The organism is Prevotella sp. OH937_COT-195, from assembly GCF_003932845.1.
Classification (GTDB): Bacteria; Bacteroidota; Bacteroidia; order Bacteroidales; family Bacteroidaceae; genus Prevotella.
In genome coordinates this window covers 1-115,343 of sequence record NZ_RQZH01000004.1, presented here as the reverse complement: position 1 = coordinate 115,343, position 115,343 = coordinate 1, and the positions used below count along the sequence as shown (strand labels likewise).

At 44.6% G+C, this 115,343-nt stretch carries 99 protein-coding genes, 1 tRNA gene and 1 pseudogene (1 of these 101 running past the window's edge); 51 read left to right on the top strand and 50 right to left on the bottom strand.

The features are described 5' to 3' along the window. On the top strand, nt 1–1,048 hold the 3' portion of the coding sequence (locus tag EII32_RS03310; RefSeq protein ID WP_125234034.1) for a glycine--tRNA ligase. It extends 494 nt beyond the left edge of the window; only the last 1,048 of its 1,542 coding nucleotides appear in the window; the start codon falls outside the window, past its left edge; it ends in the stop codon at nt 1,046–1,048. A 43-nt stretch (nt 1,049–1,091) separates the two neighbouring features. Beyond that, nucleotides 1,092–1,673: an FKBP-type peptidyl-prolyl cis-trans isomerase gene (locus tag EII32_RS03305; protein WP_125234033.1), complete on the top strand. Its 582-nt coding sequence runs from the start codon at nt 1,092–1,094 to the stop codon at nt 1,671–1,673. Here the strand turns inward: EII32_RS03305 and EII32_RS03300 are convergent. The 5 genes from EII32_RS03300 to EII32_RS03285 all read right to left on the bottom strand — a co-directional run bounded on the left by EII32_RS03300 (nt 1,648) and on the right by EII32_RS03285 (nt 5,348). Further along, nucleotides 1,648–2,502: a TatD family hydrolase gene (locus tag EII32_RS03300; RefSeq protein WP_125234032.1), complete on the bottom strand. Its 855-nt coding sequence runs from the start codon at nt 2,500–2,502 to the stop codon at nt 1,648–1,650. The two genes, EII32_RS03305 and EII32_RS03300, sit on opposite strands and share 26 nt — an antisense overlap. 111 nt (nt 2,503–2,613) lie before the next feature. Further along, on the bottom strand, nt 2,614–2,781 hold the full coding sequence (locus tag EII32_RS12060; RefSeq protein ID WP_158611117.1) for a hypothetical protein: 168 nt from the start codon (nt 2,779–2,781) through the stop codon (nt 2,614–2,616). A 35-nt stretch (nt 2,782–2,816) separates the two neighbouring features. Next, nucleotides 2,817–3,515, bottom strand: a complete 699-nt coding sequence (locus EII32_RS03295; RefSeq protein ID WP_125234031.1) for a hypothetical protein — start codon at nt 3,513–3,515, stop codon at nt 2,817–2,819. Nucleotides 3,516–3,594: 79 nt separating this feature from the next. Beyond that, nucleotides 3,595–4,569 carry a polyprenyl synthetase family protein gene (locus EII32_RS03290; RefSeq protein ID WP_125234030.1) on the bottom strand — a complete coding sequence of 325 codons (975 nt, stop codon included), beginning with the start codon at nt 4,567–4,569 and terminating at the stop codon, nt 3,595–3,597. A 59-nt stretch (nt 4,570–4,628) separates the two neighbouring features. Next, entirely contained in the window at nt 4,629–5,348 is a 720-nt protein-coding gene (locus tag EII32_RS03285) for an energy transducer TonB (RefSeq protein WP_125234029.1), read from the bottom strand. Nucleotides 5,349–5,617: 269 nt separating this feature from the next. Here EII32_RS03285 and porQ point away from each other — a divergent pair, with 269 nt between their 5' ends. Continuing rightward, nucleotides 5,618–6,568, top strand: coding sequence for a type IX secretion system protein PorQ (gene porQ / locus EII32_RS03280; RefSeq protein ID WP_125234028.1), 951 nt, complete (start codon nt 5,618–5,620; stop codon nt 6,566–6,568). Here the strand turns inward: porQ and EII32_RS12055 are convergent. Then, nucleotides 6,558–6,722, bottom strand: coding sequence for a hypothetical protein (locus tag EII32_RS12055; protein WP_158611116.1), 165 nt, complete (start codon nt 6,720–6,722; stop codon nt 6,558–6,560). The two genes, porQ and EII32_RS12055, sit on opposite strands and share 11 nt — an antisense overlap. 134 nt (nt 6,723–6,856) lie before the next feature. Here EII32_RS12055 and cmk point away from each other — a divergent pair, with 134 nt between their 5' ends. Then, complete coding sequence (gene cmk / locus EII32_RS03275) at nt 6,857–7,549, top strand: (d)CMP kinase (RefSeq protein ID WP_125234027.1); 693 nt, start codon at nt 6,857–6,859, stop codon at nt 7,547–7,549. A 318-nt stretch (nt 7,550–7,867) separates the two neighbouring features. On the opposite strand, the gene EII32_RS03270 is transcribed toward cmk, so the two are convergent. Further along, nucleotides 7,868–9,241, bottom strand: a complete 1,374-nt coding sequence (locus tag EII32_RS03270; protein WP_125234026.1) for an MATE family efflux transporter — start codon at nt 9,239–9,241, stop codon at nt 7,868–7,870. Nucleotides 9,242–10,095: 854 nt separating this feature from the next. After that, nucleotides 10,096–10,287 (bottom strand): hypothetical protein, encoded by a 192-nt coding sequence (locus EII32_RS03265; protein WP_125234025.1) that lies wholly within the window; start codon nt 10,285–10,287, stop codon nt 10,096–10,098. 233 nt (nt 10,288–10,520) lie between these two features. Here EII32_RS03265 and EII32_RS03260 point away from each other — a divergent pair. From EII32_RS03260 to EII32_RS03215, 11 genes and pseudogenes are all read left to right on the top strand, one after another. Continuing rightward, nucleotides 10,521–10,608: transfer RNA gene (locus EII32_RS03260), tRNA-Ser, on the top strand. A 335-nt stretch (nt 10,609–10,943) separates the two neighbouring features. Further along, nucleotides 10,944–11,183 carry a hypothetical protein gene (locus EII32_RS03255; RefSeq protein ID WP_125234024.1) on the top strand — a complete coding sequence of 80 codons (240 nt, stop codon included), beginning with the start codon at nt 10,944–10,946 and terminating at the stop codon, nt 11,181–11,183. A gap of 213 nt (nt 11,184–11,396) precedes the next feature. Beyond that, nucleotides 11,397–11,618 carry a helix-turn-helix transcriptional regulator gene (locus EII32_RS03250; protein WP_125234023.1) on the top strand — a complete coding sequence of 74 codons (222 nt, stop codon included), beginning with the start codon at nt 11,397–11,399 and terminating at the stop codon, nt 11,616–11,618. An 11-nt stretch (nt 11,619–11,629) separates the two neighbouring features. Next, nucleotides 11,630–11,785, top strand: coding sequence for a hypothetical protein (locus tag EII32_RS12050; RefSeq protein WP_158611115.1), 156 nt, complete (start codon nt 11,630–11,632; stop codon nt 11,783–11,785). Further along, on the top strand, nt 11,786–12,853 hold the full coding sequence (locus EII32_RS03245) for a DNA cytosine methyltransferase (RefSeq protein ID WP_125234022.1): 1,068 nt from the start codon (nt 11,786–11,788) through the stop codon (nt 12,851–12,853). Then, nucleotides 12,853–14,109 carry a DNA cytosine methyltransferase gene (locus EII32_RS03240; protein WP_125234021.1) on the top strand — a complete coding sequence of 419 codons (1,257 nt, stop codon included), beginning with the start codon at nt 12,853–12,855 and terminating at the stop codon, nt 14,107–14,109. Before EII32_RS03245 ends, EII32_RS03240 begins: the two co-directional genes overlap by 1 nt. Next, the gene (locus tag EII32_RS03235; RefSeq protein ID WP_125234020.1) at nt 14,102–15,178 is read left to right on the top strand and encodes an HNH endonuclease; all 1,077 of its coding nucleotides are present in this window, start codon (nt 14,102–14,104) and stop codon (nt 15,176–15,178) included. Before EII32_RS03240 ends, EII32_RS03235 begins: the two co-directional genes overlap by 8 nt. Nucleotides 15,179–15,199: 21 nt before the next feature. Further along, nucleotides 15,200–17,032, top strand: a complete 1,833-nt coding sequence (locus EII32_RS03230; protein WP_125234019.1) for a DUF262 domain-containing protein — start codon at nt 15,200–15,202, stop codon at nt 17,030–17,032. A gap of 12 nt (nt 17,033–17,044) precedes the next feature. Next, nucleotides 17,045–17,779, top strand: a complete 735-nt coding sequence (locus EII32_RS03225; RefSeq protein WP_125234018.1) for an NERD domain-containing protein — start codon at nt 17,045–17,047, stop codon at nt 17,777–17,779. A gap of 42 nt (nt 17,780–17,821) precedes the next feature. Beyond that, nucleotides 17,822–18,808 (top strand): hypothetical protein, encoded by a 987-nt coding sequence (locus EII32_RS03220; protein ID WP_125234017.1) that lies wholly within the window; start codon nt 17,822–17,824, stop codon nt 18,806–18,808. A gap of 1,183 nt (nt 18,809–19,991) precedes the next feature. Next, a pseudogene (locus EII32_RS03215) lies at nt 19,992–20,108 on the top strand (DUF3853 family protein); the annotation flags it as partial. 119 nt (nt 20,109–20,227) lie between these two features. Here EII32_RS03215 and proS read toward each other — a convergent pair. Continuing rightward, nucleotides 20,228–21,709, bottom strand: coding sequence for a proline--tRNA ligase (proS, locus tag EII32_RS03210; protein ID WP_125234016.1), 1,482 nt, complete (start codon nt 21,707–21,709; stop codon nt 20,228–20,230). Nucleotides 21,710–21,872: 163 nt separating this feature from the next. On the opposite strand from proS, the gene EII32_RS03205 reads away from it, so the two are divergent. From EII32_RS03205 to EII32_RS03160, 10 genes are all read left to right on the top strand, one after another. After that, the gene (locus EII32_RS03205) at nt 21,873–22,568 is read left to right on the top strand and encodes an OmpA family protein (RefSeq protein WP_125234015.1); all 696 of its coding nucleotides are present in this window, start codon (nt 21,873–21,875) and stop codon (nt 22,566–22,568) included. A gap of 368 nt (nt 22,569–22,936) precedes the next feature. Next, nucleotides 22,937–23,668, top strand: a complete 732-nt coding sequence (mtgA, locus tag EII32_RS03200) for a monofunctional biosynthetic peptidoglycan transglycosylase (RefSeq protein ID WP_125234014.1) — start codon at nt 22,937–22,939, stop codon at nt 23,666–23,668. 4 nt (nt 23,669–23,672) lie between these two features. After that, a complete protein-coding gene (locus EII32_RS03195) occupies nt 23,673–26,081 on the top strand; it encodes an ATP-dependent helicase (RefSeq protein WP_125234013.1) in 2,409 nt (802 codons plus the stop codon). A 150-nt stretch (nt 26,082–26,231) separates the two neighbouring features. Next, on the top strand, nt 26,232–26,504 hold the full coding sequence (gene groES / locus EII32_RS03190) for a co-chaperone GroES (protein WP_125234012.1): 273 nt from the start codon (nt 26,232–26,234) through the stop codon (nt 26,502–26,504). 36 nt (nt 26,505–26,540) lie between these two features. Further along, nucleotides 26,541–28,172, top strand: a complete 1,632-nt coding sequence (gene groL, locus EII32_RS03185; protein WP_125234011.1) for a chaperonin GroEL — start codon at nt 26,541–26,543, stop codon at nt 28,170–28,172. An 892-nt stretch (nt 28,173–29,064) separates the two neighbouring features. Further along, the gene (locus EII32_RS03180) at nt 29,065–29,703 is read left to right on the top strand and encodes a GLPGLI family protein (protein WP_255416444.1); all 639 of its coding nucleotides are present in this window, start codon (nt 29,065–29,067) and stop codon (nt 29,701–29,703) included. Next, complete coding sequence (locus EII32_RS03175) at nt 29,697–30,446, top strand: carboxypeptidase-like regulatory domain-containing protein (RefSeq protein ID WP_125234009.1); 750 nt, start codon at nt 29,697–29,699, stop codon at nt 30,444–30,446. Before EII32_RS03180 ends, EII32_RS03175 begins: the two co-directional genes overlap by 7 nt. Nucleotides 30,447–30,479: 33 nt before the next feature. After that, entirely contained in the window at nt 30,480–32,348 is a 1,869-nt protein-coding gene (locus EII32_RS03170; protein WP_125234008.1) for a hypothetical protein, read from the top strand. Nucleotides 32,349–32,516: 168 nt separating this feature from the next. After that, nucleotides 32,517–32,705 (top strand): hypothetical protein, encoded by a 189-nt coding sequence (locus tag EII32_RS03165; RefSeq protein ID WP_125234007.1) that lies wholly within the window; start codon nt 32,517–32,519, stop codon nt 32,703–32,705. 23 nt (nt 32,706–32,728) lie between these two features. Then, nucleotides 32,729–34,282, top strand: a complete 1,554-nt coding sequence (locus EII32_RS03160; protein ID WP_125234006.1) for a phosphotransferase — start codon at nt 32,729–32,731, stop codon at nt 34,280–34,282. A gap of 143 nt (nt 34,283–34,425) precedes the next feature. On the opposite strand, the gene EII32_RS03155 is transcribed toward EII32_RS03160, so the two are convergent. Further along, nucleotides 34,426–34,611 (bottom strand): hypothetical protein, encoded by a 186-nt coding sequence (locus EII32_RS03155; protein ID WP_125234005.1) that lies wholly within the window; start codon nt 34,609–34,611, stop codon nt 34,426–34,428. A 233-nt stretch (nt 34,612–34,844) separates the two neighbouring features. On the opposite strand from EII32_RS03155, the gene miaA (EII32_RS03150) reads away from it, so the two are divergent. From miaA (EII32_RS03150) to EII32_RS03120, 7 genes are all read left to right on the top strand, one after another. Further along, on the top strand, nt 34,845–35,786 hold the full coding sequence (gene miaA / locus EII32_RS03150; protein ID WP_199741386.1) for a tRNA (adenosine(37)-N6)-dimethylallyltransferase MiaA: 942 nt from the start codon (nt 34,845–34,847) through the stop codon (nt 35,784–35,786). A gap of 8 nt (nt 35,787–35,794) precedes the next feature. After that, nucleotides 35,795–36,727 (top strand): diacylglycerol/lipid kinase family protein, encoded by a 933-nt coding sequence (locus tag EII32_RS03145; RefSeq protein ID WP_125234003.1) that lies wholly within the window; start codon nt 35,795–35,797, stop codon nt 36,725–36,727. Nucleotides 36,728–36,875: 148 nt separating this feature from the next. After that, nucleotides 36,876–38,822 carry a glycogen debranching enzyme N-terminal domain-containing protein gene (locus EII32_RS03140; protein WP_199741385.1) on the top strand — a complete coding sequence of 649 codons (1,947 nt, stop codon included), beginning with the start codon at nt 36,876–36,878 and terminating at the stop codon, nt 38,820–38,822. 8 nt (nt 38,823–38,830) lie between these two features. Continuing rightward, nucleotides 38,831–40,099, top strand: coding sequence for a glycosyltransferase family 4 protein (locus EII32_RS03135; RefSeq protein WP_125234002.1), 1,269 nt, complete (start codon nt 38,831–38,833; stop codon nt 40,097–40,099). Between the two features lie 111 nt (nt 40,100–40,210). Then, complete coding sequence (locus tag EII32_RS03130) at nt 40,211–41,587, top strand: glycoside hydrolase family 57 protein (RefSeq protein ID WP_125234001.1); 1,377 nt, start codon at nt 40,211–40,213, stop codon at nt 41,585–41,587. Between the two features lie 96 nt (nt 41,588–41,683). Beyond that, nucleotides 41,684–42,340 (top strand): DUF6359 domain-containing protein, encoded by a 657-nt coding sequence (locus tag EII32_RS03125; RefSeq protein ID WP_125234000.1) that lies wholly within the window; start codon nt 41,684–41,686, stop codon nt 42,338–42,340. Between the two features lie 200 nt (nt 42,341–42,540). Next, nucleotides 42,541–42,729: a hypothetical protein gene (locus EII32_RS03120; protein ID WP_125233999.1), complete on the top strand. Its 189-nt coding sequence runs from the start codon at nt 42,541–42,543 to the stop codon at nt 42,727–42,729. A 75-nt stretch (nt 42,730–42,804) separates the two neighbouring features. Here the strand turns inward: EII32_RS03120 and EII32_RS03115 are convergent, their stop codons facing one another. From EII32_RS03115 to EII32_RS03020, 20 genes are all read right to left on the bottom strand, one after another. Next, a complete protein-coding gene (locus EII32_RS03115; protein ID WP_233582296.1) occupies nt 42,805–44,862 on the bottom strand; it encodes a protein-disulfide reductase DsbD family protein in 2,058 nt (685 codons plus the stop codon). Between the two features lie 46 nt (nt 44,863–44,908). After that, on the bottom strand, nt 44,909–46,024 hold the full coding sequence (locus EII32_RS03110) for an efflux RND transporter periplasmic adaptor subunit (protein ID WP_125233998.1): 1,116 nt from the start codon (nt 46,022–46,024) through the stop codon (nt 44,909–44,911). Nucleotides 46,025–46,140: 116 nt separating this feature from the next. Further along, a complete protein-coding gene (locus EII32_RS03105) occupies nt 46,141–47,388 on the bottom strand; it encodes an ABC transporter permease (RefSeq protein WP_125234042.1) in 1,248 nt (415 codons plus the stop codon). Nucleotides 47,389–47,521: 133 nt separating this feature from the next. Then, on the bottom strand, nt 47,522–48,781 hold the full coding sequence (locus tag EII32_RS03100) for an ABC transporter permease (protein WP_125233997.1): 1,260 nt from the start codon (nt 48,779–48,781) through the stop codon (nt 47,522–47,524). A gap of 63 nt (nt 48,782–48,844) precedes the next feature. Then, nucleotides 48,845–49,525: an ABC transporter ATP-binding protein gene (locus EII32_RS03095; protein WP_125234041.1), complete on the bottom strand. Its 681-nt coding sequence runs from the start codon at nt 49,523–49,525 to the stop codon at nt 48,845–48,847. Between the two features lie 360 nt (nt 49,526–49,885). After that, nucleotides 49,886–50,053: a hypothetical protein gene (locus EII32_RS12045; protein ID WP_158611114.1), complete on the bottom strand. Its 168-nt coding sequence runs from the start codon at nt 50,051–50,053 to the stop codon at nt 49,886–49,888. Nucleotides 50,054–50,059: 6 nt separating this feature from the next. Next, entirely contained in the window at nt 50,060–52,615 is a 2,556-nt protein-coding gene (locus EII32_RS03085) for an alpha-amylase family glycosyl hydrolase (protein ID WP_125233995.1), read from the bottom strand. A gap of 184 nt (nt 52,616–52,799) precedes the next feature. Continuing rightward, complete coding sequence (locus EII32_RS03080) at nt 52,800–55,268, bottom strand: transglycosylase domain-containing protein (RefSeq protein WP_125233994.1); 2,469 nt, start codon at nt 55,266–55,268, stop codon at nt 52,800–52,802. Between the two features lie 55 nt (nt 55,269–55,323). Then, nucleotides 55,324–56,259, bottom strand: a complete 936-nt coding sequence (miaA, locus tag EII32_RS03075; RefSeq protein ID WP_125233993.1) for a tRNA (adenosine(37)-N6)-dimethylallyltransferase MiaA — start codon at nt 56,257–56,259, stop codon at nt 55,324–55,326. A 60-nt stretch (nt 56,260–56,319) separates the two neighbouring features. Further along, nucleotides 56,320–57,093, bottom strand: a complete 774-nt coding sequence (gene lpxA / locus EII32_RS03070) for an acyl-ACP--UDP-N-acetylglucosamine O-acyltransferase (RefSeq protein WP_125233992.1) — start codon at nt 57,091–57,093, stop codon at nt 56,320–56,322. 112 nt (nt 57,094–57,205) lie between these two features. Continuing rightward, nucleotides 57,206–58,591, bottom strand: a complete 1,386-nt coding sequence (locus EII32_RS03065; protein ID WP_125233991.1) for a bifunctional UDP-3-O-[3-hydroxymyristoyl] N-acetylglucosamine deacetylase/3-hydroxyacyl-ACP dehydratase — start codon at nt 58,589–58,591, stop codon at nt 57,206–57,208. Nucleotides 58,592–58,620: 29 nt separating this feature from the next. Further along, the gene (gene lpxD / locus EII32_RS03060; protein ID WP_125233990.1) at nt 58,621–59,673 is read right to left on the bottom strand and encodes a UDP-3-O-(3-hydroxymyristoyl)glucosamine N-acyltransferase; all 1,053 of its coding nucleotides are present in this window, start codon (nt 59,671–59,673) and stop codon (nt 58,621–58,623) included. Between the two features lie 49 nt (nt 59,674–59,722). After that, the gene (locus tag EII32_RS03055) at nt 59,723–60,943 is read right to left on the bottom strand and encodes an HD domain-containing protein (protein WP_125233989.1); all 1,221 of its coding nucleotides are present in this window, start codon (nt 60,941–60,943) and stop codon (nt 59,723–59,725) included. Nucleotides 60,944–61,294: 351 nt separating this feature from the next. Then, the gene (pyrF, locus tag EII32_RS03050) at nt 61,295–62,116 is read right to left on the bottom strand and encodes an orotidine-5'-phosphate decarboxylase (protein ID WP_125233988.1); all 822 of its coding nucleotides are present in this window, start codon (nt 62,114–62,116) and stop codon (nt 61,295–61,297) included. A 36-nt stretch (nt 62,117–62,152) separates the two neighbouring features. Next, a complete protein-coding gene (prfA, locus tag EII32_RS03045) occupies nt 62,153–63,265 on the bottom strand; it encodes a peptide chain release factor 1 (protein WP_125233987.1) in 1,113 nt (370 codons plus the stop codon). Nucleotides 63,266–63,322: 57 nt separating this feature from the next. Then, nucleotides 63,323–64,525 carry an AIR synthase-related protein gene (locus EII32_RS03040; RefSeq protein ID WP_125233986.1) on the bottom strand — a complete coding sequence of 401 codons (1,203 nt, stop codon included), beginning with the start codon at nt 64,523–64,525 and terminating at the stop codon, nt 63,323–63,325. Nucleotides 64,526–64,557: 32 nt separating this feature from the next. After that, a complete protein-coding gene (locus tag EII32_RS03035; RefSeq protein WP_125233985.1) occupies nt 64,558–65,310 on the bottom strand; it encodes a shikimate dehydrogenase family protein in 753 nt (250 codons plus the stop codon). Nucleotides 65,311–65,364: 54 nt separating this feature from the next. Next, entirely contained in the window at nt 65,365–66,099 is a 735-nt protein-coding gene (gene ubiE, locus EII32_RS03030; RefSeq protein WP_125233984.1) for a bifunctional demethylmenaquinone methyltransferase/2-methoxy-6-polyprenyl-1,4-benzoquinol methylase UbiE, read from the bottom strand. A gap of 4 nt (nt 66,100–66,103) precedes the next feature. Beyond that, nucleotides 66,104–67,087, bottom strand: coding sequence for a phosphoribosylaminoimidazolesuccinocarboxamide synthase (locus tag EII32_RS03025; RefSeq protein WP_125233983.1), 984 nt, complete (start codon nt 67,085–67,087; stop codon nt 66,104–66,106). A 29-nt stretch (nt 67,088–67,116) separates the two neighbouring features. Continuing rightward, nucleotides 67,117–68,103, bottom strand: a complete 987-nt coding sequence (locus EII32_RS03020; RefSeq protein ID WP_125233982.1) for a PhoH family protein — start codon at nt 68,101–68,103, stop codon at nt 67,117–67,119. Nucleotides 68,104–68,297: 194 nt separating this feature from the next. Between EII32_RS03020 and EII32_RS03015 the strand changes: the two genes are divergently transcribed. Continuing rightward, complete coding sequence (locus EII32_RS03015) at nt 68,298–69,086, top strand: DUF5715 family protein (protein WP_199741384.1); 789 nt, start codon at nt 68,298–68,300, stop codon at nt 69,084–69,086. 11 nt (nt 69,087–69,097) lie between these two features. On the opposite strand, the gene EII32_RS03010 is transcribed toward EII32_RS03015, so the two are convergent. Then, nucleotides 69,098–69,907 carry a hypothetical protein gene (locus EII32_RS03010; RefSeq protein WP_199741383.1) on the bottom strand — a complete coding sequence of 270 codons (810 nt, stop codon included), beginning with the start codon at nt 69,905–69,907 and terminating at the stop codon, nt 69,098–69,100. Nucleotides 69,908–70,305: 398 nt separating this feature from the next. Then, nucleotides 70,306–71,331, bottom strand: coding sequence for an endolytic transglycosylase MltG (gene mltG, locus EII32_RS03005; protein WP_125233979.1), 1,026 nt, complete (start codon nt 71,329–71,331; stop codon nt 70,306–70,308). Nucleotides 71,332–71,483: 152 nt separating this feature from the next. Between mltG and EII32_RS03000 the strand changes: the two genes are divergently transcribed. Both EII32_RS03000 and EII32_RS02995 read left to right on the top strand, forming a co-directional pair. Next, nucleotides 71,484–72,869 carry an exopolysaccharide biosynthesis polyprenyl glycosylphosphotransferase gene (locus EII32_RS03000; protein ID WP_125233978.1) on the top strand — a complete coding sequence of 462 codons (1,386 nt, stop codon included), beginning with the start codon at nt 71,484–71,486 and terminating at the stop codon, nt 72,867–72,869. A gap of 28 nt (nt 72,870–72,897) precedes the next feature. Then, complete coding sequence (locus EII32_RS02995) at nt 72,898–73,329, top strand: BT0820 family HAD-type phosphatase (protein WP_125233977.1); 432 nt, start codon at nt 72,898–72,900, stop codon at nt 73,327–73,329. A 57-nt stretch (nt 73,330–73,386) separates the two neighbouring features. Here EII32_RS02995 and EII32_RS02990 read toward each other — a convergent pair whose 3' ends face one another. After that, the gene (locus EII32_RS02990; RefSeq protein ID WP_125233976.1) at nt 73,387–75,426 is read right to left on the bottom strand and encodes a DNA topoisomerase 3; all 2,040 of its coding nucleotides are present in this window, start codon (nt 75,424–75,426) and stop codon (nt 73,387–73,389) included. 239 nt (nt 75,427–75,665) lie between these two features. On the opposite strand from EII32_RS02990, the gene EII32_RS02985 reads away from it, so the two are divergent. The 7 genes from EII32_RS02985 (at nt 75,666) to EII32_RS02955 (ending at nt 81,676) form a co-directional block, all read left to right on the top strand. Then, nucleotides 75,666–75,845: a hypothetical protein gene (locus tag EII32_RS02985; RefSeq protein ID WP_125233975.1), complete on the top strand. Its 180-nt coding sequence runs from the start codon at nt 75,666–75,668 to the stop codon at nt 75,843–75,845. Nucleotides 75,846–76,126: 281 nt separating this feature from the next. Continuing rightward, nucleotides 76,127–76,627: a hypothetical protein gene (locus tag EII32_RS02980; RefSeq protein ID WP_125233974.1), complete on the top strand. Its 501-nt coding sequence runs from the start codon at nt 76,127–76,129 to the stop codon at nt 76,625–76,627. A gap of 20 nt (nt 76,628–76,647) precedes the next feature. Beyond that, entirely contained in the window at nt 76,648–77,187 is a 540-nt protein-coding gene (locus EII32_RS02975; protein WP_125233973.1) for a ClbS/DfsB family four-helix bundle protein, read from the top strand. A gap of 499 nt (nt 77,188–77,686) precedes the next feature. Next, complete coding sequence (locus tag EII32_RS02970; RefSeq protein WP_125233972.1) at nt 77,687–78,424, top strand: (Fe-S)-binding protein; 738 nt, start codon at nt 77,687–77,689, stop codon at nt 78,422–78,424. After that, nucleotides 78,421–79,791, top strand: coding sequence for a lactate utilization protein B (locus tag EII32_RS02965; protein ID WP_125233971.1), 1,371 nt, complete (start codon nt 78,421–78,423; stop codon nt 79,789–79,791). Before EII32_RS02970 ends, EII32_RS02965 begins: the two co-directional genes overlap by 4 nt. Before the next feature lie 49 nt (nt 79,792–79,840). Further along, nucleotides 79,841–80,422, top strand: a complete 582-nt coding sequence (locus EII32_RS02960) for a lactate utilization protein C (RefSeq protein WP_125233970.1) — start codon at nt 79,841–79,843, stop codon at nt 80,420–80,422. Nucleotides 80,423–80,434: 12 nt separating this feature from the next. Continuing rightward, nucleotides 80,435–81,676 carry a porin family protein gene (locus EII32_RS02955; protein ID WP_125233969.1) on the top strand — a complete coding sequence of 414 codons (1,242 nt, stop codon included), beginning with the start codon at nt 80,435–80,437 and terminating at the stop codon, nt 81,674–81,676. Nucleotides 81,677–81,692: 16 nt separating this feature from the next. On the opposite strand, the gene EII32_RS02950 is transcribed toward EII32_RS02955, so the two are convergent. From EII32_RS02950 to EII32_RS02915, 8 genes are all read right to left on the bottom strand, one after another. Next, nucleotides 81,693–83,474 (bottom strand): hypothetical protein, encoded by a 1,782-nt coding sequence (locus tag EII32_RS02950; RefSeq protein WP_125233968.1) that lies wholly within the window; start codon nt 83,472–83,474, stop codon nt 81,693–81,695. A 204-nt stretch (nt 83,475–83,678) separates the two neighbouring features. Next, complete coding sequence (locus EII32_RS02945; protein WP_125233967.1) at nt 83,679–84,779, bottom strand: DegT/DnrJ/EryC1/StrS family aminotransferase; 1,101 nt, start codon at nt 84,777–84,779, stop codon at nt 83,679–83,681. A gap of 8 nt (nt 84,780–84,787) precedes the next feature. Beyond that, complete coding sequence (locus tag EII32_RS02940; RefSeq protein ID WP_125233966.1) at nt 84,788–86,569, bottom strand: phosphoethanolamine transferase; 1,782 nt, start codon at nt 86,567–86,569, stop codon at nt 84,788–84,790. A gap of 30 nt (nt 86,570–86,599) precedes the next feature. Beyond that, entirely contained in the window at nt 86,600–87,538 is a 939-nt protein-coding gene (locus tag EII32_RS02935; RefSeq protein ID WP_125233965.1) for a GNAT family N-acetyltransferase, read from the bottom strand. Beyond that, on the bottom strand, nt 87,526–87,936 hold the full coding sequence (locus EII32_RS02930; RefSeq protein WP_125233964.1) for a sugar 3,4-ketoisomerase: 411 nt from the start codon (nt 87,934–87,936) through the stop codon (nt 87,526–87,528). Before EII32_RS02930 ends, EII32_RS02935 begins: the two co-directional genes overlap by 13 nt. A gap of 3 nt (nt 87,937–87,939) precedes the next feature. Beyond that, nucleotides 87,940–89,073, bottom strand: coding sequence for a dTDP-glucose 4,6-dehydratase (locus tag EII32_RS02925; RefSeq protein ID WP_199741382.1), 1,134 nt, complete (start codon nt 89,071–89,073; stop codon nt 87,940–87,942). A 32-nt stretch (nt 89,074–89,105) separates the two neighbouring features. Continuing rightward, the gene (locus EII32_RS02920) at nt 89,106–89,735 is read right to left on the bottom strand and encodes an AAA family ATPase (RefSeq protein ID WP_125233962.1); all 630 of its coding nucleotides are present in this window, start codon (nt 89,733–89,735) and stop codon (nt 89,106–89,108) included. Nucleotides 89,736–89,757: 22 nt separating this feature from the next. Beyond that, nucleotides 89,758–91,119 (bottom strand): MATE family efflux transporter, encoded by a 1,362-nt coding sequence (locus EII32_RS02915; RefSeq protein ID WP_125233961.1) that lies wholly within the window; start codon nt 91,117–91,119, stop codon nt 89,758–89,760. A 313-nt stretch (nt 91,120–91,432) separates the two neighbouring features. Here EII32_RS02915 and EII32_RS02910 point away from each other — a divergent pair, with 313 nt between their 5' ends. Then, nucleotides 91,433–92,506 (top strand): leucine-rich repeat domain-containing protein, encoded by a 1,074-nt coding sequence (locus EII32_RS02910; protein ID WP_125233960.1) that lies wholly within the window; start codon nt 91,433–91,435, stop codon nt 92,504–92,506. 858 nt (nt 92,507–93,364) lie between these two features. Here EII32_RS02910 and EII32_RS02905 read toward each other — a convergent pair. After that, entirely contained in the window at nt 93,365–94,522 is a 1,158-nt protein-coding gene (locus tag EII32_RS02905) for a type II toxin-antitoxin system HipA family toxin (protein ID WP_125233959.1), read from the bottom strand. Continuing rightward, a complete protein-coding gene (locus EII32_RS02900; RefSeq protein ID WP_125233958.1) occupies nt 94,509–94,823 on the bottom strand; it encodes a helix-turn-helix domain-containing protein in 315 nt (104 codons plus the stop codon). The genes EII32_RS02905 and EII32_RS02900 overlap by 14 nt, the downstream gene beginning before the upstream one ends. A gap of 680 nt (nt 94,824–95,503) precedes the next feature. On the opposite strand from EII32_RS02900, the gene EII32_RS02890 reads away from it, so the two are divergent. From EII32_RS02890 to EII32_RS02870, 5 genes are all read left to right on the top strand, one after another. Further along, nucleotides 95,504–95,692 carry a hypothetical protein gene (locus EII32_RS02890; protein ID WP_233582295.1) on the top strand — a complete coding sequence of 63 codons (189 nt, stop codon included), beginning with the start codon at nt 95,504–95,506 and terminating at the stop codon, nt 95,690–95,692. A gap of 121 nt (nt 95,693–95,813) precedes the next feature. Next, the gene (xseA, locus tag EII32_RS02885; protein ID WP_199741381.1) at nt 95,814–97,127 is read left to right on the top strand and encodes an exodeoxyribonuclease VII large subunit; all 1,314 of its coding nucleotides are present in this window, start codon (nt 95,814–95,816) and stop codon (nt 97,125–97,127) included. A 48-nt stretch (nt 97,128–97,175) separates the two neighbouring features. Further along, complete coding sequence (xseB, locus tag EII32_RS02880; RefSeq protein ID WP_125233955.1) at nt 97,176–97,358, top strand: exodeoxyribonuclease VII small subunit; 183 nt, start codon at nt 97,176–97,178, stop codon at nt 97,356–97,358. Nucleotides 97,359–97,464: 106 nt separating this feature from the next. After that, the gene (locus tag EII32_RS02875) at nt 97,465–98,508 is read left to right on the top strand and encodes a branched-chain amino acid aminotransferase (protein WP_255416443.1); all 1,044 of its coding nucleotides are present in this window, start codon (nt 97,465–97,467) and stop codon (nt 98,506–98,508) included. A gap of 116 nt (nt 98,509–98,624) precedes the next feature. Continuing rightward, nucleotides 98,625–100,055 carry an aminopeptidase C gene (locus EII32_RS02870; protein WP_125233953.1) on the top strand — a complete coding sequence of 477 codons (1,431 nt, stop codon included), beginning with the start codon at nt 98,625–98,627 and terminating at the stop codon, nt 100,053–100,055. A gap of 660 nt (nt 100,056–100,715) precedes the next feature. On the opposite strand, the gene EII32_RS02865 is transcribed toward EII32_RS02870, so the two are convergent. Next, nucleotides 100,716–101,615, bottom strand: a complete 900-nt coding sequence (locus EII32_RS02865) for a diaminopimelate dehydrogenase (protein ID WP_125233952.1) — start codon at nt 101,613–101,615, stop codon at nt 100,716–100,718. Between the two features lie 147 nt (nt 101,616–101,762). On the opposite strand from EII32_RS02865, the gene ruvA reads away from it, so the two are divergent. The 3 genes from ruvA (at nt 101,763) to EII32_RS02850 (ending at nt 111,692) form a co-directional block, all read left to right on the top strand. Next, nucleotides 101,763–102,368 (top strand): Holliday junction branch migration protein RuvA, encoded by a 606-nt coding sequence (gene ruvA / locus EII32_RS02860; RefSeq protein ID WP_125233951.1) that lies wholly within the window; start codon nt 101,763–101,765, stop codon nt 102,366–102,368. A gap of 211 nt (nt 102,369–102,579) precedes the next feature. Next, nucleotides 102,580–110,127 carry a cell surface protein SprA gene (sprA, locus tag EII32_RS02855; protein WP_125233950.1) on the top strand — a complete coding sequence of 2,516 codons (7,548 nt, stop codon included), beginning with the start codon at nt 102,580–102,582 and terminating at the stop codon, nt 110,125–110,127. A 32-nt stretch (nt 110,128–110,159) separates the two neighbouring features. Continuing rightward, the gene (locus EII32_RS02850; RefSeq protein ID WP_125233949.1) at nt 110,160–111,692 is read left to right on the top strand and encodes an alkaline phosphatase family protein; all 1,533 of its coding nucleotides are present in this window, start codon (nt 110,160–110,162) and stop codon (nt 111,690–111,692) included. Between the two features lie 297 nt (nt 111,693–111,989). Here the strand turns inward: EII32_RS02850 and EII32_RS02845 are convergent, their stop codons facing one another. From EII32_RS02845 to EII32_RS02815, 6 genes are all read right to left on the bottom strand, one after another. Next, nucleotides 111,990–112,607, bottom strand: coding sequence for a sce7726 family protein (locus tag EII32_RS02845; RefSeq protein WP_148096814.1), 618 nt, complete (start codon nt 112,605–112,607; stop codon nt 111,990–111,992). Nucleotides 112,608–112,738: 131 nt separating this feature from the next. Beyond that, the gene (locus EII32_RS12820) at nt 112,739–113,197 is read right to left on the bottom strand and encodes a beta family protein (RefSeq protein ID WP_410524564.1); all 459 of its coding nucleotides are present in this window, start codon (nt 113,195–113,197) and stop codon (nt 112,739–112,741) included. 48 nt (nt 113,198–113,245) lie between these two features. Next, nucleotides 113,246–113,491, bottom strand: a complete 246-nt coding sequence (locus EII32_RS12815) for a hypothetical protein (protein ID WP_125233947.1) — start codon at nt 113,489–113,491, stop codon at nt 113,246–113,248. Between the two features lie 51 nt (nt 113,492–113,542). After that, on the bottom strand, nt 113,543–114,064 hold the full coding sequence (locus EII32_RS02825) for an ImmA/IrrE family metallo-endopeptidase (protein ID WP_158611113.1): 522 nt from the start codon (nt 114,062–114,064) through the stop codon (nt 113,543–113,545). Between the two features lie 36 nt (nt 114,065–114,100). After that, on the bottom strand, nt 114,101–114,769 hold the full coding sequence (locus EII32_RS02820; protein WP_125233945.1) for a hypothetical protein: 669 nt from the start codon (nt 114,767–114,769) through the stop codon (nt 114,101–114,103). Between the two features lie 301 nt (nt 114,770–115,070). Continuing rightward, nucleotides 115,071–115,343: IS30 family transposase (locus EII32_RS02815; RefSeq protein ID WP_125233944.1), on the bottom strand; the 273-nt coding region annotated here is incomplete at its 5' end.

Genomic DNA, 115,343 nt, shown 5'->3' with positions numbered 1-115,343 from the left:
TCTTGATGCTCTCAAACAAATAATAATCGACGAGGGAATCGTGTGTCCTATATCGGGAACAAAGAATTGGACCGATGTGAGACAGTTCAATCTTATGTTCTCCACCGAAATGGGAGCATCTGCAGACAGTTCGATGAAGGTATATCTGCGTCCGGAAACGGCACAAGGTATTTTCGTAAACTACCTCAACGTGCAGAAAACAGGGCGAATGAAGATACCGTTCGGCATAGCGCAGATAGGAAAAGCATTCCGAAACGAAATCGTTGCAAGACAGTTCATCTTCCGGATGCGTGAGTTCGAACAGATGGAAATGCAGTTTTTCGTGAAACCCGGTACCGAACTTGAGTGGTTCCCGAAATGGAAGGATATCCGCATGAAATGGCATCAGGCACTTGGATTCGGAACTGAGAATTATCGTTTCCACGACCACGATAAATTGGCACATTACGCAAATGCCGCAACAGACATCGAATTCAGAATGCCGTTTGGCTTCAAAGAGGTTGAGGGAATACACTCGCGGACAAATTTCGACCTGTCGCAACACGAGAAATTCTCAGGTAAGCAGATAAAATATTTCGACCCGGCGACAAACGAGAGTTACACACCATGTGTCATAGAGACATCAATCGGGGTTGACCGTATGTTCCTGTCAATAATGTGCCACGCATACAACGAGGAACAATTGGAGAACGGGGAGACACGTGTGGTGTTGCGTCTGCCTGCCGCACTGGCTCCGGTAAAACTTGCCGTGTTGCCGCTCGTGAAAAAAGACGGACTTCCTGAAAAGGCTCGTGAGATTATCGATTCGCTGAAATTCCATTTCAACTGCACGTACGACGAGAAAGATACCATCGGCAAGCGTTACCGCCGACAAGACGCGATAGGCACACCATTCTGCGTAACCGTTGACTACGACACGCTGAAAGACAACTGTGTCACAATGCGCAACCGCGATACAATGGAGCAGGAACGCGTCGGCATCGACCGGTTGAACACACTGATAGAAGATAAGGTTAGCATCGCATCGCTGCTTAAGAAATTGCAGTAAACCTACATCTGCCGCAAATGTGAAATATAAATAACATGATGATATGAAAAAAGAAAATACCATCGCCTTACTTTTGGCCTTGTTTTCGATGTGTCTCTTCTCGTGCAGCGAGGATGAAGTCGACAATGATGAATTCGCCAACTGGAAAGAACGTAACGAGGCTTATTTCAAGAATGTTTATGAAAAGGCAAAGAAATCGGACGGGAAAAAGTGGAAGATATTCAGATCGTGGTCGCTGCAGGAGGCTGCCGCAAGAGATGTCGATGACCATGTGGTGGTTGAGGTGCTTACGGAAGGAGCCGGAACAGACACTCCGCTGTTTACCGACTATGTGAAAATGCACTACCGCGGAAACCTTATTCCGACAACATCTTACCATGAGGGGTTGCAGTTCGATTCGTCATGGTTGGGAGAATACAACCTCGAAACAATGATACCCGTGGAGGCAAAGGTGGGCAGTCTTGTAAATGGTTATGCCACGGCACTGATGCAGATGCACACAGGCGACCGGTGGCGTATATATATACCTGCCGCACTTGCCTATGCCGGCCAAAAGAACAATGGTGTGATACTGCCGTTCAGTACACTCGTGTTCGATGTCACGCTCGTTTCTGTGAAGAATTGATACCGACTCCGAATACACGCCGCACATTCTCGTTGGTTTGTAGTGCCACCTCTTCTTCGCTCATGCCGAGACTTTCTGCCAGTTTCCTAAGCACATGAACTACATAGGCACTCTCGTTGCGCTTGCCGCGCATTGGTACGGGTGCCATGTACGGACTGTCTGTTTCGAGTACTATGCGAGACAGCGGCACGTTGCGCAACACCTCGGGCAGGTTGCTCTTTTTGAATGTAAGTACGCCGCCGATGCCGAGGACGAAGCCATCGAATTGCAACAACTCTTCTGCCTCGCGACTGTTTCCCGTGAAGCAATGGAACACTCCTCCGGATAGTTCGTGAGCATGTCGTTTCAATATATGCACCATCTCGTTTTGTGCCTTGCGGCAGTGTATCATAAGCGGCAAACGTGTTTCCACCGACCATCTTACTTGCTCCTCGAAGGTCTCGGCTTGTTCTTCGGCAAACTCACGACTCCAATAATAGTCGAGTCCTACTTCGCCTATGGCGATGAAGCGTGGTAACGACGGGGTGGGGGAGAATAGTTTTTCGCGCATGCGGGCAAGCACTTCCTTGTAGTCGGCACGCACCTCCTCGGGGTGCAGTCCTATCATCGGGTGGCAATAATCCTGATATTCGCGGCTCATCGCCAATACCCTGTCCACCGAATTCAAATCTATGGCCGGCAGAAACACATTGCACACTCCGGCTTCACGCGCCCTTTCAATCATCTCTTTTCTGTCCTCGGCATATTCCTCGCCGTCGAGATGTGCATGTGTGTCTATACATCTTATAATTGTCGGTTGACAATCTGTGGTCTTATCTTCGTTGTTCATAATTTGAAATTTTCAACAGCAACAAGAGTTTGATATTCTGTGCAATGTTTGTTTCTGAAAAGAAGAAAGTCGTTTTTCGGCAATGCGGCATTCTTTTCTTTTATTTTAATGCTACGGTTTAACCCAAAGGTCATTAGAACCCTCAACCGATTTTGTTCGATTGTTGAGCGGATGTGCAGCCGTTTTATCGAAGGCGTAGCGGGCTGCGTCGAGATGTAATGGCTGCGCAGATGTCAGCAAGCGGGCTAAAGCAGTAGGGAAGCGTAACGGCAATGGCAAATCTAAGCAAATGCGGTCTAATGACAGATTTGGGTTTAATAAAGATGCTCTTCGTGACGGCGGTAGTAATACACCACACCATATTTCCTGCATTCGGCAAACCGCACTTCGGCTGGTTCGTTCTCGAAATGTTTCTCTATCTGATTCCACAACTCAAGCAGTATGTCGTCCACTTCGGGGCGCAGTTTCCGTATATTCTCGAGTGCCTTTGCCGAGTGTCCCTGCAATGCCTTCTGCGAATTGTATCGCTCACGGAATATGTCAAGATGTGTCGATACCATGCCTATGGTGGGGTTGTATATCGGTCTCCCACCATTCTTTACGCGTATTTTCTCCCCGTTAACTATTTTGTCTCCCCACGATATTACTGCCTCTGCCGCTTTCAGTGGCGGAAGTGCCGTCCGGCATTCGTCCATACCGTAGAGCGAGAGCGACGAACGTTTTATCTCTCCACGCTCTACGCTCATCAGCAGCACTTGTATAAAATGGCTCACATACATTGTGGCATTATGCATGAGGTTGTCCATCTTTGGCGAGTTTCTCGTCTGTGCCGCCATTCTTACCTTATATTGCTGGCACGCCGTGAGCAGTTTGTCGTATGCAGGCTGTGCACGGTTTAGTGTTTTCCAGTCGATGAAACGGTTCTGCACCGTATATATGTTGTCATTCTCAAGCAATGTTTTTAGAGCCTTGAGTCGTGCAGAGTCCGTTTTGGGAAGTCGTCGGTATGGCATTTCTTATTTAAAAATTAAGAATTGAAAATTGAGAATTGACGGGAGAGCATGTGCCCGGCAGTTACCGTGATGTTCTTTTTTACTTATCCCTTTTCATCATTTTGTTGGTGTATGCGGCGAGTTCGCGTTTGCACTCTTCCGGCAGTCGGACACGTTCCAAGTAGCGTTTGCTCTGTTCGAAATAAAATTCTATTTTCTCTTTCGCCATGCGGTCTATGCCTATCTCGTTGTAAATCCGTGTTACTGCGGCAATTTTTTCTTGGGGGTTGAAGTCTTTTGCTGCGACCCATTTTTCAAGTTCTGCACGCTGTTCTTTTGTGGAATGGTTGAAAGCGTTTATCAGCATGAATGTTTTTTTGTTGCTCGTTATGTCTCCTCCGATGGCTTTCCCGAATACCGCGGGGTCGCCATAGACATCGAGAAAATCGTCTTGCAGTTGAAAGGCAAGTCCTATCTGTTCTCCGAACTTATACAGATTTTCCGCATCTTCCGTCGGTGCGTCGGCAAGTATAGCCCCCATTTTTACCGCACATGCAAGCAATACGCTGGTTTTCAGGCGTATCATCTCGATGTATTCCGCCTCCTTAACATCGCTTCGGTTTTCAAATTCCATGTCGTACTGCTGTCCTTCGCCTATTTCGAGTGCCGTCTCGGTGAACAATGAGAGAACGTCGCCGAGTTTTTCTGCGGGGCAGTGTGCCATTCGTTCGTATGCCAACACCAACATCGTATCGCCCGACAAGATTGCCGTATTGGCATCCCATTTCTTGTGTACCGTCTCGTGTCCGCGCCTGATTTCGGCATTGTCCATTAGGTCGTCGTGCAACAGAGTATAGTTGTGGTATGTCTCCAAAGCACATGCCGACGAGAGTATGCTCCCGGGGTTGTCCTTATACATGTTGTAGGCGAGCAGCATAAGTACCGGTCGCACTCTCTTGCCGCCAATCGACAGTACATATTCTATTGGTTCGTACAATCCCTTCGGCTTGCGTTCGTACGGCAGGTGCGACAGGTAATCGTTTACTAATTTGAGAATTTCCGCAGATGAATACATATTTTAAAATTAAAGGTTAAGGGTTTTATGTTAAATTATGGTGTTATGATATTCCGTTGTCATATCTTGAATACCACCGGAATTATGAACATGGTGCGGCATTTTCTGCCGTGGTCTTCTCCCGGAATCCAATTCGGCATCATGCGCATCACACGCAGAGCCTCGTTGTCGAGTACCGTACCAGCCGACTTTGCCACTTTGAAATCGCTCAGAGTGCCGTCTCGGTTTATGATGAACTGCACAATAACCTCTCCCTGATGCTTTTGCTGAAGAGCCTGCGAGGGGTAGCGTAGGTTTTTCGTCAGCCATTTCATTAGTTCTGCGGGACCACCCGGAAATTCGGGCAGACGCTCCACTACTTGAAAGTTAAGGGGATTGTCCTTGTCGGCATCGAGCGTGGGAGCGGTGGGATCGTCCGGCGGTATCATCTCGTTTTTCGGTTCTTCCGTATCCGAGTTGGTTATGTCGTTCAGAGTTTTGTCCTGCTCCTGCCGTATGTCATGTGGTATATCTTCCTCCACTACTTTGAGTAGTTCGGTCAGTGCCGGCGCAGGCAGTGCCGGTGCGGCAATTTCGTATTCCTGCCGCTCTTCGGGAGGCATCATCTCATAATCTTGCGCCGTTTCGTCAAATTCGGTGTCGCCGATAGTGTCTCCGTCAGGATTGGAAGAGTACTCCAACGCCGCCAAGAGCAGCGACAGAGCGACAATAAGACCGAGAATAAACCCCATGGGCTTACGGTGTTCAAGGTCGGCTCGTGCCGATTTCTTCACTTCCATCTGTCTGTACCGGTTAGGTTACTGCGAGCAACTTCCAACTGTCAATCATCAATCGTTACTCCCTATTTGTATGTTCTCAAACACTAAAGTGCGATTTTCTGCGTTATTATACCGTTGTATGATGCCGGAAATGGCATTTTGTTAAATACAGAATGTTAAGAATGAGACTGTCGCGAATGTACTGCGAGTCTGTTCGCACTATTTTTCTGCAAAAATAACACACTTATTCGAGAAAAGATATAACTTTGTATTAAAAATACGGAAAGTAGATGAAAAAAGTCGTTTTTACCCTTCTGACAGCCTTCTTTGCCACCATTGCCGCAGCACAGGAGAGCCGAAACACATATAATTTTCTGCGACTTCCGGTAAGCGCACATGCCGGTGCACTCGGAGGCGACAACATAACAATAATAGAAGACGACCCCTCGCTGGTTTTTAACAATCCGGCATTGCTTGGCTCGGTGAGCGACAAAACCGTAAACTTGAACTTTATGACATACATGAAAGGAGCGTTCACGGCAAGCGCGTCTTTCAACAGAATAATAGGAGAACGTGCCACGGTGGGAGTGATTGGGCAGTTCGTGAATTACGGAACAATGAAAGAGGTTGACGCCAACAACGTCCAAACGGGAGAGTTTTCTGCAAAGGACATTGCAATCGGCGGGGTGTTGAGTTACGAACTTGCAAAGAATTTTGTGGGCGGCATTACAGCAAAAGCCGTTACATCGTACATCGCAGGTTACAATTCGTTTGCTATGGGAGTAGATCTCGGACTTAATTACTACGATCCGGAACGCGAATGGTCGATGTCGGCAGCGGTAAAAAATCTCGGAGGACAACTCAAGGCATACGATGACAAATATGAAAAGATGCCCGTTGACGTGCAAGTCGGTATGTCGAAACAACTCGTAGGTTCGCCTTTGAGACTATCTGCAACATTGGTTGACCTCAACCATTGGAATTATAAATTCATCAACCATCTCGTGGCAGGGGTGGATATTGTTTTTTCGCCACAGTTCTACATCGCCGCAGGATACAATTTCCGTCGTGCCGACGAGATGTCAATAATGGCATCGGGCGAGGAAAAGGGAAGCAGTCACGGCGCGGGATTGTCGCTCGGCGCGGGCATTATGCTCGAACGTTTCAAACTGAACCTCGCATACGCCAAGTATCATGTGTCGTCAAGTTCGTTGATGGTCAATGTATCTTTCATTCTTTAAACCCAAATCTGTCATTAGAATCCTCAACCGATTTTGTTAGATTGTTGAGCAGATGTGTAGTCGTTTCATCGAAGGCGTAGCGGGCTACATCGAGATGAAATGGCTGCGCAGATGTCAGCAAGCGGGCTAAAGCAGTTGGGAAGCGTAACGGCAATGGAAAATCTAAGCAAATGCGGTCTAATGACCGATTTGGGTTAAACCGGAATGCAAAATTAATATTTTAAAAAGAATTATTTTTGCATTCCAAGTCTTTTTCATTACCTTTGTCGAAAATAAAAACTGTATTAAATGAAGAAGATTACCATAGCAATAGACGGGCATTCATCGTGCGGTAAATCGACGATGGCAAAAGACCTTGCCGGTGCAATAGGATATATATATGTAGATACGGGGGCGATGTACCGTGCCGTAACCTTGTTCGCTTTGCGCAATAAACTATTTTCAGAGTCGGGTGTTATAGATGCCGAAGCATTGCGGAAAAAAATGCCCGAAGTGAATATCTCGTTCAAGTTCAATGCCGAAAAAGGTCGCCCGGACACTTATCTGAACGGTATGAGAGTGGAGGATGAGATACGCACGATGCAGGTTTCAGAGCGTGTCAGTGCGGTATCTGCGCTGCCGTTTGTGAGAGAAGCGCTCGTTGCCCGGCAGCAACGGATGGGGCGCGAGAAAGGTATCGTAATGGATGGGCGCGACATCGGCACGGTAGTATTTCCCGATGCGGAACTAAAGATTTTTGTTACGGCCTCTCCGGAAGTGCGTGCGAAGCGGCGGTATGACGAACTGAAAGCTAAGGGAATGGATGCAGATTTCGATGAAATTCTCGACAACGTACAGAAACGCGACTATGCCGACAGTAATCGAGAGGTGTCGCCATTGCATTGTGCCGACGATGCACTTGTCCTCGACAACAGCACGATGACAATAGAAGAGCAGAACAGGTGGCTTATGGAAAAGTACAGGGAGAAAATCGGGCTGTGACTTACCGGCAGCAACAATATACTCATTGTAGCAAGCGTTGATACACTTGTCCTAACCTCAAATCTTCATGCCGGCAGTTACCCAATGCTGTTATATAGATGGAAAGAGGAATACTAAGTGACTCCTCATGGTTGGTTCGGTTGAGTATATTTCTTACCGGAATAGTTGTTGATAAAAGCATTTTAAACAATTCTGCATCGAATTTATGCCTGGAAGTATGCCGTCAATGGCATTCTAAACATATAACATAATTTATTGCTGCTTGTTATATGGAAAATGAAACGTAGTGTGAAATAGTGCCCGGCAGACAAAATACGATCAAGTCTCTTTCAACCATTTCCCGCTGTATATCCTAATGAGGAATATTGTGCCTCGGAATGTTAGTTCGACGGCCATGGCAAACCATACACCGGGCAGACCGTAGCGTGGTGCGAGCATTGCGGCAAGAGTGAGGCGCACAATCCACATTGAGAAGAGGTTCATTATTGCCGGACGAAGAGTATCGCCGGCACCCACGCAAATGCTGTAGCCCACAATAGAGGCAGCGAAGAACGGTTCGGCAAATGCTTCTATGCGGAGAACGGTTATGCCGAGCGAGCGTATCTCGTTTACGGGGGACAGGAAACCAATCATCTCCGGTGCAAAGACATACATCAATACGCCCATGAATGCCATAACGGACATGCCGAGCCATATCGTCATGCGGGCAAACGACTTGGTAAGGGCATGCTGACCGGCACCTATGCTCTGACCTATTAGTGTGGTGGCTGCCTCGCCTATGCCGTAGCCGGGCATGTAGCAAAGACTTTCGGCCGTTACGGCAAACGAGTTTGCGGCAATTGCGAATATTCCGAGCGGAGCAACGATGATGGTGCTCACTATCTGTGCACCGCCCATTAGCAGAGATTGTGCCGCCATGGGCAACGAAATTTTCATGGCGTTAAGTACATATCCGCCGTTCCACACAAAGCGTTCACGGTCTTTTCGCAATGCCAATATCTTGTTTCTGAACACGGCAAAATAGACTTGTCCCAATCCTCCGATGATGACAGACAGTGCCGTACCCATTGCGGCACCAAGTACCCCGAGATGAAAAATGAAGATAAACACATAGTTGAAACCAACATCAAGGACACACATCAGTATACTCATGATGCTCGGAATACGCATGTCGCCGGAACTTTTCAGCATCGCACCCGACAAGGTTGACAACTGGAAGAAAGGCATGATGAGCATGAATACAAAGAAATATATCGTGGCATCGCCGGCTATCTCGCTGCCGCCACCGAGCCAATAAGGCAGACGACCACAGATGGTTACACCGAACAATGCCATGAGCAGACTGAACAACAAGGTGCATAAAATGCCGTGGCGAAACACGGCGCGTGCCTTTACGAAATCATTTGCACCGATGAAATGAGCCACCTGAACGGCAAATCCCATGGCGGCAGCATTGGTTATACTGCCGAAAAGCCATGTAGACGACTCTATAAGACCTATGCTCGCAGACTCTTTTGCACCGAGATGTCCGACCATGGCTGCATCGATGTAGAACATAAGCACCGTTGTTATCTGGGCGAGAATGCCGGGTACGCTGAGCCATACGATCAGACTCATCTTCTGACCGCCCGTCATCTGACGTTTGTCGCGTATCATTTCAAGCAGCGCATCGCTCTTCTTTATGGAAAACATCTTTGTATGCTTTAAGTCGCGAAGTTACTACTTTTCGCCTAAACGACAAAAAAGCGGCTCCGTTTTTTGCCAATATCATTACAATGTCGTTTCAACGGGAACCATATTTTGGGTATGCACAATGGTATGAACAAAAAATAACGGGCGATTTCTTATTGCAGAAGTCGCTCGTCTCACACTGATAATTAAGATTTTAATTTCTTTTCTGTTTAGTGCGACCGAGCCTCGCGGCTTCGGTCGTTCATCATAAACAGTCTTTTCATCATTCCGCAAGGGAGACCCTCGCGGGCGTAGTGTTATCCTTTACACAACCTTTTTCCGTAATTATAAACAAACGACCTATTGGTTTCACAACCTTTTTTTACCTTGTCATTTACCTAAATCTTAATTTAATATTAACTAACCTAAATCTTTTACCTTATAAAAAACCTTATGTATTAAAACATGTTTTTAATTCTGATGCAAAGGTAATGATGTTTTCATTAGTTGCAATGAAAAAGCAAAATGACTATGATTTTATGCCGTTTTTATTGATTTATATCAATTACGTGTGCGTGCACAATGTGTTTTTGTATCTGTTTTCATACTCAAATTCAATACTCAAACCGCATAATATGTTATTTGGGAGCATTATGTGGCATTCCAAGGCCTCTGCAAAAACAATTACTTCGACGGAGGTCTTTGAAAAACAATTCCGCATACTATTATCTGTATATATATTATTGACATACGTTTTGTTACGAGTTGACAACTAACATGTTTGTCATTAAATAGAAACAACTCGGCAATTTGGTCGAAATTGCCGAGTAAAACCGCCGAAATTGGTCGGTAAATTAGGCGATATTGCAGTGCGATCAAGTACAAATGATACGTCGGTTCGGGTTAAACCCAAATCGGTCATTAGAACCCTCAACCGATTTTGTTCGATTGTTTAGCAGATGTGCAGCCGTTTCATCGAAGGCGTAGCGGGCTGCATCGGGATGAAACGGCTGCGCAGATGTCAGCAAGCGGGCTAAAGCAGTCGGGAAGCGTAACGGCAATGGCAAATCTAAGCAAATGTGGTCTAATGACAGATTTGGGTTTAAAAATAACGTAAATAGTTCAATACTTTTGCCGGTTATTTTGGCAGAGATTTCGTTCCATAGTACTGATATGCCTGTTAATGCTGTGCAGCTAAAAATGTGGATGAATAAATAAAAAAACATTTATTGTGGAAAAAATATCCCCAAACATTCTCCTTTTTGAAAGATTAGCAGTAATTTTGCACCACGAAAAAGAAGGAGAGGTGCTCGAGTGGCTGAAGAGGCACGTCTGGAAAGCGTGTAAACGGCGAAACCGTTTCGGGGGTTCGAATCCCTCTCTCTCCGCAAACAAGGGTGTAAATCAACGGGTTATGTGATTTACACCCTTGATTACACCCAAAAAGTTTCTCGGTATTTCTTGTATGGTTTATTGCGGCACGATGTCAGGGATTCTATTCTTACGTATCATTCAGAGCTACTAGAATAAGACTGTCATCAACTACTACACTATTGCCCTTGGTCGTAACAAAGCCTCCCACCAACGAGTAGGATTTTCGTGGTGATTCACGAGTTTGAATGCCACGGTTAGCAGGTAGAAGTGGGTCATTTAGGCAACCCAATGCGTCTCAACGAGCAGCACCAACTCATCAGTCAAGGGCTTCGCTGGAAAGCAACGCCTTATGTCCCTTTTCAGCCGTAGCAACAATCCTAGCCTTATTCTTGCCATCCAGTCGGCAGGAGTGAGCCGAGGTCGCAACGGCTTCCGTAAGGACAAGTCAGGCGAGAAGCTCACCGAATCCGAGGAAGACCTCCTCGAACACCGCACCGTCGGCTCCGACGCTTTCGATACCCTCTATATCGGTTGCGAGAAATTCCCTGTCCGAGATATTATGAGAGTGCCAGTGAGTGGCATTTTCTAACAGCCTAACTATCAACCCTCTCAAAACGAAGTTTTGTTTCGCTCCAGACGTCGCTTCGTTTCTCCTCAAACGTTACGATGTTATTGTTCTCATTTCGTCAAGAAAGTTATGCTTCTTGCCGTTTTTCGCATCTAAGGTAAAAAAACAATAGGATGATTGTATTGCATATAACATTTTATGATTATCTTTGTACGGCATTAGAAATTAAATATTATGGCAAAGACTGACTGTCCTAACAGAATCCGTGTCGTGTTAGCCGAGAAGGAAGTAACAGGCCATTGGCTTGCTACCCAAATGGGTGTAACAGACATAACTGTGTCACGTTGGAAGACCAATAAAATACAACCGTCTATGGCACAGTATGTTGAGATAGCTCGACTTCTACAAGTCAATGTAAGAGACTTGGTGGATGCGGATTTAGATTATCGGAAATAAAAATAATTCTTATGAATACAGACAATAAAGAGTTGCTTTTGCAGCATGTTGCAAAACTTGACGAGGTGATTAAAGTCTTGAAAGAAGATATTGCGTGTGATTTTGAAGATGAGATTAATTTTCTCACCATTTCTCGCAACAACATAAGAGAAGCAGCAGAGAAGTAAATGAAACAAACACATAATGTAATTGACTTGTTCTGTGGTTGTGGTGGCTTATCTGAGGGCTTCCAAATGGCAGGATATAATATTGTTCTTGGTGTTGATAATAATGACCCAGCTCTGAAAACATTCCTTTACAATCACAAAGGCAGTGAGGCTCTAAATGCAGACCTTTCTGCTCCTGAAACTTTTGAAACCATTGAAAAGATTGTAAAGGAAAAGAAAGTTGATGTAATCATAGGTGGTCCTCCATGTCAAGGCTTTAGCCTGACAGGAAAGCGAGAGTTTAACGACGACAGAAACAAACTCTATCTTGCCATGATAGAGATGGTTAAGAGATACCAACCAAAAGCTTTCCTCATAGAAAATGTACCAGGAATGGCAACATTATATAATGGTGAAGTTAAAGACGAAGTTTTGCGACGTTTCAAGGAAATGGGATATAACATTGATTGCAAGGTGCTTTGCTCTGCTGATTATGGTGTACCCCAAATTCGTAAACGTCTTATCTTTGTAGGACTTCGAGACGGTGAGGAGTATTTTGTATTTCCAGAGCCTTCGCATACACCAGAGAACTATGTAACTTGTGAGCAGGCTATTGGCGATTTGCCATGTCTCGTTGATGAGTTAGGAGCGGATGTGATGGAATACTCTCAAGCTCCAATGACTGAATATCAAAAGTTAATGAGAGGCGACTGCAACACCTTGCACAACCATAAGGCAATCGACCATAAGCAATTTGTCAAAGACGCCATTGCACAAGTGCCTGATGGTGGTAACTGGAAAGATCTTCCCAAGGGTGTAGGTGAAAGTCGAAAGTTCCACATGGCATGGACTCGCTACGCAAGTAACAAGCCATCAAGAACTATTGACACAGGACATCGAAACAATTTCCATTATAAATGGAATCGTTGTCCTACTGTTAGAGAAAGCGCACGTTTGCAATCATTTCCTGATGATTTCGTGTTCCTTGGTAACAAAGGGCAGCAAGACCGTCAGGTTGGAAATGCAGTACCTTGTTTAATGGCGAAAGCTATTGCGGTACAACTGCTAAAGTATCTTGACAAAGAATAATGGCTAAAAAATATAACACAATAGATTTGTTCTGTGGTTGTGGTGGTCTTCTTGATGGTTTCATGCAAGAAGGCAGCTACAACACACTTGCTTGTGTTGAGTGGGAAAAATATCCAAGTGAAACCCTTACTAATAGACTTGCTACAAAGTGGAAGCATAAGAATGCACAAAAAGAAGTCATTCGCTTTGACATCCAAAGAACCGAAGAATTGATAAACGGTTTCAAAGATAAAGAATACGGAGAAAGTGTTGGTTTGGAAAAACTTGTAAATGGCAAAAAGGTGGACGTCGTAATTGGAGGCCCACCTTGCCAAGCATATTCTCTTGCAGGAAGAATACGAGATGAACATGGTATGAGAAATGACTACCGTAACTATCTGTTTGAAAGTTATATTAAGATACTCAGCCACTTTAAGCCCGACTTCTTCGTATTTGAGAATGTTATAGGAATGTTAAGTGCAGCACCTGACGGGACACCTATTGTTGATAAAATACGCAAAGCCTTCAATGAAGCAGGATATGCCGTTATTGAAGACTTCAAAGATGCCTTATACGATGTTGCGGATTTTGGTGTTCCGCAGCATCGCCGTCGTGTTATTATACTTGGAGTTCGTATGGATGCTTTCCCTGTAAAAGAAGAAGCAAAGCATACATATAAGTCGATAATCAAATCTTTTTATGAGAAGATTATGCCAAGTATGAAGTGTGAACAGAAAACAGTGAGAGATACGATTGCTGACCTACCCAAGATATATCCTTCTAAGGTTATTATTCGCAATGGAGGTAGAAAGTATTCTCACACTCCAATTTCTTGCGATGATGTGATAACAAATCATAGTCCACGATTCCATAGTGAACGAGACCAAGGTGTATTCAAATTGTTGGGAGAGGACATTCAATCAGGAAGAAACCAATATGTAACGATTGATGCCCTGAAAGAATTGTACACAAAGGTTACTGGGAAGAAAAGCAACATACACAAATACTATGTGCTTAGATGGGATGAACCAAGCAACACGATTCCAGCTCACTTATATAAAGATGGTATGCGACACATTCATCCTGACCCTGAGCAAGCACGTTCTATAACTGTTCGTGAAGCAGCAAGGTTGCAAACTTTTGCAGATGATTTTGTATTCCTTGGCCCGACAATGGCTCAATACAAAATGATAGGCAACGCTGTTCCCTCTTTATTTGCAAAAAAAATAGCCTTAGCTCTCGATAAAATCTTAAATAATATTTCCGATAATGGCTGATTATTTTATAAAAAGACTGGGTAATCAAGAAATGGGCTCTCCTACCATAGAAAATGGAAAAATTAAATTCCATCGTGGTAGGTATATGCTCATATCTAAAGATTGCTGCCATTTCTTTCCTCATTTGTCTACTACCGTTCTGAATGACAGTACGGCTTTGCCTATTTTAACTGGTACTGAAGACGAAATTGCGTACGCTCAATACGTCTACCATAATTCAAAACAAATAGACACCGTATATAAGAAAGATAGAGGTCGTGATGAAATACGTATATACCTAAATGCAAAAGTAGGTAATGGTGACGCAAAATTTATGCCTAATGACATTGTCGTTTTTAGACAATGCCAAGACCAAGATACGCAATTTTTTGTATTACACCATTATACATTAGGCTCACAGTATTTCCAATTTTGGAATGATAAACTTGAAGGTAAAAACTTTACTCTTTGGAGTAGTTTAGATGCCCCCGATTTTGCAGAGAATTATACTTTACCGGGACGCTCTGCAAACATTATAGGTGATGAGCGAATTGAGCAAGCAGTAGAAACCCAACAACAGCAAGTTCTGGAACACATTGACAGTTTGGAGCAGTCAATGGGTGCAGGGTTATTCAATAGTCGTACATTCCACGATTTTGTCATGATGGCGTATCAAGAGAAATGCGCAGTTACTCGAAGAGTTATTTCGTGTAACGGTTTTAGTAATCTTGAAGCAGCTCATATTATGCCACAAGCGCACAATGGCTCATTTCTTCCATGCAATGGTATTGCTATGAGTAGAGATATGCATTGTGTATTTGATAAAGGTTTCTTTATGATAGAAGATGATTATACAATCATTGTTCATCCCGATGTTTTGCGCACTGATTCTTATCTTAATGAATATAATGGTCAGAAAATTTTTGTTCCACAAATTGAATATTTCAGACCACATCCAAGATTTCTACAACACCATCGCAACAATGTTTTTGGCTCGTTCAGGCAAATAAGAAGCAACTGGATTCCACAAATCCAAGAATCTCAAAGCACTGGAATGGTGGAAGAGTCTACCACGGAATATAATGTTTAGCAGTAGTTAACGTTTTTAGTTATGATTCAGAGCGTAAACAAATATCATATCTACGAGGTACTTTCTGCGGATGGAAATTTCTACTACACCATCCCCAAGTATCAGCGTGAATACACATGGAGTTATCGTGAGTGGGAAGCGCTCTACGATGACATCAGTGAAAACAATGATGAATATTTCATCGGCTCTATTATCTGCATCCCACTGGGTGATGCAATCAATCCATATTTGGAGGTGATTGACGGACAGCAACGACTGACCACCATCAGTTTGTTCCTAACAGCCATATATACGCGTCTGAAAGAACACAAGGCTGAAATGAGCGAGGATGACGAAGACGTTTTGCCATCGTTGAGAAAATCATTGAAGAGCAAGAACTCTCCCAATGAGATGAAACTTGTACCTCAGGTGCAGAACTATAACTTAGACGATTTCAATCATCTGATGAATGGCATTGCGTTACGCAAAGCATCTGCTTCCAAGCATCCTTATTATGCACAGCGCAAGATTGCACGTTGCTATAATTACTTCTTGAAACGCATCGACAAAGAGATTGAGTCATTGAATGATGAAAGTGTTGTAGATTTCCTGTTGGGAAAATACAACAAGGTGAAACAAGCCATGTTGGTGAAGATTGAGGTTTCTTCACACTCTGATGCTTATGTGCTGTTTGAATCGCTAAACAATCGAGGAACTCCACTCACAGCTATTGACTTGATGAAAAACCTTATCATGGCAAAAGCAGAGGGGAATAACCTTACGATTGATGATTGCTTTAATCGCTGGCAGACGTTGCTCGGCAACCTTTCTGAAGATTATAGCATACAGGAACGCTTCTTCCGCCAGTACTATAATGCCTTCAAACACCGTTTGAACGAGCCTTTCCAAAGTGACGCTGACCGCAAGAAAGACCCATTGGGTGTTGTAGCTACTCGCTCCAACTTGCTCAATATCTTCGAGAGCCTAATCAACAAAGACCTTCCCTCGTTCCTTGACGACATTTTGCAATGTGGTCAAATCTACTCATGGCTTATCTTACAAGATACCATTGAGAATCCATACCGCAAAGCGTTGGAAGACCTTGATCACATTCAAGGTGCACCATCCTATCTGTTGCTCATGTACTTAATGCGCAACCAGGAGGAACTTGCGGTTTCAGAGGAACAAATCAATTTGATTATCCGCTTGCTTGCCAAGTACTTTGTTCGCCGTAATATTACTGACTATCCTAACACTCGCGACCTTACACGCATCTTTATGGATATAATCAGTAAATTGGAAGAGGCACAAGCGACTGGTGACAAAGTGGTATCGATGATTATTGACATTTTAAGCACACCAACCAACTGCGCATCTGACGAGCAGTTCCGTCGCAGTTTGGAGGGCGATGTTTACAAGGATAATGTTGGCGCAACACGCTACATTCTCTGTAAACTTGCAGAGGCTGCCATGACGCAAGAGACTTGGACCGACCTTTGGCGTCGCACCGATAAGAAAGTGTTTGTATGGACTATTGAGCATATCTTCCCAGAGGGGCAGAATATCCCTGAAAGTTGGGTCAATATGATTGCAGATGGCGATAAGGAACTGGCAAAACAGTATCTCGAAGAGTACACTCATAAAATCGGTAACCTTACCATTACAGGCTATAATAGTACACTGGGAAACAAGTCATTCGAGGAAAAACGTGACCGTAAAAGCAAAGATGGTCAGCGTTTCATCGGTTACAAGAATGGTCTTGACATCAACCGTGAAATAGCTACAATGGATAAATGGACTGTCGATGATATCAAGACCCGCACCGCAACCTTGGTAGACGAGTTGATGAAAGTTTATAAATTTCCTGGAGAATAACAATAACGATTCATGTTCCTACCTGCGCTCATAGTAATTCTGGCTTTCTCTGCTATGCGTTACCTTCGCTTCAACAAAGGTAAGATTGCGGAGAAAATGGTGTATCATAAATTGATGCAGCTACCAGAGGAATATCACGTCATAGACGATGTGCTCTTTATGAGTAATGGTAGGTCAACACAAATCGACCATATCGTTGTATCACCTTATGCCGTTTTTGTTATTGAAACCAAAGGCTACAAAGGTTGGATTCTTGGAGGAGAAAAATCAGAGTACTGGACGCAAATTATCTACAAGCGTAAATCTACCTTTTATAATCCTATTCATCAGAATGATGGGCATATTCGTTTCTTGAAGTTCTTGCTGAAAGATTTAGGCTATATTCCATTTGTGCCTATCGTTGTTTTCAATAATGAGGCAGACCTCAAAGTTAATGTCAACAACCACATTGTGGTTAACCGATATTATTTGAAAGATGCCTTCTTACAATATAAAGAAACTGTGATTAGTCAGGAACTCAAAACGAAAATCATCAGCCGTATTGAAGCGAGCAGTCGGACACAAGAGAAAGGAGCTATGCGTGAACACAAGTACAACGCAAAAAGCAAGCGATATGACACCCGAAATAAGATTCAACATGGTATATGCCCAAGATGCGGAGGTATGCTTGTTGAACGACGTGGAAAATATGGTCGTTTCTATGGATGCTCAAACCATCCCAAATGTACATTCACTTTAAACAAGTAAGAATTATTTCCATAACAAAATTTCTTTTTTACATCTGAAACAATGGCGAAAAATCAGAAACCAAAGAAATTACTATTGAAGATTCCTGTTTATCTTTCTGAGATGAAAGAGCATGATACAGGAACACTTTTTGACTTGAAAGAGCAAGATATTATTGATAAACTCAAAAGAGATATCAATACATATAACGAGCAGAACTCTAATCTTTGTCAGTTTGGAAAGAAAGGAAAGAGTGAATCTGTTTCTGTTGCAAAAATACAAGCAGAGGACATAAAGTTTGGAGAAGACTATGCTCTTTTGTTGCGTGTTTCTACGGAAAGAACTAATTTGTGTGGCGGTTTTCTTCGCCATGACAACGATAAAGAGAATCCTACACATGTTGACTATGCAGATAAACTTACAATTTCTACAAACATAGTTTTACTCTATCCCAGAATAGTTTTTCCTAAAGATAGGACAACAAAAGGGCATTGGTTCTTGTATGTCTTCATATACGAAGACCCATCAAAGTTAAATCTTGATATGAGTCAACTGGCACGTAATATGCTCAAAACTGTTTTTGATGCCCCAATTCGCAATATAAAGGAAGATAAATTCAAAGAAGAGATTAGAACTGCTCAAAAAATTGTTCGTATAGAAATACTCCTTTCAAATTTTGAAGACGGAACTGATGTTACTCTGCCGCCTAAACTCGCATCTTACACATATAGTGCGAAGAATAGAAAAGAAACCACTATAAGTTTAGAGAATGTGGCTTCATCTGACGCTGAAGATTTGATTACAGATAATTCTTTTGATGGATATGCACAAAGAATTTTTCGTATCTTTGCCACTGATAAACGAAAATTGACAGCAAAAATAACAGAACGAGTAAAAGATGCGAAGGTATCTCTAGAGCAAGCCTTTGAGAATAGCTTTAATTTCGAGTTGGAGGTAGAAGAAAATGATATTGTAAATCATAAATTATTCGAAACCAAGACCATCAAAGCCAATATAGAATGTCTATTGAAGGACTTATTCAGCAACTAACATTTTCGAACAATTCGTTAAATGTTATCCTTACTTGGGGTATAGCGATGTTGGGTATTTCTTTATCGTTGCTTACTCTAAGTGTGGCTTTTGTTGTGTCTGGTAAAACATCTAAAGACGACCTCATAGAGCAGATTAAAAGCAAAGGTATTTCTATTAGCAGTGGCTCTAAATACAAAAAAAGCAGCAATATAACCATGTTAATGCAGTCGATTGCTAAATATAGCTTACATTGGTTCTATGTAAATTTGTTCTTTTGCATAGTCCTTATAGCACAGATACTTTGCGAAATCAATTGTTTCAAGATATGGGTATCGCTATTAAGCGATGTATATATGCTTGTTTCTCTGATTTACATCTTTATTATTAGCTGTCATTTGGTTAAATGGTATAAGCGAAACATAACTTAATCATTTAAGAATTTCCCCTTCGGGGCGGGCTTTCGTGAATCGAGCTTATAATCTCGACCATTCGGCATCAATCCCTAACTCATACTAGCAAGCAAGCTTTGGATCCGCCATTGTGCGGCACCAAGGCTTGCTTTCTTTTTATTGGTAGTCGCTTTACTCTGGCGGACACCTTGCCGCCTAGTGGTTGGTTACCGCCCATTTTTGATATACTCGAGGGAGGAGGGAGTGAGCCCTTTGGGAGCTTGTAGCGGTAGGTGCAATCAATCTCGCACGGTGGAAAAGCGATTGCGGGTATTCGTGCTTGGTCTGGGGCATCGACCATGCAGCTTTGGCCGTGGTGATGATACGGAACCAAAGTTTGTTCTTACGAGGGAGAGTGTTTGTTGGAAGTAAATGAGAGGCTGAATTTTGCGAACAGAGACTTATTTTCCCTTCACAAAGTTAGGTTGCTACCCTTGGTGAAAAATTAGACACGATTTCCTCTCAATATTTTTATAGTTCTACACCTGTTTAGAATCTAATGTACGTGTAAGAGAAAATCACTAAAACAATCATAATGATTACTTATAAACGGTATTTTGCTCGATATTGTTCACTTTATGAGTATGGTTTAAGTGTTTTTGATTGTCTCTGATTTCCCTATTTTCTCTTATATTTCCCGCCATATCCCTTTCACTTGGTAGAACATTAAAAGCCCTCTACTTTTGCATTGTCAGAGCTGACTGAATGCCCTATGCGCAAGGGCGAGTTATTCATTTCAAAACAATCGAATTATGACGATAAACGAATTATTGGGCAAACCTGTTTGGCAGATGACCGGTGAAGAGTTGCTTTTCCTTGCACAGCACGGCAATGTGTCGTATCTTCAAATCAACATAGAGAAATCATCAGTTATGCAATCTTCGTCCTCTCAACACTCTATATTACGACAAAAACAGATGCAAACATATAAAACTGGTGTTCAGAAACAATCCTGTCATTATATGTTTGCATCTGTTTTTGTTCGAAATCAGTAACTGCGTGCTATTATTACGCGGTGTTTTGCCGGTTTGCCGCTTACCATATCGACACCTTCTGTCTGTTCAAATCCTAACGGTACGCATCGTATTGTTGCTTGTGTTTCTTCTTTTATCTTTGCTTCCGTCTCTGTCGTACCGTCCCAATGGCACAGGAAGAAACCGCCGTCCTTTATGCGTTCTTTGAATTCCTCGTAGTTGTCGCATTCGTATATTCGTGCGTCCCGGGCGGTTTTTGCCTTGTTGAAAATGTTCTGTTGTATGTCTTCAAGCAGTGTCTCGACATATTCGGATATTCCTTCGATGCTGCGTGTTTCTTTTTCCAAAGTGTCTCGGCGCATAACCTCGATTGTTCCGTTTTCCAAGTCACGTGCACCCAGTACTAATCTTACAGGAACTCCTTTAAGTTCGTAGTCTGCGAATTTGAATCCGGGGCGTTTGTTGTCAGAGTTGTCATATTTTACACTTATGCCCTTTGCTTTCAATTCTTTCACTATGACTTCAACTTTCTCGTTTACTGCGGCAAGTTGTTCCGGTTTGTTGGCAATGGGAATTATTACCACTTGCAGCGGAGCAAGTCTTGGTGGCAGTACGAGTCCGTTGTCGTCGGAGTGAGTCATTATCAATGCACCCACCAAACGTGTGGATACGCCCCATGATGTAGCCCATACATATTCCGGTTTGTTATCTTTGTTAAGATATGTTACATCGAATGCTTTGGCAAAGTTTTGCCCGAGGAAATGACTTGTTCCGCTTTGCAAAGCCTTGCCGTCCTGCATCATGGCTTCAATGGTGTAAGTGTCGAGTGCGCCGGCAAATCTTTCTGTTTCGCTCTTCACGCCTTGCACCACAGGCACGGCCATCCACTGTTCGGCAAATTTCGCATATACCGAGAGCATAAGTTTTGCCTCTTTATCCGCCTCTTCCTTTGTTGCGTGTGCGGTGTGTCCTTCCTGCCAAAGGAATTCGCTTGTACGGAGGAAGGGGCGTGTTCGCATTTCCCATCGCATCACGTTGCACCACTGGTTGCACATCAGTGGCAGGTCGCGCCATGAGTGAATCCAGTTTTTATAAGTGTTCCATATTATGGTTTCCGATGTAGGTCTTACTATCAGTTCTTCCTCAAGTTTTGCTGCGGGGTCTACCTCTACTCCGCTCTTGTCTTCTTTCGCACGCAGACGGTAATGTGTCACTACGGCACATTCCTTTGCGAAACCTTCAACGTGTTCCGCTTCTCTCGAAAGAAACGACTTTGGTATGAGGAGCGGGAAGTAGGCATTCTGTGCCCCTGTCTCCTTGAACATCAAGTCAAGTTGCTGCTGCATTTTCTCCCATATAGCATATCCGTACGGTTTTATGACCATACAACCGCGTACCGCCGACTGCTCGGCAAGTTCTGCCTTAACCACCAAATCATTGTACCACTGACTATAATTTTCGGCACGTTTGGTAAGTTCTTTTAGTTCTTTTGCCATGTCAAAAAAATCATTATTTGAAATTTGAGTGCAAAAATAATAAAAAAAGTTGGTTTAAATTGTGTTATTCAAGAAAAAGAATTAAATTTGCAGAGGTTTATCTTTGCTGAGATATATAATTTGATTATTAAATATTAATATTAACATTTAAAACTATACGAAAATGAAAAAGTTTAAGTTTTTGACACTTGCAATGTGTCTTTCTGTATTGGTAAGTTGCAACAACACCGGCAAGGGTGCCTTGATTGGTACAGGTGGCGGTGCATTGCTTGGTGCTGTTGTAGGTAAAATTGCAGGAAACACAGCTGTTGGTGCAACCGTAGGTGCTGCCGTAGGTGCAGGTGCAGGTGCGTTAATCGGTAAGAAGATGGACAAAGCTGCCGAGCGTGCTCAGGCAATTGAGAACGCCAAGGTGGAAGAGATTACCGATGCCAATGGTTTGAAAGCCGTGAAAGTGTCTTTCGACAGTGGTATCCTTTTCAGTACGGGCAGGGCAGATTTGCAGCCTTCTGCAAGATACGCTCTTACCGATTTTGCAAATATGTTGAGAGAGTTCTCCGACACCGATGTGGCTATTCAGGGCTACACCGACAATCAGGGATGGCGCGGCTATTCTGCTGCACAGAGTTACGAGAAGAACAGGCAGTTGTCATTGCAGCGCGCACAGAGCGTTTGCAATTTCTTGACAAGCCATGGCGTGAAGTACAATCAGATAAAGATGTGCGAAGGCTACGGAGAGGAAAACCCGGTAGCGAGCAACAGCACCGCATCAGGAAAGGCACAGAATCGTCGTGTTGAGATTTATATGTATGCAAGCGATGCGATGATCAATGCCGCCAACAACGGAACGCTCCGTTAATCACTAATTTGTAAGTAAACATAGCAAAGAGGGCGACCATACAAAATCGCCCTCTTTTTTAAGTTGTGTTCAACAAATTAAGCGGGTGTTCAAAAACATGAATATACAAATAAGGTAAAAACAGATAAAGCCATACATATATTAATATTAATCTCGAATACTTGTTTGCCACCTCGAAATTTAAATATATATTGTGAATAAAAGTTTTGTCATATTTGAGGAGTCTTTTCGGTTATAAATGTTGATTTGCTCGGTCATGTATCAAGCAACACTCTTTCGTTTATTACCGTTTCGTACTCGAAGACAGTCTCTCGATTCGGCAGAGTTTATTTACAGAATCCCACTTTAATGTTTCACAGTCATAAACAATGTGGAAGAAGATAAAGAAATTTTTGCGCATGGCGGTTGTGGCATTTTTCGTATCCACAATCCTCTCGGTAGTGATATATCGGTTTGTTCCCGTCTATGTCACGCCGCTCATGGTCATACGCTGTGCCGAGCAGATGTTTGATGGTCGTTCGCCTCGTGTGGAACACAAATGGATAAGTCTCGAAGACATGTCGCCGAGCATGCCGGTGGCTGTTATGGGGAGCGAAGACGCAAGATTTCTCATACATCACGGTTTCGATTTCAAGCAGATTGAGCATGCTGCGAAGCAGAATGCCGCAGGTGGAAAGAAAGTCGGCGCGAGTACCATATCGCAGCAAACGGCAAAGAACGTGTTTTTATTTCCCGACAGGACATGGTTGAGGAAAGGGTTGGAAGCATATTTCACGGTGCTGATTGAATTAATGTGGAGCAAGCAGCGGATAATGGAAGTATATCTAAATTCCATTGAAACGGGCGACGGCATATACGGTGTGGAGGCTGTGGCACGCCTGCATTTCGGCAAATCTGCCAAGAACCTCACGCGTTCAGAGTGCGCACTGATAGCAGCCACATTGCCTAACCCGCGTAAATATTCATCGCTCGAACCGAGTAAATATGTCCGCGGACGGCGTGCCAAGATAGAGGCAAACATGAAGTTTATACCAAAGTTCCCCGCCGAGAACGAAGATATTGACAAGAGCACGGTAAAAGGCGGAATATATAAGAAATAGCAACATGGATACAGAGAGCATTCTTTCGCAACTCAACGACAGCCAGCGCGAGGCTGTTATGTCAACCGAAGGTCCATCGCTGGTAATCGCCGGTGCCGGTTCGGGTAAAACCCGCGTACTTACATATAAGATAGCCTATCTTCTACAGTTAGGCATAAAGCCGTGGAACATATTGGCGCTCACATTTACCAACAAGGCGGCGCGCGAGATGAAGCAGCGCATCGGCTCACTCGTTGGTAGCGAAGTGGCAGGCAAACTTGTAATGGGGACGTTCCACTCAATCTTTTCGAGAATACTGCGAGTTGAGGCTGAACGTATAGGATATACGTCGAATTTTACCATTTATGACGAGGCAGACTCGCGGTCGCTGCTTAAGAATATCATAAGAGAGATGGGGTTTGACGACAAAATATACAAACCGGCTTCCGTACACGGACGTATCAGCATGGCGAAAAATCGTCTCATAAATGCAAGTGATTATGCAAACGACTATAATGCAATAGAGAACGACCGCCGCCAACGCGTACCCAATATATATAAGGTGTATCTGGCGTACGCCGACAGATGTCGGCAGGCAAATGCCATGGACTTTGACGATCTCTTGTTGATGACACACACACTTCTCCGAGACAACGAAGACATAAGGCGCAAGTATGCCGAACGGTTCATGTATGTACTCGTAGACGAGTATCAAGACACTAACACCGTGCAGCAGAAGATTGTATTTCAACTCACGAGCGAGCGTAAAAACGTATGCGTGGTTGGCGACGACGCACAGAGTATATATAGTTTCCGCGGTGCCAACATAGACAATATCTTGAATTTCCGTGAGATGTACAACGGAGCAAAGTTGTTCAAACTTGAGCGCAACTATCGCAGTACACAGCACATCGTGGAGGCGGCAAACAGTCTTATCCGCCACAACGAACGGCAAATACCGAAAGAAATTTACAGCAAGAACGGCAACGGCAACAAGTTGATTCTCAAACCTACATACAGCGACAGGGAAGAGGCTGTCGTGGTTTGCAACGAGATTAAGGCGATTCGCAGACGGGAGAACTGCACATGGGACGATTTCGCAATCTTGTACCGCACGAATGCGCAGAGCCGTGCTTTCGAAGAGGCTCTGCTCCACAACAACATTCCATATCGTGTGTATGGAGGATTGAGTTTCTATCAGCGCAAGGAGATAAAGGATGTTATTGCATATCTGCGCCTTGTGGTAAATCCCGATGACGACGAGGCATTGCGCAGAATTATTAATTATCCGGCACGCGGTATCGGTGCAACAACCGTTTCGAAGATATATTCGTGTGCCTACGAGTCTTCCGTGAGCATGTGGAAGGTTATTTCGCGTCCATTGTATTCAAGGCTCAATGTCAACAAAGGTACACTTGCCAAACTCAATGCTTTCCGCGAGTTGATAATGCAGTTCATAGAGAAGAAAGACAATGTCAATGCCTACGAACTCGGAAGAGATATAATAGTTTCTTCGGGCATACAGAAGGATCTTTACGGCGAGACCACGCCGGAATATGTATCGCGGCAGGAAAACCTTGATGAACTACTTGGCGGACTGCAAGATTTCGTGGAAAGCAAGCGTGAGGAGGGTGATGAGCACTGCATGTTGGTGGACTATTTGCAAGAAGTTTCTCTGCTCAGCGACTTGGACAGCGATGACGATGCAGAGACATCACGCGTTACCATGATGACCGTTCATTCGGCCAAAGGACTTGAGTTTCCGACGGTGTTCGTGGTCGGACTCGAGGAGAACATATTTCCCAGTCCGATGTCTGCCGAAACAAAGCGCGGACTCGAAGAAGAACGCCGCCTGCTCTACGTTGCCATCACGCGTGCCGAGCGCAACTGTATTCTCACGTTTGCCCGCAACAGGTTCCGATACGGCAAGATGGAGTTTGACACTCCGAGTCGTTTTCTTGCCGAAATAAACCCCTCGTTGATGCGTATTGATAGCGAGTCGGGAGATTCTTTTTTCTTACCGTCTTCACGTCCGTCGTCCGGAAGGTATGGCGGTGGCAGATACCAAAACTCCAATCCCGTGGCGTCACAGTTTCGTGCCGACCCGAAGGAACGCGAAGCGATACATCGCGAGGAGCGTGGAAGCGACCCTCTCTCTCCGGCTTTCAGACGTACGCTTGCCACAGCGAGCGGTAATCTCCGGCGTGTCAATGCCGTATCATCTCCGAGACAAGTCGTGCCAACCGCAAACTGCCGTTCTTCGTCCATATCACACCTGCAAGTCGGTGCAACGATAGAGCACGACCGATTCGGCATCGGAAACGTTATCAATGTAGAAGGTACGGGAGAGAACGTAAAAGCAACGGTCGCTTTCCGCAATGTCGGCACAAAACAGTTGCTGCTGAAATTTGCAAAGTTCAAAGTCGTAGAATAAATTCGCAACACCGCATCACGCCACACATATATTATAATGAGATACTGACAAAATTTCAGTGTGTTGATGACAAGACGTGCCAAATGTCAGTTTGGCACGCTTTTCGCATTGACATGGGCAGAGATTACTAAACATTAAATATTAAAAATTATGAATATCAAACCATTGGCAGACAGAGTTCTGATTCTTCCGGCAACGGCCGAGGAAAAAATTGGCGGTATCATCATTCCCGATACTGCAAAGGAGAAACCGTTACACGGTACGGTAATGGCAGCAGGCGACGGTACAAAAGACGAGAAGATGATTCTCAAAGAGGGCAACGAAGTTCTCTACGCAAAATATAGCGGTACAGAATTGGAATATGAGGGAAAGAAATATCTCATCATGCGACAGAGCGATGTTCTCGCAGTAATAAACAAATAAAAATCTTACATTTAAAATTTAACTTACAACATAACTATGGCTAAGGATATAAAATTCAATATGGATGCACGCGATTTGCTCAAAAATGGTGTTGACCAGTTGGCAAACGCAGTGAAGGTGACACTCGGACCGAAGGGACGCAACGTAATCATCGAAAAAAAATTCGGTGCACCTCAAATTACAAAGGACGGTGTTACGGTGGCAAAGGAAATAGAATTGGAGGATCGTTTCGAGAATACCGGTGCACAACTCGTAAAGAGTGTGGCATCTAAAACAGGTGACGATGCGGGCGACGGAACCACCACCGCCACGATACTTGCACAGAGCATAATCAACGTGGGACTCAAGAACGTAACGGCAGGAGCAAACCCCATGGATTTGAAACGAGGCATAGACAAGGCTGTGTCTGCTGTTGTAAAACACATAAAAGAACATGCCGAGGTGGTTGGCGACAACTACGACAAGATTGAGCAGGTGGCAACGGTAAGTGCTAACAACGACCCTGAAATAGGAAAACTGCTCGCCGATGCAATGCGCAAGGTAAGCAAAGACGGCGTGATAACCATAGAAGAAAGCAAGAGCCGTGACACTCATATCGGTGTCGTTGAAGGAATGCAGTTCGACCGTGGATACCTTTCGGGTTATTTTATGACCGATGCCGACAAGATGGAGTGCGTAATGGATCACCCGCGCATCCTCATATACGACAAGAAAATATCAAACCTGAAAGACCTTATGCCGATTCTTCAGCCGGCAGCGGAGAATGGCATGCCGCTTCTTATCATAGCCGAAGATGTTGACTCGGAAGCACTTACCACACTCGTTGTGAACCGTCTGCGTGCAGGATTGAAAGTGTGTGCCGTAAAAGCACCCGGATTCGGCGATCGTCGCAAGGCAATGCTCGAGGACATAGCAGTGTTGACCGGCGGACTCGTGATAAGCGAAGAGAAGGGCTTGAAACTCGAACAAGCAACGCTCGACATGCTCGGAACTTGCGATAAGGTTGTAGTTTCCAAAGATAACACAACCATCGTTAACGGCGCGGGAGATAAAACTGCCATTGCCGACCGTGTGGCACAGATAAAGAACGAGATAGAGAAAACCACAAGTTCTTACGACAAGGAGAAACTTCAGGAGCGTCTCGCCAAACTCGCAGGCGGAGTTGCCGTGCTGTATGTAGGTGCCAACAGCGAGGTTGAGATGAAAGAAAAGAAAGACCGCGTTGACGATGCACTCTGCGCAACACGTGCCGCCATTGAGGAAGGTGTCGTTGCCGGTGGAGGTACCACGTATATACGTGCCATCAATGCAGTGAAAGCACTGAAAGGCGATAACGCAGACGAGGAGACAGGTATAAAGATTGTGGAACGTGCCATCGAGGAACCGTTGCGCCAGATAGTGATAAACGCAGGCGGAGAGGGTGCCGTTGTAGTACAGAAAGTTTATGAAGGCGAAGGCGACTTTGGTTACAATGCCCGTACGGACGTGTATGAAGACCTGCGCGAGGCAGGCGTAATAGACCCGGCAAAGGTCGCACGCGTGGCACTCGAGAACGCTGCAAGCATCGCCGGTATGTTCCTCACAACAGAATGTCTGATTGTTGACAAACCGGAAGACAAGCCTGCAATGCCGATGGGCGGTGCCCCGGGAATGGGTGGAATGATGTAATATTAAAACGTCATTTTGTAAACTAAACATATCAAAAAAGAGGTTAATCGTTTCCGATTGACCTCTTTTGCTGTTTTTTTAGTCGTTTTTTGCCCAAATTATATAAAAAAGATTTTGGCAGTTAGGCTAAATATAATAATTTTGCAACAGAAATAAAAAAATGTATCGGATACAATCCGATTAAAGATATTTTTTTGATTTGTTTTAGTAGATTAGTTTTTAAGTAGTTTGTTTTTGAAAATCGGGCGTCGTGAGGCACCCGATTTTTTTGTTGTCAATTTATATTAGTATGCCGAAAACTTGCCGATGTTGTATTAAATAAATTCTCTGAATATAGTATAAAATAATTAAGGAAAAGCGTGAAAGTTAAGATAAAAATATAAAAAACTATTGGTGATATCAAGAAAAAAGTTTATTTTTGCACTAAATATAAATTATTTATACGGTTCTCAAATCTTAAATCTAACCAACAGAGTGGTAACGATTAGTTCAAATCAGGTGTTATATATACCTTAATATATCTATTTATAAAAAATAAAGAATATGATTGTGAAAAAGATTTTAGTTTTTATTATTTGATTGATGACAATATTGTCAGTGTCAAGTATTCTGTGTGTAGAATGTTACAATGTTGGAAAACAATATTGTATGCTATCTGAAATTATAAACTCTGATGCTAATGTAACACATCGTGAGGTTAATATTATTTATTTTATCAAACTAATAATAATTTGTCATGTCACTATATGACTAAATGGAAAAATTGTTAGTGAGAGTTACGAGTTTGTTGTAGTGAAGAAACGGAAATGATTTTAAATAGTTATCTATGAAGTTAATAATTATATTTTTACTTTCCGCCTTATCCCTTTCGGCAGGTGCATAACCGAAAGGGATAAAGTGTACCTATGTCTCAACATTTATAATGCATGAGGGATTTCTGGAGATTGAAAATGAGATGGCAAGGAATATCATGTTGGAAAGGATAAAAGAAGACAAAAAAATATATTCACTTTCCGTTTATGACGGACGCTATCTGTTCAGGAAAGAGCCTGAAAGTATAGATAAAATGCCGATGGCTATAGATGTGAAGAATATTTTCATGGATTTCAGAGATAGTACTTGTATCAGACAGTCGGAGTATAACGAACAATTGTATCTGTCGAAAGGAAAAATAGAAAGAAACGATTGGGATATTGTTTCACAAGCGGATACTATCCTCGGTAAACCTTGTTCCAAGGCTGTGTTAAGGGATAATCCCGACATCATTGCATGGTTTACGACCGATGTTCCTTTCCCATACGTACCATTCGGTTATAATGGATTGCCGGGACTTGTTGTCCGTATGGAGTTCCCCGCATATATCATTGACTTGAAAGATATTTCCGAATTTGAAGAATCGAACTTGGAGATACCTACGAAAGGAAAGAAGATAAAGGAAGCCGATTTCAATAAAATGACGGGATTTGACATTAAAAAGAAATTGGAAAATATCAACTCCATGAAAGTTGACGATAATAAGAAAGAGTGGTAAATAGATATATGCAGGTGTCGAAACGAGCATGTATTTGTGTGTTGTCTTGTTTTTCCCCTTTTCTTGTCATATACTCGCAAGTGTATGTCGGAGGACAGGTGAGAGGAGAAGACGGCGTACCGGTGTTGGGAGCGTCTGTTTTATTGTACAACGACAGCCTTCTGACACCGCCAATGGTGACTTGCGGCACAACGCAGAAAGACGGAAAATTCAGAATAGATACAAAAAGAGACAAGCAGCCATATTGGTTGGTTGTGAGAAGCATCGGATATAAGGACTACATACGGGAAATAATATCCGGACGTGAAGATTTGGACATAGTATTGCGTCAGGACAATACAATGTTGAGCGAGGTGGTGGTAAAGGGCTTCTATTCAGGCGTGAAGGTTTCCGGCGATACCATTAAGTTTGACACAAAACATTTCAGTAACGGATTTGAAAACAGCGTTGCCGATTTGATCGCAGGGTTGCCGGGCGTGAATGTAAGAGAGAACGGAAGTGTGTTGTATGGTGGTGATGTGGTGAACAAACTGCTCGTTGACGGTAAGGACTTGTTTACTAAAGATGCCGGTGGATATGTGTTGAAAAACATGGCTGCAGAAATTGTCGACGGTGCAGAAATCATAAAAAACTATAAGGAAGGCAACATCGATGACAGGTTCAGTCAGAAAGACCAACTTGCACTGAACATAAAGACAAAGGGACTCGCCAAAATCTCCGGACGTGCAAACCTGAACTATTGATATGAAAAGCGTTACAGCCTTAAATCGTTCACCATGGGAGCGGTAGAAAAGTTTTCCTTTACCTCGGTACTTGCAGGCAACAACATCGGCGTGCCGCTGTTTACCATCAGAGAATACATCCAACGTATGATTGATGTCGAAGACCTTGTTTCGGACGGAAGTGTAAGTATGAAGCTGTCGGATATGGAAAGCAGCCTTTTTTATAAACCGGACAATGTTCATAAGGATTTGAGCAATATCATGTTGTTTGACGGTAAATACAAGTTCTCAAAAAAGTTAGTTGTGAGTGGAAATTTCATGCTCAATCATGTCGATCAAGCCGGGCGGTCGCACAGGGAAGACGTTTTCCTTTCAGACAATTCCGTGGTAAACACCTTTTCAGACAATGAACAGAAGGGTAATTTATTCTTGGGGAAACTCAAGGCAGATTGGAAACCGCTGAGCAACGTTCATACGCAGGTGAACATGAGGATTGATGCCACCGGCATGAAAGACGGTAGAGACGCAAGGACTGACGGGGGAGGAGCGAACGATTATGTCATGCGGAACAACAAGCATTCTTTTTCCGCAGAGACAGATGTATCAAACAAGATTGGTGTCGGAGACGGCATGTTCTCCACCTTTGCCAATGTAAGATATGATCGTTGGAAACGTGTAAAACAACTGCATACCAATAACAAGATACTTCCCATTCAATATTCCATGACAGCGGATAACAAGTATATTTATAACGACAGCATGAATACGGAAAGATTGCATGCGACATTAGGCTTGGGATATTCATTCGTATTGAGGGATAACTTTAAATTTGAGACATCGGCGACTTATCTGTATGATACCCAAAAGTTAAGTTTGGCGTGTGGAAATTGTATGGCAGGAAACGACGAACGGTTAGACATGAACGAATTGGCATTGAAGTTCTACCTGAAAAACAATTCGCATAAGATAAGATACCGGATAGGAGCAATGTTGGTCTCTGAAAACAACCGTTACACTTCGAGATTCTCGAACCATTCATGGGCAGTATATCCGTTGGCAGAGATAGGTTATAAATTCGGCACATCTCACAACCTTTCGATTACCTTAATGCGTGGCAACGAACTTATCGATATGGAGAAATTATCCGGTAAGAACATAGTTAATGCCTACAATGAGATTTCGATGGGTTCCGACATTATTTCGCCATATAATAAAAGTAACCAACTCGCCCTGTCGTATCAATACTTTAACATACAGAAACAATTTTATGTCATTCTCGGGGCAAATCTTTCTTCGGTAAGAAATGCCGTGATGCAGAATATTGTCCAAAACAACATTGTCAGCATTACGAGATATGGAGATGGCGGAAACCAAGATAATGCTCATTTTATAGTCACTGTCGATAAGAGATTTAAGCGTTTGCCGATTAATTTCAAAGGAACATTATCTTTTAACTACCTGACGAATGTTTCCGGCATTAACAATGTTAGGAATGAAATAAAAGCATGTTCCGTGTTTTCAGATCTAAACCTTGCAACAAAATTCAAATCAATATTAAATGGTGAAATATCCATGAAATATTCCCATAACAGTAGTCTTGTCAGTATTACAAACACGAGGAACGATATGGACAGAATAGAGATAAATTCCAAACTTTTGTTTCACATCAATGATTTTAGGAGTCAACTGCTTTTAGGATATAACCGTGTGAAAGGCAATGGTTACTGTGACAACTTGTACGATCTTGGCTGCAACATAGACTACAAGATAAACAAACTGATGCTGGCACTGACGGTAAAGAACATATTGAATCTCCGTGAAATGAAATGGTGGCAAACAATAACGACACCATACTATACCTCTACCGAGAGTTACGACAGAATGCCGGGTTATATAATGCTGGGAGTGGTATATAATTATTAGTCATAAACAAGGGTATGCAACTATACCACACATAAAGAAAAAGTAGGAAAAAACATACATTACATATAATATTAATTCTGAATAGTTGCGCACTTGCCTGCTTAATACCTGCTTGTTATATTTCTTTATATGGATAATTTTGTTTACTTTTGCAGAAAAATATAACTTATGGATATAAAGAATTACAGGATAAGTCCGTGGCAGTGGTTGGCATTCTTGATAGTTGCCGTCAGTCTGCGGTTGCTCACCGGGTCGTTCTTCATGGCACTCGGCATATTCATGCTTCTGTTGCTTGTAGATTTCTTCATAGTGCAGTGGGAGAATAAGCGCAGAGACGATGACGACGAACCGATGTGAATGTTTCCACAAAACTATTTTTAATGGAAAGTCTTATTGAACTATACCGGAAATACAGGGGAGAGATGCCTGTTGCCACGGAGAAGATGGCGGGTGCGGGAAGCAACCGCCGGTATTACAGAATGACCGCCACGGACGGCTCTTCAATTATAGGTGTCGTAGGCACGAGTCGCGACGAGAACCGTGCATTCATATATCTCGCGCGACATTTCGGGAGCAGGCAGTTACCGGTTCCGCGCGTATTTGCCGTTGCCGAAGACGAGATGTGTTACTTGCAGGAAGACCTCGGCTCGGTATCGCTTTTCGATGTGTTGAAAGGAGGACGTGAGGCGGGAGGACGCTATAACCGGAGAGAGAAGGAACTGCTCGTGGAAACGATTCGCCAACTGCCAAACATACAGATACGCGGGGCAAGAGGATTGGACTGGGACAAGTGTCACCCGCAGCCGGAGTTCGATACCGACTCGGTGTTGTTCGATCTGAACTACTTCAAATACTGTTTTCTGAAACCTTCCGGAACAGACTTTCACGAAATGAAACTCGAAGCCAATTTCCGACTTTTTGCAAAAGATTTGACTTCGGAAAAGTATGACTGTTTTCTTTACAGGGATTTCCAAGCACGCAATGTTATGCTGAAGTCTGCCGAGAAAGGGGAATCCGAAAGCAAGTTGTATTTTATTGATTTCCAAGGAGGAAGGCGCGGGCCGTTTTATTACGACCTCGCTTCGTTCCTGTGGCAGGCATCGGCGAGATACCCACACAAACTGCGCCGCGAACTCGTATATGAGTACTACAACTCGCTGCGCAACTATATCGAAGTGCCGTCAGTGAGACATTTCGTGCAGCGGCTGTCGTTGTTCGTACTGTTCCGCACCATGCAGGTGCTCGGTGCATACGGATTTCGCGGATATTTCGAACGCAAACAGCATTTCATGGACAGCATTCCGCCGGCAATGCAGAATCTGCGCGAACTCTTGGAACTCGATTTTTTTCCTTATCCGTACATGACAGACATGTTGCGCAGGCTCGCCGCACAACCACAGTTTGCCGTAAAAGAAGAGACTGCGGCGGTGCGTGCCGACGGATACAAAACCACCGACAGCGATGTTTATAAGGCACACCCGAAGGACGGGCCTGCCACTTTCTCAAAGTACGACGGCACGGGACCGCTCGTGGTGCGCATTTACAGTTTCTCATATCGAAACGGAATACCCGAAGACGAGAGCGGCAACGGCGGAGGATATGTCTTTGATTGCCGCTCGACACACAATCCCGGGCGGTACGAACCGTACAAGAAACTTACCGGACTCGACGAGCCTGTGATACGTTTTCTTGAAGACGACGGTGAGATACTTACATTCCTCGAACACGTGTACCAACTTGCCGATGCCCATGTGGCACGCTACATTCAGCGCGGTTTTACCTCGTTGATGTTCTCTTTCGGTTGCACCGGCGGCAGGCATCGCTCGGTATATTCTGCGCAACACCTTGCAGAACACATAAACAACAGGTTCGGAGTGGAGGTAAGACTGTGTCACCGAGAACAGGAAATAACACAGATTTTTCCTGCCAAGTGACAAATTGTTATACGCCGGACAACCACGCGAAATGCAGACAACGACAAACGGTGTTGCAAATTCGGCGAAACTGATGACCAATTTCGCCGAATTTGGTAAGTAATTTGGGCGAATTTGCTTTGCGAAAGGAGATGAATTGAAAATCATTTTACGGCTTTTGAAATAGTGAACCCAAATCTGTCATTAGAACCCTCAACCGATTTTGTCCGATTGTTGGGCAGATGTACAGCCGTTTCATCGAAGGCGTAGCGGGCTGCGTCGAGATGTAATGGCTGCGCAGATGTCAGCAAGCTGGCTAAAGCAGTAGGGAAGCGTAACGGCAATGGCAAATCTAAGCAAATGCGGTCTGATGACAGATTTGGGGTAAAGAGCACCCGAATGCAAAAAGATGCCGGTGCTTGTATGTCTGTTTTATATCGTTGTCGATAATTTGCGGATTGCTTTTTGTGTAGGCAGATGGAAAAATAACCTCGCTTGACATTGCTATTCCGAATGAAGAATAATATAATAGAAACGAAGAAAATTTTTCTTCGTTTCAAATAAATTATATATCTTTGCAAACATGATAACGATACTTGGCCCCACTGCAAGCGGCAAGACGGCACTTGCGGCACGTCTTGCGGCATGTATAGGCGGAGAGATAATATCCGCCGACAGCAGGCAGGTGTATCGCCGCATGGACATCGGTACGGGAAAAGATCTTTCAGACTATGTGGTTGAAGGAAAACAGATACCGTATCATCTTATCGACATCGCAGAGCCCGGAACCAAATATAACCTCTTTCAGTACCAGCAAGACTTCCACGAGGTTTACGACAAAATAAGGGGCAGGGGGGCAGAGCCGATACTGTGCGGAGGCACGGGACTTTACATCGAAGCGGTGCTTAAAGGGTATGCCCTGTCGCCCGTGCCGCAGAACGCAGCATTGAGAGAGAGTCTCGAAGGTAAGACGCTCGAGGAACTTACGGTTATACTGATCCGGCTGAAAGAACGCAACAACTCGGCAATGCACAACACAACCGATGTGGATACGGCACAACGCGCAATCCGTGCGATAGAGATAGAGACATACAATGCCGACAGACCTGTCGGAGAAAGGAAAATGCCTCGGACGGACTCGCTCGTGACAGGGGTGGCGATAGACCGCGATGCACGCAGGGAGAAGATAACGAGGAGACTGCGGCAGAGACTTGACGAGGGACTGGCGGAGGAGGTGAGAGAATTGATTAAGAGCGGTGTGCCGCCGGAAGACCTCATATATTACGGATTGGAATATAAATACGTAACGGAGTATGTCATCGGAAAGATTGACCGCGATGAGATGTTCCGCCTGCTGGAAACGGCAATCCACCAATTTGCAAAACGGCAGATGACATGGTTCCGCGGAATGGAACGCAGGGGGACGGAGATAAAATGGATAGACGCAAGTTTGCCCATGGAGAAAAAAATAGACCGCATCCTGAAATTAAGAGAAGAGAGGAAACTATACGTTTTTAATAAATAAACCAAGAGATGGAGAAACAGTCGAAATGGGGCATATTGTATTGCCCGAAACATGCCACGCACAACCGTCATAAATTCCGGGAGAAAGTGGAACACTGTCTCTTGGAGAAAGGCGTGGAGTATGACTTAGTTCAGAGCGAGAACACAAAGAGCGTGGAACGCCTGATAACGATGTTCATAAACAACGGATACAAAACCATTGTGGTGGTTGGTGGCGACTCTGCCCTCAACGATGCTGCCAACTGCCTGATGAATGCCGAGAAACATGTGCGCGACGAAATAGCGTTGGGCTTGATACCCAACGGGGTTATGAACGATTTCGCCTCGTTCTGGGAAATGGAGGTTGGCGAAATAGAGCATAACATAGATTGGATAATCGCTCGCCGGGTGAGGAAGATTGACTTAGGTTGCATAAGGTATGCCGACAAGCAGGGCAACCGCCGTCACCGTTACTTCCTTAACAGTGTCAACGTCGGGCTGTTGTCCGACATAATGAACCTCCGTAGGAGGACCCGTCGCTTCTTCGGGTCGCGCATTCTCTCGTTTATCTTCTCCTTCGTGCTGCTGTTGTTCAGGAGGAAAGACTATAAGATGCACGTAAAGATAAACACAGACGTGGTGAAACGGAAGATTATGATGGTGTGTGTGGGCAATGCACTCGGATACGGGCAGACGCCGAATGCCGTGCCGTACAACGGATTGCTGGACGTTTCGGTGGTGTATCATCCTGAGATGATGCAACTGTTCGAAGGCTTCTATCTTTACCTTTCGGGAAAGATTCTGAACCACAAGAGCGTACACCCGTACCGCACACGCAGAGTAGATTTCGTGGAGGTGTCGAATGCACCTGTCAATATCGACGGTCGCATGCTCGACAACATACACGGAGATTTCCGCGTAGAGGTGGAACAAGAGGTGCTGAACTTTATCATGCCCTGCTGATTTGTACCTGCAACAACCGTTGACATGGCAAGTAAATGGAAAGGGTATCTGCAACGAAAAGAAATTCCGTGCCCGTATTTAAAACATGGGTATGCCACACGGAATACAAGATTGTCAAACTTATAAAAACCTATATTACAGAGTAATTATGAGCTATCTTAGATTTGAAAAGGCTATGATGACCAACCTTGAGGAGGTTTTGCCGCGAGAGTTGTTGCGCACCAATCGTTCGGGGGCATATTCATGTTCCACGATAGTGGATTGCAACACAAGGAAATATCACGGACTGCTCGTCGTGCCTGTGCCTGAACTTGACGATGATAACCATGTATTGCTGTCTTCGCTCGATGCCACGGTAATTCAGCATGGCGCGGAATTCAATCTCGGACTGCACAAATATCAGGGCAATCATTATAGTCCGACGGGACATAAATATATCCGTGAATTTGATTGTGACAAAGTTCCTACAACACTTTACCGTGTCGGTGGGGTTATGTTGAAGAAGGAAGTGGTTTTCCAACATTATGAAGACCGCATACTGATACGATACACTCTTGTCGATGCCCATTCGGCAACGAAACTGCGTATCCGCCCGTTCCTCGCTTTCCGCAGCGTAAAGGAGTTCACCCACGAGAACTCCGTGGCAAGCCGTGAGTACCATAACGTGGATAACGGGATATGCACCTGCATGTACGCCGGATATCCGGAATTATACATGCAGTTCTCAAAAAAGAACGATTTCGTATTCATGCCTTATTGGTATCGGGGCGTTGAGTATCCCAAGGAACAAGAAAGAGGATATGCGTCGAACGAAGACTTGTATGTTCCGGGATATTTTGAGATGGACATAAAGAAAGGAGAGAGCGTGCTGTTTGCCGCATCTACGAGTGAGGTTAAGACGCGCTCGTTGAAGACTTTGTTTGAAAAGGAAGTGGAGGAACGTTCGCCACGAGACAATTTTTTCCACTGCTTGGTAAATGCGGCACATCAGTTTCATTTCCGCAAAGGGAAAGACGACCGCTACATACTTGCCGGGTATCCGTGGTTCAAGTGCCGGGCGCGAGACACTTTCATAGCACTGCCCGGATTGACGCTCGCCATCGAAGAACAGAATTATTTCGAACTCGTTATGAAGACGGCAGAACGAGGACTGCGAGAGTTTATGGAGGGCAGACCGTCAACTGTGAAGATTTACGAGATAGAACAACCCGACGTGCCGCTTTGGGCAATTTGGGCAATACAGCAATATGCCAAGGATGTCGGCGAGGAGAAATGTATAAGTAACTATGGCACATTGGTGCGAGACATAATAGAGTTTGTCATGGCGGGCAAACACCCGAATCTGACACTCGAAGAGAACGGACTTTTGCGCACGGAAGGCAGGGAGAAAGCCGTTACATGGATGAACTCTGCCGACAACGGCAAGCCAATCGTTCCGCGTACGGGCTTCATCGTGGAGTTCAACTTGTTGTGGTATAACGCCTTGAAGTTCGCAGCAAAACTTGCAGGCATAAGCAATGACACGGAATATGTTGCCCGCTTGGAAGAACATGCGGAAAAAACGCGCCGGTCTTTCTTAGACACTTTCCTGAACGATTGCGGCTATCTGTTCGATTATGTAGATGGCAACATGATGGATTGGAGCGTTCGCCCCAACATGATTTTTGCCGCGGCATTCGACTATTCGCCACTCGACCGTGCTCAGAAAAAGTCGGTAATAGACATCTGTACACGCGAACTGCTCACACCCAAGGGGCTACGCTCGCTCTCACCGAAGAGCGGAGGGTATAACCCTATGTATGTAGGACCGCACTCGCAACGTGACTATGCCTATCATCAAGGTACGGCATGGCCGTGGCTCGGTGGTTTCTACATGGAGGCTTGCTTGAAACTATATAGAATGACACGCCTGAGTTTCATAGAGAGACAAATGGTGGGATATGAAGACGAAATGTTTTTCAACTGCCTTGGCACAATACCCGAGATGAGCGATGGCAACCCACCGTTCCATGCCCGGGGGGCAATGTCGTTTGCTATGAATGTGGCCGAAATTCTCCGAACGCTGAAAATGCTGGAGAAATATACATATAAATAATAATACCTATGAAAGTACTAATGTTCGGATGGGAATATCCACCACACGTTTTCGGAGGACTTGCCACGGCAAATTACGGAATATCGGAGGGGTTGAAGGCACAGGGAGACATCGAAATAGCACTATGCCTGCCAAAACCTTTCGGTGATGAGAGTACGCATGCGGCACGCATCATCGCCATGAATGCCGTTCCCGTTGCCTACCGCGATGTGAACTACGACTATGTGAAGAGCCGGGTGGGAAACATCATGGAGCCGGAATACTATTACCGTCTGCGCGATAACATATATGCAGACTTCAATTACATGAACGTAAACGACCTCGGTGCAATGGAGTTTGCCGGCGGATACCCGGCCAATTTGCACGATGAGATTAACAACTACTCGATAATCGCAGGGGTGGTGGCACGCACAGAGGAGTTCGACATAATACATGCGCACGACTGGCTGACATATCCTGCCGGCATACATGCAAAGAATGTGAGCGGAAAGCCGTTGTGCATACATGTGCATGCAACGGATTTCGACCGGTCGCGAGGTAACGTAAACCCTGCGGTATATGGCATCGAGAAGAACGGAATGGATAACGCAGACTGCATAATGTGTGTATCGGAACTGACACGGCAGACTGTAATAAACCACTACCATCAAGACCCGCGCAAGTGTTATACGGTGCATAATGCAGTATATCCGTTGAGAAAAGGGTTGCAGGATATTCCTCGTCCGGATCATACGGGCAAAGAAAAGGTGATAACGTTCCTCGGGCGCATCACGATGCAGAAGGGTCCGGAATACTTCGTAGAAGCAGCAAACATGGTGCTGCACCGAACGAGCAATGTGCGTTTCTGCTTTGCCGGTTCGGGCGATATGATGGAAGAAATGATCGATCTCGCGGCAGAACGCGGTATTGCAGACCGCTTCCATTTCCTTGGTTTCCTGCGCGGAAAGCAGGTGTATGAGTGCCTGAAGAACTCTGACGTGTATGTAATGCCGTCGGTATCCGAGCCTTTCGGCATCTCGCCTCTCGAGGCAATGCAGTGTGGTACGCCGTCTATAATTTCGAAACAGAGCGGATGTGCCGAAATACTTGAAAACTGCATAAAGGTTGACTACTGGGACATACACGCACTCGCCGATGCAATGTACTCCATCTGTAACAACGAGAGCCTTTTCAAGTATCTTCAAGAGGAGGGAAAAAAGGAGGTTGACCGGATTACATGGGAGAAGACAGGACAATGGATACGCACGCTGTATTTGCGTACACTGGGATGGGAATAGCGGCAGACAAATTGCACGTTGTTACGGAAAACAATGAACTTTTATAAGAAACAAGAAAGCCCGTGCCCCTGTAAAGGCTTACCGATGCGGGATAAGAGGGGGGATTAGAAGATGAAAACAATATGTTTGTATTTTGAGATACACCAGATAATTAATCTCAAACGATACCGTTTTTTCGACATCAGTACAGACCATTACTATTATGACGACTATGAAAACGAACGTACAATAGACGACATCGCCGAGCGTTCGTATATGCCGGCACTGAATACCATAGAACAGATGATACGCGATGGAGGAGGATATTTCAAAGTGGCGTTCTCGCTTTCGGGTGTAGGTATGGAACAACTTGAGATGCACGCGCCCGAAGTAATCGAGAAATTGCAGACTCTGAACGATACCGGATGCGTGGAGTTTCTTGCCGAACCTTATAGTCACGGACTGTCATCGCTTGCCAACGAAGCGGCATTTGCTGCCGATGTGAGGAAACAGTCGGCAAAGATTGAGCAGTATTTCGGAAAGAAACCAACCGTACTGCGCAACTCATCGCTGATCTATTCAGATGACATCGGAATTCAAGTGGCGGCACTTGGTTTCAAAGGTATGCTCACGGAAGGAGCAAAACATGTACTCGGATGGAAATCGCCTCACTATGTTTATAGCAGTGCTTCTGCACCGAAATTGAAACTGTTGCTGCGCGACATCGAACTGTCCGACGATATTTCGCTGCGTTTCAACAATACCGAATGGGAGAGATACCCGCTGTTTGCCGATGATTATGTTGACCGAATTGCACGCCTCCCGGAGGAAGAGCAGGTGATAAACATATTCATGGAACTCTCGGCTCTCGGAGTGGCACAACCGCTGTCGTCGAATATCCTCGAGTTTCTCCGTGCAATACCCGTATGTGCAAGGCAGAGGGGGATAATATTCTCAACACCTTCCGAGATTATATCGAAGATGAAGAGCATAAGCGCAATAAACGTACCGTACCCCATGTCGTGGGTAGATGAGGAACGCGACATTTCGTCATGGCTCGGGAATGCCATGCAGCGCGAGGCTTTTAACAAACTATACAGCGTGGCCGACCGTGTGCGCATTGCCAACGACCCGAAGATTAACCAAGACTGGGACTACCTGCAGGCATCGAACAATTTCCGATTTATGACCACAAAACCGTCTAACGTGGGACTCGACCGAGGCATATACAGTTCGCCTTTCGATGCTTTCACAAACTACATGAACGTTCTTGGCGATTTCATGAACCGCGTAAAAAGTCTTTATCCGGAAGAGATAGACAATGAAGAACTAAACTCGCTGTTGACAACCATCAAAAATCAAGGCGACGAAATAACCATGAAGGAGAAGGAAATTGTGCGCTTGCAGGCAAAGGTGGAGAAACTTAAGACTGCCAACGGTAAACTTAAAGCACAACTTGACAAGGCTTCCGAAAAGAAAACTGTCGCGAAGAAAGCTTCCGGAAAATAATGTACTTGAAAAGGAAATAGTCGTATTCGTCTGCATAGATTTTATCTAATGTCTTCGCAATGCGTGTTTTTAGTATGATAACCTAATCTTTAATATATGATGAAAAATATTTTAAGAACGTTCTTCTTGCTTGCTTTCTGCATTACCATGACCACGGCTTGCGAGAAAGGATACTACGGAGAGAACGAGGATGGGAAAACGGAGACTCCTACTGAAAACAAAGGTGACAATGACAAGGGCAATGATGATGCCGGCAAAGGAGACTCTGACGGAAAAGACAATGAAGACGGTGAGAAAGGAGGAAACGACAGCGGAGACACCGACAACGGAGGAACAGGCACGGACACCGGCACAGACGGGGGAGACACAGGCGACAACGGTAATGAGGATAATAACGAGGATGGTGACGGAGACGAAATATTCACTGTCGCTCAATTCATAAATTACAATATGACGGGTCAACGATGGGTGAGAGGATACATCGTTGGAGCATGCACAAAGTCGATAAACAATGCCGATTTTAATCCTCCTTTCAAAAACCCGCAGGCAATACTGTTGGCTGATAGTCCTACGGAGAAATCGAAAGGGAAAGTCATTTCCATTGGATTGCCGAGCGGTTCGTCGGCACGTAAGGCTCTAAATCTTGTAGACAATCCTCAAAATTATGGAAAACGTATTGCCATATTCGGCGAGCGTGCCACTTATCTCGGCATTACCGGAATAAAGAAACCGGACGGATGGAAATTCGAATAATTGAGAATTTGGAATCTTTTTGAAATACCGATTAAGATTTACAATAAATCAAAACCGCCGATTTTGCATTACAAAATCGGCGGTTTTGATGAGTAATTCGGGCGAAATTGCTTTGCAAAACGGGCGGGGTTGATTTACAAAGCGTTAATGACCGACCGGGAATAAACCCAAATCTGTCACTAGACCGCATTTGCTTAGATTTGCCATTGTCGTTACGCTTCCCAACTGCTTTAGCCCGCTTGCTGACATCTGCGCAGCCATTACATCTCGACGCAGCCCGCTACGCCTTCGATGAAACGGCTGCACATCTGCTCAACAATCGAACAAAATCGGTTGAGGGTTTTAATGACCGATTTGGGATAAATGATGATTTGTTGGTATGGAAATAAGAAATTGACAACGGACAAATATAACAGTCCGTTGTCAATTACATTTTTATTATTGTAAGTTGCAACTCAGAATTGTTATTTCTTCATTGCCTCTATTCCCTTGTTCAAGAAATCCATATATCCGTTTATGTCCTCTTTATATACGAATGAGCCGGAGAGCGGTTTGCCCTCTGCATTAACCGTAACATAGAAAGGCTGTGCGAGGTATCCGAATTTGGTTTCTTCGAGATAACTCCATTTGTCGCCTACTGTGCGCAGAGTTTTCTTTGTCTTGTTTGGCATTACCACTTCGAGCGGTTCTTTCAGCGGTGTCTTGTCATCAACATATAGCGAGATTAGGATATAGTCTTTGTTCAAGCGGTCTGCCACCTGTGGGTCTGTCCATACGGCAGCCTCCATCTTTCGGCAGTTAACGCAACCGAAGCCGGTGAAATCGAGCATTACCGGTTTGCCTGTCTGTGCCGCCGCCGCCATTCCTTCGTCGTAGTCGAGATAGTGAGGTGTTACCACTTTGCTGTTAAGGTTGAAGTCCTGAGTGTTCATCGGCGGTGCGAATGCGCTGATGGCCTTGCAGGGTGCGCCCCAAAGTCCGGGTATCATATATACCGTGAATGCAAGCGACATCATTCCAATCATTATCGCTGCCACCGGTTTTGGTTTTGTGTCTCCTCCCTCCATGTCGCTCCGGAAGTGCAGGAAGCCGCACAAATACAGTCCGAGCATTCCGAAAATCACAATCCACAGACTGATGAATACCTCGCGATCCATCAGATGCCAACCGTATGCAAGGTCGGCAACGGAGAAGAATTTCAGAGCGAATGCCAATTCGATGAAACCCAGTGTCACTTTAATTGTGTTCATCCACGAGCCGCTCTTGGGTGCTTGTTTGAGCCATGCGGGGAAGAGAGCGAATAGCGTGAACGGCAGTGCGAGTGCCACGGCAAAGCCTAACATTCCTATTGCCGGTGCGAGTATTTTGCCTGATGTTGAGAAATCTACGAGCAAGAATCCGATGATGGGACCCGTGCAAGAGAACGACACGATTGACAGAGTGAATGCCATGAGGAATATTCCGAGCAGTCCGCCTGTCTTGCCTGCTTTAGAGTCCACCTTGTTACTCCATGACGACGGCAACGTAAGTTCGAACCAACCGAAGAAGGAGAGTGCGAACACCACGAGCAACAGGCAGAAGAAAATGTTGACGTATGCGTTTGTGGCAAGGTCGTTAAGTCGTTGCGCGCCATAGATTGCCGTCACGGCAAGTCCCAACGTGAGATAAATCACGATTATGGAAAGTCCGTATGTGACAGCATCGCCGATTGCCTTGCTCTTGTTGTCTTTTGCTCTTTTCAGGAAGAAACTCACGGTCATCGGTATGATTGGCCACACGCAGGGGGTAAGAAGTGCGATGAGACCGCCGAGAAGTCCCATGAGGAAAATCTTCCATAGCGACGATGTATTTTCCGAAGAACCGTTTAGTGTGTTGAGTTCGTCTATCACCGGTTTCCACAAATCGCTGGAAATCTGTTCCTTGGTGATTGATGTGCTCGCAACGCTCGCTGTTGCTGTTTTTGCCGTGTCTGCCGTAGCAATGTCTTGCGCATTGTCTGTCACGGCGGCATCTGCATCAGCCTGCTCGTCTTCCTTTGCTTGTTTGTCATCGGTTTTTGCCACTTCTCCTTCATGGCTGAAATCCACGGATGTTGGCGGCAGACACATCTCGCTGCTGCATGCCCCGTATTCGAGTCTGCCGCTGACACGGAACTTGCCTCCCGTTGCCTTGAAACGCTGTACGAAAGTTACGCTGTTCTCAAAGAACCTCACTTTCATTCCGAACATCTCGTCGTATTCGTTATGTTCGTTTCCTATTGCTTTAAGTTTCCCCTCTGCTTTTGCTCCTTCTACTTTATCAACTATAATTTTTGCCGATGTAGGTCCTCCTGCCGGCAGTCCGATGCCATATACATGCCAGCCTTTGTCTATTGAGGCAGTGAAAATGACATCGAATGTGTTTTCGTTGATTTGTTTCTTACTCGTTTTGAAGCGTACCGGCTTGCCCGTCGGCTGTGCAGATACCGTGCTCGCGAATATTGTCACGAGCATGAATAGTAATAAAGGTTTTAGTCTTGACATAATAGTTTTTATTATATTTAATGTTTTGTTTTTATTTTACTTCAAACTACTTGTTTCCCTCTTTATCATCTATTATTTTCGGGCCTCTTATCTTTTCGCCCTTTTTCAGTCCGCTGCGAATTTCTATGTTCACGCCGTCGCTTAGTCCCGTCGTCACTTTGCGCCGTTCGTATGATTTGTTCTTTCCTTCGCCTTTTATCACATATATATATGTGTCTGTACCTTCGAACTCTATTGCACTCTCCGGTATTCCCAACACTCCTTTTGCATTTTGCAGCACAATCTCTGCGTTTGCGCTATATCCCGAGCGCAGTTTGCTTCCTGTCGGTACGTTTACCGCCGCCTTGATCTCGAACTGATTTGCTCCGTTTGTCTCGGTTGCCTTTGGCGATATGTATTCAAGGTTTGCCGTAAGATTAAGGTCTTGGAGTGCGCCGATTGTTATTTTCATCATCATTCCCTCGCGCAGGCGTCCCACTTCGGTCTCGTCTATGTTTCCCCGGAAAATCAAGTTGTTCATGTCGGCAACGCAGGCAATCGTCGTTCCGTCGTTGAAAGCGTTGCTTAGTATTACCGAGTTTCCCACTTTTACCGGTATGTCGAGAATTATTCCGCTGATGGTGGAGCGTATAAGTGTGCTGCTTGCCTTGGCATTTGCAGACGAGACTCCGTCTCTTACCACTTGCAAGGCATCATTGGCAGCCTTTTTCTCTTCGCGTGCTTGTTTCAGAGTTTGGTGTATTTTGTCGTATTCGTCGGCGCTTACAAGTCCCTTGTCGAACAATGTTTTTTCGCGCTCGTAATCCACTTGTGCCTGTTTCAGATTTATGTCAGCAAGACTTACGCGGCTCTGTGCCGAACTAAGTTGTGACATATCGGGTATTACTTTCACTTTGGCTATTATCTCGCCGGCAGTTACTGTTTGTCCCGCTTCTTTGTATATCTCGGTTATTATTCCGCTTATTTGAGGTTTCACATTTATTTCGTTGCGCGGTTCTATCTTACCGGTAATAACCGTTGTTTTGCTGATGTTTGTCACTTTCGGTTCAATTTCCTTGAAAGCATCTTCTTTGGGAAGCGATTTCATGTAAAGAAACACAAACGTCCCGAAGAATACCAGTGCAGCAAGTGCTGCCAATATGAATTTATAATATCGTTTCATAAGTATTATGATTTACTTTTTCTTTTCAATATCTGTCCGTCAATTAATGTCTGTCGCCCCGTCCGGCAACGACAAGATAAACTTTCAAAGCCGGACATGGACATAACTTTCATGTATTATCCGTCATCTCTCATGGCATCTACCGGTTTTATTTTCATGGCTCTCAATGCCGGTGCAAGTCCCGCCGCCATTCCGAGTATGCTTAACAGTGCAAGCGCGGCAACTGCCGACCAGAAACCGATTTGGAATTTCGCAACGAGTATTCCGTCAGTGGTATTGGCAAGTTCCAGCAATTCGAGGATTAACACCGAGAACAGAATACCCGTCATTCCCGCCACAGTTGTCAGCAGCATGCTCTCTGTCATAATCTGCGAGAGAATGTTCGTCGGTGTCGCTCCTATCGCTCTTCGTATACCTATCTCCGTTGTTCGTTCCTTCACCGTAACCATCATAATGTTGCTTACGCCGATTATGCCGGCGAGAAGTGTACCTATGCCGACGAGCATTATCATAAAGTTTACTCCGGAAAACAAGTTGTCCATCATGCCGAACATCACTTCCGAGTTGAATATGCTTATGCCTTTATCATCGTTAGGGTCAATGTGGTGCGGGCTTGCAATCACTGAGCGTATCTCGTCGGTAATGTCGCTCATGGCAACTCCGCGCCTTGCCGTCACCGCTATAATGTGTACGGTGTCTCCTTTGTTGTATGCCTGCTGCATCATTGGCAACGGAACAGACACCGATTGGTCTCCGCTCCCGTTAATGTTAATGTTGCTGCTTGAATAGTCAACGCCCACCACACTGTAGTAAATGTTGTCTATGCATATTCGTTTGCCGCACGGATCGCCTCCGCCTGCAAACATTTCTTTATATACTTTCTTGCCTATTACGCACACTTTTCGGCTTTTCTTGATGTCCATTTCGTTGATATACCGTCCGTAGCGCATTTTCGGTTGCTCCACATTTTGATAGCCGGCGAGCAGTCCTTTCATTGTAATGATGCTCCTTTTGTCACCGTTTGTTGCCGTTCGTCCCCATTCCGAAATCATCGGTTGCACCTCTTCCAGTCCGGATACCTGCTCCCTCAGTCTTATCACATCGTTATAGTTCATGCTCCACGAACGACCTTTGCGCAGTCCGTTGTACGGCTTTGTTGTTCTCTGTGCCCATATCATTGCCGAGTTGGTGGCGAAACCATCGAAGTTGTTCGACAGTATTTCGCGCAGTCCGTTGCCCCCGCCGAGCAGTGCCACGAGCATGAATATGCCCCAGAACACCCCGAAGCCCGTAAGCAGCGAGCGGCTCTTGTTTCTCGTTATCGTATCGAGAATTTCCCTATGCCGGTCAATGTCAAATAGCAGCACTTCTTAACTTTTAAACATTCAACTTCTTTTTATCGCCCGTTCCCCGTAGTTTTACTTTCAATCCTCATTGCTCCGTCCCGTTGCGACAATAGAAACTTTCAAGGCAAGGCATGTAAAGAACGTTAAATTCTCACTCTGCCCTCAGAGCCTCTATCGGTCTTATGTTTGCCGCTTTCCTTGCGGGGACAAGTCCTGCGATTGTTCCGGCAACGACCATTACCAATGTCGCTTCTATGCAAACATCTATTCCCACGGTGGGGTTTAGGAATATTGTAGCCTCGAATATGCCGGAGTTGACGGTTTGGTGTCCTATGGTTGCATCCATATATTCGTTTGCCGCCACTCCGAGCAGCATTCCCAAGTATCCGAAAAACATGGTTATTATCACGCTCTCCACAATTATCAGTTTCAGTATAGACCACGGTGTTGCCCCTATGGCTTTCCTTATTCCGAACTCGCGTGTGCGTTCCTTTACCGTTATCAGCATTATGTTAGACACTCCCACTATGCCGCTAAGCAGCGTGAACAGTCCTATTATCCACAGTGCCGTGTGTATTATGCCGATGCCTTTGTTCATCTGCATGCTCTGCGTGAAGCGATTCCATATCCATATTGCTCCCTCATCGTCCGGTGCGGCATGATGGTTGGCATTGATTCTTGCCGTATATTTCTTCTCGAATTCCTCGTTGGCTTCCTCTGTCGGCAGCCCGTGGAACGAAAAAACTATCACGTCTGTCTTGTCTCCTTTGTTATAAATGGTGCGGAATGTGGTAAAAGGCGTATAGATATTGGCATTATTCCCGCTCTTGTCAGATTTGTATATTCCGACCACCCGGAATGTCATTTTACCCACGTTGACATGCTCTCCCACAAAATCTTTCAAGTTTCCATTCCATAATTCTTTGGCATCGTCATCGCTCATAACGAGTACTTTGCGTCTCTCTTTCATGTCTATGTCGTTGACAAAACGCCCGCAGAGCATCTCTTTCTTGTCTATCAGCACCTCGTTTGGATACACTCCTTCAACAGATGTACTTATGTAATCTGCTCCGCGGCTAACAATGTTTCCCGATTGTTGTATGGAAGCCCCCACATTATCAATTATTTCATTGTATTCGTTGCTTGTGGTAGATATATCCTTGCTGTTCAACTGTATGGCTCGTCCTTCCTTCATGCCGTCGTAGGCTTTGGTTGTTGTTCCGCCTCCCACCATCATCGAGTTGCTGAAAAACCGCGACATCTGTTTCGTCTGTGCGTTTATCAGTCCGTTGCCGGCACCGAGCATGAATATAATCATGAATATTCCCCACGCCACCGAAAACCCGGTCAGTGCCGTGCGTAACTTGTTCCTCTTTGCCGTTGCCAATATTTCTGTAAAAATATCAAACATAGTTAATACTCAATCATCAGTCGAATGCGCATCGTTTTTCCATACTCCGGGAAGGAATCGTTTTCAAAGCGAAGCGGAGATGGGACTTTCGATAATCCCGTCTTTTATCCTTATGATCCTGTCGGTCTGCCCTGCGACGCCGGGGTCGTGAGTAACGATTACCATTGTCATGTTCTCCTTGCGGTTCAAGTCTTTGAGCAGTTGCATTACCTCCACGCTTGTTTTCGAGTCGAGTGCCCCCGTAGGTTCGTCGGCAAGGATAATCTGTGGCGTCGTAATCAATGCCCGTGCCGTTGCCACCCGTTGTTTCTGTCCTCCCGACAGTTCGTTGGGATAATGTCCGGCCCACGCTTTCAGTCCCAATCTGTCGAGATATTCCATTGCCATATTGTGACGTTTGCGCCGGCTCACGCCTTGATAGAACAGCGGCAGTTCGACGTTCTCCACCGCCGTCTTGAACGATATCAGGTTAAAAGATTGGAAAATAAAGCCTATCATTCTGTTGCGGTATTCCGCCGCTTTGCGTTCGCCAAGGTCTTTTATCAGCGTCCCTCCGAGTAAATATTCCCCCGAGTCGTAATTGTCGAGAATGCCGAGAATGTTGAGCAACGTCGACTTACCCGACCCCGATGCCCCCATGATGCTTACAAACTCGCCCCTGCCTATGTCAAGGTCTATGCCTTTCAGCACATGTAGCGGCTGTGCACCAAGGTATGTCTTGTTGATTCCGCTCAGATGTATAATACTTTCCATTTCTCTGTTTTTCGGGTAGCAAAGATAATTAAAAACGTTAACATGACAAAAAAAAAAACGTTTTTTATACTTTATTGCAATGCAGGGTGATTATTTGAAGCATTCGTGTATAATGCAAAACGGACGGTTTTGTTTTGTAAAACCGTCCGTTTTGGTTTTCAAATTCGCCTGTTTTGCGTTTCAAAACCGCCTGATTTGTTTTATTGTCAGATAAGACATGCCGGGCAGTTGTATATGTATTGCCCGGCATGTGATGTGTATTGCAGGTATATGCCTGTGTGTGCCTGAAAGTGCAATGCCTGCATGGTTGTGGTCATGTATCTCTTGTATGTGTTGAGAATGTCTGTCTGTTTACAATTCCTCGTATTCTTCCCACGGCGTGCCGTCGTTTTCTTTCGCACCGGCTTCTGCTCCCGGAGGGGCTATGGGTGTGTTTCCGGTTCCTTGTGAAATAGTTCCCAACAGTCCCTCACCATCTACATGGATAAACAATATTTCGGGTCTTTCGTATTTCTTCATCACAGTCTATTTTATTATAAATTTACTACCGTTCATTATATATACCCCTTTTGGCAGTCGCGACACATCGCCGTCTTTGCCCATCGGCACACCGCTTATGCCGTATATTATGCCGTTTTGCTCCGTATGTATTGTATGATGACTGATGCCCGTTGTGCATTCAAACTCTATATCCTTTGCCGGTGCCGTACCCGTGGGGCATGAGAAATAGCAGCGGAACGCCCCCACGTTAACTCCCTCTTTGTTGTTTGCCATTGCAAACGTTCCGTCGGTTGCAAGATATATGTAATAACTGTTGGCGTTGTCAGAGACAACGTTCTTTCGTTCCATTGTTCCCATGAACGTAAAGTTGCTTATCTGCTCGGGTATCGGCATTCCGGAGAGTATAAATTTGTTGTTGAACATCTGCAAACTCTTGCCTGTGTTGTTTGCGATGAAAATGTAAGGCTTGAATGCTTCTATTGACGTTGCTTCCCTGAATATTAGCACATCTCCCTTTTTCTCTGCCATATAGTATGCCTTTCCGTCCAACTGCAATATCTCTTCCACATCGATGCTGAAGGGCAGACAGATGGTGCTGTGGCGATCGGCGGTAAATTCGCGGTCGAAGAGCAGGGTGGTGTTTATTCCCGTACCTTTCGTTTCGGAGATTGTGTAGTATCCGCCGTTTAGCATGTCGTATTCCAAACTCTTTGTGTTTGTATTCGGTTGTCCGTCGTTAAACAAAATTTTGTCAGGCAGGTCGGACTGACTCTTGTCGTATGTCCATTTCCAAATCTTGTTGCCGTTGGCTGCCTTGCCGATATATTGGCATGGTTGTCCCGGCCAATCGTTGCCGGTATATTTTACATCGGGGCGTTCGGTGTTCCATGCCCAGCACGATACATTGTTCCAAGCCACCGGCGACTCGAAGAAAGTTGTGAGTTGGTCGTCGCCGAATGTCAGAGGATTGAGTTCGCCGCTTATTGCTTTGCCGGCGTTCGCCGCCGTCTCGTCGATTGCATTGTTGTTGTTGTATCTGTAAAATACGTCGTTCGTTATATTCTCAATGTTTCCTGTCTGCGTGGCATTGTCTCCCTTGCTGATAATGAAGTTGAGTTTGTCGGTCTTGAATGTCATGTAGTAGTATGGCGTATCTCCCACGATTTTCTTGTGTCCGAGTTGTGTTCCCGGCCATTCGCCTGCCAATTTTTCTCCTCCTTGTCCCCATACATACATGTATAGAGGGTCTTGGTCGGCTTTTACATATACGGTAATGTCTTTTTGTGCCTCGGTCTCTATATAGTATGCATAGTTCGGGTTTTCGTTGTTCCCAACAGACACTTGTGTGTATCCGTTGGTGTCAACTCCCTGCGGGTAGCCGCTGACAACCATTATTTTCTTGTTTTCTCCCTGCACGATTGTCACATAACCGCCGTCTTTATAATATCCTGCCACTATTCTGCTCTGGTTTGTTATGCCAGCCTCTTTGCGTGCGGCAATCATCTTTTGCAGTTCGGTCTTGTAGTCTTTCCAATGTTGTAGGAATATGCACGGCGTTCCGGGCATTGCGAGAATGAATGCGTTTGCTGCCAATATGTTGTTTTTCAATGGTATCGATGCCTCTCTGTAAGTATCGTGATTGTCAACGAATGTCACGGCGTAACGGCTCATGTAGGGGTCGCCGGCAATTCCCTTGTTTGAGAGTGCGCCCCAATTACCGTTCCCAAAGGCATTGTTTATGACGTCTTTCAGCGGGAAATCGAATGCTGCCGATGTGTATCCCGTCCCCTTTATCCAATTGGTGACGTTTGTGTAGTTGCCATCCCAGTATTCTCCCACGGAGTAAGTTGGTTTGGCTTCGTTGTTGTAAATTTGTATGTAGCCTGCACCATAACCTTTTACCATGTCGTACCTGAAACCGGCGAACCCGAGTTCGTCTGTCAGGAAATCTACGTATGTATTTATGTTTTGTCTTACCGTGGTGTTTGTATGGTCTAGGTCGCGGTATCCGTCGAAATCGTCTCCGGTGTCATCGTTTCCGGTAAGTTTACCTTTTACCGGTGAATTGTCGTTGCGGTTTGCCTCGTCGGTGCGACATATACCCGAGAAGTTGGTGTTGTCCCATGTTATTGAATATGTTTTTCCTGTCTTGCTGCCCGTCACATTCTCATCGGGGAAATCTGCCCAACTGTTGAGTCCGTTCTTGTGGTTTATCACCACGTCGGCGATAATTCCCGTTCCCTTGTCGTGGAAAGTCGAAATCATGGTTCTTAGTTCTGCTTCCGTACCGAAACATGAATTGTTGTCGAGCCAGAAACACGGGTCGTAGCCCATACTTTTACTCTCGGGGTTGTGGTAGAAAGAAGAAGTCTTGCCCGCGTTCGGTATCCAGATGAGTGAGAAACTGCCTGAAAGTTCTTCCGAACGGCTTGTAAGCGTAGCCCATTTTGTGTCGTCGTATGAGTCCCAGTAGAACCCTTGCAACATCACGCCTTTGTAGTTTGAAGGCCATCCTTCGGCCTGTGCAAATACCGGTATGCACAGACTCCATAGAAATAGAATTTGAATTAAGCGTCTCATAAATATGGTTTGATAAAAAATAAGCATTGTATCAAGGCTCTCTCGCGGTTCATGCCGTTTTGTGAAACCTTTTTGCAAAGATATTACTTAGAAACCATATATTTCACGGTAAGGCATATAATAACCCACTTGTTGCAGCGTAATCGTTTGTACTGCGACAAGTGGGTTGTTATATGTTGTTGACTTACAGTTCGTCGAGAATTACTTCCTCGTTGTTTTCGTTGCTGCCGTTGTTGTCATTGTTGTTGTTGGGAGGCAGTATGGGATATCCGTTCTCGTCGTACTCCGTCTCGCCTTCATCGTATGATGTGCTGTCGTTCGTCTCCTGCCTTGCAGGACTCCATCCGCCGCAGTAGTACATGTCTTGGGTAATGCCGAGCGATGCCGGGGAGGGGAAATGTGCCCTGTAACGCTTGAAAGCCGGGTCTGCGAGAACTTTCTCAAAGAACATTCCGCAGATGGGCAGTGCCGTACGCGAGCCTTGTCCCAATGCTCCGGTGCGGAAGTGTATGCTCCGGTATTCGCCGCCTACCCATGCCCCGACTACAAGTCGAGGCGAAACGCCCATGAACCAAGCATCGGAGTGGTTGTTTGACGTGCCGGTTTTGCCACCGAAATCGGTGTCGGTAAACGGACTTACATATTGCCACAGCGACATCGACGTGCCTCCCGGTTCGCGCATTCCACTCATTAGCAGTTGCTGCACGAGACCTGCGGTTTTCTTTGATACGGCTTCTTCACCGTCGGACGGTGCTATGTAAACTTCTTCGCCGTTGCGGTCGACTATGCGCGTGACGAGTACCGGCTCTATATGTATGCCGTTGTTGGCTATGGTGGAATATGCGTTTGCCATTTCGAGGAGGTTTACATCGTTCGCCCCGAGAGCCAGAGAGGGTTGGTTGTCGAGCGGACTCTTTATACCCATGCGTTCTGCCGTGGCTATGATGTTTTTTATTCCCATCTCTTGTCCGAGACGAACGGCGATGGTGTTGATGCTCCTCGCAAATGCCGATTTCAGCGGAATGCTGTCTCCCGTGAAACGTCCGTCGGAGTTGTGCGGCGTCCAAATGGTTGTCTCGCGTTTCTTCTTGTCGTACACTTCCATCTTTATATACTCGTCGCGACGCTTGTCGCAGGGTGTCAGTCCTTGGTTCATTGCCTCGGTATATACGAAGAGTTTGAACGTGGATCCGGGTTGCCGCATGGCTTCCACCTTATCATATTTCCATGAATTGAAATCGATGTCGCCCACCCATGCCTTGACATGACCCGTCTGTGGTTCCATGGCAACGAAGCCGCAGTGCATGAAACTAACCATGTATCTTATGGAGTCCATCGTTGACATTTCTTTCTCGATGTGCCCTTTCTCGTAGTCGAAGAGTGTAACCTTGTGCGGTTTGTTGAGATAATGGTCGATTGAGTCTGGCGAGTTGGGGAATTTTTGTCGCAGACTCTCATACACCGGAAGTTTCATGGCGATTTTTTCGATGAAGCCCGGTATTACCTGTTGGTTCTCATCGCGCCACGGTTCGGCTCCCTGCCAATGGTTGTTGAAATTGCGTTGCACCTGTCTCATCTGTTTGAGTGCCGCGTTTTCGGCGTATTTCTGCATACGCGTGTCTATTGTGGTGTATATTTTCAGTCCGCTCGCGTACAAGTCGTAGCCGTTGTATTCGCACCAGTTTTTGAGATGTTTCGCCACAGCCTCACGGAAATAAGTGGCTTGTCCGTCGTAGGGATTATCCACTTTTACGTCGAGGCTTATAGGCAGTTTTGATAAGGAATCATTCTGTTCTTTCGTAATGTCACCGTTCCTCATCATGTTGTCGAGCACCACATTTCTTCTCGCAATACTGTTTTTCGGATTCGATATGGGGTTATATGTTGTTGTTGCTTTCAACATTCCCACGAGTGTCGCAGCCTGTTCCGTTTTCATCTTCTGCGGTGTGGTGTTGAAATATGTCTTGCATGCCGTCTTTATTCCGAAAGAGTTAGCCCCGAAGTCAACGGTGTTGGCATACATGGTAAGTATCTCTTCTTTGCTGTAAAGGCATTCGAGTTTTACGGCAATGATCCATTCTTTGCTTTTCATTATCAGTATTCGTATGCCGGGAATTTTGCCGAGAAGACCTGTGCTGTACTGAGTACGCACACGAAACATGTTCTTTGCCAACTGCTGTGTTATGGTGGAGGCACCGCGGGCGTCGCCTCCGAACACCATGTCTTTTATCACTGCGATTAGTCCTATGGGGTCAATGCCGAAGTGTTTGTGGAAACGTTCGTCTTCGGTATCAATCAATGCGCGCCAGAATGCGGGGTTAACGTCGGAATACTTTACCGGTGTGCGGTTTTCGTTGTAGTATCTTCCGATGAGAATACCGTCGGCACTATATATTTCGGAGGCATCGCTCGTGATGGGGTTACTAATCTGTGCAAAGCCGGGTGACTTGCCGAACAGCCACAAGAAATTAATATCTACTGCACCGAGATACAAAATGAAAGCGACTATCAGCGTAGTTATTGCAGCCGATGTCTTGACATACCACGGGCGGTTGATATATAGATTCTTATACCATTTATTTATGGCGGATAACCTTTCCCCGCACCATGATAATGTTTTTGATATTTTCTTAGAAAGTGATTTGTTTGCCATTTTATATTTCTTCAATAAAATATGATACTGCAAAAATACGAAAAAAAGTGTATCATTAGACCATACTTTCTATATAATTTATGATTTCTTCAACATTGTTTGGCAAGAACCATCTTATATCTTCATCGCGCTTGAACCATGTAAGTTGCTTGCGGCAATACCTGCGGGTATTCCCCTTGATGCGTTCTATTGCTTCATCGAGTTGCCAGACGCCGTCGAAGAAGTTGAATATTTCTTTGAATCCCACCGTGTTCAGCGCGTTCTCGTTTCTGAAAGGGAGCATGCGTCTCGCCTCGTCCATAAGTCCGTCGGCAATCATTTGGTTTACACGGCGGTTTATTCGGTCGTAAAGTTCCTCGCGCGGACGGTTCAGTCCTATCTTTATTATATTGAACGGGCGTTCTTTCTTTTCGTTCTTTCTGAACGAAGTGTATGTTTTTCCGGTCTGCCGGCATATTTCCAAAGCATGTATTACGCGTCGCGGGTTCTTTTTGTCCACCGTTTCGTAGTGTTCGGGGTCAATCTGTCGCAGTTCCTCCACGAGCGGTTCGAGTCCCTCTTCGGCGTATCTTCGCTTCATCTCTGCCCTAATGTCGTCTCGTATGGTGGGAATATCGTCTATTCCATTGCATACGGCATCGATATACATCATGCTTCCTCCGGTAAGCAGTGCAAGTCGTTTGTCTGTCAGTTGCCGGTTGATCTCCGTCAGTGCGTCTTGTTCGTATGACGATGCACTGTAGTAGTCGCATATACCGTGAGTCCCGACAAAGAAATGCTTCACCCTTGCCTGCTGTTCGATGGTGGGTGCTGCTGTGCCGATTGGTATCTCACGGAATATCTGCCGCGAGTCTGCATTGATGATGGGGATATGAAAATGCTCGGCCACACCGAGGCATAGTTCTGTTTTTCCTACGCCCGTGGGACCGAGTATCACTATCAGGAAGCCCTCTTTCCTTTTACCATGATGTGGGTATGCAGTGTAATTCATATTTCATTTCTCGCAAAAGCAACCGTCTTGTCATAGTGGCCGGTGGGGCGGGGGAGTGCTTTATCTTATCATACCCCTTTTCGAACTCTCCACAAAGTCTATGATATACTTTATCTCCGGAGACATTTGCAGGTTTTTCTTTATCTCCTCTATGCCTTCCGAAATCAATCCCTTAGAATACAGCAGGCGGTATGCCGTGTGTATCATGTCAATCTGTTCGTTGCTGTATCCTCGTCTACGCAGGCCTATGAGGTTTATTCCGGCGTATCTTATAGGTTCTTTCCCCGCAATGATGTATGGCGGAATGTCCTGCGAAGAGCGGCTGCCCCCTTGTATCATTACATATCCGCCGATGTGGCAAAACTGGTGTATTAGCACCTCGGCAGAAATTATGGCAAAGTCGTCAACCGTTACCTCGCCTGCAAATTTTGTGGAGTTGCCTATGATACAGTTAGAACCAATGATGCAATCGTGTGCAATGTGCATGTTCTCCATAAGCAGGTTGTTGTTGCCTACGATTGTTTTCCCCTTGCTTGCCGTACCTCTTGATATGGTGACATTCTCGCGTATGGAGTTGCCGTCGCCTATTTCGCAGATGGAATCTTCGCCTTGAAACTTCAGATCCTGCGGCTTGGTGGAAAGGCTTGCACCGGGAAATATCTCGTTGCCCGAGCCGATGCGTGCCCCGTAGTTTATTGTGACGCTGTTCTGCATGACATTGTTGTCGCCAATGACGGTGTTGCGGTCGATGTAGCAAAACGGACCTATGATGTTGTCTTTGCCGAGAATTGCCTCGGGATGGACGAATGCTAACGGGCTTATCTGGTTTGCCATGAATATTTGCTTGCCCCCCTATAATCCGGTTTGCGGAAAGACCTATAAGGGACTTGGGTCTTGCTATGGTTGTAAATGCCGCTTGCTAAGTGGCTTTATGTAAAACCGTTTATCACTTGTTCTTCACTATCTGTGCCGTAAATGAAGCCTCGCTCACCACTTGGTCGCCTACGAACATGTAACCCTTCATCGAGGATATGCCGTGGCGTACCGGTGCCAACAGGTCAACTTTGAAGAGAAGCGTGTCGCCGGGAACTACTTTCTGCCGGAACTTCACTTCGTTTATCTTCAGGAAATAAGTACTCCATTTCTCCGGTTCTTCTACGGTGTTAAGCACGAGTAGTCCGCCGCATTGTGCCATTGCCTCAATTTGCAGCACGCCGGGCATGACCGGTTCTTGTGGGAAATGCCCTTGGAAGAACGGTTCGTTGCTTGTGATGTTCTTCAAACCTACGATGCTCGTCGGACCGAGTGATATGACTTTGTCAACGAGTTGCATGGGATAGCGGTGCGGCAGCAGTTCGCGTATGCGGTTCACATCCATTATCGCAGGTTCGTTAGGGTTGTAGAACGGAGCCTGTATCTCGTGTTTGCGGATTTCTTTACGCATCATGCGGGCAAACTTGTTGTTGATGGTGTGTCCCGGTCGGGTGGCAATGATACGCCCTTTCAACGGTTTCCCTATCAATGCCATGTCGCCAATGATGTCAAGTAGTTTGTGGCGCGTGCATTCGTTTTCCCAAACGAGCGGCTTGTTCTGTATATATCCGATTTTGTTTGCGTCCATTTGTGCCACTCCGAGCAAGTTGGCAAGTTTGTCGAGACGCTCCTGCGTTGTCTTGTGTTCGTATATTACAATCGCGTTGTCGAGGTCGCCTCCCTTTATGAGATTGGCATTCAGCAGTGGTTCTATGTCGCGTACGAACACGAAAGTGCGTGCGGCAGCCACCTCTTTGGTGTAATCCTCCATTCTGTCGAGCGATGCAAACTGACTGTTTATCATTTTTGAGTCGAACGAACACATTGCCGTTATCGAGAACTCCTCATCGGGGAGGATTGTTATCACCGAGCCGCTTTTCTCGTCTTTCACCTCATGTTTGTGGCGTATGACGTAAAAATCTTTCGGGGCGTTTTGCTCTTCGATGCCTATCTCTTTGATTTTATTCACATACATTATTGCAGAGCCGTCGAGTATGGGGAACTCCGGACCATTAACCTGCATCAGACAGTTGTCTATTCCCATGGCATAGAGTGCCGACATTGCATGCTCGATGGTTGAAACTCTTACATCTCCTTTGCCGATGACGGTTCCACGGGTTGTCTCCACAACGTTTTCTGCAACGGCATCTATTACGGGCTGATTCTCGATGTCTATGCGTTGTATCTTATATCCTGTGTTTTCCGCAGCCGGATTGAATGTCACGGTAAGGCTCAACCCTGTGTGAAGACCTTTCCCATAGAGTGCAAAACTGCCTTTTAGAGTTGTTTGCTTTAACATATCGTAAATTCTTTTATTTCGTTTGATGGTTATTCTTGTTTCACGTTGACTGTGTTTTTCATTTCTTCCAGTTCGCGTTTCATTTGGTTCAATTCCTGATATATCTGCGGAAGTTTCTTATATACTGCGAATGCACGGAAAAATTCTTTGGGGTCGGTTGCGGGGCTTCCGATGAGAGTTTCTCCATTGCCTTTGGTGTTGTTTATCACTCCGCATTGTGCCCCGACGAATGTCTTGTCTGCCACGGTGATGTGTCCTGAGCAACCGGCTTGTCCTCCGAACATGCACCATTTGCCAACTTTTGTGCTTCCTGCCAATCCTGCCTGTGCCGACATTACCGTGTTCTCGCCCACCTCTACGTTGTGTGCAATCTGCACGAGATTGTCCAGTTTTACTCCTTTGCGTATAACAGTACTTCCCATTGTCGAGCGGTCGATACATGTGTTGGCGCCGATTTCCACGTCGTCTTCAATGGTCACTATTCCGATTTGCGGTATTTTGTCGTATCCGTCGGCGTTTGGTGCAAATCCGAAGCCGTCCGATCCTATCACGCTTCCGGCATGTATGGTTATGCGGTCGCCCAAACGACAGTCGTTGTAGATGGTTACGTTGGGATAGATTATGCACTTGCTGCCAATCTTCGTGCCTTTGCATACAACGGTGTTGGGGTAAATCTGTGTCTCATCGCCGATTTCCACCCCGTCCTCAATAACGGCAAACGGCCCCACGTAGCAGCCTTTGCCAATCTTTGCGCTGTCGGCAATGCTGGCTTTCGGGTCTATACCCGTGCGTCCGGACTGCATTTGCTGGTATAGTTGCAGTAGTTTTGCAACGCACTCATAGGCATTGTTTACTCTTATCAGGGTTGCTTTTACCGGCTTTTCCAGTATCAGGTCGTTGTTGACAAGCACGATGCTCGATTCGGTATCGTATAAAAAATGGGTGTATTTGGGGTTTGACAAGAACGAGATTGCGCCTTTTTTTCCTTCTTCTATTTTGGCAAAGGAGTTTATCTTGACATTCTCGTCGCCCTCTATTTTTCCCTGAATAAATTCAGCAATTTGCTTCGCTGTAAATTCCATGCTTTATTATAGTATGTACATAAATATTTGCAAAGGTAATCGTTTTTCCTTAAAAACGTTGATAACACAAGTAATATTTACGAATTTTTTTGGAAAGAAGTTCCACATTCAGTATTTCTGATGATTCTGATATGTCTTTTACCGTTCCGTCTTTGTATAATATCGCAATTCGGTCTTCGTTAACATCATACATGTCTTTCTGTATGGCATTCAGGCTTACAAGATAAGAAGTATCTTTTATTTCTATACCGTATGCCTTGGCAATTTGTTTGCGCAGCGACTCCATACGCTCTTCGCTTGCCGGCTCGTTGCTCACTTCTACCTTGAATATATTGCGGTTTAGCATGTCTGTGGCAAGCAACGATAGGATTTTGTCATCGCTGTAAGTCCACACTTTTATGGCACTCCAAATATCATTGTCGTCAAGCAGTATGTAGTTGCAAAGTGCTTCGGGCGAGTTTCTGAACATTTCGCCGTCGATGTCGTTCGTCAGAAAATATTTCAGACACGGCGGGGCGAACACCTCTTTGCCGTTCATGGCGAGATGTTTTGCACGCAACAGCGTGTTTACGAGCACTTTCTCGCACGCCACGGCGGTTTTGTGCAGATACACCTGCCAGTACATAAGTCTGCGCGAGGTGAGATAATTTTCTAACGAGTATATGCCTTTCGAATCTACCACGAGTTGGTCATCAACCACGTTTAGCATTTTGATGATGCGTGCCGAGCCGATGCTCCCCTCGTTCACACCGGTGAAGAAACTGTCGCGGCGGAGGTAATCGAGACGATCCATGTCGAGTTGAGAACTTATCAACTGGTGTAAGAAATGCTTCGGATGGTCATCTTTGAAGATTTTCAGTGTAAGGTTAAGTTCCCCGTTCATTTCTTCGTTCATCCGTTCCATCATCATTATTGATATTTCCTCGTGCGATATACCGGAAATCAGAGCATTTTCGAGGACGTGCGAGAACGGTCCGTGTCCTATGTCGTGCATCAATATTGCCGCCCCGATGGCTTCCGCTTCCGAGTCGGAAATTGATATTCCCTTTTGTTTGAGGCTCGTAACAGCCTCGCTCATAAGGTGGAAGGCTCCGATGGAGTGTTGAAAACGGGTGTGCTGTGCGGCAGGATATACGGCGTTGGTAAGCCCCAACTGTCTTATCCTCGTGAGCCTCTGCATCAGCGGATGTTGCACTATGGAGAGGATTATGCCGCGAGGTATCTTTATGAACCCGAACACCGGATCGTTTATTATCTTCGAATCATTCATGATGCAAAGATATGTAATAATATCTCAAATGCCAAATATTCAGACTTCTGTATCTCTTTAACATGCAAAAAGATGTCCTCCCGACAATCAAAACCGCCGAGATTGTTTTGCAATCTCGGCGGTTTTGGTCGGTAATTTCGGCGGTTTTGGTTTGCAAAACCGCCTGTTTTCCGTGTAATTAGTTGTCACTTTAAAAGCCCACTTCACCGAAAAGTTAGATTGGAATAACTTTTCGGTGAAGTGGGCTTTTAAGGAACAGCTATATATTTATTTATTCAATATATAATTAGTACCTGATTATGGACACTCCCTATGCCATGAATGAAAATATGTTTCGAAAAATGTTGTTTGTTAAAGTTTAAGCAGTTCTGCCTCCATCTGTTTCTGCAACTCGCGTGCATTGCGTGCCGCGGCTTCGGCAAAATCCTTGTCGGAAGAGGCATATATTATGCCGCGCGATGAGTTGACAAGCAGTCCGCAGTCGGCAGTCATTCCGAAACGGCATACTTCTTCGAGCGAGCCACCTTGTGCACCGATGCCCGGCACGAGCAGAAAACTGTTTGGTGCAATGCGTCTTACGTTTTCGAACATTCTGCCCTGTGTTGCTCCTACTACGAACATCATGTTGTTTTCATTACCCCATTCTTGTGTTTTGCGAAGCACTTTCTCGAAAAGTTTTTCTCTGTTTCCGCCCTCCGTAAGTTGGAAATCGAAACTACCCTTGTTGCTCGTCAGTGCAAGCACAATCACCCATTTGTCTTCGTAGCCGAGAAATGGCGTTATGCTGTCTTCTCCCATGTATGGTGCCACGGTCAGTGCGTCTATGTCGTATTCCTCAAAGAATGTTCGTGCGTACATCGCGCTCGTGTTGCCAATGTCTCCGCGTTTGGCATCTGCTATAATGAAATGGTCGGGATAATCCTTTTTAAGGTATTCCACGGTTTTTTCGAAAGCAATCATTCCCTTTATTCCCGAAGCCTCGTAGAAAGCGAGGTTGGGCTTGTATGCCACACAATATGGTGCGGTGGCATCGATTATGGCCTTGTTGAAAGCAAAGACCGGATCTTCCTCTTCCATCAAGTGCTGCGGTATCTTCTTGGTATCGGTGTCGAGTCCGACGCACAAAAACGATTTTTTAGTAAAAATCTGTTCTGTAAGTTCTTTTCTTGTCATTTTCTTTGGGAGTATGTATTGTGTGTGTACTGTCGTTTAAAGTTCTGCCTCCTTCATTCTTTCGGCATTCTCTGCGACCATAAGTGCATCTATCATGTCTTGTATGTTTCCACCGAGAAAGCCTTGCAAATCGTGTGTGGTAAATCCGATGCGGTGGTCGGTAACACGTCCTTGCGGGAAGTTGTAGGTGCGTATCTTTGCACTTCGGTCTCCGCTTGACACGAGACTTTTTCGCCGGCTTGCTATGTCATCGACATATTTCTGGTGTTCTTTGTCGTATATGAAAGTGTAGAGACGCGAAAGGGCGCGTTCTTTGTTCTTGGGCTGATCGCGCGTTTCGGTACATTCTATTAGGATTTCCTCTGTCTCGCCGGTTTTCGGATTCTTCCACATATAGCGCAGTCGCACTCCGGATTCCACTTTGTTCACGTTCTGTCCGCCTGCTCCCGAACTCCTGAACGTGTCCCATTTTATCTCGCCCTCGTTGATGTTTACCTCGAACTTGTCGGCTTCCGGCAGCACTGCTACCGTGGCAGCCGATGTCTGCATGCGTCCGTTAGACTCGGTTACGGGCACTCTTTGCACGCGATGTACTCCCGACTCGTATTTCAGTGTGCCATATACATCTGCACCCGATACGGCAAAGTCTATTTCCTTGTATCCTCCCACGGCACCCTCGTTGAAGTCGGTTACGGAGAGTTGCCACCCTTTCGAGTCGCTGAAACGCTTGTACATCATAAAGAGGTCGCCGGCAAAGAGACATGCCTCGTCGCCTCCTGTGCCTGCACGTATTTCCATCTGTACGTTCTTCGCGTCTTCCGGGTCTTTCGGTATAAGTGCGATTTTTATCTCTTCTTCTAATTTCGGCTGCAATTCCTCGTTCATCATGAGTTCCTCGCGTGCCATTTCTTTCATCTCCGGGTCGTTCTCATTTGCAAGAATATCCTTTGCTTCCTTTATGCCTTCGAGACATGCGATGTATCTTTTGCGTGCGTCCATGATGTCTCCGAGATCCTTGTATTCTTTCGTAAGTTTCACGAATCGTTGCCTGTCGGCAATCACTGCCGGGTCTGTAATAAGCGTGGTAACTTCCTCGTAGCGTGCCTCGAGGCCGTCGAGTTTCTGCAATATGTTGTTGTTTTCTGTCATTGTCGTTATGGTAGTGTGGTGAATATTCTTAACTAATGGTGGTGGTTTACGTTGGCATCAATAGTCGAACTCACCGAATTCGCTCTTTATCGTGAGACTCTTTCTGCCTTCCTCAATGTGTCCGATGACTTGTGCGTCTATGTTGAAACTATTTGCCACTTTGATTATTCGGTCTGCATCTGTCGGTTTGACGTATATCTCCATGCGGTGCCCCATGTTGAACACCTTGTACATCTCTTGCCAATCGGTGCCGCTCTGTTCTTTTATAAGGCGGAAAAGCGGTGGTACGGGGAACATGTTGTCTTTCACAACTCGGCAGTTGTCGCCCACAAAGTGCAGCACTTTTGTTTGCGCTCCTCCGGTGCAATGTACCATTCCGTGTATTTCATGGCGCATCTCGTCGAGTGTCTTTTTTATTACCGGGGCGTATGTCCTTGTGGGTGAAAGTACGAGTTCGCCTGCGGTAACGTTCTCCGTTACATTTTCGGAGTTAGGTTTCTTGTATTCAACGGTTACTTGTGTGTCGAGACGGCAGCCTCCGCTATATACCAATTCTTCCGGAACGAGATGTTCGTAACTCTCCGGATATCTCTCTGCAAGGTACTTGGAGAATACATCGTGGCGTGCCGATGTCAATCCGTTGCTGCCCATTCCGCCGTTGTAGCATTTCTCGTATGAAGCCTGCCCCGTTGACGACAGTCCTACTATTACATCGCCGGGGCGTATGTTTGCATTGTCTATCACGTCGCTCCGTTTCATTCGGCATGTCACGGTGGAGTCAACTATTATTGTGCGCACGAGGTCGCCCACGTCTGCCGTTTCTCCTCCGGTTGGATAAATGCCTATTCCTTTTTCACGAAGTTCGGCGAGCAACTCGTCGGTTCCGTTTATTATTGCCGATATGACATCTCCCGGCACGAGCATCTTGTTGCGTCCGATAGTGCTTGAAACGAGTATGTTGTCCACGGCACCTATGCAAAGTAGGTCGTCCGTGTTCATTACTATTGCATCTTGTGCAATGCCTTTCCATACAGACAAGTCGCCGGTTTCTTTCCAATACATGTATGCAAGGCTCGATTTTGTGCCTGCTCCGTCGGCGTGCATGATGTTGCAATACTCCGGGTCTCCTCCGAGTATGTCCGGTATTATCTTGCAAAATGCGAGTGGAAAAATTCCCTTGTCTATGTTTTTAATAGCGTTGTGTACGTCTTCTTTGGCCGCACTTACCCCGCGCATCATATATCTTTCCGATTTGTCCATTTCTGTTTGTTGCATGAATTATTACTGAAAGTCTATCTGTTTGTTCCGCCATTCCAAAACTCCCACGATGCGAATGCTTGCAGAAGAAGCATTTCGAGTCCGTTTTTGACCGTGGCACTATGCTCCGCGCCTTTCTCCATGAACAATGTGGAGTCAGGGTTATAAAGCAGGTCGTATAATATGGTGTGTTCGTCCATTGCCTCGTATGGCAGGTCGGGACACTCGTATGTGTGCGGATACATTCCGCGAGGGGTACAATTAACGATAACGTTGTATTCCTTTATCGTCTCCGGACTTACCATGTCATAACGTATTGTGCCGGGACGGTTGAAACGACTTACGAACAAGGTTTCAAGTCCAAGCGAGCGAAGTCCGTAGTCTATGGCTTTGGATGACCCGCCAGTGCCGAGTATCAGTGCTTTTTTATGAAAACTCTCAAGCATGGGCTCGATGCTCTTGGTAAACCCGATGACATCGCTGTTGAAACCTTTAAGTATGGTTCTGTTTCCCTTGTGTTCAACTCTTATCACGTTTACAGCCCCGATGACTTTTGCCTCGGGACTGATGCTGTCAAGAAGAGGAATGACTTTCTCTTTGTAGGGTATCGTAACGTTGAGTCCTTTAAGTTCTGGATTTCTTGCCAACACTTCCGCCAAGTCATCAATGGAAGGTATCTCAAAGTTGATGTACCGTGCATTGATTTTCTCGTTCTCGAATTTTTCGTTGAAGTAACTCTTTGATAAAGAGTGCCCCAAGGGATAGCCTATCAAACCATATTTGTCCATTTGTGCATAATGTTTTATATGTGAATACTAACTGTATATGGTGAAACCGTCGGTTCATTTGGTAGCCAGATATAGCGTGCATGCTCCGAACGTGAGTCTTTTGAACTCCGTCTTTTCGAATCCTGCTTTTCTTAATATATCCATCATTCTCTCTCCTTGCGGGAAAGCCTCTATCGTTGCAGTGAGATATTTGTATGCACTACAATCTTTTGAAATTATTTTGCCGTATATTGGTAATATCGTGTGACTGTATATCCAGAACAGTTGTTTCATCGGGAAAACTACGGGTTGCGACAATTCCACGATGCTCAAATGTCCTCCTTTCTTCAATACGCGGCACATTTCGGCCAGTCCTTTGTCGAGGTCTTGGAAGTTCCTTATCCCGAAAGCAGCCGTTACGGCATCGAATGTTTCATCGGCGAAAGTGAGGTTGAGGCAGTCTTCTTTTTTGAATGAGATGATATTTCCGAGTGAGACTTTCTCCACTTTCCTGCTCCCTATCTCCATCATTCCTTCCGATATGTCCGCCCCGATCAGTGTTTCGGGTTTGAGCATCTTTGCCGAGAGTATGGCAAAGTCTCCGGTTCCTGTTGCAATGTCGAGTATGTGTTTCGGTTTGAATGGCGCGAGTTGCTTTATCGCTTTGCGCCTCCAGAGCTTGTCGATGTCGAGTGACAGACGGTGGTTCAACGTGTCGTATGTCGGGGCGATGTTGTCGAACATCTCCTCCACCTGCTTCGTTTTCTCTGTGCCTTTTTTGTAAGGCTTTATCGTTTCCTGTCTGTACACTGCGTTACTGTTTGCGCGATGCGAGATATTCTCTTACATTTTTCTCTATGCGTGCCGCTATGTCCTTTTCTTCGTAAGTACTGCATTTGCATGAGCATTGTGTTCCCGTGCGGTTGAACTTCTCTCCGGTAATATGTTCGTAAAGTTCGATGTATCGTTCGCTCACGCTATCGGCAAATTCGTCGGTTATTTCCGGCATGACTTGTCCGGGTTCGTTCATAAAGTCGTGTTCGATGAGCCACTGTCTCACAAACTCTTTCGATAATTGTCGTTGCGGTTCGCCTTTGGCAAGTTTTTCCTCGTATCCTTCTGCATAGAAATAGCGGCTTGAGTCCGGTGTGTGAATTTCGTCTATCAGATACACTTTGCCGTCCCGTTTGCCGAACTCGTATTTCGTGTCGACGAGAATAAGTCCTTGTTTTGCGGCTATTTCCTGTCCGCGTGCAAAAATCTTGCGGGTATAATCTTCCATTATCTCATAGTCTTCCCTTGACACAAGTCCCTGAGCGATAATCTCTTCTTTGGATATGTTCATGTCATGTCCTTCGTCGGCTTTGGTCGTTGGGGTTATTATCGGTTCGGGGAAACGTTCGTTCTCGCGCATTCCTTCCGGCAGTTTTACCCCGCATAGTTCGCGGCATCCGTTCTTGTACTCGCGCCATGCCGAGCCTGTGAGTATTGAACGCATTATCATTTCCACGCGGAACCCTTCGCATTTCAGTCCCACTGTTACCATAGGATCCGGCGTTGCGAGTTTCCAATTAGGACAGATGTCTGTCGTGGTGTCAAGGAATTTTGCCGCAATACGGTTCAATACCTCTCCTTTGAACGGTATTCCTTTTGGCAGAACCACGTCGAATGCCGAAATTCTGTCAGTTGCAATCATTACAAGCAAGTCATCGTTGATGTTATATACATCGCGTACTTTGCCGTGATAAACGTTTTTCTGTCCTTCGAAATGGAAATCGGTGCTTGTTAATGCTTTCATCTTCTTGTTTATGATTTACGATTTACAAATTAACTTTTTTCGTGGGTATGTGGAATGTTTTCTTTTTCTTTCGATTTCTTGTCCTTGTCGTATGCCTCGTATGCGTTTACTATCCTCGTAACGAGTTTATGGCGAACGATGTCTTTCTTGTTCAGTTCCACGAATGATATTCCTTCCACTCCCTTTAGTATTCTCATTGCTTCGCGCAGTCCGCTGCGTGTGTCGTTCGGCAGGTCTATCTGTGTCATGTCGCCGGTTACAATCATCTTCGTGTTCCACCCCATGCGTGTCAGGAACATTCTCAACTGTGCCGATGTGGTGTTCTGTGCCTCGTCGAGTATTACCACGGCATCGCTAAGTGTTCTTCCGCGCATGAATGCGAGCGGAGCTATCTGTATTATGTGTTTGTCCATCATGTCCTGCAGTTTTACTGCGGGTATCATGTCTTCGAGTGCATCATACAACGGTTGCAGATACGGGTCGATTTTGTCTTTCATGTCTCCGGGCAGGAAGCCGAGTTTCTCGCCTGCCTCCACTGCCGGTCTTGACAGTATAATCTTTTTTGCCTGCTTTTCTTTCATCGCTCTTACGGCGAGTGCTATGCTAAGGTATGTCTTTCCCGTTCCTGCCGGACCTACTGCGAAAATCATGTCGTCGTTCTCGAAAGCATCTATGAGTTTCTGTTGATTTTCACTTCGTGCCTTTATCGGCCGTCCCGATATGCTGTATGCCACCACTCCTTTTACCGATTCGTCCTTTGTTTTTCTTCCGTTTGCGATGTCAAGAATATCTTCCTCGCTTATAGAGTTGTAATGCAACACGTGCTTTCGCATTGTCTCTATGGCTTTCTCGGCGTTATCCATCTGTTCTTCATCGCCCAGCATGCGTAAAACGTTGTCTCGTGCAGTTATACGCAGTTTCGGGAAGAGTGCCTTTATCATCTGCAGATGATTGTTGCCGACACCGTAAAACATCACCGGATCTATATCTTCGAGTACTATATGCTTCTCTGTCACGTTGGATTTTTAATTTACCGTATTTGGTATTGTAATAAAATAATTAAGGTATGAAACTCATGTGCAAAAGTACAAAAATAATTCCAAACCATGCTTTCTTTCCTTCTATTTTATGCTTAAATATGTAACTTTTGGCTGAAAAGAAATAAAAAGTCATGGAAAACCATTAACTTTGTACCTTGAAAACTGCTTTTATGAAATTTAAGATTACCAAAAACAGATATATAGAGGGCTTTGGCGTGGTGGTTGTTTTGCTTGCCCTTGTACGATGCGTGTTTCCCGATATTGCCAAACCTGTTGCGAAAGAACAACACACGGAGGTGGGTGATAGTGCCGCGGTAATGGAAAATTCTGCAGCAGATGCCGTTCCCCGTATGTCTGAATCGTTGCAAATCAAAACGTCAAAATTCTTCGATGCATCGGGAAATGTGCTGAAACACAAGATAATGAGCGTGCGTAATTACAAGGAGACTTTTCCCGATTCAAACGATGTACAGTTGCTCTCAGCCCGCAAGTGGGGCGTTCGTCCCGTGGAACGTCGCGCGGATGCCGAGAACGACAAGGCCGGACTTGTATATATCGGGGCAAATCCTTATTATGAAATTGACCCGATGAAACGGAGTATTCCATACCTTGTCCCGCATGCCGCATCGCTACTGAATGATATAGGGCGTGTTTTTTTCGACAGTCTTCAGATAAAGGGACTGCCGCTAAACAAATTTATTGTAACGAGTGCCACCCGGACGAGGGAAGACGTTGCGAAACTACGCCGTCAAAACAAGAATGCCACGGAGAACAGTTGCCACATGTATGGCACCACTTTCGATATATCTTATACAAGATTCAAGCCCGTTTCAACGCTTGTCAGGGACGACCAATTGAAATGGGTATTGTCCGAAGTACTCCGTGACATGCGTTTGAACGGGCGTTGCCATGTGAAATATGAAGTGAAACAAAGTTGTTTCCACATCACCGTGCGATGACGGGCATTTTTTTAATAGTCGTCCTCCTCAACGATTTCTGTTGCCTCGAGTGACAATGCCTCGGGGTCTTCCTCGATGGTTGTGCGATAACTTTCCTCGGTCAGTTTATCCTCGTCATACTCGTCTTCATCGTCAATTCGGTTGTATGTATCAACAATTTCCACGTCCTCATCGTCAATATCCTCGTTGTCAATGATGTTGTCTTCGTTGCCGTTGATGTCTGATTTGGTGTGTTGATGTTTCACCTTGGGTTTCTCTTTTGCGAAAATAGCCTCGACCCAACTGCCTTTCGATATTTCGAGAACCTCGAAACCTTCGGCAATTTTCTTTTCATACATGCCGCCTTTCTTGTGTAGTCTGTCGGCGGGAAGTGTGGTGGTGCTTATGTCGAAACCGTGCTGTATGATGTCCTGAATACTCTGCGACAACGACTCCCAACCGCCTCCGAAATTTCTGTCGAGAACCTCTATGAGTTTTGCTGCCGATATATGTCTGATATTCTCGTATGTCAAGTCGGTAACTCTCATTATGGGGCGTTTCTTCACTGCCCATTTTACATTCCCGTTTTCGTTGGCACATACCTGTGCAACCTTGAACCCTCTCGCCTCGTATTTCTTGATTGTCTCCGGTCTGTCAACTTTTACTTCCTCAATATCGAATGCACTCTTTATAATATCCGTATAGCGGCGCATGTTTTCTTTCAGGTCGGCATCTTTGTCTGCCGCTTCGAGCATGCGGAAGATGTCGTTTTCCTGAACGTCCCAAACGTTGCTTTTGTTTAATGTTTTAAGTGTCAAAGCTTTATTTGCGTTTTCTTTCATAATGATTTTTTAATGTCTGTATTAATTTTATATACTCCTTACACCTTTGCCCGTAGTTCGGCGGACAATAATTTGTTTTTCGTCTGCAAAAATACTATATCAAAATTCTATTTGCAAGTTTTTATATGAAAAAAACACAGAAAAAGAAATAATTCTTGCCCCTTGGTTATTATTCTCCGGAGTTATATTTCTTAAAATATCGGACTTGTTTTGTGCAAACCTTTCGTAGTGTTGCAGTTGTCGTACGGCAAAAGTGGAAAGTCATGCCGTCCTCCTGCTCAACATTGTTTGTCCAAAGTATTCGGGACTATTGGTAAAACAGGCGAATTAGCAAATCAAAACAGGCGAATTTGTAAAGCAATTCAGGCGAAATTACAAACTAATTTCGCCTGAATTGGTCATTTAATGCCACGTTTGTTGAGCGCATCGGAGTATTTTTTGGCATTTTGCAGATGCTCTTCGTATGTTTTGGCAAAGTTGTGCGTACCGCTTAAATCTTCTTTTGCACACATATATAAGTATTCGTGTACGGCATGATTCAGCACGGCATCGATTCCGGCAACTGTTGGTATGCGTATCGGTCCGGGTGGCAGTCCCTTGTTTCGGTAGGTGTTGAACGGACTGTTTACAGACAGATGTCCGTGGTATATGCGTTTCAGTTCGAATTGTTTCAAGGCGAACTTTATGGTGGGGTCGGCTTGCAGCGGCATGTCTGCGCGCAGTCTGTTGAGATACATCTGCGCCACCATGGGCTTCTCGGCATCGTTTGCCGTCTCCTCATCCACTATGCTTGCGAGCGTTATCACCTGAACCTCTGTCAATCCCAAGTTCTTTGTCTTTTTTCGTCGGTCTTCGTTCCAGAAAATCCGGCTTTCTTTCTGCATTCGGTCGAGCAGTTCGCGTGCCGATATTGTCCAATACACGTTGTAGGTGTTTGGTATGAAAAGACATGCAATGGTCATTGTGTCGAGTCCGTATCGTGAGCATACGGCGGGGTCGGCGAGTGTTTTTGCCAATTCGAGCGAGTCTGTTTGCAGTTTGTTTCCCAATATTGCCGCGAGTTTTTCTTTAGTCCTGACGCTTGGAATAGTGAGGCGTACCGGTGCCTGTGCTCCGTTCCTCATGTTTCGAAGCAGTTGCAGTGCTCCCGTTCCCGGCTTCACGGCATACCTGCCCGGAATAATTCTCTCCCCGTATCCGCTGTGGCGTGCCAACATTGAGAATGCTGCCATTCCCGATGTTGTCGTCATTGTGTCGAGTTTTGCAAACACCGAGTCTGCGTTGTCGTCTTTGTCTATGTATATAAAGTGTTCTTTTCCGTCTTTCGCAATAGATGCGAAGAGATAGAAATATGCTGCTCCCGCCACTATTGCCAAGCATATAAAAATGGGTATCAAATATGTTTTTGATGCGATTTTCTTCATTATGAATGTTGTTTATATTTGCTTATTTCGTGTGCAAAATTACAAAATACAGATGTTAAAAACGTTATTTTTTCCTTTTTTTTTTTTTCTTTCACTTTTTCTTTTTAACTTTGTAGCATTTATTTGAAAAATGCAAAATAACGATTGAATAAATGAAGTCTCCAAATAATAGGTCTTTTATCTTGACAGGCATCGTGACGATTATAGACTGGTTGACGTTCAATGCAGTCTTGTTTCTGTGTTACATGTTTAATATATGGCCTTATTTCGACAATCATGTTCTTGTGTTTTCTGACATGTTTGTCGCCAATATATCATATTTAATTTCTCTTTTTTTTGTCGGCATCACCCTGCACGACCGTCATTCCACACCTGTCTCGGTGTTGCGCAACACATCTCGCACCGCTGTGTTGTTCATCATGGTTAATGCCGCGGTATTGGGTATGGCACATCTTGTGGTGCCCGGTTTCTGGCGTTCACTCTTTGTGGCTGCGGTTGTTTTCGGCTTTGTGGGTGTTGAGCGAATGTTGGCTCGCAACTTGTTTAAGAAAATAAGAGGAATGGGAAAGACCAGCATTAGCACAGTCATAATAGGTTATGGCTATATGGTCGAACGTGTCACCGATGTTATGTTCGACCCGTGGAACGGCTACAATCTGTTGGGTATCTTCTCTTCTGATAAAATAGACGACAAGTATAATCGGCTGGGTAATACGGAGGATGCCATGGAGTGGCTCGAGAACAACAATGTTGACGAAATATATATATCGGCAAATGTATATGACGATGATGAAATAAAGCCGCTTCAGAAACTATGTTTCCGCAGAATGATAAGGATGTATTATATACCGAAAAGTTATTCCACCCAATACCGGAAAACTTATTTGGTGGAGATGGGTAATGCATACGTCATGGCTCTGTATAATGAGCCGCTGATGAGTGTAAGGCAACGAATAAAGAAAAGAGTGTTCGACATACTGTTTTCGCTATTGTTCCTTTTGCTCATGTTCCCTTGGGTGTTTATCATAGTTACTGCAATAACCAAGTTGACCATGCCCGGACCGATATTCTTCAGGCAGAGACGGACGGGGTATGACGGCAAAGATTTTTGGTGTTATAAATTCCGCTCGATGAAAGTTAATTCCGACAGCGACAAAGTGCAGGCAACTTTGGATGACCCGCGGGTAACTAAGTGGGGAAGTTTCATGCGTCATACCAACATCGACGAACTGCCACAGTTCATAAACGTGCTGTTGGGCGACATGAGCATCGTTGGTCCGCGTCCGCACATGCTTGCACATACCGAGTACTATTCGGGAAAGATAGGCGAATACATGATACGCCATTATGTTAAGCCCGGTATTACGGGTTGGGCGCAGACAAATGGCGAGCGCGGAGAGACAAAGGTGGTGGATGACATGGCAAGAAGGGTGGAGAAAGACATCTGGTATATCGAACATTGGAGTTTTTGGCTCGACATACAGATTATATTAAAGACCATAAAGGACATGTTGATGGGGGACAAAAAGGCGTATTGATTGATAATAATGATATAATGTTTATATAATGACAATAGCCATAGACTTTGACGGAACCGTGGTGGAACACCGTTATCCGGAAATTGGCGCGGAAATTCCGTTCGCTACGGAGACTTTGAAAATGCTCATAAAGGATCGTCACAAACTCATATTATGGAGCGTGAGAGAAGGAAAACTGCTCGACGAGGCAGTCGAATGGTGTCGTGAGAGAGGCGTGGAGTTTTATGCCATAAACAAAGACTATCCCGAAGAAATTGTTGAGAACAACAACCATTTCAGCCGTAAACTGAAAGCCGACCTGTTTATCGACGACCGTAATATAGGAGGATTGCCCGATTGGGGAACAATTTATCAAATGATAAAACACCGCAAATCGTTCGAAGACGTTATGCGAGAACGCCTCGGACAAGTGCCGGAATATGACAAACCGAAGAAAAAACATTGGTGGCAGATAGGCTGACGGCAATATAATGCCGGCATGATACACTCGGGTGTTCCCCAAAATCTTTTGTTTTTCTCAGAATGTTTTGCGAAACCGGCACGGCTCTTGCGGGTCGTTCCAACGCGAGCAACCGTATGCCGTCTTGCCTTTTATAATTTTTCCCTTGCCGCACAAAGGGCATTTCATGCCTGTTCGAATACGTTTCGTGGCAACTTTTGACGTAGTTTTGTCGCCTTTCGGCAACTTTGTTGTGGCTGTTGTTGCGGCATCGGTGGTAACGTGACGGTTGGTATTGTCGGCGAGTACTTGATTCACTATCTGTGCAACTTGTTCTTTCAATCCGTTTATAAAATCTTCCGGCGAACCTCCGCCATGTTCAATGTCGCGCAGACGTTTCTCCCAAATACCTGTCAGTTCGGGGCTTTTCAGCAGTTCCTCGTGTATTATGTCAATAAGTTCTATGCCGGTTGGCGTTGCCACGAGATTCTTTTTCTCCCTTTTTATGTAATTACGCTTGAACAATGTCTCTATTATTCCCGCACGCGATGATGGTCGGCCGATACCGTTTTCTTTCATTGCCGAGCGCAATTCATCGTTATCAACGAATTTTCCTGCCGTTTCCATGGCTCTCAGCAGAGATGCTTCGGTGTAATGTTTTGGCGGTGTGGTGGTCTTCTCGGTCAGCGTAGGTGTGTGCTCTCCGCTCTCTCCCACGGCAAAGTCGGGTAATGTGCGTTCCTCGCTTTGGTTTCCTTTCGTTTCCACATGTGTGCCGGCAGTTTGCTCTTGTGTGTTGTCGGTATTCTGCCCGTCATATACCACGCGCCAGCCTTGGTCGGTAATCAATTTTCCGTTAACTTTGAACTCGGTGTCTTCCACTTTCCCCAATACCGTTGTCGTTGCGAATTTGCAGTCGGGATAGAATGCCGCTATGAAACGGCGTGCCACGAGGTCGAAAACTTTTTGTTCGGCATCGGTAAGTCCTTGCGGCGGAATACCGGTGGGGATTATGGCGTGATGGTCGGTTACTTTGGAAGTGTCGAATACTTTTTTCGACTTTTTCAGCGGTTTGCCTCCGAGTTTTTTTACCAATTCTGCATACGGACATCGGCCGGCAAAGGTTGTCTGAAACAGTCCGTTCATCGTCTGCGGACACTTGGGATATATGTCGTCTGAGAGATATTGCGTATCCACGCGTGGGTATGTGGTGAATTTCTTCTCGTAAAGGCTTTGTATGAGGTTGAGCGACATCTCCGCCGAGAATCCGTATTTCCGATTCAAATCAACCTGCAACGATGTTAGGTCGTAGAGTGCTCGCGGACTTTCGGTTCCGTTCTTTTTCTGCACATCGGTCACTACAAATGGTTTTTCGGATATGGTTTCGAATGCTTTCTCACCTTCTTCCTTTGAAGTGAACTTGCCGCTCGTGGCCGTGAACTGCGTGTCGCGATATACCGTGGCGAGTACCCAGTATGGTTCCGGCTTGAATTTGTCAATCTCTTTTTGGCGGTTTACAATCATTGCCAGCGTGGGAGTCTGCACTCTGCCTATGCTCAACACCTGACGGTTTTGTCCGTATTTCAAAGTATAGAGCCGTGTTGCGTTTATCCCGAGCAGCCAGTCACCTATGGCACGCGACAGTCCGGCCATGTATAGTTGTTGGTATTCTTTCTGATCTTTCAGTTTCTCGAAGCCTTCGCGTATAGCCTCGTCGGTCATCGACGAAATCCAAAGACGCTTTACGGGACATTTCGCGCCGGCTTTTTGCATCACCCAGCGTTGTATCAGTTCTCCTTCCTGTCCCGCGTCGCCGCAGTTTATTATGCCGTCGGCCGCCTGCATCAACTGTTGTATAACGGCGAATTGCTGCTTTATGCTGTCTTGCCCGATAAGTTTTATGCCGAATCGTTGCGGTATTATGGGCAATGATGCAAGACTCCACGCTTTCCACATCGGCGTGTAGTCGTCCGGCATCTTCAGTTCGCACAAGTGTCCGAAAGTCCATGTTACCTGATAACCATTGCCTTCCATGTATCCTTTTCGCTGCGACGTTGCACCTATTATTCGTGCAATGTCGCGGGCAACGCTTGGTTTCTCTGCTATACAAACAATCATTACAATTCGTCGTTTTTCGCATGCAAAGGTAATGTTTTTTATACGAAATCCATTCTTGCAAGGTTCAAAAAAAGGCAGAATGGTGCGAACGAATTGTGATACAATCGGTTTCGAATTTTAAATCATTTGGCTTAAAAACTCGAAAAGACGGGCTTATTTCAACCTCGTACATGTAAGTCCATCCGAAACATTGCTGTTTCTTTAACCAAAATCGGTCATTAGACCGCATTTGCTCAGATTTGCCATTGCCGTTACGCTTCCCAACTGCTTTTGCCCGCTTGCTGCCATCTGCGCAGCCGTTACATCTCGATGCAGCCCGCCACTCCTTCGATGAAACGGATGCACATCTGCTCAACAATCGAACAAAATCGGTTGAGGGTTCTAATGACCGATTTGGGTTTAAAAATGATGATTGGTAAAACGGTAACTAATAAAGTTGAATGCGGTTTGAAATTCATGTGTTGTTCTCGGCAAGGATACTTTTATTCCAAGGAAAGGAATAAAAGAGTATTCTACGGATTGGTAATACATTTTTTGTAATAAACGAAATATATTTGCGTTATCAATATAAAATCTATATCGTGAGATAAATCTTTCGAATTCATTAGATGGAACAAAATGAGGAACGAACATCGCATCATGGCAAACAACCCGTTGCTATTTGTTCTTGTTTTATAGATACAATTATTTATATCATACAATGAGTGAATTTATAAGAGCATTATGCAGTAATGCAAGAAACGAACAAATACTCGCAGAATACGATTACTTCGGCGGGCTGATTGGCGAATGGGACATTGTGTGGAACGACCACTTGGAAGATGTGGAACCAAGACAAGTAAAAGGCGAATGGATATTTTCGCGAGTTTTGGATGGAACGGCTGTACAAGATCTATTTATCGTTCCTTCTCGTTCCGAACGCTTGCGAGATAAACAACCTGATGCCGAATACGGGACTACGCTCCGCATTTTTAATCCTAAAACTATGGCATGGGATATTTTCTACGGTTGTATGGGCGAGGCAATCCGGCTGACTGCTTGTAAAATGAATAATGATATTATTCTGACCGAAAACACAACGAAGAAAATGAGGTATGTGTTCTCGGACATAACGTCTTCTGCTTTCCGATGGAGAAAAGAGCGAATGAACGAGAACAAAGAATGGCAAACCATTGCCAGAGTGGTAGCTAATAGAAGGTAATTTAACAAAAAAACAGGAAGATGGCACGTGCAACAACAAAGGCTGATTTAGTAACAGCCGCCAACGGACAATTCGACAAAATGTGGAAACTCATAGATGGTATGAGAGAGGAAATACAAAAGGCGAATTTTGCCGACGAAATGGCATCGGCAGGAAAAGAGATTCATTGGAGCCGGGACAAAAACTTGCGCGACGTGCTTGTGCACTTATACGAATGGCATAAGTTGTTATTGGATTGGATAAAAGCTAACAACGATGGTGAGAGTAAACCATTCCTGCCCGAACCATATAACTGGAGAACTTATTCTTCTATGAACATCGAACTTTGGAAAAAGCACCAAAGCACACCTTTGGAAGAAGCAATGACAAAATTGAAAGAAAGTCACAAGGACGTAATGTCATTGATAGAAAAATTCTCCAACGATGAACTCTTTGCCAAAGGTGCATTTGATTGGACGGGAACCTCCATGCTCGGCTCTTATTGTGTCTCGGCTACTGCAAGTCACTATGATTGGGCGATGAAGAAGATAAAACTTCATATCAAAACTTATAAAGAATAAAGCCAAATCGTATTAAGTGGTAAATTACACAAATTAAAAATGATGTTATTCACCGTCATTGGTTATATGGCATAGATCCATGACCATATTATTAATAAGGTGGCAGCGGAATCTGTCACCTTTTAAAATAAAAATACCTGTCTTTTAAAACTTGCGGAATGCTCTAAGGAATATCTTTTTGTGTTATTACTGTTACAATAACGAGTCTTATCTACGACTCAAAATACCGGTATATAATATTTTTAACGAATAAGTCAATTCTTCGAGCGGCATCATTACTGAAAGGAAATTCTCATATAAGCGTAGGTACTAAAAACATTTCGTAACTCATAAAGTTTTTTTGTAGCCGATAACGTGAACCAAAATGACATTTTTTTGCCCGAAACGTGTTATTTTATACAAAATGTTTCGAACTTTCGTTTTTTTTATTATCTTTGCAGTATTTAATAGATAATACATAGTCTTTTTATTTATACATAGTAGGTTTTAAAAATACATTATGAAAGTAGGTCTGTTTATACCGTGTTATGTTGATGCCGTATTTCCCGAAGTGGGTGTCGCGACATATAAGTTGCTTAAACATCTTGGCGTTGACGTAACCTATCCGCTAAACCAAACATGCTGCGGACAGCCTATGGCAAATGCCGGCTTCGAGAAGATGGCTGTGCCGTTGGCAGAGAAATTCGAACTTATGTTCAAAGGATTTGATTATGTCGTTGCTCCTTCGGTGAGTTGCACGGCATTCATAAAACTTAATTATCCGCGACTGTTGAAAGTGCGACACGAATGCCTTACGGCAGGGAAGATAATGGATGTTGTGGAATTTATGCATGATGTATTGAAAGTAAACAAGTCTCTCGGCAAATTAAAAGCCAAGGTAAGTCTGCACAACTCGTGTCACGGAGTGCGTGAACTCGGACTTTCATCGGCATCGGAACAGAACATTCCAAAATTCAACAAGATAAAAGACCTTTTGCAGTTGGTTGAAGGAATAGAGGTGGTGGAACCCGAACGCTCCGACGAATGTTGCGGTTTCGGAGGAATGTTCTCTGTGGAGGAAACGTCGGTAAGCGAGCAGATGGGTATTGATAAGGTACGGCGTCACATTGAAACGGGAGCCGCCTATGTCACCGGACCGGATTGCTCGTGCCTGATGCACATGGCAGGAATATCCAAGAAACGCGCCATGCCTATCAAGTTTAAACATGTAGTAGAAATTTTAGCAACAGGATTATGAGTACATCACATTCATTGGCAGCAGACAAGTTCCTTGCGAACAGGAAATATGCCGCATGGCACGATACAACTTTTTGGTCGGTACGCACCAAGAGAGACAACATGGCAATGGGTTTGGACGAGTGGGAACAGTTGCGCGAGAAGGCTTCGCAGATAAAAAGGCACACCGTTACCCATCTTGACGAATACCTCGAACAGTTTGCCGAAAACGCCGAGAAGAACGGCTGCATCGTTCATTGGGCGGGCAACGCATCCGATTTCAACGAGATTGTCCTCGGCATTCTGTGTGAACATCGCGTGAGGAAATTGGTAAAGAGCAAGTCGATGCTCACGGAAGAATGCGACATGAATCAATATCTTGAGATGCATGGCATAGAAGTGGTGGAGACCGACCTCGGCGAGCGTATAATACAACTTAAGGGGCAGAAACCGAGCCATATCGTAATGCCTGCGATACATCTTAACCATGATGACGTGGGAGAACTCTTTGAAGAGAAACTCGCAACCGAGCGAGGCAATCACGACCCGGCATATCTTACATACATGGCACGACTAAGTCTGCGCAACGAGTTCCTCACGGCAGAGGCAGGAATGACCGGTGCCAACTTCGGAGTGGCAGAAACGGGAGACATCGTGGTTTGTACAAACGAGGGCAATGCCGACATGAGTACATCGTGTCCCAAACTGCATATTGCCGTCATCGGGCTTGAGAAAATAGTGCCAAACTACGACAGTCTTGCCGTATTCCAGCGAATGCTTTGTCGTGCCGCGACGGGGCAGCCCACTACAACCTATACCAGTCATTTCCGTAAAGCGCGACCTACGGCAGAGAAGATGCACATCATATTGGTGGATAATGGACGCTCGGAGTGGATTGCAGATCCGGAGCATTGGGAAATTCTGAAGTGCATACGGTGCGGTTCGTGCATGAACACATGTCCGGTATATCGCCATTCGGGAGGTTACAGTTACAGTTATTTCATACCGGGTCCGGTAGGCGTCAATCTCGGAATGCTGCGCAACAAACAACTGCATTCGGGCAATGTGTCGGCATGTACGCTGTGTCTTAGTTGCCAGACGGTATGTCCGGTAAAGATAGATCTCGGCGACCAGATATACAAGTGGCGGCAGCATCTCGACGAATACGGTACAGCAAACAATCAGAAGAAGATAATGTGTAAGGCAATGAGTTTCTTGTACGGCAACACATGGTTGTATAACACGGCGTTGAAATTCGCACCCGTTGCCAATTATGTGCCGGCATTCCTCATGGAGTGCAGTCTTAACCCTTGGGCGAAGGGACACAAGATGATGACATTCCCGAAAAAAAGTTTCCACGACATGTTCAAAAGCGGAATGCTGAAATGACATTGGCAAATCTGTAACTTTTAACATATAAAGATTAACTTGAAAGTTTATGAGTAACAAAGAAATTATCCTGTCGCGATACAGGGCAAACATAAAGCAACGATTCGACATGCCGGATCTTGATGACATAAAGGGTGTTACATATCCGGATCTATTGCAACAGTTCGTATCCATGAGCAAGAATGTCGGCGGAAAAGTGGTAGAATTGGCAGAAGGACAAGACATAAACAGTCTCATACGCGAATTATATCCGGATGCGAAAGGGATTGCGAGCAACCTTCCCGAGATAACGATTGCCACACGCAACCCTGACACAATTGGTTCGCCGCAGGCTCTCAACAATACAGACGTTGGTGTGATAAGAGGTGTGTTCGGAGTTGCCGAGAATGGTTGTATATGGGTTCCGCAGCAGACAGAAGAGAAAGTGGTGTATTTCATTTCCGAAAATCTCGTCATATTGCTGAAGAAATCAGAGATGGTGAACAACATGCACGAGGCATACAAACGCATCGAATTCAACAACTACGGATACGGAGTGTTTATAAGCGGACCATCGAAGACTGCCGACATAGCACAGGTTCTCGTAATGGGAGCGCAGGCTGCACGCAGTGTTACCGTGGTGCTGTATTAAACAACGCATTAAATGAAACAGGAAGAGACAACATCAAGACAAAAGGGGCAACCGGAGGAACACAAAACTACGGTTCGGGAAAAACTTTGTCTGCGGATTAAAAAGTCTTTTCCTGCAAATCGTAAGACTGAAACGGCGACGATGCGGAGATGGATTGCTGCGGTTGTGCCACTCCTGCTGACAAGTGGTGCGGGATTGTTGCTGTTGTGGAGCGAAGCCGGGCATCGCCAGAAGACAGCCTGCCACATAGATTGCTCAAAATATATCATGCAGAAAAACGACATTTCGGAAAATGAAAACGGTGGTCAAACCGCAGTTGTTGGTGATGCCACGACTCCACAAATACATTTCAAAAACAACAAAGAACACAGTTTCAGTATTGGCGGAAGAAATTATACGATAAAATCGGAGGTGGTTGACGGTAAGTCGGTCATGCTTTTCGTAAAGGTAGAAGATAAAATTAACGTGCCACGGGATTTGACCGAAAATATTTCCACCGAACGGGTGCGGCACGATGATACGCATCAGGTGGTGCGAGGTTCCGAATTTTCCGTAATGCCGAAAACATTCGTACCCACTCCGCGTTTCCGACACCATTTCACGGCAAGCCTCGTGGCAAGCAACATTACATTTGCTAATGTAAAAAACAACAATGGTGCGTTGACAAATCCGTCTATGCTCAACCGATATGACAATGGCGGCAACAATGCGGCCGGTGGTACTCTCTTCGTGCCGCGTCTTTCTCTTGCGGGGCATGAGGAGCACACCGAACACAAGGCTCCGCTCACCATCGGACTAAGGCTCGGGTACGACATTACTCCGAGAATGTGGGTGGAGTCGGGAGTGCAATACAGCAAATTGTCGTCGACGTTTGTCAGAGAGATGGGCGGCAACAGACAATCGACCGAACAGGCATTGCACTATGTGGGAGTGCCGGTCGGGGTGGGGTACAGGCTGTTCGACTTTGGCAGGTTGTCGTTCTACGGTGTTGCCGGTGCGCAAGCCGATTTCAATGTCAAGCATGACGGCAGTATAGAGAGCGTTGAGAAAGAGACAGTGAAAGACGATGTACAGTTCTCTGCCAATGCAGCCCTCGGCGTACAGATAAAACTCACGTCCAATCTCGGCATTTATATAGAGCCGGGTACACGTTACTATTTTGACAATGGCAGTGACGTGAAGAACTATTACAAGGAAAATAAACTCAACTTCAACCTGCAAGTCGGAGCGAGATGGAACATCGGAAACAAATAAACGTTGTGTTTTACTTTCAATTTCCGCAGTTTTCTTTCGGCTTTAGCAGCACATAGTTGTCCTTGTGCCATATTTTCTCGTATGGCGATATTGAATACAGAACCTCACGAACATGTCTGAAACGTTCGGTTTCCTGTTCCTCGTCGACAAGCAGGTAAGGCAGCCGTTTGCCGTGCAAGCCGCGTTCGTAAGCCGTGCGCAGGTAACGTTCTGCCATGCGCGGGGTGGAGAAAACGTCTGTGAATATCCCGTAAGGCTTGCATTCGAGCACCGAAATCATTGTTATTGAGAAATTGCATATCAAGTGACTCCCGCGCGGTATTCTCGGTTTTACCTCCTTTATCATTTTGTTGTGCAGGTCGGCATTATTCTTGTTAGTAAACAAATGGCGCGTGGCATTGCTGTCTATGGTATATCTGCAGTCTATGCGGTTGCCGTCTTCCATCATCGGTCGGAAAATGTTTGTCACGGTAAGACCTATGCAAATCGATGCAACTATATATTTCACAGCCGTCGTTTCTGTCCGGAACGACGTTTTTTTGTTGCCCCTTGAAATTACCGAAACAGCCAATGGCAGTGCAAGGATACACATGCACTGACCGTAGAACTGGCTCGTACCGTTGCTGCCTGCGGGGAAAACAAGGGGTATGAACATGGAGAGGGCTGTAAGCGAAGAAATCTTGACGATGAGCGACGAAGGCTTTTTGTCCGCTTCGTTCCGAGAGTTGCTTCTGCCGAAACCTATGAGAGCGGCAAGCGACGGGTTGGTAAGGTTGATGCTCTTCCTGCCATAGATGTCGAGCAGGAAGACGGCAATACAAAAGCCCACCGTGGCATTTGCCGATATTCCGTCTTGCCGGACTACTAATATTATTGCTGCGGCAAGTATGGAGAAAGCCGTATGTAGCAACATTCTGCCTGTCTGTCTGCCTGCCAATATGAAGCCGTACATAACGAAAGCCATGAACAATGCCATCCTCATTTCACCAAGAATGTCTTCAAGGTAGTATCTTATAATTGATTTCATGTTGTGCGGGTCGTTGCCGTCTCCGCTTATTGATATGAGGTCTGTCATGGTAAGTCGCAACACTCCCGACGTGCCATCGACCCATGCCGTGCAAATGACGAGCAGACAGCCGGCAGCCATGCCTGTAAAGAACGACATGAGATGTTTCTGCCAACAAATCTTTATTCCGTAATACTTGGAAATAACCATTGCGTAAAAAGGCAGCAGAAGGAACGACAGGTTTACGAGTCGGAGAAAAAACGAAATGCCTATTACTAATCCGGACATCGCGATGTATGCGATTTGTCGCCTGTCAGAGTGCAACCCCTTGTGGTACAACAGTATTGCACATACGAGCATGAAGATTGAAAGGTCGTTGTAGTTTATCTCGCTGTATGCACCGTATTGTGCAAACACGGTCATTGCGAGTCCGGCGATGATATATTTTGTCTTTATCAGTTTTCGCAGGTAAAGGTAGATTATTGTCTGTAATGCAAGCAGCAAGACTATGCGCAACAATCGCATGCTGAGCAAAGTGTCTATGCCGAAAAAATTGCATACGGTGCCGCACAGATGATATGTTAGATACCACTGTCCGAGGTAGTATGTCGTCAACGGGTCATCGTTGAAATGCCGGTAGCCGGATATGTATATCCCCGTGTCGAAATATGAAATTCCTTGAAGTGACGTGATAAACAAGAATACGGCAGCAAAGGCAAGGTAAACGGAGAATATCCGCAGACCGTTTCCGTCTCCGTCGTTATAATGTGGAATATCGTTTGTTTCCGTCATTTTATTCAAGTTTTTTTGATTTTGTTCCATATCATTTCCTTTAACATGCCACCGTGTTTTTCCGGTAATATCCCGATTTAATGCAATTTCGGCGGTTTTGCTTACCAATTTCAGCGATATTGTCCATCAATTTCGGCGATATTGCTTTACGACAGGTATGCTTTCATAGATAAGTATTTTGTTTAACCGTTTGTCGTTTGCGTCTCAGCGTCCTGCATTCGCCTTGTTCACAATCTCCACAACACGTTCCACTTCGCCGTCTGTCATTGCCTGATTGCATGGCAGGCTCAGTTCTTCCCGATGTATTTTCTCCGTTATCGGCAGGCTAATTGTGTTCCATTCGTTGTAGCATTGTTGTTTGTGCGGCGGTACGGGGTAGTGTATCATCGTTGTTACGCCCAGTTCTTTCAGTTGTTTTTGCAGCATGTCGCGATGCCGGCACAATACCGGGAAGATGTGGTGGACGCTGCGCCGGCAATATTCCGGTGTAGGCAGCACGATGTCGGTATTGGTAATGTTCTCTGTGTAGTATTTCGCAATCTCCCTTCGCCGCATGTTTTCCTCGTCGAGATATTTCAGTTTCACGCTCAGTACGGCAGCCTGTATTTCGTCAAGACGGCTGTTGCGTCCCTTGTACCTGAACGAATATTTCTCTGCCGAGCCGTAGTTGGCAAGCATTCTCACTACTTCTGCCAGTGTGTCGTCGTTGGTTGTTACCGCCCCGCCGTCGCCCAATGCGCCAAGGTTCTTTCCCGGGTAGAAACTGTGTGCTGCCGTTATCGGCCGTACCTCCTGTTCCTTGTTTATTCCATGTGCCTGTGCCCAGTCTTCAATGAGTATCAGCCCGTGCTTTTGGCATGTCTCCCTTATCCTCTCCGTGTATGCCGGACAGCCGTACAAGTGTACAATCATCACGGCTCGTGTGCGAGGTGTCACGGCTTGCTCTATAAGTGCATCGTCTATCTGGAACGTGTCAATGCGCGGTTCCACGAGTACTGCTTTCAGACGGTTCTCCGTTATTGCGAGTATTGAGGCGATGTATGTGTTTGCCGGAACAATTACTTCGTCGCCCTCTTTCATAACTCCCGTCTCCATGTATGCCCGCATGATGAGTGTAAGAGCATCGAGACCGTTCCCGACACCGATGCATTGCCGGCATCCCATGTACCGTGCATATTCTCGCTCGAAGCGTTCTACGCTCTCTCCCTGCAGATACCAACCGCTGTCAACTACTTGTCTCACAGTCTCGCGTATCTCGTCGGCGTGCATTGCCGTTATGCGTTTCAGCGATAAATATTCTATCATTGCTGTTATTATTTTTTCGTTTGCGACCTTGTCTTTTTCCCGGTAATAACGTCGTAGTCAATACTGTCTTTTATCATTCTCTTTCTCTTGACGTTATATGAATTGTCGAGAGGGTTGTCCGTCGGACGGTAATATTCGGTCGATATGCCGCCGAGATATATAAGCATTTGGTCGATGTTGTCTGTCATAAAAGGCATGTTGCGTACTTTTTTAATACGCTCGTATATGTCGTTGTGCCTTTCTTTGAACATCGGTGAAACCCAAATCCAGAAAGGAATGTCAAACTGCGGAATGATTTCTTCCTTGCTCTTTACAGCCATTGCATGTCCGAATTTCGCACCGTAGTCATAAACAATCTCTCCGTGATCCGGCATGTAGATTACTATTGCGTCACGTCCGGCAAAGAGTTTCACTATCTCGGTGACCACGAAGTCGTTGTAATATATGGAGTTGTCGTAGTGCGCAAGATTTTCAATGTCCTCGTCTTTCAGCTCGTTGCGCTTGTAGTCTTTTGCCGTGAACCGGCGAAATTCTGCGGGATAGCGTATGTCGTATGCCGCATGTTGTCCGATAAAATGGAATATGGTAAGGTTATGCCTTGTCTCAAAACGCTTCAACGAGTCGTAGTCTGCAATAAGATCAAGGTCTGACTTGTGTTTTTTCTTGTTGCGACGGGAGAACTGACAATCATTTAAATAAGGGTCGTTTATGAATTGTCCGCCTAACATGTCGTGTATGTCATTGCCGGGATTGACAATGAATTGGTTGGTTATGAACGTTACGTTATATCCGGATTGTTTGAAAAGTTGTGTGAAGAGAGGATAGTCCGTCCACTCTCCCTTACAGCCGTTTGCATATAGAGAAAATGCCACCCGGAACACTTGCGAGGTGAAATTGTCCGGACTTATCACATCGGTAAACCATATCAGGTTTCCGCTCTTTGCCAATGCCTCTTGTCTCGGTGTGGTTTTCAGCGGATAACCATATAGCGAAGAGTGACTGCGATTATACGATTCGCCTATTATGAATACGATGTCGGGGACGGTGTAAGCACATTTCCCCACCTTTACTTTTTTCGCATTTTCCTTCAATGTGTCAATCTGCCGCGCTTCGATGTTCATTGCCCGCACGGAATATATGAAACGATAAACGGGCAGGTACAATCCCCCGTCATGCGGAAGGATTCCTTTTTTCTCCATGTCATTTCCCGAACGAGTCAATAACAGGTTGTTTATTATGTACCATTCGTTGCGCGAACCTATTAACATTGAAAACAACAGTAGTGGCGGGAAACACCACAATACGGTTCTCTTTATGTTTTGCGGCAACACAATTCTTTTCTTGTAAAAATATGATGCAACGTGAATTATGAGTACTGCGAAGAACAAGAGAATGGGGGAAAGCAACGATTGCCATGTGAGATATGATGATATTGCTTCGCTTGCTTCACTACTGTTGGTTTGCAGCACGATGCGAAGGAAATCCGGTCCGAATGGTGCTCCGAGGAGTAAATATACGAACATGTCTGTTATCCCCAGTGAATACGCGAGGAAATAAATCATCGCTTTAATTGTGTTTCCGAGCCGTCGCGGGAGCAGGTTTATTACAACGCACAACAGATAAACTTCGAACAACAGTTCGAATACACTGATGTGGCGTTTCCCGTGGTCAAGGACAAATATCACGGTAATAAGCCCCACGATGTACGTTACGGTAAAGAACCTGCTATTCTTGATTACGGGCTTAAGCAGTGTCTTGGATATGTTTTTTAATTTTTCAAGGGCGAACACAATCTTTGTTGTCTTGTATTTATAATATTATTATAATGTCCACTCGTAAGTATCGTAGCATACCGCCCTGCCGCCGAACCCCTCTTTTTGATATATAAGGTTCTCGTTTAGCATTTCGCAATGTTTTTCGGTCGATTTGCCGAAATCGAAATATGTGCAGTCGGGAAACTCTTTGTTCAACAAATAGTCGATTATTATATCCACCGCGCCGTTTTTTTTCCCGTTTTTTGTTGCCGCGATATACTGCGTGTGTACCACTTGTGCTGTTACGAATACTACGCAGCCTCCGAGCATTTCGTTTCCTCTTGTGCTCGTGTATAGCATGATGTTTTGGGGGAATCGCGAGTTGAGAAGCCTTATTTCATCTGCGGAGTGTACCGGTTTCGCATCGTGGTTCAGCATAAGGTTGTCGGAAAGTATTTCCCAAAAGCCTTCGAAATCATCGCTTTTCTCCACCTTTATTCCGTCGTCCGAGGCCTTTTTTAGTCCGTGCCTGCGGTCTTTTTTCCATTTCAACGGCATGTCTTGGCGTATTGCCGATGATACGTCGCGCTCTGTAATCCTATAACTGCATTCGCGGTGTATTGCATACAAGTCTTCTTCGGCAGGCACGCGGTGGTATATTGAAGGCACTGCCTTGTACACTACCCGTTCGATGCCCTCGCTTTTCAGCATGCCGTTCATTGTGCGTATCATCTCCATTACATGCACGGTTCGGGTTTCCGTGCCGGTGACGAGTCCCCCGTATGTCAGTCCTTGATGCGAATACAGCGTTCCGTCCTTAACGTTTGCCGGCAGCAAGGCGTAAAGTTTCCCGTCGCGACGGAACATCAACGAATGATCCGTGAAACGTTCCTCGTGATAGTCCATGTACTGTCGGTTGAAAAGGAATGTGCCGTTTTTAGATTTCTCCACGAACTCGTTCCATTCCTTTTCCCGTGTCTTGACGTATCTCTCTATTTCGAACATTTGGCGTATTTTAGGAAATCGTCGTAGTCGTAGATGTAGTCCTCTTCCTCGTATGGTTGTGATGCGAGCACCAGACACACTGCTCCCGATGAGAAATCGTCGAGTGTACGCCATATCCCTGTTTCGATAAGGAGTCCTTGCCATGGATGATTCAGCAAGTATTTCTTTTGTTCCCGTCCGTTGTCGAGCGTCACGGTAAAACTTCCGCTGGTTGCCACCACTATTTGTTTCAGTCGCTTGTGTGCATGCCCTCCCCGGCTCTCGCCTCCCGGTACGTCATATACCCAATAAGCGCGGGCTATTGCAAACGGCACCTGTGTCACCCCCTCCGCAACGGTGAGATTGCCTCGCGGGTCGGTCACTTTCTGGAGTTCAATAATCTTTCCGAGTTCTCCCATTTCCTATTTGTTGCCGTACATTTTCTCGTAGTACTTTTGATAGTCTCCGCTTGTAACGTTGTCGAGCCACTCTTGATTGTCAAGATACCAGCGTACGGTTTTCTCTATGCCTTCTTCAAATTGCAGACTCGGCTCCCAGCCCAGTTCTTTTTGTAGTTTTGTTGAGTCGATGGCATAGCGCATGTCATGTCCTTTCCGGTCGGTGACGTATGTTATGAGGTTCATGTCCTCTCCCTCTTTTCGTCCGAGCAGTCGGTCAACGGTGTTTATCACGACCTTTATTATATCAATGTTTTTCCACTCGTTGAATCCTCCGATGTTGTATGTCTCTGCCACCTTCCCTTTGTGGAAGATAAGGTTTATTGCCCTTGCATGGTCTTCCACGTAAAGCCAGTCTCGCACGTTTTCTCCCTTTCCATATACCGGCAGCGGCTTTCGATGCCTTATGTTGTTTATGAAAAGCGGTATCAGTTTCTCCGGAAATTGGTACGGTCCGTAGTTGTTTGAACAATTTGTTACCACCACAGGCATTCCGTAAGTGTCGTGAAATGCCCTGACGAAGTGGTCGCTCGATGCTTTTGCGGCAGAATATGGCGAGTGCGGATTATATTTTGTCGTTTCAACGAAGAATTTATCTCCGTATGCCTTGTGATGTTTTGAAGACGATGCCGTCGTCGAGAACGGCGGTTCTATTCCCTCCGGGTGTGTAAGTTCGAGTGCTCCGTACACCTCGTCGGTGGAGATATGGTAGAAACGCTTTCCCTCGTATCCCTCCGGCAGCGACTCCCAAAAGAGTTTGGCAGCCTGTAACAGCGACAATGTACCCATTACGTTTGTGCGTGCGAAGGTAAACGGGTCTTTTATCGAGCGGTCAACATGACTTTCTGCCGCAAGGTGAATAATACCATCTACATGTCTTTCCTGCATAAGTCGGTAGAAAGCATCAAAGTCGCAGATGTTCATTTTTACGAAATCGTAGTTCGGTCGGTTCTCTATATCTTTCAGATTGGCAAGATTTCCGGCGTATGTAAGGTTGTCAACGTTTATTATGTTATATTCCGGATATTTTTTTACGAAGAGCCTTACAACATGGCTTCCTATGAAACCGGCACCGCCGGTAATAACTATTGTCTTCATAATATTATGTTTTTATTAAATAACGTTCAAATTTAAAATAAATTGCATTGTCGTGATTTTACGAACTCTTTTATTATGGCAGTGGTTCCTTTAATGCCGAGTATTGACGAGTTTATACACAGGTCGTAGTTTCCGGCGTTGCCCCACCGTTGTCCGGTATAGTAGTTGTAATATGATGCACGCTCGTTTTCGCTGTTGCTGATTATTTTGCATGCCGTCATGTCATCGCAACATAATCTTTTGCATATCCTTTCCATGCGCTGCTCCATGTCGGCAGTAATGAATATCTTTATCACGTTGTCACAGTTGCGCAGCACATAGTCGGCGCATCTTCCCACGAACACGCACGAACTTTCGTTTGCCGCTTTCTTTATTGCGTCGCTCTGAAATTGGAACAATCCCTCCTGCGAGAAATCGCTTTTGTAGAAGTTCCCGTCGCCTATGTGTGGAACATGCGGGTGGAACAGCGTTCGCAGGAATCCTTTGTGTTCGTCGTTCTTTTCAAATACTTTCTCAGAGAATCCGCTTTCCTTTGCGGCGAGGTTGAGCAATTCTTTGTCGTAGAACCTGTATCCCAAATCTTCGGCGATAATCTTTGCGATTTCCCTTCCTCCCGAACCGAGTTGTCGACCTATGGTTATTATAATCTTTTTGTTGTCCATATCGTTGATTAATAGAAGTTTCTTATACGTTTGTTGCTTGTTTCGGTTTTATTTTCCTTATGTATGCAATCAGTATTGTCAACGTTGTGAAAAAAGCCGTGGCATCTGATGCCGGCAGTGCCCACCACACACCGTCCTCTCCCATTCTCACCGGCAGTATGATGAGTAGCGGCAGAAGGAAAATCATTTGTCGCGATAGTGACAGAAATATGCTTATCTTCGCTTTGCCAATGGATTGAAAGAAATTGGTTGTTACGGCTTGGAAACCTATTAAAGGGAAGCATAACATGCTTATGCGTATTCCGTGTGCGGCAATTTCTGTCAACTGTCTGTCGTTCGTGAACAGGCGTGCACAATATACAGGTGCGACTTCTCCAATGAGCCATCCGGTGGTCATAACAACCGTAGCCGTTAGTATGGACAGTTTTAGAACTTGCATCATTCGATTGTAGTTACCCGCCCCGTAGTTGTATCCGGCAATTGGCTGCATGCCTTGGTTGATGCCCATTACTATCATGAAAAAAACGAATCCTATGCGGTGTGCTATGCCGAATGCGCCCACCGCAATGTCTCCGCCGTGCCTTACCAGCGTGGTGTTTATAAAGATTACAATGATGCACGCGCAGGCATTCATCGAGAACGGCGACATGCCGATTGCTATGATGTTTTTAACAATGTCAACGTCGAGTTTGTAACACCCTTTTTGGAAATGCAGCATCTCGCGATTATCGCTGAAAACACGTAACTGCCATGTCAGAGCGAGTGCCTGTGCCAAAATCGTTGCCAATGCGGCACCTCGTATTCCCATGTCGAAGACATAAATGAACAGCGGGTCGAGTGCGGTGTTTAATACTACTGTGAAAATCGTTACATACATTGCCATGTGCGGTTTCGATGCCGCCCGAAGTACGGCATTCAGTCCGAAGTACTGATATGTTATCACACTTCCGAGCAGTAAAACAGTCATGTATTCGTTCGCGTACGGCAAGGTGTTGTCGGTAGCACCGAAAATGCGCAGTATAGGTTCAAGGAAAACGAGACATGTCACTCCGAACAGAATACCGATAATGGTGTTTAGTACAACGGTGTTGCCAAGTATCTTCTGTGCCGTTCGGTAGTCCCGCTGTCCCAATCTTACAGACAGGGTTGTCGATGCCCCCACGCCAATGGCTGCCCCGAATGCTCCGCTGAGGTTCATAAAAGGAAAAGTAATGGCAAGACCCGATATTGCCATCGGTCCCACACCTTGTCCTATGAATATGCTGTCAATCATGTTATACAGCGATGAAGCCACCATTGCCGCTATCGCCGGTGTAGCATATTGCATCAAGAGTTTCCCCACGGGTTTTGTCCCAAGTGCCAATGTCGATTTTCTGTTATCCATATTTCGGTGCAAAGATAGTGCAAGTAGAGTGAAATGCCAAATTTTTTCATTGGGCATTTCCGAGTTTCACCCGTCTTAGCTGCCAAATCAAAAAGTCTTGACCGTGATTTCAAGAACTGTGACTTGTTTTCCTTTTTCCATATAAAATACAACCTTGTTAACAAAGTGTTTTATAAACTTTATTTTCGTAATAATGTGCTTTTAAAGTGATTTTATAAAAAAAGACCGAAGATTCAATGTAAATAGATAAAAAAGTTTTATCTTTGTAGCGAATAACATCATTTTTTGTATAACCTAAATTTAAAACAAATTTATGAAAGGTAGATTATTATTGTTTATTTGTATTTCTTTAGTCGCAATCAATGTTAATGCACAGTTAAAAAACTATGATTTTAAATATGGAAAATTGTTCTACAAAATCATAAATGCAGAAAATAAAGAAGTTTATGTTGTGGCAGAAAAAGGAAAGGGTAAATACACAACAAAATTAGAGGGAGATATTGATATTCCCGAAAAAGTTGCTAATGAAGATGGAATTGAATATGATGTCGTTGGAATTGGCAAATATGCTTTTTATATGTGTGAAGGAATTACAAACGTAACATTACCAAAGTCTTTGAAAAAAATAAATGAGAAGGCTTTTTTAGGTTGTCACAATCTAACTACGTTAAATATACCTGAAAACGTTAAAAGTATTGGCAAGTGGGCTTTCATATCATGTGCGAAATTGAAAGAGATAAATGTAGATCCGAATAATGCCAACTATTCAAGTTTAAACGGTGCATTATACAATAAGGACATAACAAAAATCATCCAGTGTCCTTGTGGTAAGACAGGGGCATTTGAAATACCTGCAACTGTAAAAGAAATTGGCGGACAAACATTTTATGGGTGTATGAATTTAAATGAGGTAACTATTCCAAGTGGTGTGGAGAAAATTGGGAATGACGGGTTCTATGCTTGTGTGAAATTGAGAAATATAATATGTAAAATAGTTGTTCCTTTGACAGGAGATGCAATGGGTACAGAGGTTTTTGAGCAAGTTAGTACGGCAAGCGTAGGTGGAAATTGTGTTTTATATGTTCCGGAAGGTAGTGTTGAAGCCTATTCTGAAGCAGCACAATGGAAGAATTTTTCACCTAATATTAAAGAAATATTATCATCGGAAATAAAATCGAATACTTTTAGTACATTTAAGGCAAAAGGTGGAACAGGTGAAATTGTAATATTGCAAGAAGAAAAAGGAAAACAAATTGAAATCTTTGATTTGTATGGTAAGTTAGTTAAAACTGTAAAAAACAATAGTCCTGAATTTTCTATTCCTTTCTCAAAAGGTGTATATATCGTCAAATACAGCAATCATAAAATGAAGGTGATTGTAAAATGAAGATGATGCCTCTATATTGATTTTGTTGGTTGTCCGAAACTATTCTTTAATCAAAAAGGAAACATTTTGGACAACTATTTTTTCTTATGGATAAGAAACAGTGTAGGTAGTTTATTAGAAAAAGTTGGAACTCTGACTTTGTCTTACAATGAAACAAAATGCAGAAAGCACTTTACATGCTTGTCCGAGAGTGAAATAACGACCATAATTCTACACTTTAATTTTGCTTCATTCCGTATTTTTAACCCAAATCGGTCATTATACCGCATTTGCTTAGATTTGCTATTGCGCGTTACGCTTCCCGACTGCTTTAGTCCGCTTGCTGCCATCTGCGCAGCCATTACATCTCGACGTAGCCCGCTACGCCTTCGATAAAACGGCTGCACATCTGCTCAACAATCTAACAAAAAATCGGTTGAGGGTTCCAATGACCGATTTGGGTTTAAAGTGGTTTTATAAAAAAAACCGAAGATTCAAAAACGAAGTGCAAAATATCTTCCTTTTTTTCATAGGCTTGGTACCATAAAAAACATAGGGAATTTGCTTTGTACTTCGTTTTTGAATCTTTAGATTATAATGGAAAGTTATCATAAATTTGCTCCACAATCATGCTTGTATCCTGTCTTGTAGAGATGTGAATAGTCATGCCTTTCCTCTTCAAAGTTCCAGTCATGAAACGCAAGTCAAAGGCTGAACTTTGCATAATCGCCTGATATAGACAATTCCATCTAAGTTATGAGAGGATTATTTTATAAAAACATTGAAATCATATTTTATAATCATCAAAAAGATATGATGATAAACTTTATAGTAGTATGTTGTTATAATGATATTAACAATTCTTTACCGCATCCTCTTCTATGTTGTAGTTTGATCTTTCTTTTCCCTCTTGTCGTTATTGACTGATATGTCGTACAGCCCTTTCCTTAGTTTGTCAACTAATCTTTGACCGACTGGCTTCACCTCGTCAATGATTTCTGCGCAAAGTTTTCGGGAAATTTGTACGGACGTACCTGCTTCTATGAAATCCTCCTCAATGGGATTCGCTTTGAAACCTACTGTCGTGGCATGCTGTCCCAACGGACTATCGTGGGTCATATCGTAAGCCGGGGAGAGTTTCCACTTTCCATTCATATACAAGAAAGAGAAATTGCGTGCGTGATCGTCGAAATTCTCTGCATAGTAGTTGAAGACCATCCTGCGGAATTGCTGCTCCACCTCGATGTGATCTTGGGTGATATAGCCGGTCAGTGCCAACAGGGTTTTGTAGTCCATCTTTGGTGGATTGATGCTTTCATTAAGAAGTCCGCTTGCCGTTATCATGTGTATGCGTTCGCCATCGGGCAACAGGTCAAAACGCTCCTCCCCAAAATAACGACCATCGAAAAGTTTGAATGATGGAACGATGATACCGGCTTCTTTGGCTGCTTGATTATACATGAATTCAATAACACCCGACTCTATGGGGTCATAGGTGTGTCGAAACTTAATTATCCAGTTTCTTCCATCATCCTGTAACAGTATCTTTGGGTGCACACCGCCCGAATTGCCACTGTTAACATAAAGTCGTCCGGCGTTCTCATAGGTCTTGCCTGACAGTACATCCAAAGCAGATTGCTGTATTTCATCGAGATTGACCGGCTCATTCGACATGGTAATCTTGTTATCAGGGATATAGCATAATGCTCCCATACCCGAAGAACCAACGATGCTTAACTTCTGTAAAGGATTAAGTGATTTATAGTTGATACCTTGCTTCTCTAATTCCTTTTGTAGGACATACTCTCCATATCCACCGGGCATGCAGTCTTCAAACACACCGAAGTTTCCTTGAAATGGCAGGTAGTCCGCTTCAAACAAATCCCCTTTCAAGGGCAGTTTCAATGGGGATATGGAAAAACCTGTGTTAAGCCATTCCCTGTCATATTGAAAAAGGCAGGCGGCGTTGGTTCCCATGGTCAGTCGCCCTACCAGTCGGTCATGATACATGACTTTCAATGATTCAAACTCTCTCATCGGTTCCTCTCTTTCTGCTTTTGTTCTTGTTGATTTTGACCATTTCATCAAGGCTCGTATATTTGGGCTTTCCTATAAGCTCCATCATGTCCTCCGCATAGCCAAGCACACGAACAATTTTCACTAAACCGGCAAGGGAAATCTCGCCGATATGCTCAAACCTCTGTATGGTAGATAATGGCACACCGCTGGTTTCGGAAAGTGTTTTCTGAGACATATTCTTCTCCAGTCGCCGTGAACGGCAGTTGCCTGACAGTCGTCTAAGGATATCTTCTGTCGATATAGGCTCAAATATATACATAATTCAATAATTATTATATTAGTTGTTATATTAAACATCTCTATTTAATAATTAATATACTAATCGTTGCAAATATAATGTTTTTTCCTTACTTTCGCAAGTTTTTCGTTCTTTTTTTATTCATTATACCAATACGAATTGGGTAAATGGCTGTTGATGTATGTATTAAATTCCTTAAAATAAGTCTTGTATTCCACTTTATCAATATGTCAGTTCGGGATAAGAATCATATCAAAATACTTCTAATTGTTTCGACTTTTCCACATGTACGGATAATGCTTTCGGTTTATTGTCGAATAAACAATATGCAGCAAGTGCCGAACACGGATTCATTATTCCACTTTCCGACATTTGACTTTTACGGTTACGACAGCGTCTGCCGGTGCGGTCAAACGATGGTAAAATAGATTTTTTTTCAAGTTCGGCATTAAAATTCTTGTTAAATTTATCGATAATACAGAAAATTTATAGATTTTCCTTGAACTAATTGAAAAACTTTATCCTCGGTGATTATGGTGAATTTTGTTTGCATTTTATTGTTTTTAATACCATAAAGGTACAATATTTTCCGCAGATTACCAAATTTTATGATAATTTTTTACCCCGAATTCGTATATACTTATACACTTTAATATTGCTTCATTCCGTATTTTTAACCCAAATCGGTCATTATACCGCATTTGCTTAGATTTGCCTTGCCGTTACGCTTCCCGACTGCTTTAGCCCGCTTGCTGACATCTGCGCAGCCATTTTATCTTGACGTAGCCTGCTACGCCTTCGATGAAACGGCTGCACATCTGCTCAACAATCGAACAAAATCGGTTGAGGCTTCTAATGACCGATTTGGGTTTAAGCGTTATTATCCTTAACATAAGCAAAGATATTGCAGGTGGAACGAAATGTTAAATTTTTATTTGTTCATTTCTGGAATATGATTATCTTTGCATTTGATTAATTTAAAAAGGAATCAACTTATATTATAATAATATAATGAGGAATACCCTGTCGCTGTATGAACTTAACCAACTTCTTGCCGAAGTGATAGACATTGGAATGCCGCGTGAATACTGGGTCGAGGCGGAAATATCCGAACTCCGTGTCGTTCGCGGGCATTGCCATATAGATCTCGTAGAGAAGTCGGACGATTCGAACACCCCTGTTGCAAGGGCTTCGGCAAAGTGTTGGCAGACAACATGGAGTGTTGTGTCGCCTCATTTCGAAAAGGTTACGGGACAGCGTTTGCATGCAGGCATGAAAGTTCTGCTGCTTGTCGGTGCCAATTTCCACCCGGCATACGGTTTTTCATGGATAATAAGTGACATAGACCCCACATATACCCTCGGCGACATGGCACGCAAGCGACAAGAAATAATCGCCCGACTGAAGGAGGAAGGGGTATTCGAATTGCAGAAAGAACTTACGTTGCCGTTGTTCTGCCGTAACATTGCGGTAATAAGCAGTGCCAATGCTGCCGGTTACGGTGATTTCGTGAATCAACTCGAGGGTAACGAGTACGGTTTCCGTTTCCAAGTTCGGCTTTTTCCTGCCATAATGCAGGGAGAGGGCGTTGAGCAAAGCATAATATCGGCGTTGGATGCCATATATGAAACATCGGCAACAGAGGGAGAAACAGCTCCCGACTGCGTAGTTATCATAAGAGGCGGTGGCGCAACGAGCGATTTGTCGGGTTTCGACACACTTGCACTTGCCGAAAATGTGGCTCAGTTCCCTATACCAATCATCACGGGCATAGGACACGAGCGCGACGAGAGTATTCTTGACATGGTGAGTCATATAAGGGTAAAGACACCGACGGCGGCTGCGGCTCTGTTAACAGACAATCTGAAACGAATTTGGGACTATCTGCAATATGCACAGGGCGTGTTGACGGCCGGTGCGAAGCAACGAATGGACATGGAGCAGTTGAGATTGCAGAGAGTGTCGCAGAAGATACCGTCAATGTTCTCGTTGGTAAAGGAAAGACAGGAAAACCGTATAGGACAAATGTTCCGCGAAATGATTGCCGCCGCAAAACTCACAATCTCAAACCTCAAGCATGAGATTGAAGTAATCTCAGTCAATCTGCATTCTGTGCCGGAACACAAGATTGCCGGCGAGAAGCATAGATTGCAAATGCTTGAGCAGCGTGCGATGTCGCTCAATCCGGATTTGTTGTTGAAGAAAGGTTACAGCATAACAATGCATGACGGGAAAGTGGTGCGCGACGCTTCGAAACTTAAACCCGGAGACAAACTGGAAACAAGGGTGGAAAACGGTTCGATACACTCTACCGTAGATGCCTGATGATGAAAAAAGACAACTTGAAACAATAAAATAAAAACATAAAAAAATATGGTAAAATACGAAGACGCATTGAAAGAATTGGAACAGATAGTTGAGAGAATGGAAAACGACGAGGTGGGCATAGACGAGATGGCTGCACAGTTGAAAAGGGCACATCAACTGATAAAGATATGCCGCGACCGTCTTACCAAGACCGATGAGGAAATTAGGAAAATGCTGTTAAAAGACTAATATCGCCTCGTTGCGTAAGTATTTGTAAAGTAACGAAAAAAACAAAAAAAGTCAATGAAAAACTTGCATATGTATGTTGTTTTAATTACTTTTGCAGCAATATAACATTAATAAATTATTAGAAACTATGAAAAACTTAGACTGGGCAAATCTGTCTTTCGGTTATATGCCAACCGATTACAACGTGCGATGCTATTATCGCAACGGTAAGTGGGGAGAAATAGAAGTAAGTTCCGACGAGTATATCAAACTGCACATGGCAGCAACGAGTCTGCATTACGGGCAAGAGGCTTTCGAAGGATTGAAAGCATATCGTTGTCCGGACGGCAAGGTACGCGTGTTCCGTATGGAAGAGAATGCTGCACGACTGCAATCCACATGCCGTGGCATATTGATGCCGGAACTCCCGACGGAATTGTTCTGCGAGATGGTAAAAAAGGTGGTACGCCTGAATCAGGAGTGGATACCGACGTATGAGAGTGGTGCCACACTGTATATTCGCCCTTTGCTCATAGGTACAGGTGCTCAGGTGGGTGTACGTCCGGCAAACGAATATTTGTTCTTGATATTGGTAACACCGGTGGGACCATACTTCAAAGGTGGTTTCTCCGCCAATCCGTACGTCATCATGCGCGACCACGACCGTGCCGCTCCTCTCGGTACGGGTGTATATAAGGTGGGCGGAAACTATGCCGCTTCGTTGCTTGCAAACAAGAAAGCGCACGATCTCGGATATGCCTGCGAGTTTTATCTCGACGCAAAGGAGAAGAAATATATCGATGAGTGTGGAGCAGCCAACTTCTTCGGTATAAAGAACAATACATACATAACGCCGAAATCCACGAGCATATTGCCGTCTATCACAAACAAGAGTCTTATGCAACTTGCGGAAGACCTCGGCATGAAGGTGGAACGCAGACCTGTTCCGGAAGAAGAACTCGCGACATTCGAGGAAGCCGGCGCCTGCGGTACGGCTGCGGTAATCAGTCCCATATCGCGCATTGACGACGTTGAGACCGGTAAGAGTTATGTCATTTCAAAAGACGGAAAACCGGGTCCAATATCAGAGAAACTCTACACACACCTACGCAATATCCAATATGGTATTGACGAGGACAAGCACGGTTGGACAACAGTTGTAATAGATTAATTTCAGTAATAAAACACCTTGCCCCTTGCTCGTATCGTTAAAGGCAGGGGCATGGTATATGTAATCGTAATGAGGGCATGTCGAAACAGGCATCCCCTCTTATGACTTATACGAAAATGACAAAGAAAAACAATTTAGTAAGAGTGGCAAACAGGCTGCTCGTGCCGGCAATAGCCATAGTTTGCTCATATTCTGCCACGGCACAGACAAAAGATGGAGGTCTCTCGACAGAAATGTTGCAGCAGATAGTCAATAACCAAAGGAACTCTTCTTCCGACAAGGCATTGTTCAATGCAATGGCAGGGAACAGCATTGATAACCTTGCCAAAAGTTATATGAGCAATTCCGATAATGACACGCATTTCAGCGTGGAGACAATGGCGCAGAACATTCACGACCAGAAAAGTTCGGGAAGATGCTGGATGTTCAGCGGCTTCAACGTACTGCGTTCGAATTTCGCAAAGAAGACAGACTCGTTAAGAGTGGAATTCTCGCACGCCTATCTCTTCTTCTATGACCAATTGGAGAAATCGAACCTTTTCCTACAAGGGGTAATAGATACGGGAAAACTGCCCATAGACGACCCGAAAGTGCAGTTCTTTTTCAAGAATCCTGTTGCGGACGGAGGTACGTTCTGCGGTGTGGCGGACTTGACGGAGAAATACGGACTCGTGCCTAATACTGTGATGCCCGAGACATACAATGCCGAAAATACGTCGAAGATGCGATCGCTTCTGATGAGCAAACTGCGCGAGCAGGGACTGCGGTTGCGAGACATGGTGGCACAGGGGAAAAGCAAGAAACAGATAAAAGAGGAAAAGGCCAAGATGCTCGGTGTGGTATATCGTATATTGACACTCACGCTCGGCAATCCTACACAGCAGTTCTCTTATGCCTTTAAAAATAAGGATGGTAAGACGGTGGGTACTCCGCGTAATTATACTCCTCAGGAATTCTATCGCGAGGTGGCAGGCACTCCGCTCAACGGAACTTTCATAATGGTTATGAACGACCCGCGACATGAATATCACAAAACTTATGAGGTGGAATACGACCGCCATACATACGACGGACACAACTGGGTATATCTTAACCTTCCGATGGAAGAGATTGCAGAGTTGGCCATAGCATCGCTGAAAGACGGGCGTAAGATGTACAGCAGTTATGATGTTGGCAAACAACTCGACCGCAAGAAAGGTTTGTTGACACTCGATAATTTTGACTATGAGTCGCTGCTCGGCACAACTTTCCCGATGAATAAGGCGCAGCGCATATCAACGTTCGACAGCGGTTCGACACATGCCATGACACTGTCTGCCGTTGATCTTGATGCAAACGGGAAACCTTTGAAATGGAAAGTGGAAAACTCTTGGGGGCCGGAATACGGTCATAAAGGCTGTCTCATAATGACCAACGAGTGGTTCAATGAGTACATGTTCCGTCTTGTTGTTGATAAGAAATATGTGTCGGAGAAACTTCTCAAGGAGGCACAGCAAAAACCCATCATGCTTACACCCGATGACCCGTTGTTTGCCGAAGACAACTGATTGGTGTAAAGGATAAGATTTTGAGAGTCGGACATTTGGTGATTTTTATTTTTTAACCCAAATCGGTCATTAGAACCCTCAACCGATTTTGTTCGATTGTTGAGCAGATGTACAGCCGTTTCATCGAAGGCGTGGCGGGCTGCGTCGAGATGAAACGGCCGCGCAGATGTCAGCAAGTGGGCTAAAGCAGTTGGGAAACTTAACGGCAATAGCAAGTCTAAGCAAATGCGGTCTGATGACCGATTTGGGTTTAATGACAAGAGACCTCTGCAAAAGCGATTGTTTTTGCAGAGGTCTCGAACTTTTTATGTTGTTTCTTACCCCGAACCGGCATCTTATTTGTGCTTGATCGTACTGCAAAACCGCCGAAATTACTGACCAATTTCGGCGGCTTTGCTCACCAATTTCGCCGAAATTGCCAAATAGTTTCCGTCTAATGACAAAACAACTTGTTGTCAACTCGTAACAGAACGTATGTCAATAAAAAATATATGCAGATGATACCATGCGGAATTACTTTCGCAGAGGTCTTGACGGGTTTTATATAAATAGACTTTGTAAGGTTGAGAAACCGTTTACGAGTACAACGTGATGGTAATTTATGGAACCCGCATTATTACACGGAACAAATTTAACCTGATGCCCGATTTGCAACTATTATCATACAAGATGTTCCACAAGGTCGGCACGTTCGCCGGGTAAAAGGTCGATTACGGGAATTTCGATCATAGTATAACAACCGGGCTGCTGCCGCATTGATGCCCGGGCAACATTTACGAGAATCTGTCCGGTAAGTGCAGGGTTGTTAATGCTCATGTTAAATTCCATACGTTGGTTCTGTGTGTTCCCGCTTACTCCTTTTCTTATAAGGTTCACTCCGTGCCCCATGTCGCGCAGTTCGTCAACCGATGGCACGGCAATTATGTGCGTATCATCGTTGGCAAAGTATGGGTCGGCTTTTATTTCTGCTGTTGCCTCTTCAAGTTTTGCACCCTCTTCAAGTTCTATATATACCATGCGACGGTGTATTCCCTCGCCGAGGGGTATTGTCATTGAAAGTGCATTTTTTACACCTTTCTTTGTACGTGCGCATACAGAGTGCCCCATTGACATTCCCGGACCGAAGTTGGTGTATGTTATTCCTTTTGGTGCAAGGCTCTGCATCATGGTACGCACCACGCTGTCAGACCCCGGATCCCAACCGGCAGCAATGATACTTACCGTACCGGTATTCTTGTTTATTTTCATAAGTCTCTCGCGGTAGCCGCGTATTTCCGTGTGTATGTCGAACGAGTCAACGGTGTTTATCCCCAAAGGCAGAATCTTGTTAGCATATTCTTCGCAACTGCGTGTCGGTGTGGAAAGTATTGCCACGTCAACATCTTTCAGTTCGGCAATGTCTTTTACAACATCATATCGTGCCAATAATGCCGGTTTGTTCTCTGCTCCGTTGCGCCTTACGATGCCGGCGACTTCAAAATCCGGCGCCGCCTCGAGAGCTTCGAGTGTGTAACGTCCGATGTTTCCGTATCCTACTACGGCCGCTCTTATCTTCTTCATTGTTTCTTTCTTTATTTTTTATTACTCGTTGCAAAAGTATATAATTATGCCCAAAAACAAAATAAAACAAAGGAAAAATTACAATAATGCAATAAAAAGGGAGAGACGTGCGTTAATAATGATGTATATATACAAAAGTAATGATAAATGATTGAATACTTGAAAGGTGAACTTGTCGAAGTCACTCCCGCCTTGGTAGTGATGGAAGTTCACGGAGTGGGATACGGATTGAATATATCGCTCAACACATACAGTGCCGTTCAAGGTAAAAAGGAGGCGCGACTGTGGGTGTATGAGGCTATACGCGATGATGCATATTTGTTGTTCGGATTCGCCACGAAAAAAGAACGTGAGATGTTCTTGTTGCTCATATCGGTGTCCGGCGTCGGTGCAAATACGGCACGAATGATACTCTCGGAAATGACAGTCGCAGAAATTTGCAATGTCATATCTTCGGGAAACGAACGTATGTTGAAAAGCGTAAAGGGTATCGGGTTACGAACCGCGCAGCGCATAATAGTTGACTTGAAAGATAAAATAGTGTCATCAGGCATAGCCGAGGAAATTACCGTGGCAACCGGAGAGCAGATTGCAGTACTCTCAAATCCGGTAAAGGACGAGGCGGTAGGGGCACTGACCATGCTGGGATTCGCTCCCGCACCATCGGCGAAGGTGGTTGTCGCAATACTAAAAGAACAGCCGGAACTGCCCGTGGAAAAAGTGGTAAAATTGGCGTTGAAGCAGATAAAGTAGATTTTAGGTGGATTCTATAAATAAACATTGTAAGATGGAGAGAACGTTTCCGGGTACAAACATGATTGCGGGAGAAAGAATAAAGCAGAAGGCATGATGGAACGAACAGATGCTTTGGAACGGAACATACCTCGAAAAGACAAAACGTTAACCACAATACAAACTTAATTTTAATGTGGTAATTTGTAGAGCACCATTCTAATAAATCAAGATGAACAACCTGAAGAAAATATACATATTATTATTGGCGACCGTAAGCATAAACATGCTTGCATGGAATGTCGCACCATTACTTCAGGACGATTTGACAAGAAACAGGGACAATAACCGCCGACAAAATTTGCCTGACGACAAAAACAAGAATAACGCAGGGAAAAACAATAAGGAAAAGGAAATTCGTGAACTTGTAATAGATGACGAGGACTCGATACCCGATTCGTTGCTCAATCCACGTTGGAAGATACAGCGCATATCGCCCATAACGTTTGACGACCTTAATCGTAACCCGACCGACTTGAAATTGCCGGAGAACATGAGGCATGACGTGGTGTATAACGATACACTCGACAGGTATGTAATAGGTTCGAAGATTGGCGATACTTATGTGAATGCGCCTATAATGATGACTCCCGAGGAGTATGCACGGTGGAGCGAAAAACTGGAACGTGACAGTTTCTATCGCTCGAAGAACAGCGATATATTACAAAAAGAAGGTAAGGAGAAATTCGATTTCAGCGACATGCATTTCGACTTGGGACCGGCAGAGAAGATTTTCGGTCCCGGAGGAGTGCGCATAAAAACACAGGGAACGGCAGAGCTGAAGTTCGGTGCGACTCTGAAAAACATAGACAATCCGTCGTTGCCGATACGTCACCGCAAGACAACGACGATGGATTTCGATGAGAAAATAAACCTTAACGTAAACGGAAAGGTGGGAGACAAGGTCAATATGAACCTTAACTACAACACCGATGCCACGTTCGATTTCGATGCCCAGAATATAAAACTGAAATATGAGGGAAAGGAAGACGAAATAATTAAATTAGTGGAAGGAGGCAATGTTTCGTTGCCAAGCAACTCTTCATTGGTAAGAGGAGCGTCGTCGTTGTTCGGAATCCGTACCGACTTGCAGTTCGGTCGCTTGAAACTTCAAACCGTATTGTCGCAGAAAAAGTCATCGTCGAAGAGCGTATCTTCGAGAGGCGGAGTGCAGTTGACACCTTTTGAGATCGATGCGGCAAACTATGAAGAGAACCGTCACTTCTTTCTTTCGTTCTATTTCCGCGACCGTTACGAAGCATCAATGCGCACATTGCCCAACCTTACAACCGGCGTGACACTCAACAGAATAGAGGTGTGGGTTACCAATAAAACGGGAACAACCACCAATACGCGCAATATCATTGCCATGACCAAACTTGCAGAGGGTGCCCCGGGTACCGTGCCGGCAAACTCGGCGAACAATATCTATTCCGATTTGACGACGATGTATGCCGGCGCGCGAGACATCGACATGTCATCGAGCGTTCTCGATGGTACGTTCACGGGAGGAACGGATTATGAGAAACTGCAGAGCGCACGGTTGTTAAATCCTTCGGAATACAGCGTTAACCAAGCATTGGGCTACATCTCGCTGCGCACGGCGTTACAGACCGACCAAGTGCTCGCCGTGGCATACGAATATACATACGGAGGGGTAACATATCAGGTGGGAGAGTTCGCGAGCGACATTACTGACGTATCGCAGGCCTTGTTCGTTAAGTCACTCAAGAATACCAGCAACAACCCGACACAGGCCAACTGGGATCTAATGATGAAGAATGTATATTATCTTGCTTCATCGGTAGAGAAAGACAAGTTTAAACTTGACGTTAAGTTTCAAAGCGATACCGCAGGAGTTTATCTGTCGTATATTCCGGAACCACAGGTAAAGAATCAAACGTTGATAAAGATTCTCGGAGCCGACCGCCTCGACAATAACATGAAAGCACATCCAAACGGGTATTTCGATTTCGTTGAAGGATATACCGTGAGCAACGGGCGTGTGTTCCTGCCGTCGGCGGAACCGTTCGGAAGTTACCTTTATAATTACCTTACACGGAAAGGAGTTGATGCAGCCGTGGCAAGCAAATACAGTTTCACGGAACTCTACGACTCCACGAAGACCGTGGCGAAACAGATTGCAGAGAAAGACAAGTATATACTTCAAGGGCAGTTCCGAGGAACTTCGGCAAACGTTATTTCGCTCGGTGCGTACAACGTTCCGCAAGGTTCGGTAGTGGTAACGGCAGGAGGAGTAACGCTGACCGAGGGGAGCGATTACAGCGTGGATTACTCGGCGGGAGAGGTTACGATACTTAATCAAAGCATCATTGATGCCGGAACATCGGTAAACGTGAGTCTTGAAAGTCTTAGCGACTATGCACAGGAACGAAAGACCATGATTGGTTTTAACTGGCAGTACGATTTCTCTAAAAATTTCCAACTTAGCGGAACGTTCCAACATCTTTCGGAACAAGCACTCACTACAAAAGTGGCAATGGGAAGCGAACCGCTGAACAATACCATTTGGGGTGTGAACCTTAACTGGAAGCATGAGAGCCAGTGGCTCACCAATCTTCTTGATAAAATTCCTTTCCTGCACTGCACGCAGCCGTCGCAGATTTCGTTCAACGGAGAGTTTGCACAACTTATCGCAGGCAAAGCAAAAGGTACGCAGGACAATGCGTCGTATCTTGATGATTTTGAGAATACCAAGAACTCAATTGACGTTAGCGCACCCACATCGTGGGTGATGTCGAGTGTGCCGACGATGTTTAAGGAATATAGTGACAAAACAACACTTGCCGGCGGATACAATCGTGCTTTGTTGTCGTGGTATAACATAGACAGACTGTTTACCAATCGCTCTTCATCGCTTACACCGGGGCACATCAAGAGCGACCTTAACCAACTTTCAAACCATTATGTACGCGAGGTGTATGTTGACGAACTTTATCCCAACCGCGACCAGAGCAGTTACAGTGGTGCGACATCAACATTGCCTGTACTCAATCTTGCTTTTTATCCGGCGGAACGCGGAGCATACAACTTCGACCCACAACTCAACAGCGACGGTACACTCCCTAATCCTCAACGACGATGGGGCGGCATGATGCGCAAACTTGACACCAACGATTTCGAGGCTGCCAACATAGAGTACATAGAGTTTTGGATGCTCGACCCGTTCATATATACACGTCAGGACGGAACGGCAGCGCGACACAGCGGTGATCTCTTCATCAACCTCGGAGAGATGAGCGAGGATATTCTGCGCGACGGAAAGAAATTCTATGAGAGTGGAATGCCGGTAGATGGCTCGCAGAGTTTTACCACAACGCAGTGGGGCAAGATACCCACTCAATCTACGGTGACATACGCATTTGCCACAACCAAAGGCTCGAGACAGTTGCAGGATGTGGGATACAACGGACTCACCAATCAGGAAGAGACAAGTTTTGCCACATATCAGAATTTCCTCAACACCGTGAGACAGAAAGTGACGGGACCGGCACTCGACAGCATCATGGCAGACCCCGCAAACGATGACTACCACTATTACCGCGGACGCGACCTCGACCAGATAGAGGCACCGATATTAAAGCGTTACAAGCGCGTGAACATGCCGCAAGGAAACTCGCCGGACAGTGATACGCGTACCGAGAGTTACGACACATCGTACAAAACCACACCCGATGTGGAGGACATAAACCAAGATTATACGCTCAACGAGTACGAGAAATATTTCCAGTACAGAGTTGCGATACACCCTGATTCTCTCATTGTGGGCGAGAATTTTATCGTTGACAAGCGTGAGACAACACGCAAACTTCGCAATGGAAACCGAGAGACGGTAAATTGGTATCAGTTCAGGATTCCCATACGCGAATTCACAAGCAGGGTTGGTAACATCTCCGATTTCTCTTCAATTCGTTTCATGCGTATGTTCATGACCGGTTTCGAACGTCCTGTGGTGTTGCGCTTCGGAAGTCTCGACCTCGTGCGAGGAGAGTGGCGCGTATATCAGCAGCAACTGGGAAGCGGCGGTTCGGGCAGAATGGCCGTCAGTGCCGTAAACATAGAGGAGAACAACGACAAGACTCCCGTAAACTATGTCCTACCTCCGGGAATACGGCGGGAGCAGGATCCGACGCAACCGCAACTTACCGAAAGCAATGAACAGGCACTGGCAATACAAGTAAACAATCTTTCGAACGAAGAGTCGAAAGCGGTTTATAAGAATACCACGATAGACTTGAGACAGTATAAGCGGTTGCAAATGTTCGTACATGCCAACTCGTTTGAGAACAATGTGACAAATCTTCGCGACAACCAACTTGCCGTGTTTGTAAGGCTTGGAAGCGACTATAAAAGCAATTACTACGAATATCTAATTCCTCTTAAACTTACTCCCGCAGGATTTTACGACCGTTATTCTGTGGCAGACTGTCGTGCGGTATGGCCGGAGGAGAACATGCTCGACATAGACCTACGCATATTTACAAACTTAAAGAAAGCGAGAAACATTGCGAAGGCCGGTGGTACAGCGTCTTATAACCGTGAGTATAGCGAGTATGACAACGACCGCCCGAACAACCGTGTCACGATAATGGGTAACCCGACGCTTGGCGAAATAAAGACAATGATTATCGGAGTGCGTAACCTTGACCAAAACAACAAGTCGGGCGAGGTGTGGATAAACGAACTCCGACTTCTGGAATACAATAACGAAGGAGGATGGGCGGCACAGGCTGCACTTAACTTACAGTTGAGTGATGTAGGCACGGTAAACGCAACGGGAAAGTATATGAGCGAAGGCTTCGGAGGTCTTGAAGAGGGAGTAATGGAGCGTTCGCAAGACAACTACAAGACATACAGTGTCACTGCAAACATAGAACTTGGCAAACTATTCCCCGACAAAGCAAAGGTCTCGGCACCTCTATACTATTCGGTGACAAAGGAAGAGAAGAGTCCAAAGTATAATCCCCTTGATACCGACATGCGTCTTGACAATGCACTCAACGCGGCAGGCAGCAAACATGAGCGCGACTCGATAGAGAGCATTGCGGTAACAAAGACCACAAACACCAACTTCTCGCTTTCCAACGTACGAGTAGGGATAGCAACAAAGGCGCACCCGATGCCATACGATCCGGCAAACTTTAGTTTCTCGTATAGTCACAGTCACCGTCGAACATCCGGAGAAACAACGGTTTATGAGACAGAGGACAACTGGCGCGGAGCAATGGGGTATAGTTATACACCGGTATATAAACCATTCGAACCGTTCAAGAAACTTATCAAAAGCAACAGCAAATGGTTTGACATACTGAAACGTTTCGGTTTCAACTGGCTTCCCCAAAACATTGCTTTCAACACCGAGATAACACGCAACTACTACGAGTTGCAGGAGCGTGACATGGAAGACCTGAGCGGCTCGCAACTGCCGCTGACTTTCAGTGAACAGTTCCTATGGAATCGTGATTTCTCAATACGATGGGATATAACGAAGAACTTGCACATGAATTTCCAAAGTGCGACACACGCAGAGATAGAAGAGCCATATACGCCAATCAATAAAGATTTGTACCCCGACCGTTATACCGCATGGAAAGACTCTGTAAAGACATCGCTGTGGCATTTCGGCTCGCCACTCGATTACAATCAGTCGTTCTCGTTATCTTATCAGTTGCCGCTTAATCTCATTCCAATATTCAACTGGGTTAATGCAGATGCCAACTACACATCTACTTACAGTTGGGTGCGTGGAACCGATCTCGAAGACGGCACATCGCTGGGAAACACTATCAGCAACAACCGCAATCTAAGCATTAACGGCTCGTTCAACATGGAGAGGCTGTACAATAATATTCCTTTCCTCAAAAAGACAAACGAGCGTTTCAACAAAATGGGAAATGATGTTTCCAAAAAGAAGCCTTCGAAGACAGAGAAAAATAATAATGAAAGCAATAAGGAAAAGACCGAATTGCCCAAAAATAAGAATACATTTGAGAAAGAGATAACTTTGATGCCCGATACTGTAATTACCGTGAATCATGGACGTAAATCGAAACGTCTCGTGGTTTCGGCAAGGACAAGCGATGGAAAGATTTTCCCACTTAAATATAAAAAGGTGGGGCAGGACCAGATAAAGATTACATCCAAGGTGGACTCCGCAACGACGTTGAAACTGACTGTTTATGCCAAACCTTCGCTTGAAGATAAAGGTTGGTATAAGACGGCTCAGTGTGTGGCACGTGTATTGATGATGGTACGTTCCGTAAGTTTGTCTTATCGCAATCAGTATTCGATGTCATTGCCGGGTTTCTTGCCTAATGTGGGTGATTTCCTCGGGCAACGTCGTGGAGACATAATGTCGCCGGGACTCGATTTCGCTTTCGGACTTACGGGCGACAGTTATCTTGAAAAAGCTGCAAGGAACGGATGGCTGCTCATGAACGACAGTGTTGCTACGCCGGCTACGATAAACAACAACATTGACCTTCAGTTGAGAATGACGCTTGAACCTGTTAAAAACCTTAAGATAGACCTCAATGCCGCACGTACCGAGAACCGTGCCAGCAGCATTCAATATATGTATGAGGGGCGGCCGACGACGCGTAGCGGCACATTTACAATGACGACAATATCGCTGAAGAGCGCATTCGAAAGCATAGGCTCGGCAAACAGCGGCTATCATTCTGCTACGTTCGAACATTTCTGTCGTTCTCTGGCAGGATTCCGTAACCGCATCGAGGCACAGTATGAGGGTGTGCCTTATCCTTCAAACTCTGCTCTCGCCGGCAAGAGATACTCTTCGGAGGGAACAGAAGGTCGGCTCGGAATATATAGTTCCGATGTGCTGATACCGGCTTTCCTGTCTGCATATACCGGCAGTGGCGGCTCGTCGCTTGACATTTTCCCGGTACTTGCAAAACTGTTGCCCAACTGGACGGTACGATACAGTGGTCTGTCGAGACTGCCTTGGTTCCGCGATGTATTCAAGAGCGTCAACCTGAACCACTCATACAAAAGCATCTACTCGGTGGGTTCTTACAGTACATACAGCACTTTCCAAGAGTATATGAACGGTTTGGGATTCATAAACGATGCCACTACATCGCTGCCAATTCCCTCGTCAATGTATAATGTTTCTTCTGTGAGTATTACCGAGTCTTTCTCTCCGTTGCTCGGAATAGATGTTACATTACAGAACAACATGACATGTAAACTTGAATACCGCAAGACCCGCAACCTGTCGCTTTCTATGACCAGCATACAACTTAGCGAGGCATATAGTAACGACTGGGTAATTGGTATGGGTTACAAGATAAACGATTTTAAGTTGTTCGGCGGAAGAAATCATCGAAAAGTGAAAACTCCAAAGAAAGGTGGCAACAACGATAAAGAAAACAACGGCAGCAAGCAACAAAACAATTCAAAGGGTAAAAGTATCAACCACGACCTTAATCTACGGCTTGACATAAGTTATCGCAGGCAGGCGGCCATCGTACGCGACATTGCCACCATGACAAGTTCGGCATCATCGGGCAATACGGCGTTCAAACTCGCATTCAATGCCGACTATACTCTCTCGCGACTGCTCACGATGAGTTTCTATTACGACTGTCAGACAAACACTCCGTTGCTTACATCGAGCAGTTATCCAACAACGACGCAGGACTTCGGATTCGCACTTAAGTTCTCGTTGACAAGATGACAAAAAGGTCTAATTTATAATCATCAAACAAAATGTTATCAAAAACAAAGATCATTTCATTATTGTTCGCAGTCTTGTTCACGCTCCCGTCATTGGCGGACGACAGTAAAGGGCTGCGACCCAAACTCATTGTAGGCATAGCGGTAGATCAGATGAGATGGGACTATCTCTATCGATTTTACAACGAATATACAACCGGAGGCTTCAGAAGAATGCTCTCCGAAGGATATTCTTTCGAAGATTGCCAAATAAACTATATTCCATCGGTTACGGCAGTAGGACATACTTCTGTTTACACCGGCTCTGTTCCGAGCATTCATGGCATTGCCGGCAACAATTTTCTTATTGATGGAAAATTTGTATATTGTACCGAGGATACTACCGTACAGACCGTTGGCAGCAAGACGAGAGCGGGCGAGATGTCGCCACGTAACATGCTTGCAACAACGATAGGAGACGAACTCAAGACTGCCACAAACTGGAAATCGAAAGTTATCGGTATCTCATTTAAAGACCGTGCTTCCATATTGCCGGCAGGACATTCGGCAGATGCAGCATATTGGTTCGACAAGAAGGAAATGTGTTTCATTACCTCAACTTATTACATGTCGTCGCTGCCTTCATGGGTAGAAGCATATAACAAAGAGATAGGCAGTGCGGTTAAAAAACTGAAGCCGATAGATACCGGCACACGAAAATTTACAAACACGGCAGACATAATACAATATTCGCCTTACGGAAACCTTATTGTGGAGGAAATGACAAAACACGCAATAGCAGGAGAGAAACTCGGTCAGCGCGGCGAGACAGACATGATTTGCATAAGTTTCTCGTGTACAGATATTGCAGGTCATGCTTTTGGTACACATTCAGAGATTGTACACAACATGTATATAGAACTCGACAAACAATTGGCCGACTTGTTTAACTATCTCGACCAAACAATAGGCAAGGGCGAATATGTCGCTTTTCTAACGGCAGATCATGGTGCGGCAAACGGAATATTGCAAAATCAGAAACATAAGATTCCATCAGACGGATTTTTCATCAACCGTGAAACAGAGGAAGTAAATAAATTCCTTGCATCGAAATATGCCGGACGGAAAGAACTCGTTGAGGGGATAATGGACTACAAGGTGGTAATAGACCGAAAGGCTGCTGCCGGTCTCGATTTCAATACATTAAAGGCAGACATCATGGAATACTTCACGAAACGTCCGTTGGTGTCACATGTGGTTGACCTTGACAACATCTCTGCTGCCAGTGTACCTTCTTACATTCGCGAAAAAATATATAACGGTTACAGCCGTGGACGCAGCGGCGACATTCAGTTGATATTGAAGCCCGCAGTATATGGCGTACGAGGAGAAATAGGAGAGGGTACTACTCATGGCTGTTGGAATCCGTACGATTGTCATATACCATTTGTTTTGATGGGGTGGGGTGTTCCGCACGGCTCATGTCCTACCGAGGTTCACATCACTGACATTGCTCCCACCGTATGCAATCTTGTACACATACAAATGCCGAGCGGCTGCATAGGTATGCCGAGAGCAATGGAATAAACGAATTTCAGGCAGAACTTCAAGTTAGGAGTTCTGTCTGAAATTTTTATGTGTTGAGCATTCAAAAGCAAATGTGAGACCTTTGAAGCATTCTGAAAGGGCTCCTCTTAGGGAGCCTTTAATTATTCAAAGGTCTCAAAAGAGGAATGAGAGTTCTTTTGTGTTTTATAAAAACAAACACCGAAAAGTTATTCCAATTTAACTTTTCGGTGAAGTGGGCTTTTTAAGGAACGACTGTGCAAGTATTTGCTTAGGGTAATGAGACTTGTTGAATAGCTTATTATAGTATGTTTACATTTAAATGTTTAACCTCGCTGATAATAAGGATAAATCGTCAACAGAATTCCTTTCATATCTTTCATGTAAAAACAATTTAAATCCATTTGCCAATTTTTGTTCTAAGAATTGATAAAATATGTTATGTACCCCCCTTTTATTGTAGGTTCTTATTATTCGTGTTCTGATCATATCTGAGTCTATCTTTTTGGCTGTTGACAAAAATCTTCTCAAAAATACAGAACTTATAGAATATACCATTTCTCTCTTTATAGTGCTATTTGCCGAGTTAGAGTTCTTGACTTTATTTATATTACCATTTAAGACCTCATAAACAGATACTCTCGGAAGAACCAATGACAAGACTTCTTTTTTATATTTGGAATGTGTAAATACAATAGTGTGGTCAAAGATAAGAGAATATTCTTTTAGTTGTTCTGGAAGTCTTCTAAGGTTATCTTTATCGCTTTTTATTTCAATAGCATAAGTTTCCCCCTGGTATAAAACTAATAGATCTGCAACCTTTCTACTTGTACCATACATTACTTCATTGCCAATGATGATTCCTGGGTATCGTCCAATGAGGTATTCTATAACAGTTATTTTTATCTCATCTGCTGGACGTGTAGTTAATGCCATAAGTTAAATTTTTAATCTCAAAATTTGCTGCACAATATGAGAATTCATACGAACTGAGATCCAAAATGATGGGGAAGCAGAAGGTGCATATCCTAATGAACATTTTATAATCTGCGAATATCCCCATTCGTCTATCCATTTCTAATGGGATTTATTGAACCGTAATCTTCATATACCACTTCAGAGTGTCGAGCTCTTACCATCTCGAACAAATCTATTTCTTTGAGATCAAAAGTATCACTATGGTCATCTCCTATTTCACTAATATTATTAGGAAATGTTGTAGAGCATATTATAATTGTATATCTTTTCTTGCCTAAAGTTTCTTTAATTTCTTGAACCTTTCTAATGCAAATTTCTGCAGGATTCTTGTAAGATGCAGCTAGAATACAACCACAATCAAGAAGTATAAGTAAATCATTAGAATTAGGCAAATATTTACTAATTAATTTAATATCATCTATAGCGATCTCATTTTCAAGAGAGAATCTATACATGAGCGTTTGGAAGACACTGCTTAACTTCTCAACTTGCCTTCTGATATTATCATCAAAAACTTCATCGTCATAATTCATAATAACAGAAGGAATTAATGACTGGAAATTGTATTCTGTTTTGAATGATGTGATTCTATTTACTCACTTGGAGTATCCATCATGAGGCTCAAAAAGTTCATCTATTTCCCTTGACGACAAATTAATATCAGAGGTCACATCTAGAGCAATAGAATGACTTTTAAAAATTTGGGCTACCTTTTCTAACTTTTTTTCGTATGGATAAATAAAATTAGGTTCTGTTTTCGAGCCAATATTTTTTCCACGTCCACGGGTAAGTTCTACTATTGGTAAAATTTTATTAAGATTGGAAGAAGAAAGATTTTGCATAGCTCTTAGCTCTGCATCACCTGTTTTAACTATAACACAATATTTTTTTCATCATTCCTTGGTTTTAAACCCCAACTGCTTTACTCTATACTGCATTGCAGCAGCTGACACACCTAAAAGATTAGCCAATTCTCCAACGTTTCGGATATTCCGATTAACAATTAACCCCATAACTTTATCTTCAGGCATTAATAATCTTGAAGCAAAATCATTTGCAGTTCTTTCGATATTATTATTAGATAATCCTCGAAAAAAAACGGTATCAATGAACTCTTCACTATCAGATTTGTGCAATACATAATGTGCTAACTCATGCCCAAGAGTAAATCTCTGACGATTTTTGTGATGCAATTTGTTTACACTTATTATCCACTTATCTCCTCTACGAGAAAGGGTTCCAGAAATAGATGGGTCTAATTGCGTATATGCAATATCAATATCAGGAAATAGGGTTATCAATCCTTCAATGTTAAGCTCATCCTCATTATATAAATTCCTCTCTTTAGCGGCATTAAGTAAACTCTCCACTGTAGTAAACAGCAGATTCTCATCTTTAGAATGTTCCTGAGACAAATACCTAAGTCTCCGAGTTCCTCGTGTACCCATTATTTACCCTCCCTTACCCTCTTCCATTTCTATTCCTTTTCCAAAAATAGATTCCTTTGCATGAAAATTTTCTTGTATCTCACCCAACTGTACCATAATATCTTTCTGTTTGCTGATAACATCCTCTATTAGAGAATTTTGAGAATCAAACTCTTCATAAGTAATAAACTCCCCAACAATACTCCCTGTAATAGACTCAACAATATCATTTCGTACATCTCGATAGTTTCTAAGCATTTCCTTTAGTTCTATACGAATGTCTGCTTTGAGCCTATTAGAAATATTATTTTGCTCTTTATCAATCTCTTTTACCTTGTCTTCAAACTTTCTTTCAAAGGTCTGTTTCATAGAAAAATACGTTCCAAATGTAAACAAGACAAACATGACGCCTAAGACCCCAACTAATGTGTCATAATATGAAGTAATGCGAGATGCAAATTCATCTGAAGTAATCAATTCTCCATTGCTCCTCATTTCTTTAAGGAACTTAGTTTTACTTATGTCTACTTTGTATATTCTTTTCTGATTATTAATAGATTGAACTAATTCGCTAGTATCGGATGATATATAAACTTTCCGTGTGGTCGCAAAGACATAGTTGTAAGGATTAAACCATAAAAAAAGCGCAGATATGCAAATGATAAACCCACTTAAAAATTTTAGGATTACCATTCTTTTTTCCAGACCACTATGATTTTTTTAAGAATAAATTCATACTAAATTATTTTTTTAACAAAATATCAGCGATATTGTCACAAAACGATTTCTCAATTATCATACAGTGGCAATATTACATTAGCATTTAAATATGCTGACCAATGTGCCTCTTTAAGGAAACCTTAAGATCTACATCCGCAGAAATTCTATTGCAAAGGTATAAAATATATTTAATTCTATGATAATAAAACTATAAAATAATTAGATATTATTTTTTAGACTTCCCGACTTGTAGAGTCAACCAGCAAGTGCAAAATTACAAAACGTTTTTGAAGAACTCGCATTTTGGTGTGGAAAAGTTTAATTTTTCCCTCGGTCTTTCGTTCAATTTCTTTTGTATTGACATAATTCTCTTGTCCGTATATTGATCAAACGAATCCTTTTTCGGTATATATTGTCTGATTAACTTGTTTGTATTCTCAACGGTTCTTTTTTGCCATGAAGAATATGTATCAGCGAAGTACACAGGTACGCCTAAGTATTTGGTGATGTCCTTATGTGCCGCAAATTCAGGTCCATTATCAGTGGT

Excerpts from the sequence above, each read along its gene's own strand:
- EII32_RS03305 (WP_125234033.1), top strand. The coding sequence starts at position 1,092 with ATGAAAAAAGAAAATACCATCGCCTTACTTTTGGCCTTGTTTTCGATG.
- EII32_RS03300 (WP_125234032.1), bottom strand. The coding sequence starts at position 2,502 with ATGAACAACGAAGATAAGACCACAGATTGTCAACCGACAATTATAAGA.
- EII32_RS03295 (WP_125234031.1), bottom strand. The coding sequence starts at position 3,515 with ATGCCATACCGACGACTTCCCAAAACGGACTCTGCACGACTCAAGGCT.
- EII32_RS03290 (WP_125234030.1), bottom strand. The coding sequence starts at position 4,569 with ATGTATTCATCTGCGGAAATTCTCAAATTAGTAAACGATTACCTGTCG.
- EII32_RS03285 (WP_125234029.1), bottom strand. The coding sequence starts at position 5,348 with ATGGAAGTGAAGAAATCGGCACGAGCCGACCTTGAACACCGTAAGCCC.
- porQ (WP_125234028.1), top strand. The coding sequence starts at position 5,618 with ATGAAAAAAGTCGTTTTTACCCTTCTGACAGCCTTCTTTGCCACCATT.
- cmk (WP_125234027.1), top strand. The coding sequence starts at position 6,857 with ATGAAGAAGATTACCATAGCAATAGACGGGCATTCATCGTGCGGTAAA.
- EII32_RS03270 (WP_125234026.1), bottom strand. The coding sequence starts at position 9,241 with ATGTTTTCCATAAAGAAGAGCGATGCGCTGCTTGAAATGATACGCGAC.
- EII32_RS03255 (WP_125234024.1), top strand. The coding sequence starts at position 10,944 with ATGTCCCTTTTCAGCCGTAGCAACAATCCTAGCCTTATTCTTGCCATC.
- EII32_RS03250 (WP_125234023.1), top strand. The coding sequence starts at position 11,397 with ATGGCAAAGACTGACTGTCCTAACAGAATCCGTGTCGTGTTAGCCGAG.
- EII32_RS12050 (WP_158611115.1), top strand. The coding sequence starts at position 11,630 with ATGAATACAGACAATAAAGAGTTGCTTTTGCAGCATGTTGCAAAACTT.
- EII32_RS03245 (WP_125234022.1), top strand. The coding sequence starts at position 11,786 with ATGAAACAAACACATAATGTAATTGACTTGTTCTGTGGTTGTGGTGGC.
- EII32_RS03240 (WP_125234021.1), top strand. The coding sequence starts at position 12,853 with ATGGCTAAAAAATATAACACAATAGATTTGTTCTGTGGTTGTGGTGGT.
- EII32_RS03235 (WP_125234020.1), top strand. The coding sequence starts at position 14,102 with ATGGCTGATTATTTTATAAAAAGACTGGGTAATCAAGAAATGGGCTCT.
- EII32_RS03230 (WP_125234019.1), top strand. The coding sequence starts at position 15,200 with ATGATTCAGAGCGTAAACAAATATCATATCTACGAGGTACTTTCTGCG.
- EII32_RS03225 (WP_125234018.1), top strand. The coding sequence starts at position 17,045 with ATGTTCCTACCTGCGCTCATAGTAATTCTGGCTTTCTCTGCTATGCGT.
- EII32_RS03220 (WP_125234017.1), top strand. The coding sequence starts at position 17,822 with ATGGCGAAAAATCAGAAACCAAAGAAATTACTATTGAAGATTCCTGTT.
- proS (WP_125234016.1), bottom strand. The coding sequence starts at position 21,709 with ATGGCAAAAGAACTAAAAGAACTTACCAAACGTGCCGAAAATTATAGT.
- EII32_RS03205 (WP_125234015.1), top strand. The coding sequence starts at position 21,873 with ATGAAAAAGTTTAAGTTTTTGACACTTGCAATGTGTCTTTCTGTATTG.
- mtgA (WP_125234014.1), top strand. The coding sequence starts at position 22,937 with ATGTGGAAGAAGATAAAGAAATTTTTGCGCATGGCGGTTGTGGCATTT.
- EII32_RS03195 (WP_125234013.1), top strand. The coding sequence starts at position 23,673 with ATGGATACAGAGAGCATTCTTTCGCAACTCAACGACAGCCAGCGCGAG.
- groES (WP_125234012.1), top strand. The coding sequence starts at position 26,232 with ATGAATATCAAACCATTGGCAGACAGAGTTCTGATTCTTCCGGCAACG.
- groL (WP_125234011.1), top strand. The coding sequence starts at position 26,541 with ATGGCTAAGGATATAAAATTCAATATGGATGCACGCGATTTGCTCAAA.
- EII32_RS03170 (WP_125234008.1), top strand. The coding sequence starts at position 30,480 with ATGGGAGCGGTAGAAAAGTTTTCCTTTACCTCGGTACTTGCAGGCAAC.
- EII32_RS03165 (WP_125234007.1), top strand. The coding sequence starts at position 32,517 with ATGGATATAAAGAATTACAGGATAAGTCCGTGGCAGTGGTTGGCATTC.
- EII32_RS03160 (WP_125234006.1), top strand. The coding sequence starts at position 32,729 with ATGGAAAGTCTTATTGAACTATACCGGAAATACAGGGGAGAGATGCCT.
- miaA (WP_199741386.1), top strand. The coding sequence starts at position 34,845 with ATGATAACGATACTTGGCCCCACTGCAAGCGGCAAGACGGCACTTGCG.
- EII32_RS03145 (WP_125234003.1), top strand. The coding sequence starts at position 35,795 with ATGGAGAAACAGTCGAAATGGGGCATATTGTATTGCCCGAAACATGCC.
- EII32_RS03140 (WP_199741385.1), top strand. The coding sequence starts at position 36,876 with ATGAGCTATCTTAGATTTGAAAAGGCTATGATGACCAACCTTGAGGAG.
- EII32_RS03135 (WP_125234002.1), top strand. The coding sequence starts at position 38,831 with ATGAAAGTACTAATGTTCGGATGGGAATATCCACCACACGTTTTCGGA.
- EII32_RS03130 (WP_125234001.1), top strand. The coding sequence starts at position 40,211 with ATGAAAACAATATGTTTGTATTTTGAGATACACCAGATAATTAATCTC.
- EII32_RS03125 (WP_125234000.1), top strand. The coding sequence starts at position 41,684 with ATGATGAAAAATATTTTAAGAACGTTCTTCTTGCTTGCTTTCTGCATT.
- EII32_RS03115 (WP_233582296.1), bottom strand. The coding sequence starts at position 44,862 with ATGTCAAGACTAAAACCTTTATTACTATTCATGCTCGTGACAATATTC.
- EII32_RS03110 (WP_125233998.1), bottom strand. The coding sequence starts at position 46,024 with ATGAAACGATATTATAAATTCATATTGGCAGCACTTGCTGCACTGGTA.
- EII32_RS03100 (WP_125233997.1), bottom strand. The coding sequence starts at position 48,781 with ATGTTTGATATTTTTACAGAAATATTGGCAACGGCAAAGAGGAACAAG.
- EII32_RS12045 (WP_158611114.1), bottom strand. The coding sequence starts at position 50,053 with ATGAAGAAATACGAAAGACCCGAAATATTGTTTATCCATGTAGATGGT.
- EII32_RS03085 (WP_125233995.1), bottom strand. The coding sequence starts at position 52,615 with ATGAGACGCTTAATTCAAATTCTATTTCTATGGAGTCTGTGCATACCG.
- EII32_RS03080 (WP_125233994.1), bottom strand. The coding sequence starts at position 55,268 with ATGGCAAACAAATCACTTTCTAAGAAAATATCAAAAACATTATCATGG.
- miaA (WP_125233993.1), bottom strand. The coding sequence starts at position 56,259 with ATGAATTACACTGCATACCCACATCATGGTAAAAGGAAAGAGGGCTTC.
- lpxA (WP_125233992.1), bottom strand. The coding sequence starts at position 57,093 with ATGGCAAACCAGATAAGCCCGTTAGCATTCGTCCATCCCGAGGCAATT.
- EII32_RS03065 (WP_125233991.1), bottom strand. The coding sequence starts at position 58,591 with ATGTTAAAGCAAACAACTCTAAAAGGCAGTTTTGCACTCTATGGGAAA.
- lpxD (WP_125233990.1), bottom strand. The coding sequence starts at position 59,673 with ATGGAATTTACAGCGAAGCAAATTGCTGAATTTATTCAGGGAAAAATA.
- EII32_RS03055 (WP_125233989.1), bottom strand. The coding sequence starts at position 60,943 with ATGAATGATTCGAAGATAATAAACGATCCGGTGTTCGGGTTCATAAAG.
- pyrF (WP_125233988.1), bottom strand. The coding sequence starts at position 62,116 with ATGACAAGAAAAGAACTTACAGAACAGATTTTTACTAAAAAATCGTTT.
- prfA (WP_125233987.1), bottom strand. The coding sequence starts at position 63,265 with ATGACAGAAAACAACAACATATTGCAGAAACTCGACGGCCTCGAGGCA.
- EII32_RS03040 (WP_125233986.1), bottom strand. The coding sequence starts at position 64,525 with ATGGACAAATCGGAAAGATATATGATGCGCGGGGTAAGTGCGGCCAAA.
- EII32_RS03035 (WP_125233985.1), bottom strand. The coding sequence starts at position 65,310 with ATGGACAAATATGGTTTGATAGGCTATCCCTTGGGGCACTCTTTATCA.
- EII32_RS03025 (WP_125233983.1), bottom strand. The coding sequence starts at position 67,087 with ATGAAAGCATTAACAAGCACCGATTTCCATTTCGAAGGACAGAAAAAC.
- EII32_RS03015 (WP_199741384.1), top strand. The coding sequence starts at position 68,298 with ATGAAATTTAAGATTACCAAAAACAGATATATAGAGGGCTTTGGCGTG.
- EII32_RS03010 (WP_199741383.1), bottom strand. The coding sequence starts at position 69,907 with ATGAAAGAAAACGCAAATAAAGCTTTGACACTTAAAACATTAAACAAA.
- mltG (WP_125233979.1), bottom strand. The coding sequence starts at position 71,331 with ATGAAGAAAATCGCATCAAAAACATATTTGATACCCATTTTTATATGC.
- EII32_RS03000 (WP_125233978.1), top strand. The coding sequence starts at position 71,484 with ATGAAGTCTCCAAATAATAGGTCTTTTATCTTGACAGGCATCGTGACG.
- EII32_RS02995 (WP_125233977.1), top strand. The coding sequence starts at position 72,898 with ATGACAATAGCCATAGACTTTGACGGAACCGTGGTGGAACACCGTTAT.
- EII32_RS02990 (WP_125233976.1), bottom strand. The coding sequence starts at position 75,426 with ATGATTGTTTGTATAGCAGAGAAACCAAGCGTTGCCCGCGACATTGCA.
- EII32_RS02980 (WP_125233974.1), top strand. The coding sequence starts at position 76,127 with ATGAGTGAATTTATAAGAGCATTATGCAGTAATGCAAGAAACGAACAA.
- EII32_RS02975 (WP_125233973.1), top strand. The coding sequence starts at position 76,648 with ATGGCACGTGCAACAACAAAGGCTGATTTAGTAACAGCCGCCAACGGA.
- EII32_RS02970 (WP_125233972.1), top strand. The coding sequence starts at position 77,687 with ATGAAAGTAGGTCTGTTTATACCGTGTTATGTTGATGCCGTATTTCCC.
- EII32_RS02965 (WP_125233971.1), top strand. The coding sequence starts at position 78,421 with ATGAGTACATCACATTCATTGGCAGCAGACAAGTTCCTTGCGAACAGG.
- EII32_RS02960 (WP_125233970.1), top strand. The coding sequence starts at position 79,841 with ATGAGTAACAAAGAAATTATCCTGTCGCGATACAGGGCAAACATAAAG.
- EII32_RS02955 (WP_125233969.1), top strand. The coding sequence starts at position 80,435 with ATGAAACAGGAAGAGACAACATCAAGACAAAAGGGGCAACCGGAGGAA.
- EII32_RS02950 (WP_125233968.1), bottom strand. The coding sequence starts at position 83,474 with ATGACGGAAACAAACGATATTCCACATTATAACGACGGAGACGGAAAC.
- EII32_RS02945 (WP_125233967.1), bottom strand. The coding sequence starts at position 84,779 with ATGATAGAATATTTATCGCTGAAACGCATAACGGCAATGCACGCCGAC.
- EII32_RS02935 (WP_125233965.1), bottom strand. The coding sequence starts at position 87,538 with ATGTTCGAAATAGAGAGATACGTCAAGACACGGGAAAAGGAATGGAAC.
- EII32_RS02930 (WP_125233964.1), bottom strand. The coding sequence starts at position 87,936 with ATGGGAGAACTCGGAAAGATTATTGAACTCCAGAAAGTGACCGACCCG.
- EII32_RS02925 (WP_199741382.1), bottom strand. The coding sequence starts at position 89,073 with ATGAAGACAATAGTTATTACCGGCGGTGCCGGTTTCATAGGAAGCCAT.
- EII32_RS02920 (WP_125233962.1), bottom strand. The coding sequence starts at position 89,735 with ATGGACAACAAAAAGATTATAATAACCATAGGTCGACAACTCGGTTCG.
- EII32_RS02915 (WP_125233961.1), bottom strand. The coding sequence starts at position 91,119 with ATGGATAACAGAAAATCGACATTGGCACTTGGGACAAAACCCGTGGGG.
- EII32_RS02910 (WP_125233960.1), top strand. The coding sequence starts at position 91,433 with ATGAAAGGTAGATTATTATTGTTTATTTGTATTTCTTTAGTCGCAATC.
- EII32_RS02905 (WP_125233959.1), bottom strand. The coding sequence starts at position 94,522 with ATGAGAGAGTTTGAATCATTGAAAGTCATGTATCATGACCGACTGGTA.
- EII32_RS02900 (WP_125233958.1), bottom strand. The coding sequence starts at position 94,823 with ATGTATATATTTGAGCCTATATCGACAGAAGATATCCTTAGACGACTG.
- xseA (WP_199741381.1), top strand. The coding sequence starts at position 95,814 with ATGAGGAATACCCTGTCGCTGTATGAACTTAACCAACTTCTTGCCGAA.
- xseB (WP_125233955.1), top strand. The coding sequence starts at position 97,176 with ATGGTAAAATACGAAGACGCATTGAAAGAATTGGAACAGATAGTTGAG.
- EII32_RS02870 (WP_125233953.1), top strand. The coding sequence starts at position 98,625 with ATGACAAAGAAAAACAATTTAGTAAGAGTGGCAAACAGGCTGCTCGTG.
- EII32_RS02865 (WP_125233952.1), bottom strand. The coding sequence starts at position 101,615 with ATGAAGAAGATAAGAGCGGCCGTAGTAGGATACGGAAACATCGGACGT.
- ruvA (WP_125233951.1), top strand. The coding sequence starts at position 101,763 with ATGATTGAATACTTGAAAGGTGAACTTGTCGAAGTCACTCCCGCCTTG.
- sprA (WP_125233950.1), top strand. The coding sequence starts at position 102,580 with ATGAACAACCTGAAGAAAATATACATATTATTATTGGCGACCGTAAGC.
- EII32_RS02850 (WP_125233949.1), top strand. The coding sequence starts at position 110,160 with ATGTTATCAAAAACAAAGATCATTTCATTATTGTTCGCAGTCTTGTTC.
- EII32_RS02845 (WP_148096814.1), bottom strand. The coding sequence starts at position 112,607 with ATGGCATTAACTACACGTCCAGCAGATGAGATAAAAATAACTGTTATA.
- EII32_RS12815 (WP_125233947.1), bottom strand. The coding sequence starts at position 113,491 with ATGCAAAATCTTTCTTCTTCCAATCTTAATAAAATTTTACCAATAGTA.
- EII32_RS02820 (WP_125233945.1), bottom strand. The coding sequence starts at position 114,769 with ATGGTAATCCTAAAATTTTTAAGTGGGTTTATCATTTGCATATCTGCG.